Genomic DNA, 115,343 nt, shown 5'->3' with positions numbered 1-115,343 from the left:
CCGAGGCCGGAGAATAACTCCCGCCAGAGCATCAGGACCGTAGCAAGCACGCCTTCGGCTTGCGGCGGCGCAGCGGCGGCGGCGGGGCGCAGCGCGGCAAACAGCTCCATCAGCGCGTTGCGATCCACCTTGCCGTTGGCGGTGAGCGGCAATGCCTCGACGATGACAAGCCGGGACGGACGATGCGCTTCCGGCAGCCGGTCGATCAGCAGAGTGGTGAGGCCGTCCGCGCTCTGGCCATGCGCGACCACAGCGCCGAGCAGACGCGCCGCGCCGTCGTCGTCGCGTTTGACCAGCACGGCCGCATCCGACACCCCCGGGCAGGCGCGCAGCACGGCTGCCGCCCCGTTGGGATCGACCCGATGGCCACGGATTTTTGCCATGTCATCGTTGCGGCCGAGGAAACTGACGAGGCCGTCGGCATCCATGCTGCCGAGATCGCCGGTGAGATACGCGCGCGCGCCGTCGGCGCGGCGAATGAAGCCGGACGCGGCGTCGGCGGCCGGCGCCAGATAGCCCAGCGCCACGCCCGCGCCGCTGACGCGGATCTCGCCGGTCTCGCCGGCCGGAAGCGCCGTGCCGTCGCCGTCGACGATCTCTACGACGGCGCCGTCGAGCGCATGGCCGATCGGCACGCGGCCATCCGCCAGCGCGCTGGCGACCGCCTTGGTGACTTCCACCATGGTGCAGCCGATGGTGGTCTCGGTGGGGCCGTAATGATTGAAGATGCGCATCTCGGGCCGCAGCGCCGCGAGCCGTTGCACCAGCGCGACGGTGAGCACATCGCCGCCGCAGATCAGCGCGCGCCGCGGCAGCACCGCGGCGGCGTCTGGATGCGTCAGCAGCGCCGCGAGATGGCTGGGGACGATTTTCAGCACGTCGGCCGGCGCCTGCGCCATCCGGGCGATCAAGGCGGCGGGGTCGCGCGCGGTGGCCGCATCCACGACATTGAGCGTGCCGCCGGAGGCCACCGCGCCAATCACGCTGGTGTAGCCGAGGTCGGCGGCGAACGAGGTGACGATCGAAAACACCAGCGGGCCGGGCATCGACAGCCGGCGCAGCATGGCGTCCGCATAGGTGTGGAGTCCGCCGCAGGACACCATAACTCCCTTCGACCGCCCGGTGGAGCCGGAGGTGAACAGGATGTAGGCGAGATCCGAAGCGCCGCACGCAACGCGCGGCGGCGCCGTCACAGCGGGTGCATCGCGGCTCCAACCCAGCGTCGGAATCGAGGCCGTCTCGCCCTGCGTCGATGCATCCGTGACCAGCACCCTGGCGCCGGATTCGGCGAGAAGCGTGGCGCGGTGAGCGGCGGGGTGCTCCGGCTCGAGCGGCACGAAGGCCGCGCCGAGCCCGCTGGCGGCCGCCATCGCCACCAGGGGGCCCGCGCCGCGCTCCAGGCAGAAGGCGACGCGGTCGCCGCGTCCGACGCAAAGCGCGGCAAGTTGCATTGCGAGATTTTCGCTGACCCGCGCGAAGGTCGACCAACTCAGCGTCCCATCCCTGTCGATCACCGCTGGCGCATCGGGGCGCTGCAAAGCCCATTTTGCCACGTAGTTGGCGATGCTGATCGGCACCTGCGGCGAGGTGGTTTCCGAACAGTCGGCACCGATGCTGTCCAATAGCTCGCGATAGCGCGCGACCCAGCCCTCCACCCGGGCGGCATCGAACAGCGCCGTGTTATAGTGAGCCTCGATGGCGAGCCCCGCCTCGCTGAGTTGGAGATTCCAGTTGAGGTCCCAGCGCACGCTGGCGTGGGCGTTGGCGCTGGCTTTTGGCGCGAGGTCGCCGAACGCGGCCAACGCCTCCAGGCGATCGAGGTTGAAAGAGACGCTCGCCAACGGCGGGCGCGACGGGTCACGGCGTCCGCCGCTCGCCTTGACGATGGCGGACAGCGGATAGGCCGGATAGGCCATCGCCTGCGCCATCGCCGCGCGGGTCACGCCGAGCGCATCCGCGCCGCCGATGCCCACAAGCCGCACCGGCACAGTGGAGATGCAATAGCCGGTCAATCCCGGCGCTCCAATCATGGGCTGGCCGGCGGCAAAGATCGCGACGACCAAGTCGTCTTGCCCGGAGAGTTCCGCCAGCAGCCGTCCATAGGCGGCGAGGCACAGCGTGGACAGCGAGCAATCCAGCGCCCGCGCCTGCGCCGCGAGTCGATCGGCCAGGGTCGGCGGTAGCAGCGCAGAGATGCGCCCGCCGGCAAAAGTCTGCAGCGGCGGCCGCGGCCGGTCGACGGGAAGATCGAGTGGTTGGGGCAGGCTTGCGAAGACGGCTTTCCAATGCGCCGCGGCCTCCGGGTCGGCGGCCGCCGCGCGGGCAAAATCCGCGAAGCGGTGATAGCTCACCGGCGCCGGCAGGCTCGCCGGGGTCGCTGCGAGGCGAGCCGAATAGAGCCGGCCGAGGTCGTTGGCGAGCACCTGCATGGACCAGCCGTCGGTGACGATGTGCGGCTGGATCAGCACCAGCGTGCACTCCGCCGCGCCGATCCGCAGCAGAGCGGCTCTCAGTAATCGGTCCTCCGCAAGCTCGAACGGCCGCGCCGCCGCGGCCCGCACCCAGGCCGCAGCAGCCTCGGCATCCGGCAGGTCGGCTTCGTCCAACGCGACCGTGGCGGCCTTGCCGATGCGGGCTTCGGCGCCGCCCTGCGCAAAACTCATCCGCAGGCTATCGTGCCGCGCCACCAGATCGGCCAGCGCGCGCCGCAGCGTCGGCGGCTCGAGCGGGCCTTCGAAATTCAGCACCAGCGTCTGGTTATAGGCCGCAGCACTTTCGGGACTGAATGCGGCGAGCGTCCAGAGCGCCTGCTGTCCCGGCGACGTGGCGATAGTCGTGGGCTGTTTCGGCCGCGGCGACGAGCCCATCAGTCCGACCGCCGTCAGCGCGCGGGCGCTGTCGCGCACCGCCTGCGCCACCTGGTCGAGATCGGAATCGGTATGCGCAGTGGAGAGGAAGCAGGTCCGCCCTTCCCAGACATAAACGCCGCGCGAGATCAGCTGGCTGTAGAACAGATCGCTGGCGCCCGCAAAGCGCAGCACCGAGGAGAAATGTTCGACCCGCAAGGCGCTGCCGTCCTGTTCGAGCGTCGCATTGAGGTCGCGGCAAAACTTGTCGGTCTTGGCGTTGAGGCGCTCCTGCAAGGCGGGACCGGAGGCGTCCAAATAGGTGAGTACCGCCGTTGCGGCGGCCATCGCGAGTGGGTTCTTATTAAAAGTGCCTGCGAAGAAGGTTCGCTCGGCCTGCGGACTACCAATGCCCTCCAGCGGCCATTGGCCGCCGTCGATGCCGTCGAGGAAGGCGCGGCCGCCGGCGACGACGCCGATCGGCAGGCCGCCGCCGACGATCTTGCCATAGGTGACGAGATCGGCGCGCACTCCGGCCCAGGCCTGCGCCCCGCCACACGCCACACGAAACCCAAGCAGCACTTCGTCGAAGATCAGCGCGGCGCCGGCCCGGCTGGTGAAGCCGCGCAGCCATTGCAGAAAATCGCGCGGCTGCAGGCTCGGGCGCCGGCTCTGCACCGGCTCGACGATCACCGCCGCGAGCCGGTCCGACAGCGCCTCCAGCGCGGCCTGGCTGCCCTCCGGATCGGCATAGTCCAGCACGACCACATCGGCCAGCATGCCGAGCGGCGTGCCGCTGGCGAGCGGCAGGCTGCCACCATCGGCGGCGCGCGCCAGCGTGCCGTCGAAATGGCCGTGATAGGAGCCGGCGAACATCGCCACCAGCGGGCGGCCGGTGGCATGGCGGGCGAGGCGGAGCGCCGTCATCACCGCCTCGGTCCCGGTGTTGCAGAACAATACCCGCTCATTGCCGGTGAGTCGGGCGATCAGCGTCGCAGCCTCACCGGCCTTCTCCGCCTGCGGCCCGAGGAACAGACCCTGCTCGCCGAGTTGGTGCAGCATGGCCTCGACCACCATCGGCGGGTTGTGGCCGAACAATTGCACGCCGAACCCCATGGTCAGGTCGACATAGTCGTTGCCGTCGGCGTCGACGATGTGGCTGCCCTGCCCTTTGATGCCGATGATCGGGTAGAGCATCGACTTGGTCTCGGGCCGGAAGCCCGCCACCGCGCGACTATCAGCCAGCACGGCGCCAAAAGTTTCGCGCTGCTGGCGTGAGGCTCGCCGGGTGGCGCCGTAGGTGGCGGCGAACTCCGCGATGAAGGCCGCTCCTTCCGCGCTGATCGGCTCAGACGGCGCCGCCGCCGGCGCGATGCGCGCCACGGGGCGCGATGCAGGCGTGGACTCGCTTTTTACTTGTCCTATGGCCTCGGGCGCGGCGGCCGTTGCAGGCGCACGGGCCTCCACTTCGCTGACGACGCGCTGCAGCAGCGCGCGTGGCGTGGTCAGCGTCTCGAACAATTCGCGGCGCGGGATGGCTACTTTCCAGCGCCGTTCGAGGGTGGAAATCGCTTCCATCAGCGCGAGCGAATCCACCCCGAGCGTGAAGAAGCCGGCATCGCCGGCCAGCGCCGCCTCGTCCAGTTGCAGGCTGCGCCGCAGACTCGCGGCGATGCCGGCGCGCACTTCTTCGCGGCTGAGCGCTGGCGTCGCCGCCGGCTGATACACCGGCGCTGCGGAAACGGCTTGTTGCGGGACAGCCGGCCGGTGCGGCGACGAGGCGATCCAATGCCGCTCACCGGCGAAGGGATAACCCGGCAAGCTGACGCGCGCCGCGCCGCTCGACGGCCAGCGGATGTCGAGCCCCGCAGCGAACAGCCGGCAGAGCGCGAGCGCCAGAGTATCGGCCGCCGCACGATTGCGGCGCATCGTCGGGATGAAGTGCGTCGCCTTGCCCTGGAAACCAGGTGCGCGCTGGGCAAAGCCGACCAGGGTCGCGGCGGGGCCGATCTCGACCACCACATCCGCACCCTGGGCGGCGATGCTGTCGAGGCTGTCGCCAAACCGCACCGGCTGGCGGATCTGCTGCCCCCAATAGGCCGGGTCCAGGAAGTCAGCCGCCAGCGTCCCGGTCAGGTTGGAGACCATCGCCAGCCGCGGCTCCGCCAAGCCGGCGTCGCGCACCACCTGCTCGAACGGCGCCACCGCGGCGTCCATCAGGTGCGAATGGAAGGCGTGGCTGGTGGCGATGCGCTGGCAGCTAATTGCTGCGGCGTCCAGATCTGTGAGTATTGACGCGATCGCCGCCTTGTCGCCCGACACCACCACCTCGTCCGGCGCATTCAACGCGGCGATGTCGAGGCGTGAACCGAAACGATCGATCAGCGGCGCGACGCGCGTGATCGGCGCGAACACCGCCGCCATCTCGCCGTCGCCCGGCAGCGCGCCCATCAGCCGGCCACGCGCGGCCACCACGTCGAGCGCGATCTCGAACGGCAGCATCCCGGCGACACAAGCGGCGGTCCATTCGCCAAGGCTGTGCCCGGCCACGATGTCGGGCGTGACCCCGAAGGACGCAAGACGCTCGGCCAGCGCATATTCGAGCACGAACAGCGCCGGCTGCACCTCGGCCGTGTCGGCCGCCCGGCCGCCCGCCACCTGATCGAATCGAAGCGCAGCGGGATCGGTACCAAGCCGATGCGCGGCGGCGTCCAGCCGATCGCGGAAGATCGGGTCGGCGGCATACAAGTCCGCCGCCATGCCGGGCCACTGGCTGCCCTGCCCGGAAAACAGGAAGGCGATCTTCGGCCGTCCGGACCCCGCAAGGCCGCTAGCCCCGGCGATGGGTTGCTCGCCCTCGGCAATGCTCCGCAGACCCGCGAGCGCTTCGTCGTGGCACCGCGCCAGGCAGGCGGCGCGATGGGCGAAGCGCCCGCGACCTGTCGCAAGGGTCGCGGCCAAGCCCGCCAGCGGCGTCTGCGGATCAGCGGCCAGATGATCTGCAAGCTCAGCGGCGAGCCGGCGCAACCCACTTTCATCGCGCGCGGACAACGCCAAAATGATCGGCAGAGTCTGTTCGGCCGTGGCCGCCACGGTCGGCGGCGCCTGCTCGACAATCAGATGTGCATTGGTGCCGGAAAAGCCGAAGCTGCTCACCCCGGCTCGCCGCATACCGGCCGGCCAATCCATCGCCCGGTCGACGACGCGGACGGGAAGATCGTTCCAGGCAATCCGCGGATTGGGTTTCGACTGGTGCAGCGTCGCCGGCAGCCGTCCGGCCTCCAGCGCCAGCACCATCTTGATCAGCCCGGCGATGCCGGCCGCAGCCTCCAGATGTCCGATATTGGTCTTGGCCGAGCCGAGCAACAAGGGCGCGCTGCGATCCGCCCCATAGGCGGCGGCGAGCGCCTGCACCTCGATCGGATCGCCGAGCAGCGTGCCGGTGCCGTGGCATTCCGCGGCCTGCACATCGCGCGGTGACAGGCCCGCATCGGCGAGCGCGGCGGCGATCACCGCCTGCTGGGCAGCGCCGTTCGGCGCGGTGAGTGCGCTGGAATGCCCGTCATGATTGATCGCGGAGCCGCGGATGACAGCGCGGATGGCGTCGCCATCGCGCTCGGCGTCGGCCAGCCGTTTCAGCACCACGAGCCCGCCGCCCTCGCCGCGCACATAGCCATCGGCTGCGGCGTCGAAGGTGCGGCAGGCATGGCCGGGGCCCAGCATCCCGGCGGCGGCGAGCGCCGCAGTGACAGCCGCGTCCAGCACCAGGTTGACGCCGCCGGCGAGCACAAGGTCGCATTCGCCCGCGCGCAACGCGCGGCAGGCCGCATGAACCGCCACCAGTGACGACGAACAGGCGGTGTCGATCACCAATGCGGGGCCGCTGATGTTGAGCCAGTGGCTGATGCGTCCGGCGGCGATCGATCCGGCATTGCCCAGAATCGCCGCAGGCGACAGGCGATCGGTGTCATGAAATCGGGCGTCGTAATCGTTGGCGCCGAGGCCGAGGAAAACCCCGGTCGCGCGCGGGCGCCGTGCGGCATCCGCATAGCCGGCGTCCTCCAGCGCCTGCCACGCCAGCATCAGTGCCAGGCGGTGCTGCGGATCCATGGCGTCGGCCTCGGCCGGCCGCAGCCCGAAGAAGGCGGCGTCGAAACGATCGACGCCGTCGAGATACCCTCCCGGCGGCAATCCGTCGCGCTCCGGCCGATCCGCAGGCGCAGCACGAACCGCGTCGCGCCCTTCGAACAGCATCTTGCCATAGGCCTGCGCCGAGGTGGCGTCGGCGAAACGGGCGGCAAGCCCGACGATCGCCAATGGCTGGCTGACCCGCGCCGTCTCGGTTCTGAGCGCGTCGATGCGGCCTTCAAGTGCGAGCATCAACTCGGTGATCTGCTCCGGACGCAGCCGGCCCAGGCGCTGGGTAAGGTTGGCGCGCCGGTCCTCAGTGGTCGCCACGGCCGTCTCCCTCGATCATCGACAACAGCTCTTCCAAATCGCCGCCGGAGGCCGGTGGCGGACTTGGAGCCGGGGACGCGGGTGGCGATCCGCACAGATGCGCCACCATGGCGTTGATCGTCGGATGATCATAGGCGAGAGTCTGCGGCAGCTTACGGCCGAGATGCGCGCCGAGCGCGCCGGCCAATTCGACGGCATCGACTGAGGTGAGGCCGAGTTCGCCGACGCCGCGATCCCCCCGCAGCTCCGACAGCGGCAGTTCGAGCCGCCGCGACAACCAAATTCGCAGCCATCGATCGAGCGCCGCCGCGTCGCCCGGCGGCGGCGATCCGATAGTCCCGGGCACGGGCTCACGAATCTGGTCCCGCGCGACGCGCCATTCGGCGATCACGGCAAGCGCTCCGTCACGCCACGCCTGGCGGTTGGCGGCGCGCTGGATCTTGCCGCTGGAGGTGCGCAGCACCGCGCCCGGCTCCACCAGCACGATGCGTGACAGCTGAAGCTCCAGCGTCTGCCACACCGCCGCGCTGATCGCGCTGAACAATGGCGCCGGGTCGGTGCGGCGCTGAGTACGTTCGAGTTCCTGCACCAGCACCACCTGTTCCGCGCCCTGGTCGCCGGCAATGCTGAACGCGGCGCCGCCGTCGACACGCAGCGCCGGATGAGCGGCTTGCGCCGCCCGCTCGATATCCTGCGGATAGTGATTGGCTCCCGACAGGATGATCAGATCCTTGATGCGGCCGGTGACGCATAGTTCGTTACCGATCATCGCACCGAGATCACCAGTGCGAAGATATCCGATCGGATCGTCTTCACGGGCGATCTGCACCCCGAAAGTAGCAGCGCTCTCTTCCGGCCGTCGCCAGTAGCCGCGCGCGATGGTCGGGCCGCCGAGCCAGATTTCGCCGACCCGGTCGGCAGGCTGGCGGCGTCCGGTCGCGGGATCGACGATGGCGATGGTGACGTCGGCCAGCGGCGTGCCGGAGCCGGCGATCGCGGTCCGTCGCGCAACGACACCATCCAAAGCGATCCGCCCGTCCTCTAAAGCGGCCGCATTGAGCGTGAACAGCCGTGGCGCCACACCCACCGGGCTCGCTGTCACGGCGAGCGTCGATTCCGCAAGGCCGTAGGCCGGTGCGAAGGCCGTGCCGCTGAAGCCATGCGGGCCGAACGTTTCGACGAAATTGTCCATCACCTGCGGATCGATCGGCTCGGCGGCATTCATCGCCATCACCAGACTGGAGAGATCGAGCCCCTCGCGCTGCTCGGGCGGAATCCGGCGGCTGCAGAGATCGTAGGCGAAGCTCGGCGCCGCAGTGTGGGTGCCGCGGAAGCGGCTGATCGCTTCCGGCCACAGCAGCGGACGCTGCAGAAAACTGTTCGGCGCCATCTGCACCACCGGACAGCCGGTGAACAGCGTCTGCAACAGGCCGAAAATCAGACCGAGATCATGGAAGGCCGGCAGCCACGTCACCATCGTGCTCGATGGTGACAGGCCCCAGGCATGCTGCATCCGCGCCATATCCGCCATCAGATTGGCGTGGCTCACTTCCACGCCCTTGGGCAGCGCGGTCGAGCCGGAAGTATACTGGATGAAGCAGGTCGCGGCGGGATCGACCTCGCGCAGCGGCGTGGCCTGCGCGGGATCGCTGGCGATGTCGCCGATGTCCTGCCAGCGGATCGCCGCGAGCACCGCGCTGTCGGCCTGCCACAGCGCCGACTGCTCCGCGACGCCGCCGCCGGTCAGCGCCACCGCGGCGCCGCTGTCGGCGGCGACCGCTTGCAGCCGCTCAATCAGCCGGTGCCGGCGCGGCGGGTTGATCGGCACGGCGAGACGTCCCGACCACTGGCAGGCGAGGAACGCCACCAGGAAATCGACCGACGGCTGGAACACCAGCAGCACCGGCGCGCCCGGCGCGGTCTGCCGCTCCAGAAAGCCCGCCACGACGGCGGCCCGCGCCGCCAGCTCTGCCGCGCCGCAGCGTTCGGAGACCGCGCCGGCGCTGTCGAGAAAGCGGATCGACCAGCGGCTGTCGGGCGCCGCGGCGAGCGCAGCGAGGCGGGTGGCGATGGTGCCGGCGGGCGCCTCGGGACTCATTGCGGCGGCGCATGCTGCTGCAGCTTCTGCCAGGCGCAGTATTGCGTCATGGCCTGGTGGCGCGACACTAGCACCGCCACGATCCGTTGCGCGATGGCAGGTTCCTCGGCGAGCAGCGCCCGAAGCGCTGCGGAATCGATCGTCAGCAACTGGCAGGCTTTTCGCGTCACCACGCGGGTGAACTCTTCGGCGTTTTCCAGCGCCGCATATTCGCCGATCGCATCCCCCGCTTCGAGCGCTTCCACCGCCATGAAGGTGCCATCCGAGAGACGGATGCTCTGCCGTGCCTCGCCCTGGGTCATGATGATCAGGCGGTCGGCCGGCTTGCCGTCCTCGATCAGCACGGTGTCAGAGGCAACCGCTTCTACCGTCATGCGGGCGAGCAGGCGTTCGACGAACTCGGCCGGCACGTCCTTGAGGATGGGACGCTGGCGCAGCCGGTCGAGCAGTTGATCACGAGAAACGGCGCCTTCGGCCCCGGCGATCACGCTGCGCTGCCACAGATCCGCATAGACGCCGGCCGCGGCGAGCAGCGACTTGTGAGTGCCGCTCTCGACCATGCGGCCGGCCTTGACCACATAAACGAGATCGGCGTGCTCACACTGGGTGAGGTCGTGGGTGACGGCGACCACGGTGCGCCCGGCCGTAACCTTGCGCAGGGTCTGCTCCACCGCGACGCGGCTCGCGGAATCGAGCGCCGAGGTGGCCTCGTCGAGCAGCATGATCTGCGGGTTGTGCACGATGGCGCGGGCGATGGCGAGGCGCTGGCGTTGCCCGCCGGAGAGTTTGCTGCCGCCTTCGCCGACATCGGTGTCGTAGCCATCGGGCAACGACATGATGACGGGGTGGATGTCGGCCGCCTTGGCCGCGGCCTCGACCTCGGCGTCGGTGGCATCGCCCTTGCCCATGCGGATGTTCTCGCGCACGGAGGTCTGAAACAGCATGGTGTCCTGCGGCACCAGCGAGATCAGCGAGCGGACCTGTGCTTCGCCGAGCAGCCGCAGGTCGACGCCGTTGAACCGGACATGACCGCTGCCGGGAGAGAACTGGTTCTCGATCAGGCGCAGGATGGTCGACTTGCCGGAGCCGGACGGTCCCACCACCATCACCCGTCGCGGGCAATTGATGGACATGGATACTTTGTCGAGCACCTGGCTGCTGCCGTCGTAGCTGAAGCTGACCTCGTCGAACTGCAGCGAATGCACCACGCCGCCGATCGATTCCGGCCGTTCCGGATCCGGCGCGGCATCGGGCTTGCCGAGCAGCTCTTGCGCCCGCTCGAGACCGCCGACACCCTGAATCAGCAGCGGCAGCTGGGCGCCGATGAAGCCGGCGGCACCCCCGATGGTGATCAGCAGCGTGATAAACGCCACGATCGTGCCGGAGGACACCAGCCCGTCAACAGACTGCACGGCGCCGAGCCCGATCACCAGCAGCTGCGCGGCGCTGACGCCGAAACTGGTCAGGCGGCCCACCAGCCCGGACGAGAAATATTGATTGTAGCTCGCCCCGAGAAGCTGGCCCAATTGCCCGGCGAACAGTTTCGAGCGCAGGTCACGCAGACCGAAGATGCGGACCACCCGCTGCATCAGCAGGGTTTCCTTGACGATATGGGCAAGCCGCGCATCCTTCGCGCCGCGTTCGTAGTTGAACCGCACGGCGCGCCTGCTGATGCCGCGGGGCAGCCAGAATGCGACCACCAGCGAGACCAGCGTGACGGACGCCAGTTGCCAGTCCAGCGTGAAGGCCACCGCGACCGAGCCGATCAGGATCAGGCCTTTGGAAAACAGCCCAGGCACCGCCCAAATGACGGCCTTTTCCACCACGGTGATGTCGTTGGAGAAGTGCGCGATGATTTCGTCGGAGTTGGAACTGGCGAGTTCGCGGGCATCGATGTTGTTGATCTTGCGGAACATGCGCTCGCGGAGGTCATTCAGGATGCGGGGGCCGAGCCTCGCCAGCGTATAGTCCAGCACCACGCCGAATCCGGACGCCGCCAGAAAGCCGAGCGACAGATAGGCGAGGTAGAGGCGGATCACCCCGACATCGCTCGGCTTGATGCCTTTGTCGAACAGCGCCTGCAGCAGCACCGGCACGTTGACGGCGTACAGAATCTGCACCGCGTTGGCGAGCAGGAACCAGAACAGCAGCAGTTTGTGCCGCGCCGCCGCCCGCGCCACCCAGAACACCAGATAGGCGGGGCCTTTCCGGGCCACGCCGCTGGCTTCCTGCCATTTCAGCTCAAGGGCAGCGGCGGAGCCGCCGGTCGCCGCCATGCTGGCCGCATCGACTGCGCCATTGACACCCATTTGGCGGCCAAATTTGATGAAGCCTCTCGGCCCCCTCGTCTTCAGCAGAAACTCGACGAAGCCGGCGGCGCGGCGCAGGTCTTGCGGATTCACGTCCGCAAGCAGCAGCCGGCTCGAGAGTCCGTCGAGATCATGAGCCTGGGTATCCGGGATGTCGGCGCCGGCGGGCTTCTTGCTGTCTTCCCGGGCAAGTTGCTCACGCAGCGAATAGATCAGGCCTTGTCCCAGCAGACCCCAGGCCCCGCTCGGCAGCGCCAATTTGTAGGTGAACAAATGACGCGCCAGACGTAGCACCGGGTCGCGCCGGGCTTCCGCCGGATTGGCCGCCATCGCCGTCGCGATGAAGCTGCTGTCCGGGCTGAGGGCGAGGCGATCGCATGCGAGGCTGTAAAGGCGCTGCAGCTTGTGCTGCAACTCATCGTCGGTTTCGTTCTTCTTGAACCATTCGAAATGCCGGTTGGACATGGCGCCCCCCTAGGATTCTTGTGCGGACTGGCGAATGATGGATCGCCCAGCCAAAGCCGGTCCGGGAGTTGCGGAAACCGATCGCGCGAGCGCGATCAATTCGGTCACAAGGCCGGCGAGAGCGGCGGTGGCGCCGGTCCAGGGAAAGTGGCCCGACTCGAGCGCGCGGAAGCAGACCGGGCCGGCGCAGATGTCGCGCCACGCCTGGCATTCCTCATCGGAGACCGAAGGATCGGCAAGCAGGCGGATCACCGACAGCGCGCAGCGCAGTGGCGGCGTGGTGCCGAGCCGGTAGGTTTCGCAGGCCTCAATGTCCGCCCGCAATTCCGCTTCCTGCGCATCGCCACGCAGATCGCCGAGGTCCGGCCCGACGGCGCCGAAGCATTCGCGCAACTCCGCCAGCAGACGGGCGCGGGGCAGTCGGTGCAATGGGGCATCGCTTGGCGGTCGGCTCGGCGAGCGGAATCCGGAGACCACGAGATGCAGTCGGCTTGCAACGGGAGCTTCGAGCCGCTCCAGCGCGACCGCCGTCTCGAACGCCAGCAAGGCACCAAAGCTGTTTCCCAGCAGCGTCAACCCGGCACTGTGATCGCCCAACGTAAGGGCGATCTCTTCAGCCACGGCAGCGGCGGCGTCCGTAACCCGCGGGCCGGTCTGATATCGCGGCAGAGCCACCGTAGCGATGGCGAGAGCGTCGGGCAGCGCGGCCGCAAGGCCGATGCAGGACAGCACGCTGCCACCCGCATGGGGAAAGCAGATGATCATCGGCGCGTCCGGCATCCGCCGAATCCAGCGCAGGATCACGGGCGCAGCGGGCGCGTGGCCGGGTTTGCTGCAGGGCCGCGACAGATTTCCTGTCACGAGACGTATAGCGGCTGGACAGTGCCCTCCGATGTGCCGCATCGTGCACGCGTCGCGTTCGGTGATCGCCCGGCGCTTTGCTCTGTCCGTGCTCGCCCGCGGGCACGCACCCCGAACCCAATATTTTGCCGCCGACGATTGCAGGAGGTTGCATGCCGAATGACAGCGCGGCCATCGACGAAGACGCTATCGAGGCGCTCGACCGCGACGGCGCGATCTGCCTGCGCGGCGCCTTCGCAACGAACTGGGTCGACCTCGCGGCCGAGGGCATCCGGCGCAATCTCGAACACCCGAGCGCGATGTTCCAGAGCTTCTCGCCCGAGGGCAAGGGCGGCTTTTACTCCGACATCTGGTCGCGCCAGCAAATCCCGCAGTTCGAAACCTTCGCACGTGAATCGCCGGCAGCCGCCATCGCCGCCCGCTGCCTGCGCATCGACACCGTGCGGCTGCTGCAGGACACCTGGTTCGCCAAGACTCCCGGCACGCAGACGCGCACGCCCTGGCACCATGACAATGTGGTTCTCGGACCGTTCTGCTCGGTCTGGCTCTCGCTCGACCAGATCCCGCGCGAAGCCGCGCTTGAATTCGTGCGCGGCTCGCACCGCTGGACTCAGCTGTTCATGCCGGCAAACTTCTTCGAGAGCGAGCAAGACCTGCCGGCAAAAAACTTGCCCGCGGTCGAGGAGTTCTATGCCCGCTACCATGGACAGTTCGACATTGTCGCCAGCAATACATTCTCCCGCGTACCCAACATTGAGGCCCGCCGCGAGGATTACGATATCCTGAGCTGGGACCTGGAGCCGGGCGACTGCCTCGTCTTCCATGCCAGGACGCTGCACGGCTCCGCGGGCAATACTCTCACGCACGACACCCGCCGCATGGTCACCCGCTGGGTTGACGAAACCGCTGTGCTTGCGCCTCACGGCCGTACCGTGGTCGATCGGCTGGTGGCCGAGGGCTTCGACGTGGATCTCGCGGTCGGCGCGCCGATTCGCGGGAATCTGTTTCCGGTGATCTCGCCGTTCACCTGAAGGATCAAGGGATCGGCGAGCCGGCAGCTCTTTCGGTCCAGCCACGCGCATCCTCGGATCATTTCCATCGGTGTCGCAGCGCTGCCGGTCTGACCACGGCAGCCTTGCCTGCAGGGGAGTTTGGCCACGAGCGGTTAAACATTTCCGACTCATTGACCGCACCTGGTGTTTTCAAGCGCGAGATTCTTACGCGACGATGACTCTGTTCTTGTTTCACAGTTCTCAATTGTTTGCATAATTATTGAGGCACCTGGTAGAACTACTAACAAACAAGTACGCCGTTGCTCTCTGTTGGACGGAGTTGTATGCCGGTGCACTATAAACTCTGGAGGGAGCATCCGCAGTGGCAAGCATGTTTATGACGATCTCACGATGTCACGTTAAGGCCGGAAACGAGAAGGATGCGCGCGCACTTCTCGAAAAGGAGATGCTGCCCAACGACGGCAAGAAGCCGGGCGAAATTATCGATGGTCTGGTGGGCTTTGGACTCATGAAGTCCAAGAAGGATCCATCCATGTATGGCGTCGCCACCGTGTGGGAAAGCGAAGCTGCTTTCGACAAAATGTCCACCAATCCGCGGGCCAAGGACGGCGGCGGGATCGTCGAGAAGCTCCAAAAGCTCTGCGACGGCGACATCAAGGGCGAAGGCTTCTACATCGAAAGCCTCTGATACTTGCGGTGGCGGACGATGATCCGCCGACGATCACGCAGGCGGTTCGCAAAGGCCGGCGTCAAGATGCCGGGTTGCGGGTCGCCTTGGTGACTTCGTGCGTGACCGGCACGTTCTCGGCGCAAGGATGACGCCAAGCATTCTTGCGTGGCGTCATGACTAGAAGCCGACAGGAAGTGGCATCCCGGCCGTTTCACGCTGAACCGGCCGGGGCACTGCATTCCTTTTTAAGGAAAAAATGGCCCGAGGTCCGATCGAAGACATCTACGGCCTGACCGATCTGCAGCGCGCGATGCTGGTGCGGAGCGCCAGCTATCCCGATCTACCTCTCTATATGGGCCAATGGTGGGCGCTGCTGAGTGGCCCGCTCGATACGGCCGGGTTGTGCGCGGCCTGGGCCGCCGTGGTGACACGCCACCCGGCCCTGCGATCCGGCTTTCATTGGGAGCTCAAGGGCGCCCCAACCCAGATGGTGCTGTCGGCTCCGACCTTTGCGGTGGAGCGCATCGATTGGAGCGGGCAAGACAACTGGCGCGCCGCCCTCGATGCCCTGCTGGTGGATGACCGCGCCCACCCTTTCGATGTGCGGCGTCCGCCCTTGATGCGGGTTCGGCTGCTGACCCTCGCGCCGAAGCGCCATTTGCTGGTGTGGACGCGCCATCACCTCACGGTCGACGGCTGGTCGCTGGGCGACATTTTGGACGAGGTGCTGACGCTTTACCGCGGCGAATCGATTCCGCCCGCCGTCTCGTTCCGCCGTTACGTGGAATGGTGGCAGCGCCGCGATGTCGCAGCCGCGAACCGGCATTGGAGCGCTGTGCTGACCGGCTACGCGCCGGACACCGTGATCCGCAGCTCCGCCGGATCGGGGCCGCGCATCGGTGAGGTGGCGGCCGTCCTCCCCGCAGATGTCGCCGAGCGCCTCCATCAGGCCTCGCGAGCCGAGCGGCTGACCTTAAGCACGCTGGTGGAAGGCGCGTGGGCGCTCGTGCTGGCGCGCAGCAGCGGTGCCGACGATCTGCTGTTCGGTTGCGTGGAAACGGTACGTCCGCCGGAGCTGCTGGGCGATCGCTCGACCCATATGGTCGGACCGCAGATCGGCGTGCTGCCGAGCCGCGTCCGACGCGACAAGACGCCGCTGCGGCAATGGCTGGCCGAACTCCAGCTCGCCCGTGCGGCAGGCCGCGAGGCCGGCCCGTTGGGCCTCGACAGCATGCGCGAGTTGCTCGGCCTGCCGAGCGATGCGCTGCCGCTGCGCAGCCTGATCGCGGTGCAGACCTATCCGCTGGCGCTCGCCACAGCGTTTCGGGCGGCCGGCCTGGAAATCGCGGCCAGCGGCGACGTCACGTTGCCGGACATGCCGCTCAATCTGATGGTCGAGATCGGCGAGAGTTTTGAGCTCCGCCTGATGTTCGACCACCAGCACGTCTCGGCCGAGCAGGCGCGCCAACTTCTCGACATGCTCGCGACCGCTCTGCGGCTGCTGCCGGCACAGTTCGACGCAGCAGCGAACACGCTCGACGTAATACCGGAGTCGCTGCGCACGAGTATCGAAGCCGCGCTGCAAGGCCGGGCGCTGCCCGCGCCGGCAGGCACGGTGCTGGATCTTATTCTCGCGCAAATGCATGCGCAGCCGGACGCGCCTGCGATCCGGGCGAACGGCCGCGTCTGGTCGTATGCCGAGCTCGGCGCCCGCGCAGCCCCGCTTGCGACGAGGCTTGCTGCCGCCGGGGTGCAGCCCGGCGCGCGTGTCGCCGTCATGCTCGATCATGGCCCGGAGGCGGTGGCCGCCATCCTCGGCATTATGTGGACGGGTGCGGCCTATGTGCCGCTCGATCCCGCTGCGCCGGCCGAGCGGCGATCGATGATCCTCGACAGCGCCGGCATCGCGGCGGTCGTGACCCAACGCGCCTCGGCCGAAGCATTTTCCGGCATCGCCACGATCACGGTGGAGGATATCGAGCCGCAGCCGTCTGGTCGAAAAGACGTGACGAGACCGGCGGCTTCAGACGAGGCCTATGTGATTTTCACCTCCGGTTCCACCGGACGACCCAAGGGCGTCAGCGTCGGCCACGACAATCTGCGCTATCACGTCGCCGCCAGCGCGGCGGAAAATGCCGACCTGCCGATCGCGCGTTTCCTGCTGACATTCCCGATGTTCTTCGACGGCGCCGTGACCGGGCTGTTCTGCACCCTGTGCGACGGCGGCACGCTGGTAATGCCCGATGCCGCCGCGTCGCGCGATGTCGACGCGCTGGTCGCGTTGATCCACAGCGTCGACGCGACTCATGTCTGCATGACACCGTCGCTCTGGGCGCTGCTGCTCGATGCCGCCGGCCCGCAGGGTTTTCCGAGCGTGCGCATGGCCAAGGTGGCTGCCGAACCCTGTCCGCCGGCGTTGGTTGCCACGCATGCGACCCGCGCTCCGCACGCCGTGCTTTGCAACGAATACGGCCCCACCGAAGCGACCGTCTGGGTCTGCGTCGAGCGCTGTCAGCCGGAGACCACCGGCGCGAGCGTCGCGATCGGCCATCCGATCCCAGGCACGCGGCTGCATGTGGTCGATTCAGAAGGGCGGCCTTGCCCCTTCGGCACGATCGGCGAACTGATCATCTCCGGGCCGGCAGTGGCGCGGGCCTATCTCGGCGCTCCGCCGGGGATCGTCTTGCGTAGTGCGCTTCCCGAGACCGATGCTGCGGCCTACCGGACCGGCGATCGGGTCTCCCTCGGCTTCGATGGACGGCTGTCCTTCCATGGCCGTCGCGACCGACAGGTGAAAGTGGCCGGCTATCGTATCGAGCCCGGCGAGATCGAAGCGGCGCTGCAGACCCTGCCGGGCATCCTGGAAGCCGCGGTGGTGGTCGAAAACACCGATGGCCAGCCGCCGCGGCTGGTGGCGCATCTCGGAGGCGGCCCCGGCACCGCCGACGATGCGGAGTTGTGCCGGCAGCTGGCCATCCGGCTTCCCGCCTACATGATCCCGCAAGCCTTCGTGCGACATCAACGCCTGCCGCGCATTGCGAGCGGAAAAGTCGACACGATGGCTTTGCCGCGCGCCGCCCTGGCCGGTGCCAGCGCGGCCCCGCCGCAAGGGTCTCTCGAGACCTCGCTGGCCGCGATCTGGAGCGAGCTGCTCGGCGGCGCCAAAGTCGGCCGCCACGATCATTTCTTCGCGCTCGGCGGCAGCTCGCTGCTCGCCATGCGGATGATCGCCCGGGTGCGCCGGGATCTCGCGCTTCCGGCGACGCTCGCGGATCTGTTCGAGGCGCCGCAACTGTCTGCGCTGGCGGACCGTCTCCATGCGGCCTCGGACGAGCTGGCACCGGGCCCCGCCCTGGCCGTGCGCCAACGCACGCGGGTGGAGCTACCAACTTGATTGTCGCCCTACTGCCGGGATGCCGCTGATGGCGAACGGCTACATCACGGGGCTTTCGTTCGGCCAACGCCAGATCCGGATGGCGGAGCTGCTGCGACCGGGACGCACGCTATTCGCGATGCCGCTGCTCGTGGGCATCTCCGGGCAGGTCGATATTGACGCCCTGCGCGTCGCGCTGGATGCGGTGGTGCGGCGCCATGACGGCCTGCGCGCCGCCTTTCCGCTGGTGGACGGCGCTCCGGTCCAGGCCGTGGCCGATGACGGCTGTTTTCCCTTGCCGGCGATCCAGACCGACGTCTGTTACGGCAGTGAAGCCTTCGAGGCGGAGCTGCGGGCGCGGGCGCAGGCGATGCTGGACCAGCCGTTCGATCTGTCGGCCGGGCCGCTCGCCCGGTTCTGCCTGCTGATCGCCGCGGACACAGGCGCCGCACTGCTGGCGGTGTTTCATCACATCGTCTGCGACGGCGCCTCGCTCGAGCTGTTTCTGAGCGACCTGACCACGGCCTATGACGACGTCGTGTCGGGACGCACCGACACCCGCCCCGCTCTACCGTTGCAATTTCCCGATTTCGCCGATTGGGAGCAGGAACGCTTCGGCGCCGCCGGCCCCGCTTCGGACGCCGCCATGGCGGCGTGGCGCGAGCGCCTGCGAGGCGCCCCGGCGCGGCTCGACCTGCCCTATGACCGGCGGCCGAGTAACAGCGCCCGCTCGGCTCAGGCGCATCTGCATGTGCCAGGCAACCTATCTGCAGGCCTCGCAGCGCTGGCGCGGCAGCACAACACCAGCGAATTCAGCCTATATCTCGCTTTGCTGTTCGTCGTGCTGCGGCGATGGAGCGGTCTGGACGATCTCGTCGTGACCATTCCGGCCTCCAAGCGCGACCGCCCCGAATTCGCGGAGCTGATCGGCCTGATGGTCGACACCCTGCCGATCCGGGCCGTGGTGGACGCAGACGCGCGCTTCCCCGCGCTACTTGCCGAAGTGCGGGACACACTGCGCGCCGCCCTGGCGCATCGCGAGTTGCCGTTCGAACGCATCGTGGAGGTGAGCGGCGTCGAGCGACGCGGTGACGCGGCCCCCTTCATGCAGGTGCTGTTTGGAGCCGCAGAGGCGCCGGCCGCAGCCTTCACCGCACAGGACGGCACCCGTTTCGAGATGCTGCCCGAGCAACTGGAGCAGGAAGCGAAAGCGGATCTGTCTATCGTATATGCCACCTCGCCCGACGGCCTGCGGCTGTGGTGCCGTTACGACGCGAACCTGTTTGAGGCCGCGAGCATCGACGCGCTGCTCGGCTGCTTCGGCCGGGTCGCCGCAGCGCTTCTCGCGCAGCCGGAACAATTCGTCCTGGAAATTCCGCTGCTATCGCCGGCGGACGGGGCGGCGCTGATGCGTGATTTCAACACCTCAGCAGTTGCCTATGAGCGCGATAGCAGCGCCATCGATCTGTTCTTTCGGGATGCGGCGCTGCATCCCGACGCGCTCGCGATCGAAGAGCACGGGACTTTGCTGACCTACGGCGTGCTGGCCGAGCGGGTGCGCCGGCTCGCCGCCGTGCTCGCCGCGCAGGGCCTCGCCGCCGGCGCCGTGACGATCCTTGCTCTGCCGGTCTCGGCGGCGCTGATCGAAGCGCAACTGGCTGTGCTGGCGCTAGACGCCGCCTATGCGCCGGTCGATCCTTTGTATCATGCCGAGCAGCGCGAGCTCCGCGCCCGATGCGTCGGGGCCCGGCATGCGATCGTGCTCGACCCCGCGCTGGACATCGCGGGATGCATCACGCTGCACTGGACCAAGCTCGTCGCCGACGCGGAGACGGCAAAGCCGCATCCAGGATGTGTAGTGGACGCGGGACGTCCGGCCTATGTGATGTTCACTTCCGGCTCCACCGGCGCGCCCAAGGCGGTGTGCGTGCCGCATCGCGCCATCGTACGTCTGGCGCGCGCGCGCGGCCTCGCGGCGCCCGGACTACGCGGCGCCGTCTATTCGAATCCCGCCTTCGATGCCTCGACGCTGGAGATCTGGCTGCCGTTGCTGAATGGCGGCACGCTGGTCCCGGTGGATCGCACCGTGGTGATGGATCCGCGTGCGTTGCGGCTGTTCCTGGCCGAGGCGCGGATTTCGTTGCTCTGGGTCACCGCCGGCCTGTTCCAGCAGATCGCCGCCATCGACCCGTCCGCCTTCGCCGGCCGGCGCCTCGTCGTCACCGGCGGTGACGTGGTCAATCCGGTCGCGGCGCGGGCGGTTCTGGCGGCCGGCCGCGACCAGGGGCTGGTGCTCATCAACGGCTATGGGCCGACCGAGAACACCACCTTCAGCACGACCTTCGACATCGCCGGCCTGCGCGACGACGAGCTGAGCATCCCGATCGGCACGCCGATCTCCAACAGCACCGCCTATCTGCTGGACCCCGCCGGCCGGCCACTGCCGCCGGGCCTGATCGGCGAAATCTGGGTCGGCGGCGACGGCGTGGCGCTGGGCTACACAGACGACGCTGAGCTGACCGCCGAGCACTTTCGCCCAGATCCGTTCGCGTCCGCTGCCGGGGCGCGGATGTATCGCACCGGCGATCTTGGCCGCTGGCGACCGGACGGCAATATCGTGTTTCTCGGCCGCGCCGACAGGCAGGTGAAAATCCGCGGCTTTCGGGTGGAGCCGGGCGAGATCGAAGCGATGCTGGCGCTGCATCCCGCGGTCGGCGCTGCGGCCGTCGTCGCACCCCGCCGGGCGAGCGGCGATCGCGACCTCGTGGCCTACGTCACCGCGAAGCCGAACACCGCGCTCACCACAGAGCAACTGCGCAACTATCTACATGAGCGCCTGCCGCGGCAGATGCAACCGCAGGCCTACGCCATTCTCGACCGGCTGCCGCTGAATGCCAACGGCAAGGTCGATACACGCGCGCTGCCGCCGGTGGACGTGACGGAGACGCTGCACGAAGCGTCTCTCGAACCCCGCACCCCGGAAGAACGAATTCTCGCCCGGATCTGGAGCGATCTGCTCGGCCACGGGTCGGTCGGCGTGCAAGATAATTTCTTCCATGTCGGCGGCGATTCGATCCTCACCATTCGGCTGGTCGCGCGCGCCTACGAGGCCGGCCTCGACATCGAGCTGACGCACGTCTTCGAGCAGCCGACCATTGAAGGCCTCGCCGCCATCGCGGTCCGCCGCAAGCGGGCGGTGCAGGCGGAAGGCCACGGCGCCCGCCTGGGCGTCGAGCTGGTCGCCTCCGCCTGCGACGACCGCAATCCGTGCCGCTTCGTCAGCATCGCCGTCGGGCCGAAGGTCTCGGCCGTAGATGTCGGCTATGCGATCCAGCGCCTGGCCGAGCGGCACGATGCACTTCGCCTCGCTATCGTGGAGGATGCCAGCGGGCGCTACATCGCCGTCTCGGATTTTCTGCCCGCGGTGCCGGTGCGCTTCATCAACGTGCCGGCGGGGAGCCTCGACGACTTCGAGCGCTGGATCGCAGGCCACAGCAGCCGGCTGGCGCGCGGCATCGACCTCGCGGCCGGCGTGACCATCGCCGCCACGCTGGTGACGCAGGACAACGCGTCCGGCGCCGGCTCCACCGTCGTGCTCGCCTTGCACGAGGCGGTGGCGGACGACCGCGCGCTGCTGCTGCTGGCTACCGAACTCGAAACCGCGCTGGCGGCGGGACCAGACAGCGGGCGGCTGCCGGCTCCGCCGCTCAGCTTTTCGCATTGGCTGACTTGGCTCGCGGATCATGCGGCCGGCCCCGCCGTGCGCCAAGCGGCGATGGCCTGCGAAGCCGCACAGGTTGATGCTGCGCCGGATCTGCTTGACGCGCCGGATCGCTCCGAGGAGCGGGCACATCTGCTACTGGACGGCGCCACGTCGCGGCTGCTGCTGGAGGATCTGCCGGGCCGGCTCGGCGTCTCGCTGCTCGACGCGCTGCTGGTTGCGCTCGGCGACACGCTCGGCGGCGCGGCAGCCATCGAGGTGCTGGACGGCCGCCGCACGTTGCCGACAGGGGCCCCGGGAGCGGCCGGCCTGATCGCCAATCTGGATGCCGTGCTGCCGCTGCAGGCCGCCGCGCCCGGACCTGCTCTCGGCCTCCGGCTGCGCGACGCCAAGGCGGCGCGGCAGCGCGCCGAACCTTTGCGCCTTGCCTTCAGCGCGGTGCGGTCGGCGTTCCGGCTGGCTCCGGCCAGGGTCGGGTTGGCCATCATGCCGGCAGCGGCGCAGGATCCGGCGATCCGGCTGCATCCTCACACGCCGATCTTCTCTCCCTCGGTCCGCGGCAGCCTGACGGCGCGGATGACCGGCGGGCGCATCGCGCTCGGCTGGTCGGGGGCGTCTCCGGCCCGCGCGCCGGAGACGATGCTGGAAGAGATCGCCGGCGCGCTCCGCGCGATCGCAGACTGGGCGCGGGCGCAGAAGGCTCCGCTGCTGACGCCCGAGGATTTCCCGCTCGCCGGCCTCGACGTCGCGACGCTGCACCGCGTGGTGGGAACGGCCACCGACATCGAGGACATCTATCCGCTGTCGCCGATGCAGCAAGCGATGCTGCTGCATTCGCTGAGCCGCCGGCAGTCGGTGGTGAATTTCGAACAGAGCTGCATGCGCTTCAGCGGCCCGCTCGACATTGCCGCGCTACGCAAGGCCTGGGCGCTGGTGTTCGACCGCCATCCGGTGCTGCGCACGGTGTTTAGCTGGCGCGGATTGAGCCGCCCGCTACAAGTCGTCCGCCGATTGGCCCGTCCGCCCGTGCAATTGGAAAGTTGGCCGGCCTTCAGCGCCGAGCGTCTGCAACAACGTCTGGCCGAGGACCGCGCCGCGGGCTTCGATCTGGAAGCCGGTCCGCTCGCACGCCTGATCCTGATCCGCGTCAGCACGAGCGAGGCCTACCTGATCGCCAGCTTCCACCACATGCTGGCGGATGGCTGGTGCCTCGCGCAGCTGGAGCGGGAGGCGCGCTCCGCCTACGAGGCCTTTCGCCGCGGCATCCCACCCGCGCTGCCGCCGCCGGTGCGCTTTCGCGACTTCATCGCCTGGAGCAGCACGGTCGAAAGAGCCGGGATGCGCGAGGCCTTGGTGCCGCTGCTCGCCGGAGCGCCGTCGCAGCCGGCGTTGTGTCCGGCGGGGAATGGCGCGGCCTGCTACGTCACCGTCCGGCGGCAGCTGTCGGCGCAGAACAGCAAGGCGCTGCGCGATCTGTCGCGGCGGCGCGGCCTGACCATCGCGGCGCTGGCGCATCTCGCCTGGGGCCTGTGGTCGGCGGCGCGGCGCGGTTGCCGCGACACCGTGTTTTGCACCACGGTTTCGGGCCGGCCGCCTCAGGTGCCGGGGGTCGAGCAGATGGTTGGCCTGTTCATCAACAACCTGCCGGTGCGGCTGCGGTTCGATGCCGGCAGCGCGGTGCTCGGACTCGCGGACGACATGCAGCGCCAGATCGCGACCCTGCAGAGCCAGGCGCAGGTCCCGCTGATGGACGTCGTCGAGGCGTCCGGCCTCGGCGATCGTGCATCGGATTTGTTCGATACGCTGCTGGTGGTGGAGAATATGCCGTCCGGGTCAGACGCCTGGACCGGCGCGGACGGCCTGCGGGTGGACAGCGTCTACAATGCGCTGAAGTCCGCTTACAGCCTCACCGGCGTCGTCGTGCCCGGCGAGCGCGTCGGACTGTCGATGGTGCTGCCGGACGCCGACGGCACCGCCGCCGCGTTGGGCGAGCGGATGATCGACGAATTCGCCGCCGTGTTCGCCGCGCTGCCCGGCGCCATCGATCAGGTCGTATCCACCATGCCGCTGCCCGCTGCCGCCCCCGTCGCTCGCGGGCGAGCCGCACAGAGTATCAAGGTTGTTCGCAGCGCAACGCCGATCCCACTGCATCCGCATCGCGACCCCGCCGCGCAGGTGGCGCTCGACGTGCTCTCGAACATCATCGGCCGCAGACTGGGCGTTGCCGAGGACGTGCTGGCTGCCGGATTGACCTCGCTCGGCCTCGCGACCGCCGCCGCACGGTTGTCGGCAAAGCTCGGGCGGCTGGTGCCGGTCACCGCGCTGATCGAGCATCGCAGCGCGGCCGCGCTGGCCCGAGCGCTCACGACGGCGCCCGCATGGGACGCCGTGGTGCCGCTCACCGCCGGGCGCGGCGAGCCTTTCATCTGCGTGCATCCCATCGCCGGCGATGTCAGCGCCTTCCTCGACCTCGCCCGCGCCTTTCCGCCGACGACGCCGTTCTGGGCGCTGCAGGCGCCGGGCCTGGAGCCGGGACAGCAAGCGCCAAGCAGCGTCGTTTCGCTCGCGGCGGCAAACCTCGCCGCTCTGGCCCACCGCGGCCATCCTTCCCCGCGGCTGTTAGGCGGCTATTCGTTCGGCGGCATCGTCGCCTACGAAATGGCGTGCCAGCTCGCCGCACGCGGCGCGCCGCCCGATTGTCTCATCATCATCGACACGCCCGCCCCGCTCGGTAGCCATTCCGTGCTCCCGCGCGACCCCGATCGCGCCGAGGCGGAATGGCTGGTGCGAATGGCCGGCGTGCGCGCGCGTCACCACGGCACTGCATTTCGCCTCAACGTCGACGACCTGCTGCCGCTCGACACCGAGGCCCGCTTCGGATTCGCCACGGCGCGGATGCTGGACGCCGGACTGATCGCCCCGGAATCGGATGACGCCTGGCTCGGCCGCAGCTACCGCGCCAGCCGCGCGCTCTACGATGCGTTCCTGGCCTACGCCCCCGCGCCGGGCGCGCCGCGCGATCTGCCGATCGGCCTGGTACGCGCCTCTTCGGTCAGCCACGGCGATCTGAGCGAAGCCGACCTTCGCACCGTGTCGACGCCCGACATGGGCTGGTCCCGCCTGGTGGACGGCATGCTCGGTGTGCGCACGATTCAGGCCGATCACGTGTCGATGCTGTCGGGAACGGCTGCCGCGCAGACCGCGGCGGCCATCGCCGGCTTTCTCGACCAACCACGTTCTGCGTGCGGGTAGCAACAGCCATGGGCGCGACGGGGATTTGCGGCAGAAGAAAGAACGAGCACCGCGCAGCTCGATCGGATTCGGCCGCAGCAGTGCCGCTCCGGCTGATTTGCGGCGTAGCGGGCGCTCTCCTGCTCTCCGGCTGCATGGTGGGGCCCGATTTCCAGCCGCCGCCGGCGCCGGATGTGAGCGGCTATGCCCCGCAAGCCGGGTTGCGGCCCGCGATGGCCACTTCGATCGCTGGCGGCGCGCCACAGAGTTTTGTGGATGGCCTCGAAGTCGGCGGACAGTGGTGGCGAGAGTTCGGCTCCCCGCAGATCAACGCCTTCGTCGAGGAGGCTGTACACAACCACCCGACTGTGCGGGCCGCCCAATATGCGCTGCGAGCGGCGCGTGAAACAGTGTTGCAAACCCGTGGGGCGTTGGCTCCCCAGATCGGCGGCGTCGGCTCGGCAACGCGCCAGCAGGTCCCCGCCGCCGCCGGCGGCACCACCGGATCGCCGTCGATCTACAATCTCTATGATGCGACGGTGAACGTCAGCTACACGCTCGATCTGTTCGGTGGCCTGCGGCGGCAGGTCGAATCCGCCGAGGCGCTGGCGCAGTACCGCCGGTTCGAGATGGAGGCAACCTATCTGGCTCTGACCGCCAATGTGGTGACTTCCGCCATATCGGATGCCTCGCTGCGGGCGCAGATTGCGGCGTCGCAGGCCATTATCGCGGCGCAGACCGATCAGCTGCAGCGCGTCCAGCGGCAGTTCGAAGTGGGTGCCAACTCGCAGGCCGAAGTCCTCGCCCAGCGGGCGACGCTGGCACAGACCCAGGCGACGCTGCCGCCGCTGCAGAAGCAACTGGCCCAGGGCCGCAATCAGCTGATGGCCTATCTCGGTCGGCTGCCCAACCAGGACCGCGGCGAGAGTGTGAATCTCGCAAGCCTGCGCCTGCCCCGCAAGCTGCCGGTGAGCCTGCCGGCGTACCTCGTGCGGCAGCGGCCGGATATCCGCCAGGCCGAGGCGACGCTGCACCAGGCGGCGGCGCTGGTGGGAGTGAACACCGCTAACCTGCTGCCGCAATTCACCATTACGCCCTCGGCGGGGACCGACGCCCTTACCGTCGGGCAGTTGTTCACGCCGCAAAGCGCTGCCTTCACGCTTGCGGCAAACATGGGGCAGAAGCTGGTCGACGGCGGCCAGGCCTATCGCACCAAGGAAGCCAGCGTCGCCAGCTTCGAACAGGACTACGCGCTCTATCAAAGCAGCATCATCACCGCGTTCCAGAATGTGGCGGATGCGCTGCGCGCCGTGCAATTCGATGCAGTCACGCTCCGCGCCCAGGCGGTGGCGGAGAAAGCCGCGCTGGACAGCCTGACCATGGCGCAGCAGCAATTCAAGTCCGGCGCGATCGGCTACGCCATCATCATCACCGCCCAGCAGACCTACCAGAACGCCGTCATCGCACGGATCCAGGCTCAGGCGATGCGCTACGCCGACACCGTGGCGCTGTTCCAGGCGTTAGGCGGCGGATGGTGGAATCGCTTCGACGAAGCCCGAGAGGCGTTCCCGCGCAACGGTGGCTACTTCCAGGGACCGGATGGCCCCGCACTGTCCGCAACCCGAGACGGCGCAATGAATCCGCTCGCGCCATCTCCGGCGTCCGACCCTGAGATGGAGCGCCCGCGGTGAGTCAAAAGAGCGTCATCGGGTGGTTAGCGGTCGCGCTGTTGGCGGGAGCATCGTTCTACGTCGTCAAGCATGACATCTTCGGTCGTCACGCCCCGACGCATCACGGCGCGCCGGCGCAGACGGTCGCGGCGCAGACCGCCCAGATGCAGACCTGGCAACCCGCCATGGAACTGGTGGGAGAGTTGCGCGCCTCGAAGGGCGCGGATCTCGCGCTGCAGGTTTCCGGCATCGTCCAATCCCTGTCCTTCGAATCCGGCGACACCGTGCAGGCCGGCGCACCGCTGCTGCGGCTGGTCGCCGACGACCAGATCGCCAAGCTCGACTCGCTCAAGGCCACCGCCGAACTGAACGCCCTGATCCTGAAGCGCGACGCCGAGCAGCTCAAGATCAAGGCCGTGAGCCAGGCCACGGTGGACAATGACGAAGCCAATCTGAAGAACTCCAAGGCCCTGGTGGCGCAGCAACAGGCGCTGGTCGCGCAATACAGCCTGACGGCGGCGTTCGCGGGACGGCTTGGAATCCGCAGCGTCGATCTCGGCCAGTATCTGAGCGCCGGCACGACGATCGTCACCCTGCAGGCGCTGGATCCGCTGTTCGCCGATTTCTTCGTGCCGCAACAATTCTTCGGGCGGCTGCAGGTGGGGCAGCCGGCGAAAGTGAAAGTGGACTCCTTTGCGGGGCAGGAATTCGCCGCCATCGTCAGCGCCATCAACGCCAAAGTCGACAGCGGCAGCCGCAATGTAAAGGTGCGCGCAGTGCTGAAGAATCCGGAAGGGCGGCTGGTGCCCGGCATGTTCGCCAAGGTCGCGCTCGAGATCGACGCGGCCGAAAAATTCGTGACGCTGCCGCAGACCGCCATCGTGTCCAATCCCTACGGCTCGACCGTGTTCGTACTGGAGAAGGGCGCCGACGGCACGGGCCTGCTAGCGCGGGAGACCTTCGTCAAGCTCGGACAGGCACGCGGCGATTTCGTCGCCGTCGTCTCCGGACTGACGGAAGGCGAGACGGTGGTGGTGGCCGGTCAGATCAAGCTGCGCAACGGCACGCCCGTCGTGATCGACAACGGCCGCATTCCCGAGGCCAAACTCGATCCCAAAGTGTCGGACTGACAGGAGCGGACGATGCCCATCACCGACCTCTTCGTCCGGCGCCCGGTGCTCGCGCTGGTGGTGAGCGCGCTGATCCTGGTGATCGGCCTGCGCGCGATGTTCTCGCTGCCGATCCTGCAATATCCGCAGATGCAGAACGGCGTGGTGACGATCACGACCACTTATGCGGGCGCCGATTCCGACATCATCGCGGGCTTCATCACCTCGCCGCTGGAGAATGTGATCGCCCAGGCCAACGGCATCGATACCATGACCTCGTCGAGCCAGACCGGGGTCAGCGCAATCACCGTGCATCTGCGGCTGAACTACGACAGCGGCAATGCCCTCACCGAGATCAGCACCAAGGTGAGCTCGGTGCTGAACCAGTTGCCGGCCGGCACCCAGCAGCCGATCCTCGCTCTGAAGATGGGTGCCACCATCGATGCGATGTACATCGCCTTCTCCAGCACCGTGCTCGCCGAGAACGAGGTGACGGATTACGTGGCCCGCGTGGTGCAGCCCAAGCTGCAGGCGGTGGCCGGCGTGCAGGTGGCGGAAATCCTCGGCGGCAAGAATTTCGCGCTGCGCGCCTGGCTCGATCCGGACAAGATGGCATCGCTCGGCCTCACCGCCACCGACGTGGCGACCGCGCTCAAGACCAACGACTACATCTCCGGCGTCGGCACCACCAAGGGCCGGCTGGTTCAGGTCAAGCTGTCCGCCGCCACCAATATGCAGTCGGTGCAGGCATTTCGCGAGCTCATCATCAAGAGCGTCGCGGGCGCCGTGATCCGCCTGAAGGACGTGGCGAACGTCATGCTCGGCAGCGACGACTACGAGTCCCGGACCAGCTTCGACGGCAAGTCCGCGGTCTATATCGGCATCCAGGTCGCGCCTTCCGCCAATCTGCTCGATGTCATTCAGGGCGTGCGGCAGACGCTGCCCGGCATCATCTCGGACCTGCCCACCGGCCTGTCCGGCACCGTGCTTTACGACGCAACGCAGTTCGTCAACACCTCGATCCGGGAGGTGGTGATCTCGCTGTTCGAGGCCGCTCTGATCGTCACCTTCGTCGTCTTTGCGTTCCTCGGATCATGGCGCTCGGTGTTCATCCCGATCGTCGCCATCCCGCTGTCGCTGATCGGCAGCTTCGCGCTGATGCTGGTGCTCGGCTTCTCCATCAACCTGCTGACGCTGCTGGCCCTGGTGCTCGCCATCGGTCTGGTGGTGGACGACGCCATCATCGTCGTGGAGGGCGTCAACCGCCACATGGAGCTGGGTCTGAAGCCGATCGATGCCGCGATCACCGCCGCGCGCGAACTGTCCGGTCCGATCATCGCGATGACCGCCGTGCTGATCGCGGTCTATGTGCCGGTTGGTTTCCAGGGCGGTCTGACCGGCTCGCTGTTCACGGAATTCGCCTTCACGCTGGTGGCGGCCGTGCTGGTGTCGGCGGTGGTCGCGCTGACGTTGTCGCCGATGAGCTGCGGCTATCTGCTGGCGCCGCACGATCCGTCGGCTCGCACGCTGGAGGCCCGCATGGTGCGCGGCATCGACGGCGTCATGACGTCCGTCACCGCAGCCTACCGCACCGCCCTCACCGCCTCGCTGCGGCTGTTGCCGCTGACCATTCTGTTCGGCGCCGTGGTGTTGTCGAGCATCTCTTGGCTATATTCCCACTCGACTTCGCAGCTCGCGCCGGCAGAGGACCAGGGGGTGATCCTGACCATGATGTCGGCGGCGCCGAACGCCACGCTGGAGCAGCGCGAGACCTATGTGCAGCAGATCTACGGCATCCTCGACAAGCGGCCGGAGACCGACCTCGTGTTCCAGATCGACATGCCCGGTCAGGTGATCGGCGGCTGGGTGCTGAAACCCTGGGACCAGCGCAGCCAGTCGGCGCTGGCGCTCGCCCCGCAGATCCAGCAGGAGTTCAACAAGATTGCCGGGGTGCGCGTGGCCGCGTTCCAATTGCCACCGCTGCCGGGCAGCAGCGGGCTGCCGATCCAGTTCGTGCTGAAATCCAACGATTCCTATGCGCGGCTCTATCAGGCGTCCGAGAACTTCCTCAGCGAAGCCATGAAGAGCGGCAAGTTCATCTTTCTCGACGGCGACATGAAGATCGACCAGCCGCACGCCAGCATCCATTTCGACCGCGACAAGGTGGCGTCGCTCGGCCTGACCATGACTGACGTCGGCGCTGCGATGTCGACCATGCTGGGGGGCAGTTACGCGAATTATTTCGACCTCGGCGGACGATCGTACAAAGTCATCCCGCAGGTGATGCAGCAGCATCGGCTCAACACCGATCAATTGCTCAACTATTACATCCGGGCCGCGGACGGCACCGCGGTCCCGCTCTCCACCATCGCCCGGATCGAAATGAAGACCGTGCCGCAATCGCTCAACCATTTCCAGCAGCTCAATGCCTCGACCGTCTCCGGCATCGCCATGCCCGGGGTGTCGGACGGCGACGCGCTGGCCGAATTGCGGGCCGTCGCCGCCCGGGCGCTGCCGTCGGGATACAGTTACGACTACGCCGGTTCGTCACGGCAGTTGGAGAACGAGTCCAACGGCTTCGTCACCACCTTCGCGCTGGCGCTGCTGATCATCTTCCTGGTGCTGGCGGCGCTGTTCAACAGCTTCCGCGATCCGCTGGTGATCCTGGTCTCGGTGCCGATGTCGCTCGCGGGCGCGCTGTTCTTCATCTGGCTCGGCGTCGGCGGCGCCACTATCAATATCTACACCCAGGTGGGACTGGTGACGCTGATGGGACTGGTCAGCAAGCACGGCATCCTGATGGTGGAGGTCGCCAACAATTTGCGCCAGGAGGGCCGCAGCAAGCATGACGCCATCATCGAGGCAGCCACCATTCGGCTGCGCGCGATCATGATGACGACGGCCGCGATGGTGCTGGGCGTGACGCCGCTGATCGTCGCCACCGGTGCCGGCGCCAATTCGCGCTTTAATATGGGCCTGGTGATCGCCTCCGGCTTGGCGATCGGCACGCTGTTCACGCTATTCGTGGTGCCGGCCTTCTATCTGCTGCTCAGCCACCGCGACCAGACCCAGCCGGCGCCGGCCGTGGCGTCCGCCTGACATGATTGCGTCCCGCACCTCGTTTCCAGGACTCGAGCGGGACGCGACCTTCGTGCTCCACGACGGCAGCCGCGCGCTGAGCTGCGCCGTTGCGCTGGTGGCCGCACCGTTGGCAGCGCTGGAGGCAGACGCACGAGACATCCTCAGTCCCGAGGAGCAGGCGCTGCTGACAGACCGCCTCGCGCCGGCCCGCCGTCAGTCTTTTCTCGCCGGGCGGCGCGCGGCCAAGAACGCTTTGAGCGTTCTCGCGCCGGGCGTTTCCATCGGCGAGATCAAGGTCCTGCCGGGCCTGCTGCAGCAGCCGGTGGCGTTCGTGCCAGGCAGGTCGAATTTGCAGGTGACGCTGTCGCACGCCGGCACTGCGGCGATCGCGGTGGCGCACCCCGAAGCGTGTCCCATGGGGGTCGACCTGGAACGTGCCGCGCAAGAACAGCAGTCCGCCCTCGGCGAGCAGACCACGCCCCGCGAACGGGCGCTGGCGCAAGCAATGCTGCCTTACGACGAGCATCAGCGCCTGCTGCTGCTGTGGTGCCTCAAGGAAGCGCTCTCCAAGGCGCTGCGTTGCGGGTTGACGGTGCCGTTCCGCCTGCTCGAGGTTGCGAGCCTTGTGCCGCTGCCAGGCGGCGTGCGCGCCCGCTTTGAAAATTTCACCCAATACGAGGGCACAGCGTTCTGCGCGGCCCCGCTCGCTGTGGCGCTTGTCCTGCCACACACGGTGCGATGGCAGAGCGCCGATGGCGCCGCTTCACCTCACATCCTTCAGGACTGGCTCAGGGAAGCCGCTCCGCTCGGGTGAAATCCGGATTGGTCCCGGGGATCGATGGGCTGCCATTGGGCTGCTGATGTCGGTCTTCATTCGACTGCGGTCCTGTCCATCGCCATGTGCACTTGACCAGGAACGCAAGAAACGCAGGAACTGGTCGAGGCTAGAGCTATTCCGATTCTGATAAAATAAGAACCGGAGCTCCAGATTCTTCTTTTGACGCGTCTTCTTCACGCGAACCGAGACCCACTTCGCTCGAAAACGCTATAACGCGAATATCCCAGCTCCCGGAACGCCTGACTCTGTGGCGACGGTGCCGCTCGCCGCGATAGCGGAAAGCACGGTTGCAGCGCCCCGCAAGCATGGAAGCGTCACTCCCGATCGCTGGAGTTCAGTCGTGCATAGTCCCCGTGATGTTCTACGACGTTACTTGCTGAGCTGCGAATCGGCGGAGCCAAGCCGTTGTTTGCAGATCAGCGTGAGGATTCGTTGCCATGTCTCGCCCGACGTTCCCGACAAGGACGAAACAAGGAAATCGCGTTCCCAGAGCACCGTGCGTCCGAGCCGTTGGGAGGTCTCGAAATCGACACTACCGGGCGGACCGACAGTATCGACGATGACGGCGCGTTCCGGCAGACGGGCGACGACGTGAGCTCCGACAAACCATGAAAGGCTGGTCGAGATCAGAACGTCGAGTCCGATCGCCACTGCCGGCAGGTCCTCAAAGCGATGCGGCAGCGCCCCTTCCGCGCGTAGCAATACGTAATCGTCCACCGTCTCGGCCGTCGCGTGGACCTTCGAACCCTGCGCAAGCAAGCGACGGATCAGCTCGATCGCCGCCGTACCGTTGCCAACGACGCAGACCTCGATCGGGCGTGACGCCGGATCATGAGATGCGACGCGTCGGCTTGCCTCAGCCGAACCGACCAGAAGATCCGGACCTGGGCAGCCGTGTCCCAGACTGAGCTGCCGCCGACCAAGATCGACGCCTGTATCGGTTATCGTTGACCGGAAACTCACCGCCTGGCGTGCCTCAATACGCAGCGATCGCTCGATAACGATCCAGCGGACAACCGCTTCGAGGGCTCGCAAAAATCTGAACTTCAGGCGCCACCATAAATCCACACCCGCTGTACGGTGCAGCCAAATCGAGCGCTGGACGGGGGCGTCAATCGGAGCATCCGCGTCGGCGAGCAACCCGCGCCATTCAGGTGAAGTTTGCGGAGCGCTGACGGCAAGTCGGGCCGCTGTCGGAAGGCTCCTGCCACGACGCTCGCGCGTCGGTGCCGCGCTCATGGATGAACCTGCGACAGCTCGTCGATCCGATCGTTACTACCACCACAAGCTTCGGATCGCGAATCCGGCAATCGCGCCAGAAATTCCATCGAAGGCGTAATGGCTGCCCCGACGATATCCGGCGCCTCGGCTGCGAGTTCAGCGCGAAGTCGGTCTTCGGACAATTTATCGGTCATCGCGTCGACGAACCGTATGTCTGTGTAACCCGCGGCTTGCAGGTATCCCACGAGATACGCGACCGATGCGGGTGACCATCTGCCAGCGATCTCGGCGCCACCAGACTGGTTGTTCGGATGAATGAGAATAATCCGCATGCGACCGTCTCCTGCAACATCGCGGCAGCCAACGCAGCTGCCGGCTCCTAACTTGTGAATTCGTCAGTGCCCAGATCGAACGCGGTTCACGCGAGTCCGCACGCCATCACTGCTGCTTCCAGCGGCGAAGACCTTGCGGCGCCCGAGATTCAGACAGTCAAATGATGCGGATCGTCGACCGCGCCGGCGCCAGGCAAGCGCTAACAGATTAGGAGCCGACCAGCCTCAAATTGCTGGACGACGGCCGGGAACCCAAGCAAATATTCATGATAGCCCTCCTGCTCCGCCTCACCCGGCGAGCCGAAATTGATCGTGTGATGGCAGGTTTCCTGGCTCGCGGCTCGCTGACCTATCGTCACCTTCCCAGGACACGAATTTCCCAGTGGTATCGGACGATAGGCTAACCGCTTACAGTTGCGGGGGCAGTCACGGATTCACACCGTGTTCCCTATTATCTCCAACCTCGCCTCCGCACATGCAGACTCGAGGCTGGAGCACCATCAAAGAAATTATTGCATTCGAGGCAGGTCTTTGCAAGCCTGGCCGTGGCCTGCAATTCGGATACCTTCACGTTGTCGAGAGTTGAACTTCAATGCCTCGATACGGAAACGCGGCGAGGTCCGCCGCGTTCGGATTGATTGCTCAGCGAAGTGTCGCCGGGATCTGCTTTGCGGCTGCTACCATCTTGATCAAGGCAGGTCGGACGTCCTGCCATTTGCGGGTCTTGAGCCCGCAGTCCGAGCTATTCGGAGGGCCTTGGTCATCGACGATCCCTTCGCAGAATCGGCGGCATGCCAAGAACGACTTGCGGGAGACGGACGGCGAACGCCGTGCGTCTGCGAGCATCGCTTCCGACCACCCCGCCGACGACGTTTTCACATCGTTACGGCAGGTCTCCTGGCTCACGGGTCACAGCTTCCGTCCAATCTTCCTGATGCTTGCAGCAGCAGTGATACCGCTGGACGGCGGCTCGCCGCTGACAGTTGCGGGGCAGCGTTAGCGAGGTCGCGCGGCTGCGCTGCGCGCGGCGCGCCGTGGGGGTGCGACGGCGCGCATGCGCCTTGTGCGGCGTCGGGCGCCATGCTTAAACGCCGCCGTCATCGGTGCCTCTCGCAAGGGAGGTGAAACGGGAATGCGGTGCGGGACGACGTCCCAAGGCCGCGGCTGCCCTCGCAACTGTAAGCGGATCAAAGCGTCCAATATGCCACTGGCCGACCGGCTGGGAAGGCGGACGAGCAGATTATCCGCGAGCCAGGAGACCGGCCGGCGACGTCGATCTAACTCGTTCGGCGATGGGCCGGCGGAGGGCATTGTGTTGAAAGTCTCGTTGGCCGCGCCTAGCGCGGCTGCGACAATTATTGTCGCGCGTGCGGCCGATCGCGCCGTGCTGCTGCCATTGTTACTTGGCGGTGTCGTCCTGCTGTTTCTGGGGTCGCTCGGCGTCGGAGCGGCGCGACTGCCGATCAGCTCGGTCGTCGAGGCGCTGTTCGGCTTCGGCAGCGAAATTCAGCAGACCATCGTGCAAGAAATCCGGCTGCCGCGCGCGCTGTTGGCGGTGGCGATCGGCGGCATCCACGGGCTATCGGGCGCGGCGCTGCAGAGATTGTTGCGCAATCCCTTGGCCTCGCCGTCGCTGTTCGGCGCGCCGCAGGCGGCGGCATTCGGTGCCGTGTTGGTAATCGCAACCGGGCTTGCCGACGTGCTGTCGTTTGCACTGCCGTTCGCGGCGATCCTGATGGCCTTTGCCTCGGTGTTCGTGTTGATGGCGGTGGCCGGTCGCAATTCCAGCCTGCTGTTGCTGATCCTCGCAGGACTGGCGCTGTCCAGCCTCGCCGGGGCGGCAACCGCGCTCGCCCTAAATCTTTCGGCCAATCCGTTCGCTGCGTTGGAGATCTCGTTCTGGCTGCTCGGCTCGCTCGAGGATCGCAGCTTTCATCATCTGGCGCTGGCGCTGCCGTTCATCGTCTGCGGCGGTTGGTTGCTGCTGGCGCGGCGCGGCGCGTTTCGCGCGCTCAGCCTCGGCGAAGAGGCTGCGCAATCGCTCGGCGTCAACGTTGCCGGACTGCGGCTTCAGGTCATCATCGGGGTCGCACTCGGGGTCGGCGCCGCGGTCGCGGTGTCCGGCACCATCGGCTTCATCGGCCTGGTCGCGCCGCATCTGATGCGGCCCTTGGTCGGTCACGATCCAGGCCGGCTGCTGGTGCCGAGCGCGCTCGCCGGCGCCGCCTTATTGCTCGCCGCCGACATCGCGGTGCGGATCATCCCGTCTGGCACCGGAATCAAGGTCGGCGTGCTGACCGCGCTGATCGGCGTGCCGTTCTTTCTCTATCTGATCATGCGCGAGCGCCGCGCGCTCGGCGGGTGCCTGTCATGACCGATTATCTCGCTGTCGAGCGGCTCTGCGTCAGCCTCGGCGGTCGCCTTCTCGTGCAGGATATCTGCTTCGCGCTACCGCGGCGCGGCCTGGTCGCACTGGTCGGGCCGAACGGCGCGGGCAAGACCACGCTGCTGCGCGCACTCGCCGGCCTGGTGCCGAGTCAAGGTCATGTGACCATCGACGGCAACGACCTTGCCGGCCTCGCGGTGCGCCAGCGCGCGTTGCGGTTCGCCTATCTGCCGCAAGGCCATGCCGTGCACTGGCCGCTGCCGGTGCGCGACGTGGTCGCGCTCGGCCGCTACCCGCACGGCGCCACCGACCCGCAACGGCTCAGCCCGCACGACGCGGCGGCGGTCGAGCGCGCGTTACACGAGGCCGACCTGATCGCGCTGCAGGACCGGCCGGTCAACGAACTGTCCGGCGGCGAACGCAGCCGGGTGGCATTGGCACGCGCGCTGGCGACTGAGGCCCCGGTGCTGCTGGCGGATGAGCCGATCGCCTCGCTCGATCCCTATTACCAGCTCTCGGTGATGGCCTTGCTGCGCAAGCAGGCCGATGCCGGCGCGCTGGTGATCGTGGTGACCCACGACCTCGGCCTCGCCGCGCGCTTCGCCGATCGGGTGCTGATGCTGCGCGACGGCCGGTTGACCAACGCTGGCCCGCCTGACAAGGCGCTCGCCGCGGCTGCGCTGGCGGAGGTCTTTGCGATCGAGGCGTTTCGCGGCGCTCATCAAGGTCAGCCGGTAATCGTGCCATGGGCCGCACGATGAGCCGGTGTCTCGCCCGCGGCTGCCGCTTCGGCGCAAGTATCCTCATCGCGCTGCTGACCCTAGCGACGAGCGCGCTCGCCGGCCCGGCGCGCATCGCCTCGATCAATATGTGCACCGACCAGTTATTGCTTGCGCTCGCCGATCCCGCGCAGATCGCAGGCCTCGGTCCCTACGCCAGCGACCCGCGGCTGTCATGGTCTGCAGCCGAAGCGCTGCGCTATCCGCGGCTCTCCGGCGAGGCCGAGGATCTGTTGATGCTCAGGCCCGATCTGGTGCTCGCCGGACGTTACGGCAAGCGCACCACCCGCGATCTATTGCGCGCCAAGGCGGTGCCGGTCGCCGAATTCGATGTGCCGCGCAGCATCGACGACGTCAAAAGCCAGATCCGCCGCGCCAGCGATCTGATCGGCCATCCTGAGCGCGCCGACGCGCTGATTGCGAAGATCGACGCGGCTTTGAGCCGCACGCGGGCTGCCGCCTCGCGCCCGCACGACCGCGTGCTGACGGTGTCGCGGCGCGGCTGGATCGCGGGCAGCGACAGCCTGACCAGTTCGCTGCTGGCGGCCGCAGGTCTCTCCAATGCAGCCGCCGAACTCGGACTGCCGCATGGCGGCTTCGCCGCGCTGGAGACCATCGTCGCTTCAAAACCAGATCTGATCCTGATCGCCGAAGCCGATCCGGCCGCTGAAGATCAGGGCCAAGCGTTGCTGCTGCACCCGGCGATCCAGCGCGCCTACCCGCCGGGCAAGCGGCTGGTGATCGCCGAACAACTGACGATGTGTGGCGGGCCAATGCTGCCCGCCGCGCTCGACCGCCTGACTGCGGCGCTGCAACGCGTCCGTCCCTGACGGCTCGTCAACGCGCCAAGGCCAGCAGCGCGTCGAGATCGAGCTGCGCCTCGATCTGGTCGGCCAGCGCATCGAGCGCGGCTTCCACCCGCGCTTCATAGGCGAGCTGCGAACGCGATCCACCAACGCCGGCCAGCCATTGCGCGCGAAACGCATCGCTGCCGAACAGGCCGTGCAGATAGCCGCCGCTGACGAGACCGTCGGCGGAGACCGCGCCTTCCGGACGCGGCATGCCGTGCGCGTCGAGTATCAACCACGGCCGCGCCAAGCCCGGCCCAATGGTGCGGCCCATATGCATCTCGTAGCTGGTGACCCGGCAGCCGCTGATTTTGTCGATGGCATCGATCTCGGTCAGGCGCTTGTCGCCGCCGATCTCGGTCTCGACGTCGAGCAGCCCGAGCCCCGCGGTGTCGCCGGGCACGCCTTCCAGCCCGTGGGGATCGCGCACCACATGGCCAAGCATCTGAAAGCCGGCGCAGATCCCCACCACGCGGCCGCCGCGGCGGACATGGGCGCGAATGTCGATGTCCCAGCCTTCACGCCGCAGCACCGCGAGATCGCTGCGCGTCGCCTTGGAGCCGGGGATCAGGATGACGTCCGTATCGGCCGGGATCGGTGAGCCGGGCTGCACCCAGCGCAATTGCACGCCGGGCTCGGCGGCGAGCGGATCGATGTCGTCGAAATTGGCGACGCGCGACAATCGCAGCACCGCGATCTTCAGCCCCACGCCGGCGCCATTCGCCGGCCGCTCCAGCGCCAGCGAATCCTCCGCCGGCAATTGCTGGGCGCGATCGAACCAGCGCAGCACGCCGAGGAACGGCCAGCCGGTGTGCTCGGTGATAGTTCTGCAGCCCGGCTCGAACAGCGAAAAGTCGCCGCGGAATTTGTTGACGATGTAGCCTTCGACGCGATCGCGGTCGGCCTGGTCCAACAATGCGTGGCTGCCGACGACCGCCGCCATGGTGCCGCCGCGGTCGATGTCGGACAACAGCACCACCGGCAGATCCGCCTGCTCGGCGAGCCGCATATTGGTGATGTCGGAGGAGCGCAGATAGACCTCGGCGCCGCTGCCGGCCCCCTCCACCAGCACGAGATCGGCCTCGGCTTTGAGCCGCTGCAGACTGTCGAGCACGGCGGGCATCAAGGCGCGGCGCATCATATGGTAAGTGCGCGCCGGGCAATTGCCGAGCACGCGGCCGCGCAGCACCACTTGCGCGCCGATCTCACTTTGCGGTTTCAGCAACACCGGATTCATGTGGATCGAGGGCGCGGCGCGGCAGGCGCGCGCCTGCATCGCCTGGGCGCGGCCGATCTCTCCGCGCGGGGTCACACCATCAGCACCCGGCGGCAGATCGCTGTCGCAGGCCACTGCGGCGTTGTTGCTCATGTTCTGCGCCTTGTAAGGACGCACCACGAGGCCACGCCTGGTATAAGCGCGGCAAAGACCTGCGACCACCATGCTCTTGCCGACGTCGGAGCTGGTGCCCTGGATCATCAGCACCCGCGCGCGGCGCGGCAAATCGGCGGGCGCGGCGGTAAAATGGATTCGGTCGATCAGTTCGGCGACGTTGATAGCTGGCATTTCTTGTCCATGATTGATTCTCGGCCACTGGGCTCATGCGGTCGCAACATGTGACTGGCGCAGCGCGCTGGGCACGAAAATGGCGGCGCGAATTTCGGTTAGCCGTCGGTTTCGGTGTGCGGCTGCTTGAGCCGCCGCGGATCCTGATCGTGGCCGTCCCAGATCTTTGGGCGCTCGAGCCAGCGCTGGATGAAATTCCACGAGCGACGATAGCCGTTATGCGGCAGCGTGCAGGCCGAGCAATCCTTGCGCTTCACGCCATTGCCATCGGTGAACACCTGATACGGCCCGGGGCATTCGTAGGCAATCAAAGGGCAGTAGCAGAACAGGCAGTTGAACTCGCGTTCCACGCCCTTGTGACAGGGCATGAACGGGCAATTCGCATTGGTGAAACCCTTGAAGGCTTCGTTGTTAGTTGTGTCTTTCGGTTCCATGCCGACTCCGGGCGAGAATGCAGGCGAGCGCCCGCGGCGACCCGCGATGATGCGGCGAGATGCCGGCACGCAGCCGCAGTCGCGGCGCCTATCCGCGCGACTTGTTAATTGAGAATGTGAGATCGAGACGCCAGCCGCCCTCGCATGCTGCAAGGCAGCCCGCGAGATCGCTGGCGACGCGCCGATGAGACGCGCTGACTAACTGAACTTATTCATGATTTCTCCGCTATCGACCCGCCGTCGATTGAGTTGGACCAGCGTCTTCGGCCGGTCTCCTGGCTCACGGACATGGTCCCGATCGCCTTCCCGATGCACAGCATCAGTGGCCTATCGATCGGGCACCGTCCGCCTACAGTTGCGGGGGCAGCCGCGGCATTGGCGATTTCTCGCCGCACCGCATTCCCAGTTTCACCTCTGTTGCCAGAGGCACCGAAGACAATTCCAAAGAGCATGTTGGACAGCCGAGCGCAAGCAGAATTGAAGTCCTGCGCGGCGTGAGGAAATTACCATAATCGGATTTGACTTCCGCGCGAAGCGCCAGCCCTACCAGCGGTCTCTACCGTCGATGCAAATGCTGCTGGTACATCCGTCCGCGCTCGCCAACGATGCAAAGGGGCGCGATCTACACAGATCGCGCCCCTGCTAATCATTTTCTCTTTAGAAGATGCCCCGCGGGCTTCAGCACGCTTGCCGCGGTCGCGTTGCCGACGCGCGTCATGTTATGCGGCCACGCGGAAGATCGCCTCGATGTCGGCTTGGCTGGCGCGGCGCGGGTTGGTCAGGCCGCAGGCATCCTTCAACGCGTTGGCCGCCAAGGTCGGGATGTCGGCCTCCTTGACCCCGAGCTGGGCGAGCCCGGTCGGAATGCCGATATCCGCGGAAAGCCGCTGGATCGCGTGGATGCAAGCCTCCGCGCCCTGGTGATCGCTCATGCCGTTGGTATCGACGCCGAGAGCGTGGGCGACGTCGCGCAGGCGCGCCGCCGAGACCTCGGCGTTGAAGGCCTCGACGTGCGGCAGCAGCACGGCGTTGCACACCCCGTGCGGCAGATCGTAGAAGCCGCCCAATTGATGCGCCATGGCGTGGACGTAGCCGAGCGAGGCGTTGTTGAAGGCCATGCCGGCCATGAAGCCGGCGTAAGCCATGGCTTCGCGCGCCGCCAGATTGCTGCCTTCGGCGACCGCGGTGCGCAGATTGTTGGCGATGATCGCGATCGCCTTCAGCGCGCAGGCGTCGGTGATCGGCGTGGCTGCGACCGAGACATAGGCCTCGATCGCGTGGGTCAGCGCGTCCATGCCGGTGGCCGCGGTCAGCGACTGCGGCTTGCCCAGCATCAGCTCGGGATCGTTCACCGAGAGAATCGGAGTGACGTTGCGATCGACGATCGCCATCTTCACCAACCGCCTCTCGTCGGTGATGATGCAGAAGCGCGTCATCTCGCTGGCGGTGCCCGCGGTGGTGTTGATGGCGATCAGCGGCAGTTGCGGCTTGGCCGAGCGATCGACGCCCTCATAATCGCGGATGTTGCCGCCGTTGGTCGCGGTGAGCGCGATGCCCTTGGCGCAGTCGTGCGACGAGCCGCCGCCGAGCGAGATCACGCAGTCGCAGCCGTCGGCCTGGAGTTGGGCCAAACCCGTCTCGACGTTGCCGACGGTGGGATTGGGCTGCGCCCCGGGGAAAATCGAGGCGGCAATGCCCTGCTGCTGCAGCAGCGAGGCCAGCTTGTCGGCCATGCCGAGCTTGAACAGCATCGTATCGGTGACGATCAGCGCCCGGCCGAAGCCGTAGCGGCGAACGCTGGCGACGGCGCTGCTGAGGCAGCCCGCCCCCATCATGTTGAGCGAGGGAATGAAAAAAGTGGTCTCGGTCATCGGACGATCTCTCTCTGGGTTAGCCGACCGGGCAGACCCCAGCCGTTCCCCGTGGCGGCTTGCATGCGCGCCGGGGCAGATGTTCAGCGAATAAGCGGTGAATTGATCGCTTCGGACTTAGAAGAAGCCGAGCGCGTTGGGGCTGTAGCTCACCAACAGGTTCTTGGTCTGCTGATAGTGATCGAGCATCATGTGATGGTTTTCGCGGCCGATCCCCGATTGCTTGTAGCCGCCGAAGGCGGCGTGCGCCGGGTAAAGGTGGTAGCAGTTGGTCCACACCCGGCCGGCCTTGATGCCGCGGCCGAAGCGGTAGGAGCGATTGCCGTCGCGGGTCCAGACACCGGCACCCAGGCCATAATGGGTATCGTTGGCCAGGTGCAGCGCCTCGTCCTCGTCCTTGAAGGTGGTGACCGCGACAACCGGCCCGAAGATCTCCTCCTGGAACACCCGCATCCGGTTATGCCCCTTCAGCACGGTCGGCTGGACGTAGTAGCCGTGGGCGAGATCGCCGCCGAGCTCGGCGCGAGAGCCGCCGGCCAGAACTTTGGCACCCTCGTCCCGGCCGATCGCGAAGTAGGACAGAATCTTCTCCATCTGCTCGGTCGAGGCCTGGGCGCCGATCATGGTCTCGGTATCGAGCGGATTGCCCTGGCGGATCGCCGCCACCCGCGCCAGCGCGCGATCGATGAAGCGATCGTAGAGCGATTCCTGAATCAGCGCGCGCGACGGACAGGTGCAGACCTCGCCCTGGTTGAGCGCGAACATCACGAAGCCCTCGATCGCCTTGTCGAAGTAAGCGTCGTCGGCTGCGGCCACGTCGTTGAAGAAGATGTTCGGCGACTTGCCGCCTAGTTCGAGCGACACCGGGATCAGGTTCGCGCTGGCGTATTGCATGATCAGCCGGCCGGTGCTGGTCTCGCCGGTGAAAGCGATCTTGGCGATGCGGTTCGAAGAGGCCAGCGGCTTGCCGGCTTCCAGGCCGAGGCCGTTGACCACGTTGAGCACGCCCGGCGGCAACAGATCGGCGATCAGCTCCACCAGCACCAGGATGCTGACCGGCGTCTGCTCGGCGGGCTTCAGCACGATGCAGTTGCCGGAAGCCAGAGCCGGCGCCAGCTTCCACGCCGCCATCAGGATCGAGAAATTCCACGGAATGATCTGGCCGACCACGCCGAGCGGCTCGTGGAAGTGATAGGCGACGGTGTGTTCGTCGAGCTGCGCCAGCGTGCCCTCTTGCGAGCGGACGCAGGAGGCGAAATAGCGGAAATGGTCGATCGCCAGCGGGATGTCGGCGGCCAGCGTCTCGCGGATCGGCTTGCCGTTATCGACGGACTCCGCATAGGCGAGCCGCTCGAGGTTTTCTTCCATGCGGTCGGCAATGCGGTTCAGCACCAGGGCGCGTTCGGCGACGCTGGTGCGGCCCCAGGAATCGGCGGCGGCGTGGGCGGCGTCGAGCGCCAGCGTGATATCGACTTCGTCCGAACGCGCGGCCTGGGTGAAAGCTTGCCCGGTGATCGGCGTCAGGTTGTCGAAGTAGCGGCCGTTCACCGGCGCCGACCAGCGGCCGCCGATGAAATTGTCGTAGCGCGACTTGAACTCGATCGGAGCTCCGGTGGTGCCGGGAGCGGCGTACTTCATGGTGTCCCTCCACTTTGATTTGCTATCGGTCTGCGCCGCCTTGTTGCCGGCGGTCCCGGACTGCTCAGCACGTCGCGTGCCAAGCGCCCAACCCTTTGATCGACAACGAAATTGCTGCGGCGATGGCGGGCGATGGCGCTGCATCGTTTCGCCACGACTGTAGCGAAACTGAACAACTCGGGGTTGTTCAATGGTTCTACTTGCACCCCAGCCGGCGGCTCGGTAGTGACACTAGGCGATAAGAATGCGGAGGCGACCGCTGTTGGGCAGGCCGCCCCACCCGATGGGAGGGCAACCGAGATGACTGACGCCCGTAATCCGGGGGAATCCCCCGGGCGCCACGCGCGACGCCTGCTGGACCGCGGCCAGATGCCGCCGCCGGGCCTGGTCAACGCCACCGTCAGCCGCTCCTGGGAGCGCTGTCTGAAATCCGGCCTGGCGCCGCTGGCCGGGCCGGCGACGCCCGACCCGGTGTCGCCGCCGCGGCTCAAACAGGCGCTGGAACAGCGGCGCGAATTGCTGCGCCAAGCCCGACCGATCGTCGAATACCTCTACAGCCAGGTCAGTGGCTCGGGCAGCATGGTGATCCTGGCCGACGACCAGGGCCTGCTGATCGAAGCGCTGGGCGACGCGGAGTTTCTCAAGCGCGCCGAGCGGGTGGCGCTGCAGCCGGGCGCCTGCTGGCATGAGCAAGACCGCGGCACCAACGCCATCGGTACCGCGCTGGCCGAACGGGTGCCGGTGGCGGTCCACGGCAGCGAGCATTTCCTCGATTGTAACCGCTTCCTCACCTGCACCGCCGCCCCGGTGCTGGGCAGCGACGGCAAGCTCCTAGGCGTGATCGACATTTCCGGCCACCACAGCGCCCGCCACCCGCACACTCTGGGACTGGTGCAGACCGCCAGTCACATGATCGAGAGCCGGGTGTTCGAGCTGGGGCACGAAGGCGCGACGCGATTGCGACTGCATCCGCAGGCCGAGGGCATCGGCACCCTGGCCGAGGGATTGCTGGCCCTCGACGAGGACGGCCGCATCGTCGGCGCCAATCGGACCTCGCTCAACCTGCTGGGGCTGGCGGACATCGAGATCGGCCATGTCGGCATCGATGGTGTACTCGCGTTGGCCTCCGGCGGACTGCTGCAACAGGCGCGCCAGCACCCCGGGGCCGTGCTCAACGCCGAGACCCGCTCGGGCCGGTCGCTGTTCCTCAGAGCAGAACCGGGACGCTCGCCCCCGGCAAGGGCGCTGCCCCGCCGGACAGCCCCGGCGCGCGACGCGCTGGCCGAACTGGACACCGGCGACGAGCGGATGCGGCAATGCCTGGAGCGCGCCCGCAAGGTGGTGGGCAAGCCGATCCCGATTCTGCTGCAGGGCGAGTCCGGGGTCGGCAAAGAGATGGTCGCGGCCGCGATCCACACCTCCGGCCCGCGACAGAAACGAGCCATGGTGGCGGTCAATTGCGCGGCGCTGCCGGAGCATCTGATCGAGGCCGAGTTGTTCGGCTATGCCCCCGGCGCCTTCACCGGAGCCCGCCGCGAGGGGGCGCCGGGACGGATCCGCGAGGCCGATCGCGGCACGCTGTTTCTGGACGAGATCGGCGACATGCCGCTCACGCTGCAAAGCCGGCTGTTGCGGGTGCTGCAGGAGCGCCAGGTGGTGCCGGTCGGCAGCGGCAAACCGGTCACCGTCGATTTCGCGCTGATCGCGGCCAGCCACCGGCCTTTGAAGTTCGAAGTCGAGCACGGCCGTTTTCGCGCCGATCTCTACTATCGCCTCAACGGCATCACCCTGACGCTGCCCTCGCTCCGATCGCGCAGCGACTTTGCAGTCCTGATGAGCCGCCTGCTCGAACGCTTCGAACCCGGCGCCGGGTTGATGGTCGAGCCGGGCGTCGCGGCGGCGCTGGCGGACTATTCCTGGCCCGGCAATTTGCGCGAGCTGGCCAATGTGCTCCGTTTCGCCTCGGCGCTGCTCGACCCCGGCGAGACGGCGATCGGCTGGCAGCATCTGCCGGAGGATCTGGTGGACGAGTTGCGGCGACCGGACCCGGTACGGCTGGACGAGGGGACCGGCGCGATTTCGCTGCGGGCGGCCTCGGATTCGCTGATCGAGCACACCCTGCATACCAGCGGCGGCAACCTCTCCGAAGCTGCCCGCCGGCTCGGCATCAGCCGCACCACGCTTTATCGCCGTATCGGCGGCAATCAGCGCCGCGGCGCGACACTCATCTAGAGCTATTCCGGTTCTGACAGAATCAGAACCGAAGCTCCAGATTGTTATTTTGACGCGTTTTCTTCACGCGAACCGGGATCCACTTCTCTCGAAAACGCTATAATCCTTTAGCGTTTCATATTTTGATGGAAGCGTATCCAGCGTTGATGAAGTAGTTGCTGCATTCGCTGGGGCTCGAAGGTGCCGATAAGGTGGCCTATGTGGCGCCAGGTGTCGTCGACGGTGCGCTCTTGGGCGATGCGCATCCAGTGCTTGATCTTGGCGAAGACCTGCTCGATCGGATTGAGGTCCGGCGAATATGGCGACAGCTACCACAGCCTGGCGCCGGCATTTCGGATCTTGGGAGCGCTCTTCTGTAGCGAGAGCGAGCTAAACAGCCAGCCTGTTCAATAACTTGCTATGCCAGTAGGGCAACTTAGGCCCCTTGGTACAGTATTGCGGCCTGCGCCGGATCGAGCGTTTGATGCGGCTGCGGGCCTTGCGGGCACGACAGTTACCGGCTCATCGAATTTTGTCCCTGTTGGCGGTCGTTGCTGGAGCTTGCCGACTGCGTGCAGCGGTCAACTCGTCTCTAACCCTAGCCTGCGTCTCGGGCGACATGAGTGGCTCCGGGCGCTGCCGGGGCATGTCGTGGATCGCTGAGTAGCGATTCGTATCCTTCGCGGTCATCGATGCCTGAGCATCCATTGGACTGCCTGCGCGGGCAAGATATCCAGGTGTCGTTGCGCAACCAGCAAGCGATAGCGCCGACGCAAGAAGCGTGCTGAGGGTTAGTAGTCGGTGAATAGCTCGTGTCTCCAATTGCTTTCCAGCGAAAGACTGAGGGTTCGAGTTGCTAGCAAGATTGCCCTCATCAAATTACCGACCGCTCCGCGCAGCTTCCCCAAAGGGCCTTAGGCCGACGTTTGCCCTTTCGTGCGGAGAGCGCAGTCGTCTCTCTCCTCGGCAGCGACTCTCCGATATGGCGTGTCACGCTTTCCGTCCGCATCATTCGCCGAGCGCACAAGGACAAGCGATCACCATACCGAGTCGATGATGCCGTAAAGCGCATATTTTCCGCCATTGAGCACGACGCTGGGTGCGTCTACCACCCGTTCCCAGATGCCGGTCATGCTGGCCACAGGCATCGCCCGCTCTCTACTTATCCCTTCGGCAGGGACGATTCGGGGGGCAGTTCTGGACGCCTGGCTTGGACCGTAGATGATTGAGGATGGACTGCCCCTCACGGGCCGTCCATCAGCAGGCCTCCAGCTTGAATAGTCCATGGATCGATGGGACTGCCGGGCCGACTCCGGCCGGGCGGAGATCGCGTTCGACACCCTTTTCGGTCCCCTCGCGCCTTCGGATCCGGGCACGAAACCGCGCTTCGATGAAATGGATGCGGAAGGAACTGCCGATTGGTTCGCCAGAATACGGCTGCTTTCGAGATTGGGCAAATTGCGATCTTTAATTGCAGCACTTGCTGCCGTGTCAGATCTCGCTTGGGCTGCGATCGGTTCTCCGGCCTCGGCGCCAATCTCCGGATCATCCCTGACACCAGCGGGCGCAGCCAGAGCCGACGACTCCATTGGTCGCGCAGATGCGGACGCTTTTTCGTCGCCCGCGCTCCCGCCTTCCGTCGTTGGGCCGACCGAAGCGGCGGCAAGCGGCGTGACTGAAGGGGACTTGTCGCTGCTACCAATTTTGTCTGGAGTGTCCTCCATGACAGCGGCAGCGCCCGATTCTGGGACGGGCCTCTCTTCGCCTCGCGACATGCTGATACCGCCGGCAAGGGCCAGTAAGAGGATTACGTCGGAAACGCGGAAACGAAGCGCCGATCTACGAAACTTCGTCGCGGGCGGCGGCGGAACAATCTGTAGCGCATTCATCACAATTCTCCTCAAACATCCGCATTCGCTTGCGTGACGAGCATCTGCGGCTTGTGGGTGCCTAATTCGTCTTCAATCTCCGGCGTTCTTTTCGAGCTGTCGCTGGAGCTGGAATCCTTGCCTTGCGATCCAGCATCCCAGATCGCCGCGGCCCGCAGACGATCCGGGACCAATGCGGCTTCCGTCATCACCATCGCCGGGCACAAGGCTCGATCCGGAGGACGAGAGCACAAGCCACAGTGTGGAAAAACAATAAAACCGTCTGGTTGGTTTGTAAAGTCGCAGAGCCGCGCTGGGCGGTTTGGCCGCAGGGCGTGGTTAACGCGCAGCTTGAGGAAATCCTAACTTAAGTGCGCTCGCGGGCCGTGGTGGCCTTTGCCCTGAGGGCCCGCTTCACTGCGCGCGGCTTGGCGGGCCTTTCCAGCGCGCTCCACTGAGTGTCATCCAGCAGACGCGCGAATAAGCGATCAAGCTCGGACTTACCGATCGGCGACATGCCGAGGAGTTCACCCAATAATAGTCCCCTCGCCGCGGCCCAGCGGAGCATTGCCAGATCCTGATCGGTGGCCTCAGCCTTGATGGCGGTGACGGTCTGGAGGTCACTCTCACGGGTGGGAGCCATCAAATCTGGGCTCTCGGCCATCGCGGCCAGCAGGGCGAGGGCCGCTGAATTGGGACTGTTGATGGCCTCGCGCACGGTGGCGATGTCCGTCGCAAGCTCAGGATTCGCCGACTCGATGCGGGCTTTTGCCCTGTAACGAGTCGCAAACTCGTCGAAGCGCGACATCTGCCGCTTCAATAGCGCCCTGAGCACCCCCTCCTTGGTGCGAAACTGATGCATCACGCCGCCTTTGCTCAAGCCGCTCTCACGGGCAATGGCGTCCAGCGTCAACCGGCCGGGTCCATCGCGCGCAACGATAGTGAGGGCGGCATCGAGCGCAATCGTGCGGGATCGCTCAGAGCGAGTAGCGTTGTCCATAGCCGACTTGTCTCCATGACATGCCATCGAATCAAGTGAAAAACGAGTCCGCCCACCTTCACGGCGCGTGTTCAATCGTCACGGATGTTCTTCTCGTCTTTACAAACCGCCTAGTCGGTTTTATAATGAGCGAGACCTCAGATCCGAGCGGCCAGCGCTACATCCGAAAGCAGCAACCAGTGGGAGATTTAGTGTTATGATTAGTAGCGCCGCGCTCCTCCGCACGATTTGCGCCCTGCCCTGTGCCGTGGGGCTAGCCACGCCCACCGCCAATGCTGCGGATCTATCGCCGCAATACGCGCCACCCTCCGCCTACAGGGCACTTCAGCCGGCTTATTCGTGGACCGGACTCTATGCGGGCTTCAATGCGGGTTACGCCGCGAGCGGCGACGAAGCCTTTAACAACTTCGCTGGGACGAGCGGCGGCAAGGTCAAGGGTGCCGTTGGCGGTGCTCAAATCGGCTACAATTATCAGCTCTCGCCGATGTTCGTGGTCGGCGTAGAGAATGATTTCGAAGGCGGCGACATCAAAAACCACGATTCACTCAACAGCGCGACCGTCAGTATCCCTTGGTCCATGAGCGGCCGTGCCCGTGCCGGCATCGCGACGATGGATTCCAGGCTACTGTTCTTCGGCACCGCCGGTCTTGCCGCCGGCGAACTGAAGGCTGGGCCGATCAGCAAGACGAAAATCGGCTGGACGGCAGGCGGCGGTGTCGAGTGGGCAATTCTGCCCAAATGGTCCGCCAAGGCCGAATACCTTTACACCGAATTCAAGCACGACGATTTGCCGGACTGGAACGCCGCGAACTTCCACAGCTTCCGTGTCGGAATGAACTATCATTTCGACTTGTTTCGATGATCGTTCGGATGACAGAACAATCATGATTCGCATCTGCTGAAGCAACGATGGGGGCTTTTTCTCGGCCGGCGCCCACGCAACACGCAAGATCGCGTCACTTGCAGGTGACCTGCTTCAGACAGAGCGCATTGCAGATCAACGGTCGGCATCATGCGACGCGCGATGCCGATCTATCGCCTGCGGCAAGGCAAGGCTTGTCTATGGGCACCCTTTTTCGTTCGCGTCGTCATGTGAAAAGCGAACTGAGCGAAGAGCCCGTCGGAGCAAGCCGGGGGGGCTTCCCGATACCTGATAAGATCGTCGGCGTCGACCACGCGGTGCACAATCTGCACTGGCAGACCTGCGACGGTCTTGCTCTCGCCCCGCCACGGCCTCCGCCCGAAATCCGGAGGGCCCGACGCTTCTATTGATCTCGGATCCTCGTCATTTGCGCAATGGCGCCCAGATCAGTTGCTTCCGCTCCAACCCGCGAAGCGCATATGAGCCAACGATTTCGAGCGGACGCTGGCAGCGCGCCGCAAAGGTGTCGGACACGAGAATCGAACGACCGGCATCGTCACAGAGCTCCTCGATGCGGCTCGCCTCATTCACAGCCCGACCGATGACGGTGAAATCCAGCCGACGACTGGTCCCGACATTGCCATAGACCACGTCACCAAAGTGTAGGACAAGGTCGACCTCCAGTTCAGGTAGGCCCATCGATCGACGTCGATTGTTCAACGCACGATTAAGCGACAGAGCCTCCTCCGCCGCATCCAGCGCCATTCCACAAATCGCCGACGATTGATTTTCAGGATCCTGCACGCGAAAGATTGCCAGGAATCCGTCGCCCGTGAATTTCAGGATTTCACCGCCGCACCGGGCAACCGGCTCGCCGATGGCGTCGAAATACTCGTCGAGCCAACCCACAACTTTGAGCGGATCATCGCGATCTGCCAACGCCGTAAACGCGCGAAGATCGGCCAACAAGATCGCGGCGGTGATCGTCTCGCCCTCGCCTCGACGGATATTCCCCCCGAGCACGCGTGAACTCGTGTCAGAACCGAGATAGATGCCGAGAGTTTCATGCAACGTCCGCGACAGGCTGAATTTGCACATGGCGAGCCCGAGCGGAGCAAGCGTTTCAGCCAGCATAGCCAAATCGTCGTCACTGAAACCCGACCACGCGTCGGTCGCGAACGAGACCGCGACGCCCTTCAGCGCGGTGCCGGGCGCGAACCATATGAGATGCAGGACATAGTCCGTGCCGCCTTCCGCTTGCAGATCGACGAGTTCGGGAATGGCGGTGGCGGGATCCAGGCTGCCATCCAGTCGCCAGCGGGCGGAGCTTCGACCGTCGGCGAGAATTGCATGGAGCGGGCTGCGCTCGAAGCCGCCCATGCCCTCATCGGCATAGGCGGCTGAAAGCAGCGAGGTACCGCGTTCGCGCTGCCATTCGACGTTGAAGCCGCGGACCGACGGATCGATCGCCGGAACGACGACGCTCATGCGCCAGAGCGGCATTCCGCTGTCGCGCAATTTGCTGCAGAATTCATCGAGAAACACCGCTCCGTCATCCAGCATCGTCGCCCTTTCGGCGATCCACCGCAGGATTCCCAGGCTTTGCAACTCCCTTGCTTGCGGAGTTCCAATGATCCGGCGCTGAGCCGTTGCCAGAACGGCGGAGGGCGTCCTGTTCGCCGACAGCCGCCGGGCCCACGACAACGGCCTGCACCAGCGCAATGGAGAGGCGGTTTCCCGGCCCTGAATCATCGGAAGTGCACCACCAGCATATCTGCACCTTTGTCGAGGCCCGCCTCGGCCGCAGCCAACGGCCCCACGCTGGCCTTGATGTTGAGCGGGCTCGGATATTGCTTGCTAACGAACGCGCCAAGCAAACGCGAACTCACCGCGTCAAAGATCTCCACGGCATAGATGACTGAGCCCGTCATCGATCCCTCTCCATCACGAACGGTCTGCACACCGTTGTAAACCGCACCGGCAAGATCGAACCGCGACAGTGTCCCGAGCACGGGGGTGTTGGCTACCGCTCCCGTCAACGTCAGCCTGATGCGTATGGTGTTAGGCCCGCGCTGGTTCACAAGCGTGAAGCGCCGTCCCAACCTCTCGGTGAACCGCGTCTGCATGTAGCTCGCGAGCGACGCCTTATCCTGCTCAGACATGTCGGCGAATTGCTGATCCGGACCACGGTAAACAATGACGGGTTCAACGATGGCCTTGTCGTAAGCGCGCCAGTCCACCACGGGGGCATAGCGATACGGGATCCGGCCGGATGTATCGGACGGATTCGGCGCCAGATGCGACGACGAAGCCACCGCCGAATACGGCACCGGAGCAACGCCTGCACATCCCACCAAGGTCGCGCAGAGCGCCAGAACCGACAGGCGATTCACCGGCAAGCTGATGTACATTTCGAGGTCCTGTTCTGATATGTGAGAGAGTGCTGGAGCGCATGATCGACCGGCGCCAACCTTCGGTGGCCTGCAGCGCTACTTGACCGTCTTTACGATCCTTTCGGGCGAGGCTGACTTTCCTAGGACCGGCCGCGTCCATTCCGCATCCGGCCTCGGACCGTTGTAATCTCCCGTCATCCCAACTAATTGCCCTGGAAGAGCATCCAACGTTTGGCTCCAGGTCTGAGTCGAGCATAGAACCGAGAGCATGCACCCCTTCAGCTTCAAATCCCGCGTCTCTCGCCAGAGAGAGACATCGTAAGACTTGCCATTTTCCGCGTTATAGATTTGTCCGGTGAAACGGCCGTCCTGACCTGGCTTGAGGCCCATGATCAGTTGGTGCCCCAGAACCGGCCGGGATCGCTTTGTGAGATCGAGATTCTGCTGGTCCAAGAGTTGTTGCCCCTTGGCGTCGACGGTCACGCTCATCCAGACGATGTAGCCGCAAATCTGTTCCAACTTCGGTCCGTAGCGCTCAATTCGAATCCGCGCGCGACCATCTTCCGTAAGCCAGGTCCCGCTCGGATCGACCGGAGTCGCGGCAATGCCGGGACTGGCAGCAGCTACCCAGCCAGCAGCAAGAGCCGCACGCATAATCGTTCGGAACATCAACATCTTCGCCTCATTCTTCCTTGCCACAGCAAGCTCGGGCCCAGTCTCAGTCACGCGAATAATCAAACCGTATCGTACGATTACACTCTTTCGTAGCCGCCGGCAAGCGGATATGCAAAGTAACGGACGCGGGAAACCGCGAAGCGATTAACGGCACAACCGATCTGCCCGCAGCGAGCGGAAGATCTGGAGACGATCTGGATGAATGTCACCACGGCCAAGCCGAACAAGGTCCAAAGACGACGCAGCGGACGGCCGACCAAAGAACAGGCCGGTCGGATCACCGACCACATCGTTGACGTGGCGACGCGCCTGTTCTCTGAGACGAGTTTCGAGGCGACGAGTGTCGACCTCATCGCAGTCAAGGCCCGCATATCCAAGCAGACCTTCTACTCGCGCTTCGACTCTAAGGAAGCGCTGTTTGCAGCCGTGATCCGGAAGCGGATGAACGATCTCCTCTTGCCGAGCCCCGGGCGAGCTGATCGAGCCGCCCCGATCGAGCCGACGCTGGTGAGGATCGGCGTCGAACTTTCCAAACGGGCGCTATCTCCGGCCGCCGTTGCGATCGACCGACTTATTACGTCGGAGGCATATCAATTTCGACAGCTTGCCCTCGCCTACCATGAGAGCGCCATCCATGCCCGGGAACTGATCGCCGAAATATTCGCCAACGCCATGCGCGAGAACCAAATAAGATCGGCAGATGCTCGATTTCTCGCGCAACAATTTCTGTTCGCGGTGGTCGACGGCCCGACCCGCGCTCTGATCCTCAGAGGCAAGACCGCGAAGCTAGAACGAGAACTGTGTGAGCAAGTCAGCGCCGCCGTCGAATTGTTTCTGGACGGGTGCCGACCGTTGAAATCGGTCCCTGCTCGATCTAAACCTGAACCTTGATGTGTGGGGGCGCGACCATGAGCTGCGTCACAGCAGTCATCACGGTCGTCATGATCACATGCCGGCTCGATGCGATTCGGAGATTGCGGGCCGGCTTTTAGACTGGGGCGAACACCGGACCGAGCCGTGTTTGACGCGGCCATCGGACAACTACGCGCCGACAAACCGCAACCGTCGAGTGCGAAGGATGCCTTGCAAAAACTACTCGCGCCCCTTGATCAACCAGGTCAGGCCGCGACGATTGCGCCCGGAGAGGCTGCGGCTCTCGAATTGGCCAGACTTCCCATCCCCGAGATCATCGCCGTGGCCGAGAAATTGCGGATCGGCGCAAAAGTCTTCGACGTCAGTTTCGAGCCCAAGGTGGGCTATCCGATGTATGCGGTCCGCAGCTATGCGAACGGAAAGGTCTGGAACGGTCTTGTCGACGGGACGAACGGCCAGGCCATCGACGACGCAACGGTGACAGGTGAGTCCGCTGTTGGCGTCGAAGATAAGGCAGAGCTGATGGCCTTAAAAATCGCCAAAGTCACACTGCGGGAAGCCATTGCATCGGTCGAAAGAGCCAATGGGGGTCGCGCTCTTAACGCGGGCCTGGAGCAAGTGCATGGGCGGGCCGTCTGGGAGATTTGGATTCAGGACGGTCACCGTTCCGAGCAAATTCACATCGATCCAATCACTGGCAAAACGATCTAGCGGTCGACTGTCGTATGGGCAGGTAGTCCTCGGATGGGAGCGCAGCCTACTCCTAACAAATTGAACGGGTTACCCGCGGGAGGACGCCGCGGACAAGATTTTGCGTCACCGTCGAAAATATCGCCGACTTCTTCAGCGCTTCAGTACGCGCGCGCCAGCGCGACCCGCCGAACCATACGAGCGCCCCCGCGATCACCACGACCACAAGGATGTCAAAACGGTTTAGAATTTCGTGGAAGGTCGCTCTCCCATCGTTCGCCGAGAAAGAAGCCGGCATACGCCAGCGCAAAGCACCACGGCCAGGAGCCGACGAAGGTGAAAAGCTGAAAACGCAGCATCGGCATCTGCGCCAGTCCGGCCGGAAACGCGATGAAGGTTCGGATGATCGGAAGCAACCGGCCGACGAACACGGTGACGCCGCCGTATCGGGCGAAGAAGCGTTCGGCATGGACGAGTTCGCCGGGCCGCAGCGCCACATAGGCGCCCCAGCGCTCGATTGCGGCCCGGCCGCCCTTTGCGGCGATCAGATAAGCGACGGTGGACCCGAGATTGCAACCGATCGCCCCAACGGTCACGGCGCCGATTAGGCTGAACTGGCCCTTGAATGCGAAATAGCCGGCGAACGGCATGATCACTTCCGACGGAAGCGGGATGCAGGCGGACTCGATCGCCATGAGAACGGCCGCGCCGAAATAGCCGAGCGAGGAAATCAGGGCCACGATCCAAGCGGAGACGACGGCGATAACCTGTTCCAAAATTTTAGCAAATCCATTTGGGTGACTGGCTTGGCGCGCTCCGTCCGGCCAACCGCGCCGCTGCATGGTGCCGAAAGAACGCCGCGGCGCGTGTTAAGTCGGTTGGGGATCCCCAGCGCAGCAAGCTGCAGGCAGCCTGATGGTGACTTCAAGTCCCGATCGCTTGGCCGCGTCGCGATTTGCCAGAATGATCGTCCCGTCGAGACTGGCGACGATCCGCGCGACGATGGCGAGGCCGAGGCCGGTGCCGTCGCCGTCGGGCCGGCTGCCGCGAAAGAACGGCTCGAACACCCGATCAATCTCGCAGGCCGCGATGCCCGGCCCGGTGTCGGCGATGCAGAGAACCGCCGCATCGCCGTCGGGATAGATGTCGAGATCGATACGCCCCCCGTCGGGGGTAAAACGCAGCGCGTTGTCGAGCAGATTGCGGATGATCGATGTCGCCATGATCGCTTCGCAGCGGACGTCAACACGCTCGATCCGCTCGAAGCCGAGATCAATGCCGCGGTCGATCGCCCGCGGCATCAGGTCAGCGACCACCTCGCGGGCCGCACCGTCAAGCGCGAGCAAAGCTCTGGGATCGGGTGATGAGGGGGAGGCTTCATACCGGGCAAGCGCCAACAACTGATCGAGCAGATGCTTGGTGCGTTGGACGCCCTGCCTGAGCGCAGCAGCCCGATCGCGCGCATCGGCCGACAGCGAGACCGCTTCAAGGTTTTCGGCCTGCAGGCTGAGCGCCGTGATCGGCGTGCGCAGCTCGTGCGCCGCATCGGCCAGGAAACGGCGCTGCTGCTCCATCAACGAGCCGATCCGCGCCAGCAGCGCGTTGATCGAAACGATGAACGGCTGTAATTCGCTCGGCGTGCCGGCGGTCGGCAGTGCCGCGAGGTCGTCGGCGCGGCGGGCGTCCAGGTTTTCCGCGAGGCTGACGATCGGGCGCAGCGAATGCGCGATGATGAGCGCCGTCACCAGCAACAGGCAAGGCACCAGCAGCGCGATCGGCAGCAAGGTACGAAGCGCCATGTCGCGGGCGGTTTCGTCGCGCACTGCGGTCGGCTGCGCCACCGCAAAGCGGCTGCCCTCGGCGCGGGTGCCAAGCAACACGCGGACAGGCTGCCCCCGAACCGTGGTGCCGTGCAGTCCATCCTGCAACGTGAACAGCCGGCGTTCGTCGGGATTGCCGCGCGGCGTGTTGCCGAGTTCGATCAGCCAGATGTCGGCGTTCTCCTCGACGCCATGCAGCGCCCCGCCGACGACGGACTTGCCGCTATGGGCGAGGCCGGCGACCTGGATCAGCGCGGAATCCTGGATTTCGATCGCCTCGTCGAACGCCCATTTGTAAGCGAACACGGCTCCCGCCGCGCTGGTCAACATGATCACTGCGGTGAGCGCGACGAACAGGCGGTTGCGAAGCGACCGGATCATCTCGGGCGATCCAACAACACGCCAACGCTGCGCGCCTTGCAGATCGGGCGGCCGCCCTGGGCCGCGGCGCCGAGCATCCCGTCGTTATCGATCAGCAACCCTCGCATCGCGCAAATTCCTGAGACGTCGGCAGCTTGTCGCGATCCTGCGGATTGCCCATCGTCAATTATCGTGAGCGCGACTTAGCGCAAAGTTAGCATAGTCCCCAGCCGGGGCGACGGTGCGCCGCGCCCCGCTTACAACCTCAGAGTCTGACCGAAACCGCAACGAACAAAAGAGCGGTCCTTGTCGTTGCAAGCCGAGGCCGGCGCGGAAAGCCGGCTGAGAAAGCAGCAATCCACCGGCATTCCCGGTGCGTTGGACGCCTCGTCGCGACAGCGCCCCGCCATGAGGCGTTAATTGGCTCATTCGATCGATCGCGGTTTCGGCCAGGCTCTAAGGCAGGGCTAAGTCTGCGCGTTCAGCAATGACCACGTCGAAAGTCAACCACCTGGAGGCCGGCGTGTCGAGAAATTCAGCCCTGGGAACGTCACTGCTGCGCAACAAGGTTCCGGAGGTCACGCTGGTGTTCTGGATCATCAAGATCCTCTCCACCACGGTCGGCGAGACCGGCGCCGATTATCTCGCGGTGCATGTCGGATTGGGGACCGACCTGACCATGGCCTATATGACGTGCCTGCTGCTGGCGGCGCTGAGCTTCCAGTTCCGGGCGCGGCGCTACATCCCGTGGATCTACTGGCTGACCGTAGTGCTGGTGAGCATCGTCGGCACCCAGATCACCGATTTGCTGACCGACAAGCTTGGTGTCAGCCTGTACGCCAGCACGGCGGCGTTTTCCGGCGCGCTGCTCATCGTCTTCGCGGTCTGGTTCGGCGTCGAGCGCACGCTGTCGATCCGCAGCATCGTGACCTCGCGGCGCGAGCTGTTCTATTGGTCCACCGTTCTGATGACCTTTGCACTCGGCACCGCCGCCGGCGATCTGGCGACCGAAGCGCTGGGGCTCGGCTTTCGGCTCGGAACGCTGGTGTTTGCGATTTTGATCGCCGCGGTCGCGCTGTTTCGCCGGCTCGGCGGCAAGGCCGTGCCGGCGTTCTGGCTCGCCTACATCCTCACCCGACCGCTCGGCGCCTCGCTCGGCGATCTGCTGTCGCAGTCGCGCGACTATGGCGGGCTGGGGCTCGGCACGATCTACACCAGCCTCGCCTTCCTGACGGTGATCATCGCCCTGGTGGCCTGGATTTCCTTCGATGGCGATCGCTCCAAGAACCTATCCGAAGCGCATTGATGCCGCTGACTACTACCTCAACAAACAAGGAAGCTTGTCATGAAGAACGTTCTGATTTCATCCGTGGTCGTCGCGCTGATGGTCGCGGCCGGCGTGCCGCTGACCAATAGCGCGGTGCCGCTGTCGCTGATCGGCCCGGCCGCGGCTGCGCCCTCCAGGCTCGGCGATCTGGCGCCGTTTCGCAGCATCGCCGCCGACGTCGCCGATCTGATCGGCAAGGGCGACCTCGGCGCCGCCAAGACAAGGATCAAGGACCTCGAGCTCCACTGGGATGAAGCCGAGGCCGGGCTGAAGCCGCGCGCGGCTGCGGATTGGCACACCGTCGACAAGGCCATCGACCGGGCGCTGGCTGCGCTTCGCGCCGGCACGCCGTCGGCGGCGGATTGCAAGTCCAGTATCGACGATCTGTTGTCCGTGATCGACGGACTACGCTGATGTCCCGGATCGATAGCGCGCTGACCAAGGTCCCCGAAGTCACCTTGGCCTTCTGGATCATCAAGATCGCCGCGACCACGCTCGGAGAAACCGGCGGCGACGCCGTGACGATGACGCTGCATTGGGGTTATCTGGCTGGAACGGTGCTGTTTCTCGTGGCGCTCGTCGGCCTTGTGATCGCACAGATCGTGGCGAAGCGGTTTCATCCGTCGCTATATTGGGCGACCATCATCGCATCGACCACTTTCGGCACCACCATGGCCGACTTCGCCGACCGTTCGCTCGGCATCGGTTACACCGGCGGCTCTTCGCTGTTGCTGACGCTGCTGCTGGCGACGCTCGCGTTGTGGTACTGCGTCGAAGGCTCGATCTCGGTCGATACGGTCAGCCGGCCGCGAATCGAAGCCTTCTATTGGGCGGCGATCACCTTGTCGCAGACGCTGGGAACGGCGCTCGGCGACTGGACCGCCGACACCGGCGGACTTGGTTACGAAGGCGGTGCGCTGGTTTTCGCCGCCGCATTGGCCGTGCTCGCCGCCGCCTATTTCTGGACCAACACGTCGCGCGTGGCGCTGTTCTGGGCCGCCTTCATCCTGACCCGGCCGCTCGGCGCAACAGTCGGCGATTTCCTCGATAAGCCGCTCGCGCAAGGCGGCCTCGCCGTGAGCCGCCCGCTCGCATCCGCCGTGATCGCAGTCTTCATTATCCTCTGCGTCGTCCTTCTGCCGCAACGGGCCGGACGGCATTCCTGAAAGCTCCCGGAGCCCGACGGTTGGCCGCTCGTTCGAACGCAGCGGCCTCCGCCGGGCGGCATCGTCGGTGCGCCGGCCTGAAGTGGCGCAATTGACGGCGCGGTCTTATATGTCTGGCTCTCGACGTCCGATCCCGCAGCCCGCCGGGCCTCAAGCGGGCCTTTCGATCCGGCCCCTAACCTGAGCGATCCGGTGATGCGCATTCTGCTGGTTGAAGACGATCCGATGATCGGCAAGGCGTTGGTCCGCGGACTAACCGCCCAGGGCATGGCTGTCGACTGGGTCAGGAATGGCGCCGATGCCAGTGCGACCCTGGAAAGGCCGCAACATGCCATCGCCCTGCTCGATATCGGGCTGCCGGAAATATCGGGCTTTGACGTCCTGGCGCAGGTCCGCACCGCCGGCGCAGCGATTCCGATCATCGTGATCACGGCGCGCGATGCCGTTGACGACAGGATCACGGGCCTCGATCTCGGGGCCGACGATTACATCGTCAAGCCATTCGAGTTGAATGAACTGCTGGCGCGGATCCGCGCGGTGCTTCGTCGCCATAACGGACAGGCGAGTTCGCTGGTCACCAGCGGCCAGATCACCCTCGATCTCGCCACCCATGTCGCGACCTTTCGTGGCATCGAAACCGAACTGTCGGCCCGCGAATTCGCGCTGCTGAATGCCCTGATGGAACGGCCTGGCGCAATCCTGTCCCGATCACAGATCGAGGAGCGCATCTATGGCTGGGGCGAGGAAGTCGAAAGCAATGCGATCGACTTCCTGATCCACGCCATCCGGAAGAAATTCGACCGCGACATCGTCCGTAACGTGCGAGGCGCCGGCTGGATGGTGGTCAAGGACCGCTCGTGACGTCGATCCGCGTAGCCCTGGATTGCTTCGTCGCAAGAGCTGCTCGCAATGCAGCGTTTCATGCCCGTCATTGCGCTCTTTGAGTCAGCCTCTGAGGGAGTGCCTCGTCACAGCCCAAACGCCCGCGCGAGGTTGAACGTCAGCAGGCTTGCGATATAGGCCAGCGCAAACATGTAGAGAAACGTGACGATCATCCATCGCGAGCTTCCGGTTTCGCGCTGGATGACCGCGAGTGTGGATGCGCATTGCGGGGCGCATATATACCAGACCAACAATGAAAGAACCGTCGCCAAACTCCAATGGTTGGCGAGGACTTGTCCGATTTGGGCGGCAGCTTCCTTTCCGCCCTCGATCGCGTACACGGTACCGAGCGCTGCGACCGCAACTTCGCGCGCCGCCATGCCGGGAATCAGCGCCACCACGATCTGCCAGATGAAGCCGATCGGCGCGAACAACGACTGCAGCGCGTGGCCGATCAATGCGGCAAGGCTGTAGTTGATGGCCGGGTCCGCTGCGCCCGCGGGAGATTGCGGAAACGAAGCGAGGAACTAGATCAGAACCATCATCGACAGGATCGTGGTGCCTGCGCGGTACAGGAACATCTTGGCGCGGGTATATACACCAATCGCGATGCTTCTCGGTCGCGGCACTTTATAGTCCGGCAATTCAAGCATGAAAGGCGCCGGCTGGTAGTCCCGCCACATGAAGAACTTGATAACGAAGGAAACGCCAAGTGCGCTGCCGATCCCCGCAACATAAAGGCCGAACATCACCAATCCCTGCACGCTGACTCAGCTCCAGCACCAGGCGGAACGTCAGTCGGAGATTGGTGGCATCCGCAATGCACAGCACCAAGTCGGGCATGGCTTCATTGGAGAACCGACCGAGCACGACGTCGCGGGTGATTTCCTCGGGGCTGCGTCCGCGCAGCGAATAGGCGCCGGGCAAATCCACCAGCGACACCGTGCGGCCGGACGACGTGACAAACGTACCGACTTTGCGCTCGACCGTTACACCTAGGAAGTTACCGATTTTTTGGCGGCTTCCGGTGAGGGCGTTGAACAGAGATGTCTTGCCGCTGATGGGAGCACCGACGAGGGCAATGTGAAACGGATCGACGATCCGTGCTGCGCGATCCATCATTGAACCAAGACCGCCATGGCGTCGCGTCGCCGCAGTGCAACTGTAACCGATTTCGGCAGCGAGAAGAACGGCCGCTCCATCAGATTGCGCTGCTCGCGCGGGCTGGAATCGCCGCCGATCACCACGAACAGATTGAGCCGGGTCCGCTCGCTTTCGCACGGTTCAGGCCGGCGTGGCTGTTCGGTGTCGCGCATGAATCAGCGCGCCGCGATAGGGAGAGCCCGATCGCGACGCCTCGTCCGTTGTCCGCATAGGCGCGCCACTGGCCGACATCGTCTCGTGCACGGCTGAAACAGGCGATGAAGAATTCCAGGGTCGGGGCGAAATTGTCGTGCCGAAAGAGATCGAGGAAGTAGTCGAGAAACATCCGGACCCGGCCATCCGCTCCGGTGGCAATGCGCTGGGCCACATCGCGAGCCATATCGATGCCTGGGGTCAGTTCGTTGGGATTGTTGAGATGCCGGTAGTCGGTGAACCAGATCTGTTCGGCCTCAAGCATGCCCTTGAGCGGCAAATGCTCAGGCGCGCAGCGCGACCCTGGCGGCCGGCACGCCGAGGCAGTGACGAAAATAGGCGATGGTTTCCGCGAGGCCGTCGGCCAAAGCCACTTTCGGCTGCCAGCCGAGCAGCGAGCGCGCCAACGCAATGTCGGGCTGGCGTTGCCGCGGATCGTCCGGCGGCAGCGGCCGCAACACGATGGCTGAGCGCGAACCGGTCGTCGCGATCACCAGTTCCGCGAGCTGGCGAATGCTGAATTCGGCGGGATTGCCGAGATTGATCGGGCCGCAGATCTCATCGGGCGTCGCCATCAGCCGGACGATGGCGTCGACCAGATCGCTGACATAGCAGAACGACCGGGTTTGCGCGCCGTCGCCATACAGCGTGATCGGCTCGCCGCGCAGCGCCTGGACGATGAAGTTGGACACCACCCGGCCGTCATTGGGATGCATGCGCGGACCGTACGTGTTGAAGATGCGTGCCACCTTGATCGCCACCCGATGTTGGCGATGATAGTCGAAGAACAGGGTTTCGGCGGCGCGCTTGCCTTCGTCGTAACAGGCGCGGGTGCCGAGCGGATTGACGTTGCCCCAATAGCTCTCTGGCTGCGGATGCACGATCGGGTCGCCATAGACTTCGCTGGTCGAGGCCTGAAAGATTCTGGCACGGGTGCGCTTGGCAAGGCCGAGCATGTTGATGGCGCCGTGCACGCTGGTCTTCAGCGTCTGCACCGGGTCGAACTGATAATGCACAGGCGAGGCCGGACAAGCCAGATTGTAGATCTGGTCGGTCTCGACATAGAGCGGCAGCGTGACGTCGTGGCGCAGCGTCTCGAAGCCGGGAAGCCGGCCGAGATGCGCGATGTTCTGCCGCCGGCCAGTGTAGTAATTGTCGACGCACAGCACTTCGGCGCGATCGGCGAGCAGGCGCTCGCACAGATGCGAGCCGATGAAGCCGGCGCCGCCGGTCACCAGAATGCGGGATTGGGTCATGGCCTGCTCCGGCTGGGCGTTGCGATCAAAGGCGCAACCGGGCGTCTCCTGAGAGACGCCCGGCCGTTTGATGAGAGGCGATCCGGCGATCAGAGCGCGCCGGACTTGCCCGAGCAGCTGGTGGGGCTGCCAGCGCCGCCGACGCTGCCGGCTACACTGACAGCGGCAGTGCGCAGACTGGAGGCGAGCTGATTGAAGCCGTTGTTCTGGAGCAACACGCCGGCCGGGGACGAACTGCCATAGAACCAGTTCAGGAAGCCCTTGAGCCGGTCGGCACGGGCGGTGGTGTCGTAGCAGCTGTACAGCGCCATGAAGGCGGTGCCGACCACCGGATAGGCGCCCGCGGTGGTGGGAATGCCGAGGATGGACTTGCCGCCGATGTTGATGCCGCCCGAGATAGTCAACGACGGAGTGGTCGTTGTCGGATAGACCTGTCCGTACAGGTTCCAGTCGGCATAGGTCGAGGTCGAGCTCGGCGCGGTCAGGCCCGCGAACGCCAGGTCAGCCGCAGCGGGAGTCGGCGCGACGAAGCTGCCGGCGGTGCCGGGCGTGACCGAGGTCGGGACATAGAGCCCTGCGACGCGCTGCGCTTCGTTCTGCACGCTGGCCGAGACCGGCGCGTAGGTCACGTTGTTGACCAGTTGGTAGGGCTGGGAGAAATCGGCGCTGACATAGCCGATGCGGCCGGCATAGACGGTGGAACCGCTGCTCGCCACATTGTTGATCGCCTCGGCCACCGCCGGAGTGCCGCTGGCGCCGATCCAGGGGTGCGAACCATTGTATGTCGCGGCGAGAACGTTGACGCCCTTCACAGTGTTGATGTTGGTGGTGAGATTGGTGAAGCTCGTCGATGGAAGGTTGGAGGCGCCGAAGATCGCCGCATAGCCGTTGCTGCCATCGTCGAGTTGGGCGCAGGAGCTCTTCAGATAGTTGGTCACGATGTAGCTGGTGCCGCTGCCGTCGCTGCGATAGGCCACAACGATGGGCAGGGAGGAGTCGGTGTACGGCGCAGCCGCAGAGCCGTTGCCGACATTGGCCGCATGGAACAGCTGATGCTGGATGGCGCCGACGTTGTCGCGATAGGCGATGCTGGTTGAGCTATCCGACCAGTCCGTCACCGTGCCGGAGAAGATCGCGCAGACCTGCGCGGTGCTCAGCTGGATGGCGCTGCCGGCGGGGGTGTTAAGGTGCGCCCCGTCGGGTTGAGACAGTTGCGAATTGATCGTCCAGAGGGCGCTGTCGGAGTCGTTGACGTTGATGGCAATCGCCACCGGGGCTTCGATCAGCGGCAGCTGGATCGGGGCGCCGAAATTGGCGGTGTTGTAGCTCACCGTGGACGAAGCGGCCGCGCTGACCGCCTGGGTGATGCCGGCGACATCCCAATTGGTGGTGGTGTTGAAGCTTGAGTAAGACGCCGTGGTGAGCGTCGCCGGGGCCACCGGCGCGGCCAGCGGCGAGTCGGAGGCGCCGAAATCGACATGCGGATAGGGGTAGGTGTTGAAGTTGGCATCGCCCGATAAGCTGTCGATGAACACCGGCGGGAGCGCCGGCAGATTCACCGGATTCGGCGTGCCGAGGAAGAACTGCTTCGGATCGTTGGTGATGAAGCCGCGGAAACCGTTGCCGCTGCCGACCGCCGCATAGAGGCCCTGAACGGCCGGGCTGGTGGTGCTCGGGCAGGCCGCCGGCAGTTTCCCTGCATAGTCATCACCGGTCAGCGTGGCGCCGGCATAGCAGTCGAACGCCTGACGCAACGCCAGCGACACCAGCGAGCTGCCGCCGCCATAGATGCCGTCCAGCGCCTTGGCCGGCTGTGCCGCCGAGCCGAGCATCGTCGCGGCGGCGATCGCCACCATCGACGTGGTGCCGCACAGGCGGCTGATACTAAACTGCATTCTCATTTCCACTCTCCTTCGTCGGTGTGATGCAGCAAGCCGCAAGCCCTCGCCGCCTTCGGCTGTGGGCCGACGACGCGTCTCCGCTTCGCTGCGTTTCGGTTGTGCTGCCCAGGCCGCGAACCTTCCCCAAGGTACAAACGGCGTCATCTGTAGTATTATGACGTATATATTTTTCAATTCTATTTGCAGATACTTGACCTGCATCTAAGAGATATCTTAAAATCGATGGCGCGAACTTTGTTTTCGCAATTTTTAAACTTGCAATATTCGGAATTCGATTTTAACCTGAAGCCGTATGGCCGGCCGACAGCGCGGGACCTCATATGCAAGACAATGTTGACGCTCGTTTTTGTATGCCTTTATTGCATTACAGAAATGCAAAAACGCCGAAGTCGCCCCCCTCCAAGTCCGTACTCCAGGCGAGGCAGAGCCACGACCACGGCGTGCGCCATGCCAGAGAAAACCGATGGAAACCGGCGCTGGCGGCATTCCGCGAGGCGGTGAAGCTGGCGCCGGACCAGCCGGGCTTCCATTATGCGTTGGGCGCGGCACTTTGCCGCTTCGACCGCTTCGACGAGGCCGTGGTCGCGTTTCGCAAGGAAGTCGAGATCTCGCCCGGCCACGGTCCGGCGATCGCCGAAATCGGCACCTGCCTCGCCCGCACCGGCCGGCCGCAGAAGGGCATTCCCTATCTGCAACAGGGGCTGCGGCTGCGTCCACAGATGCCACTGGCTCAATACAGCCTCGGCCTGGCGCTGCTTGCGGAAAACCGCCGCAGCGACGCCATCGCCGCGTTCGACGCCGCCCTAGCGCTGGACGCCAGCTATGGCGATGCCTATCGCAGCCGCGGACTGGCGCTGGCGATGGACGGTCAGTTCGACCGTGCGGCGGAAGACCTGCAGGCTGCCGGCGCATTGGACAGCAAGCACGCCGGCGCCATTCTCGAACTCGGCGTCAGCTGCGGCCGCGCGGGGCACGAACAGCAGGCCGGCAAACTTTTCGAGACCGCCGCGAGGGTCTCGCCCGATCATGCGCTGGCGCAATATTACTATGGCCACTTCCTGATCAACCACCGGCGCTACGAGCAGGGTCTCGGCCACATCGCCCGCGCCCTCGACCTCGATCCGCTGCACGCTGAAAGCCATATCGGCAAGGCCTTCGGCCTGCTCGGCCAGGGCCGCATCCACGAGGCGGTGACCGCATTCCGCCGCGCCAGCGAACTCAAACCCGACAGCGCCGAGATCGCCGGCAACCTGCTGTTCGCCCTGCAGCACAAACCCGGGGTGACCAAGGCGGAATTGCTCGCCGAGCACCAGCGGTGGGCCGCGCTGTATCGCAAGGGCGACGCCCATCACCGCCTGCTGTTTGCCAACGATCCCGATCCGCGGCGCTTGCCGCGGCTTGGTCTGGTGTCGGCCGACCTGCACCGTCATGCGGTGGCGTTCCTCACCCTGCGCGCGTTCGAGGAACTGGCGGCGCTGGGCTATCCCATCGTCTGCTACAGGACCGACCAGAAGCGCCCCGAGGACGACTTCAGCGAGCGCTTCAAGGCCGCCTCGGTGCAGTGGCGCGACATCTCCCAACTCGACGACGCCGCGGCCATCAAGCTGGTCATGGACGACGGCATCGACATCCTGTTCGACCTCGCCGGACACACCGCGGGCAACCGGCTCGGCCTGTTCGAACGCCGCGCCGCGCCGATCCAGCTCGGCTGGGCCGGCTATGTCGGCACGGTGGGTCTCGACACCTATGACGGACTGATTGCCGACGCGGTGGAAATCCCGCCCGAGGACGACATCCATTATGCCGAGCCGGTGATCCGGCTGCCCGACTGCTATGTCAGCTATCATCCGCCGACGCCGGCGCCCGACGTCGCGCCGCTGCCCTGCCTCGCCGCCGGCCGCTTCACCTTCGGTTGTTTCAATCGTCCGGCCAAGCTGAACGAACAGCTGGCACAGCTCTGGGCGCGCATCCTCGACGCGGCGCCCACCTCGCGTCTGCTGATGGTCTATGGCGGACTGGATGAAGTGAGCACGCAGCGGGCCGTTTACGACATGCTGGGCCGCGGCGGCATCGCCCGCGACCGCGTCGACCTGGTCGGCGAGACCGAACAGAGCAAGCTGCTGATCGCCTATCACGACGTCGATCTGGCGCTCGACCCGTTTCCCTATTCGGCCGGCGTGACGACGCTCGAGGCGATGTGGATGGGCGTACCGACGGTGACCCTGGTCGGCGACACCTTCGCCGGGCGCCACGCCGCGTCCCATCTGACCGCCGCCGGGCTGCGCGACTTCTGCGCGCAGACCCAGCACGACTACGTGGCGCTGGCGGTCGGTTGGAGCAACAGGCGAGCTGAACTCGCCGCCACCCGCCAGCAGTTGCGGCAACGCGTCGCCGCCTCGCCGCTGTGCGACGCACCACGGTTCGCCAAGAATCTCTCCCAAGAATTGATCAGGCTGTGGACAGCCTGGACCAGCGAACGCTCAGCCGCGGACGGCGGCGTCACCCCGCCAGCCGAACTCAGCGCTAGCAACTAACGCACCGACGACGAGGTCGCAGAGCCAATCATCCCAACGGACAACGCCATGCCCCCAGTTGCCTCCGCCTCGCGACCCGCCCTCCTGAAAGCCGTTGCCGACCGGATCAACCGACTGTTCGCCCAGGGCCATCTCGACGGCGCCGAGGTGCTGCTCACAACGCTCAGCGGCGAACCCGGCATGGCCGCCTACCTCGCGCATATGCGCGGCCTGATCGCGTGGCGACGGGGCGACAACGCGCAGGCCCGACAGCAGCTCGCAGCCACGATATCGCTCGAGCCGACCAATGCCGAAGCGCACGCCAATCTCGGCGCGCTGCTGATCGAAGCCGGACACCGCGCAGCCGCCGTCGCCGCGTACGAGGCCGCGCTGACGCTGCGGCCGCGCCGCCCCGCCGCGCTGGTTGGTCTCGGCAAGGCCCTCGCGGAACTCGGGCTGTTCGACCTCGCGATCGACGCCTACCGCGACGTGCTCGCGGCAGAGCCGGATCACCCGAGCGCCACGGCCGATCTTGCGGCGCTGCTCGACGACACGAGCACCACAACCTCCCGTCAGCAGCGGATCGAACGGCCGCTCGGAGACGACGACCGGCGCGTGCTGTGCGATGCTCTGTTCGTGCAGGGCGTTCGTCATCATCGCGACAACGCCGTCGATCGATCGATCACATCGTTCGACTGCGTGCTGACTTTAGATCCCGATCACGTCAATACGCTATGCAATCTCGGCGCGCTGGAACGCGATCGCGGCCATCACGACCGAGCCCTCGGGTTGCTGCGGCACGCCGTCGGGCTCGCCCCGGAATTCGTCGCCGCACGATTGGCGTTGGGCGACACCCTCCTGGTCTCCGGTCGCGCCGACGAAGCGATCGCGCAATTCCGCGAGGCGCTCGATCGCGCGCCACTCAACGATGCCGTCCATGCCTCGCTCGCCCTGGGGTTTCGCGCGACCGGCGATTTCGGCGCGGCGATCAGCCACTTCGAGCAGGCCGTGCTGATCAATCGACAACAATCGGCCGAATTCTATCTGGCGCTGGGGCAGACCTTGATCGCGACCAACCAGTTGCCGGGCGCGGCGATATGCCTTCAGCACGCGTTCGATCTTGACCCGGCGCTACTGCCAGCGCGTGAAGCGCTACAGTTGATCGACCCGCTCATCGTCGTCGCGACAGGAGGCGTCGCGGCCACAGCACAGCCCGCGGCGTGACGTCGCAACAGGTCCCGGCAGCTGGCGACATGCCGCGAACCCGGATTGGTTAGTTCGATCACGCGCCTGGGCTGATCATCCGGAAAAGCCAGACGTGACAGCATCATGCTGCGGCCGCACTCTCTGAAAGCCGTATAGAAGCGATCAACCGCGTCGGCACGACGCAGCGCTTCTCATCGCGCTCTCCGTTATCTTATTCAGAAATACCGATCAGTCGTGTCGCGTCAGATACTCGTCGGCTGCGCGGCAACGCCGCCAAAATACGGCGAATCAAATCTGTCATGGCTAGGTCACCCGCACGTAGCGCCGCACTTTTACAACTCAGAGCCGCGATCTAGTGCCGCGTAGTAAGTGGGGGCCTTGTGCCATGACTGATACCACACAGTCGCTGCTGGTCGATGAGCTTGTCGCGCGATACGATGATTTCAAGCGCCGCTTGACGGTTCGGCTGGGGTCCGCCGAACTGGCGTCAGAAGCGCTCCAGGATACGTTCCTGCGACTGCGTTCGGCGACGATATTGGACCAGGTGCAGAGTCCGCGTGCTTATCTGCTGCGCACAGCACTCAACATCGCCATCAATCGGGTCCTGTCGGAAAAGCGACGGATGACCGCTGCCGAAGTCGATGCGATGGTCGAAATTCCCGATGACGCGCCGGATCCGACGCGCGTTGTCGAAGGACGATCGGACATTGCGGCGCTGAAACGCGCGCTCGCCGAACTGCCGCCGCGCCGCCGCGAGATCGTGCTGGCGGCGGCTTTCAACGACGTCCCGTACAGCGTCCTTGCCGCGCGGTTCGGCGTCACCGTGCGCACCATCCAAATCGAAATGAAGCACGCGCTGGCGCATTGTGCACAACGTCTCGACCGTCCATCGGCGATGCTGATGAAGCACTCCCGTCTGATCAGAGACAACCATCTGCCAGTCAAGCGCCGCGCTCGCAGCGCGCGCGCCACCGCAAACACCTAGCCGACGCGATCGGGAACCTCGCCGTGAGCACGCCAAACAAGATTATCGGCCGCAAAGCTTCGCTTCGACCGGCCAGCAGTTGTCTTATTGAAGTGGACGTCGCGTCGTCGAACTCGATCGGGGCCGTCATGACGGTCGTCCTTCGCTTGACCATACGTCGCTTGGCGGTGGCGTGCGCGGCAGCTTTCCGAGCAGCCTGCGAGCAGGTTGGTCGCACCCTTTCGAAACCAGCTGCTCGATCAGGCAGTTGCTCCTTATGACGGCCGGATCGGGGAGACGCGCATGACCTGGAGTACGCGACGACGACGCGTCGGCGTGCTTTGCAGCGCCATACCCCTCCTCTCGCGAACCGCCGTGTCTTCGCTCCGGCTGATCGTCGCAGGCGCGGCGCTCGCATCGCTTCTGGCCGGATGTTCGGTCACCGACCTGCACGAGGTCATCGATAACCGCGACCAGACATTCACGCCATCGGACAGCTTTCCCGGCTTCGGCGTCGGCGACCGCGTCGCAAGACGCCCGACGCCGACCGAGAGCTACGGAACGGTCTCCGGCGCCGCCATCCACCCGGGACGGATCTTCACCGGCACCGCGCCCGATCGGGTATCGACCGACACCACATCTGACGCGTCGGCGACGCCGAGCACGGTCGGCGCCGTTCCAGGCATCACGTCGGGCGCCGACGGACGCACCTATCAGCTGAATTTCGAGAGCACCGATGTCGCAGCGGTCAGCAAGGCGATCCTCGGTGACATCCTCAATGCCAACTACCTGCTCGATCCGCGGGTGACCGGGCAGATCAACCTGACGTCGTCCCAGCCGGTGCCCCGCCGCAGTCTGGTTGCGCTGCTGGAAACCTCGCTGCTGTCGATCAACGCGACGCTGACCAAGGACGGCAATGTCTATCGCATCTCGCCGGTGATCGAGCCGCGCGGGCTCGGCAATATCGGGTTTCAATCCGTCGGCGACGGATATGGCACGACGGTGATTCCGGCGCGATACGTCCCCGCCGCCACGCTCGGCAAGGTCCTCGACGGGCTCGGCGGCCGCAACGGGACGGTGAAGGTCGAGCCCTCCTCCAACCTGTTGATGATCCAGGGCACCGCCGCGGAGCGGCGGGCGATTGTCAGCGCTGCGGCGATGGTCGACGTCGACTGGATGCGTACCAAGTCGGTGGCGATCCTGCCGGTGGAGCATGCCGCGCCCGAGACCGTGATCGTCGAACTCAACCGCATCCTTGGCACCGGCGAAGGCGGGCTGTCGCAGAATGTCGTGCAGCTGCAGCCGATCAGTCGGCTCAACGCGGTGCTCGCCGTATCCTCGCGCCGCGACGCCATCGATCACGTCGCCAAATGGGTGATGCGGCTCGACGAAGCCGATCATGTCTCCGGAGGCGTCAAGGTCTATCGGCTGAAATATGCGCAGGCCAAGACGGTGGCGTCGATGCTCAACAAGATGTTCGGCGGCCGCCAAGGATCAACCGCGGGCCAGAGCGACAGCGATCAGCTCGAGCCCGGCCAGGACGCTCCGGACAATGGCGGCGGCGACAAGGCCGCGACCGCGCAAACCGCGCAGGCCTCGGGCACGGCGACGGCGACCGCCGCGTCCGGCACCACGACGCAGAACTCATCGAACGTGGTGAAAGCGACGTTTTCGGACGCCACCACGCAAAAATCCCCGGCCAATGAGGACGGCGCAGCGTCCGGCAAGAACGGCGGCGGCAAGGTTCGCGTCACCCCCGATCTATCCAACAACGCGCTGTTCATCGAAACCAACCCGCAGACCTATCCGATCGTGGAACGCGCGATCCGCGAAATGGACAGATTTCCCACGCAGGTGAATATCGAAGTCACCATCGCCGAGGTGACGCTGACCAGCGAGCTGGAATATGGCGTGCAGTTCTTCCTGAAGAGCGGGAAATTTTCAGCGGGCCTCGGCGGCGCCGGCGGCGTGCCGCTGCAGACCACCTATCCGGGGCTCAACCTGGTGGCCGGCGCGCTGTCCGATCCGCAGGTGGTGCTCGATGCGCTCGCCAAGTTCACCAGCGTGAAGGTGCTGTCCTCGCCCTCGCTGGTGGTGATGGATCGGCAGCCGGCGGTGCTGCAGGTCGGCGACCAGATCCCGATTCTGACGCGCCAGCAAACATCGGCGGAAAGTACGGCCACGGTCAACAGCGTTGAACTGAAGGACACCGGCATCATCCTGAACGTGCTGCCGCGGGTCAATGCGAACGGCGTCGTGACGCTGAATGTGGAGCAGCAGATCAGCAACGTGGTCTCCACTGGGTCGGATTCGCTAACGCCGACGATTTCGCAGCGCCGCGTCAAGAGCGCGATCTCGGTGACCAGTGGACAAACCGTGTTGCTCGCGGGCCTGATCACCGAAACCCAGAAGATTGACCGCAGCGGGCTGCCGGTGGTGTCGCAGATCAAAGTGCTGAATGATTTGCTGGCGTCGCACGACAGATCCTCGTCCCGCACCGAACTGATCATCTTCATCAGGCCGAAGATCATCGCCAGCGGCGGCGACGCCGAGCGCATCACCGAGGAGTTTCTCGGGCGTATGCGGCGAATGGATCCCGGTCGCGCGGTGGTGCAGAGCAAATACTAGCGAGGCAGAATCCGAACGGCGTTCGCGAACCAGAGGCTCCCTCATGCAGATTGCACGACAAGCACGACGCGCGCCGGCGACATTGCTGCGCCGGATGGCGCACGCCCGGCTGCGCCGCACCGCCGCCGGACTGCTTCAGCGCGTTGGCGTTTTTGTCGACTTTGTCGGTGCCACGCTGGCGGCGGTCAGCCCCAACGACATGCTGGCCGGCGCGGCCGGGATCGGCGTGGCCGCCCTCACGCTGGATCCGCTCGATGCGATGTTTGTTTCCGCGTGGTGGCCGCTGGTGCTTGTCGTCATGCGCAGCGACATCGCTGACTACATCATTCCCGACGAGGCCTCGCTCGCGATCGCGACTTTCGGCCTTCTGCACGCCGCCGCTGCGGCCATGGCCACCGGTTCCTCCCTGGCGGGATCGGCGCTGGCCGTCGCGGGGGCGGCCGGCACTGGCCTCGGCGCCGCCGCCTTGCTGTGGGCGATCGGCCGCATTTTCCGGCTGGTCAGGGGGCATGATGGGCTCGGCTTCGGCGACATGAAACTCGCCGGCGCCTCCGCGATCTGGCTGGCTCCGACCGACGCCTGCCTCGCGCTCCAGCTTGCCGCCGTCGCGGCGCTGGGCGCCGCGATGCTCGATCGCCGGATGGCCGCCGACGATCAGGACGGCGCGCTGCCGTTCGGCGCCTTTCTTGCCCCCGCGGCCTGGATGGTCGGTCTGGCGCGGCTCACCGCGCCCGATCTCCTCGGAGCGTTGGCGCCATGACGAGGCACGCCGATCCGCGACGCGGCGCCGCGCTGATTGTGGTGCTGGTCTTCACCAGCCTGATCGCCGGCCTGGCGGTTGTCACCACGCGCTCGAGCTTGAGCAGCGCTGCGGCAGGGGCCGTCTTCCTCGACGAGATGCGCGCGGACCGGCTGGGACGCGACGCGGCCGACGTGGTGGCGTATCAGCTGCAATCCGAAGATCCGCAAGCGCGGCGCGGCGGATCGTTTGCGGTGCATCTGCCCTCGTCGGACATCGCGGTCGATTATGTGTCGGAGATGGCGCGGATCGACGTCAACGCTGCGCCGCCCAAGCTACTCGCCAACCTGTTCATCGCGGCCGAGGTCGAACCCGACCTCGCCGCCGAGATCGCCGGCCGCATCGAACGGCTGCGTGGCCGGTCGCGCGCGCCCAACGCCGCGCAGCCGAACGCATCCTCCGCCCCTGCGGCGGGAGCGCAGGCCGAGGCCGGTCCGGCCTTGCTGCGCACCGAGCAAATTATCGACGCCTGGGGCGTGCCGGATTCGCTTTATCGCGCGATCCAGCCGGCACTCACCGTGGCCAGCAAATCCAGCAAGGTCGATCCCACCCTGGCGGGCCGGCTTGTGGTGACTGCGCTGATGGAGGGCGACGAGGACAAGGCCGATGACTTCATCGATCGGCGCTCTCGCGGCTTTCTCTCCGCCGAGGAAGCGCTGACGCAATTGCCGGCGGCGACCCGCGGATTTGCCGGCTTCGGCGCCCCGCAAGCGGTCAGAGCGGTGGCTCACGTCACCCTCGCTCGCCGGTTCAGGCGCGACTACGAGATCGTAATGGCCGTCGCCAACGGCCAGGACAAGGCCGCGCGGATCCTGTCCTGGCAGCCGCTCTTTCCATGAACCATCGAGGCTCCGAGCGCCGATGTTGAACGCAGCAAAAGCCAAGACCGCGTGGTGGTGGTTCATCGACGGCTTAGCCGAGTCCACCGTTTCGATTTTGGATCGGCTGACGCGACGCCGCAACTTCCGCGTCGATGCCAGCGGCGACAGGCGGATTGTCGATGGGTCAGGCGTGTCGTTGGGCCGGCTGATCGGCACCGACACCACGCTGCACCTGCAACCGCCGGAAATCGCCGCTGCGCTGGCCGACAGCGCCGTAGATGTCGAATTGCCCCCTCGTTGGCTATGGCGGCGCACGCTGCCGCCGGTGGCCGCCGACAGCCTGCCCTACCTCGATGCATTCGTGCTCCACCAGATCGAACGCATCAGTCCGTGGCGGCAGCCTGACGTCTATTACAGCGTGGCGCGAACGCCGGTGGAAAACGATCCCAGCCGCTTCGCCATCGAGGTCGGCATCGTGCCGAAAAAGCTGGTCGACGCGACCGTCGGCGTGCTGGCGCCACTGTGCGGGCGACTGCGACTGGTCGCGCGCGGCGCCGGTGACATCGATGAGGTCGTCATAGCGATCGGCTCCACGCAGACCACGCGCCAGCGACGGATCCGGCGGCCGATCGTCGCGGCAGTCGCCGGCATCGGGATTGTCGTGGCCGGATGGATCGCCCTCACCGCGTGGCAGCTCGATGGCGTCGGCGCGGAATTGGCCGACCTCGATCGGCAAATCACCGCCGGCAAAGCGGCGCTCGCCGCGCAGCGCGGGGGCGCCGCGACTGGTTTCGGCGAGGCGCTGCTGGTGAAGCGCGTATCGCAGCCCTATGTCGTCGAACTCGTCGACGCGCTGTCGCAGGCGCTGCCCGATCACGCCCACCTGCTCGTTCTGCGCTTCGAAAAAGACCTGATCCGGATCTCCGGGATCTCGCAGCGCACCGCCGAACTGATCCCCGCCCTCGAACGGTCCAACCGCTTCGCCGACGTCAAGTTCTCCGCGGCAACGACCCGTCTCGAGGATGGTAACGGCGATCGCTTCCATCTCGAGATGCGGCCGATCGCCACGGCTCCCGGGAGTAAGCCATGAAACTCTCGCTACGCGACCGCCGCGTTGCGGCTCCGGCCATCTTCGGCTGCCTGTTGGCGGCGGCGATCTTGGTCGCCGGACTGCAGCAGGCGGCGCTCGACGCGGCGGTGCTTGAGCGCGACGCCAAGACCGAACTGATTGAACGGCTCCGGCGGACCGATCCGGCACGCGCCGGCGGCGGCGCCGCACGCCAGGCGCCGCGCCAAGATCCCTATGTGGCTTCCGAAACCGCGACTTTGGCGGCGGCGGAGATCGATCGACTGGTTCGCACCGTGGTCACCAAGGTCAACGGCGCGGTGCTCTCGACGCAGGTCACGGTGGAACGCGGCGACGATGCCGCGATGCGCCGGATCGAAGTCCATGCGGTGATCGAAGGCCCGATCGAAGCGATCCAACACACGCTGTTCGATCTCGAAACCGGCGCGCCGCTGATGTTCGTCAGCGATCTCGAATTGCAGCCGGCCGAGCGAGCTGGAGCCAAGCAGGACGCGAACCAGCCGCCGCGGCTACAGGGCACGATGGCGTTGAACGCGTACTGGCGGAGCGGGCCATGATAGCAGGCGACCGATGCCCCCACCCCCGAAAGTCTTCAGGCCGCAGCCTCGCCGCCACGGTCCTAATATCGACGCTATGCGCCGCGCTGATCGGCGCGGCTGCCGCGTTCGCCGACGGCGCGCCCGATCTCGAAGCGCTCCGCGCCACCCGAGAACGCCCGCTGTTCTCGGCGACGCGGCGGCCGCCGCCGCCGCCAGTTCTGGCCAGGCCGCCGTCCGCCGAACCGCAGCAGCAACCCGAGGTGGTGCTGAGCGCGGTCATCATCGGCGCCGACGTCGAGGTGGCCTTCCTCAGGCGCGGCAAGGACAAGGCGTTTCCGGTCCGCACCGGGGCGGATGTCGATGGCTGGGTGGTGACGCAGATCGCGCCGCGATACGTCGTGCTGGAAAACAGCAGCCGATCCGTCACGCTGGAATTCCCCAAGCGCGGCGGCGGGACAGTGTCGACGGTCGCGAGCAACGCCACGCCGCGGCCCAAGCCTGCGCGTCGCTGAACGAGATACGGCAATCCTGGAGCCTGCCATGAACGTAACGCGCTTCGCCGAAAAACTTCTCGATATCGGCAACGTCGCGCCAAGCATGGCCAGCGTATTGACCGCGGTCAACGCCGATCCGGCGTCAAGCGCCTCGTATCGCAAGCTGCTCGACCTGTCGGGCCTGCGGCCGTCCGACTTTGCCGATCTGGTCGCGACGGCGCACAACCTGCCGCGCTTCGATCTGGCGGATCTGAGCGACGGTGCCTCGCTGGCCGATCGATTTTCGCGGCCGTTTCTCCATGAGGCGGGACTGTACCCTTACCGCAGCGCCGATGACCAATTGCGGCTGGCGGTCGCGGATCCCGGACAGCAGGAGGCGATCGAGGCGATCGCCTTGACGTTGGGCGATGAGGTCGGGCTCGTGATCGCGACATTTGAGGACGTCGAACTGGCATTGGGACGGCCCGCCGCCAGCGAGGGCACGGCGAGCGAGCCGCGCCCGGACGACGACGCCGGCCGCGAGGATATCGACAGCCTGCGCGACCTCGCCAGCGGCGCCCCGGTGGTCCGCGCGCTCGAGGATATTTTCGACCGGGCCGTCGGGTTGCGCGCCACCGATATCCACATCGAACCGCTGCCGCGCGATTTCCAGGTTCGATTACGGGTCGATGGCATCATGCGTTCGCTGCCGCAGGTCCGGGGCATTACGTTGCGCGCGCTGATCTCGCGGGTCAAGATTCTCTCCGGCATCAATATCGCCGAGCATCGCGTGCCGCAGGACGGCCGGACGCGGGTCCTGGTACGCGGCCGCGAATTCGACGTCCGCGTCGCCACGATGCCGACGACAGGGGGCGAGGCCGCCATCCTGCGCCTGCTGGAGCGGGGTGACCGGCTGGTCGCCTTCGCCCAGCTCGGCTTCAGCCGGCGCAACGAGGCGGTGATGCGGCGTCAGTTGGCGATGCCGCACGGCTTGTTCGTCGTGACCGGCCCCACCGGCAGCGGCAAGACCACCACCCTCGCCGCTGCCATCGCTTTGCTCAACGATACGACACGCAAGATCCTGACCATCGAAGATCCGGTCGAATATGAGATCCCCGGCATCGCGCAGTCGCAGGTCAAGCCGGCGGTCGGCCTGAGCTTCGCCTCGGCGCTGAAGGCGTTCCTGCGGCAGGATCCCGACGTCATCATGGTCGGCGAGGTGCGCGACGCGGAGACCGCGAAGATCGCCATCCAGGCCTCGCTCACCGGGCACCTGGTGATGACTACCTTGCACACCAATACCGCGGCCGCGGCCGTCACCCGGCTCGTCGACATCGGCATCGAACCCTATCTGCTGGCCTCGACATTGACGGCCGTGGTCGGTCAACGCCTGGTCCGCGTGCTGTGTCCGGACTGCCGCCGCGCGGCGACGGTGACCCGGCAACAATGCGACGGCGACGCGCGTTATGCCGCGCTCGGAATCGAGGCCGGCACCAGGCTGCACGAACCGGTCGGCTGCGAGCGCTGCGGGCAGATGGGTTATCGCGGCCGTCGCGCGATCTTCGAAGTTCTGGAAATGACGGATTCGGTTCGTGGCCTCGTCCTCGCAGGCGCCGACGACGCCGCGATCGAACAGGCGGCGCAGCGCGACGGCATGACCACGATGGTCGAGGACGGCCGCGCCCGCTGCCTCGACGGCGTTACCTCGCTGGAAGAAGTATTCCGCGTCGCGGCGCTGCGCGGAACCAATACCGAAGCCGCGTCCGCGATCTAACAGACCGCGTGTCGAGAAAATTGGATTCAGAGCTTCGCTGCGGGCCTCGCGAGTTGTCTTAAGAGAAGAACAATCTCTTGCCGCACCGACGGCCGGACGCCGGGCGAACGTTGCGACGGGATGACGACCATGACCCGGTTCCGCTACACCGCCTTATCGCTCGAAGGATCGGCGCTGAGCGGCGAGATCGAGGCGGATGACGACGCCGCCCTGGCCACCGACCTCGGTCGCCGCGGGCTGATGCTGGTATCGCTGAAACAACTCGGCGCCGCGCCCGCCGGCGATCTGTTGGCCTGGCCCATCAACCCGCGCACGGTCACCTCGTTTCTCGGTGAGCTCGCGCTGGTGCTGCGCAGCGGGATGCGGCTCGACGAAGCGCTGGATGTTGCCGGCCGCGGCCTGCCGCAGCGGCTTTCCAATGCCGTGGCGCTCTTGCGCAGCGACATCATTGACGGGTCGAGTTTCGTGCAGGCGCTGGAACGGCGCAAGGATGTGTTCTCCGAGGACATCGTCGCCATGGCCCGCGTCGCCGAGGTGACCGGCGATCTCGACGGTGTCATCGCCGCCATCGCCGCGGAGCGGGAGCGCGGCCATCGCCTGAACGAGAAGGTCCAGGGTGCGTTGCGCTATCCGGCCTTCCTCATCTGTTCGGCGGCCGCCGTACTGCTGTTCTTCCTGATCCAGGTCATTCCGCAATTCTCCGGGCTGTTTCGCGACTCCGGAAAAGACCCTGGATTTCTGGTCAGCGGCCTGATGGCCGTATCGCGCTGGCTGGTCGACAACGGGCAATCGCTGGCGCTCGGCGCGGCCATGATGCTTGCAACAGCGTTGCTGATCTGGCGAATACCGACCGCGCGCGCCGCTATCGCCCTCACACTGCTGCGCCTGCCGGTCATTCACGGCGTTGCGACGCTGTGGCTGACCACGCGGCTACTGTCGAATCTCGCCGTCCTCGTCGGCCAGGGTGTCGCGCTTCCCGAGGCGCTGGCCGTGCTCGGCAACATGCTCGGCGTCGAGGGGCGGACCGCGCTGGCCTCGACCCGCGACGCGGTGCGGCGCGGCGGCCGGCTGCATGAGGCGCTCGGTGCCACCGGCTTGCTGCCCGCGGTGGCCGTCAGAATGGTGCGGATCGGCGAGGAGACCGGCGAGCTCGCGAAGGTTGCCTCCGAGGCCGGCGCGCTCTACGGCCGCAAGCTTGAAAAGAAGCTCGAGCAGATCGCCGGACTGATCGGTCCGGTCGCGATCCTCTCGATCGCTGGACTGATCGGCGGTCTGATGGTCACGATCATGTCGGCGCTGATCTCGATCAACGACGCGGTTCAATAACCAGATGAGGCGGAAGATGTCCGAAGCAGCGTGGGTGCAGATGCGGGATCGTCGCGGCAGCACCAGAACGATCGCCGCGCGAAAAGCAGGGTTCACGCTGGTCGAAATGCTGGTGGTGTTGGCGATCATCGGCTTGATCGTCGGCATCGCCGCACCGCGCGTATTCAACCAGCTGGCCGGCGCCAAGGTCCGCACCGCGAAGGTTCAGATCGAAAGCCTGAAGAGCGCGCTGGACCTGTTCTTTCTCGACGTCGGCCGCTATCCCACGACCAGCGAGGGCCTCGGCGTCCTGATGGTGCGGCCCTCCAATGCGGGGGCCTGGAACGGACCCTATGTGAAATCCACCACGGTTCCGCGCGATCCCTGGAATCAGGAATACGTGTATCACTCTCCCGGACAGGACGGCCGCCCCTACGAGATCGTCTCGCTCGGCGCCGACGGCCACGGCGACAGCGGCGGCGATGTCAAGAGTTGGTAGCCCGCCCATCGCGGCGAATGCCGGCTACATCCTGCTCGAACTGCTGGCGGCGCTGGCGCTGACCGGCCTGCTGATGGCGCTGGCCTTTCCGGCGCTGCCACCAGGGACCAGCCGGTCCCAGCTTCAAGCGCTGTCGGTGAGCGCCGCAAATCTGCTGCGCGACGCCCGCACCGCGGCCTCCAACAGCGGCCACGATGAGCGGGCCACTTTCGACCGGCTGCGCCGCACGCTCGGCAGCGCCACGCGGCTCCTCTCTGTGCCGCAGGACGTGGAGGTCGGGCTGCTCGCCGGCGCGCGCTGCAATGCCGAGGCCGGCCGCATCGGCATCGTGTTTCGCGCCGATGGCACCAATTGCGGCGGAGTTTTTCGTTTCGCATTGCGCGACCGCGCCATGCGGGTTCGGGTCAACTGGCTGACAGGTCATGTCGAGATTTTGCAGGACCAGCGCTAGAGGCCGCGCCGGCTTCATGCTGCTGGACGTTCTGGTCGCCCTTTCTGTCGCCGCGGTGGTGCTCGGCGTGCTGTCGCGCATTCTGGCGAGCAGTTGGGACCGCAGCCGGGTGCCGATGGACCAGGTGTCGGCGCTGGGCGTGGCGCTCAACGTCATCGCCGAGTCCGCGGTGCCCGGCAGCCCGATCGCGCGCGACGGCCGTATCGGACGCTTCGCTTATACGACATCGATCGCTCCGCTCACCATTGAGCCGCTGCCGGGCACACTTGCGCCGCCGATCGAACGGCCGGACGCGGTGGACAAGCGGCAGCCGGCGGCCGGACCGAAGGGCGTCTTGCAACAACTCTCGATCGTGATCACGGCGCCCGCAAACAGGAGATTGGCTGTTGAATCCATCAGGCTCGAAACGCCGGCACGATGACCGCCGAAACGGTTTCAGCTTCGTCGAGGTGCTCGCGGCGTTGGCGCTGACGCTTGCCCTGGTGTCGGTGGTGATGCCGTTCACGGCGCGGCTGATCGAGCGCTGGGCCGACGGCGAGCGCCGGATCCAGGATGCCGACGCCTGGATGCGGCTTACCGCAAGGCTGTCGGCGGACGTCGCTTCAGCCGTGCCGCTGCCGGCTTCAGCTGACAAGCAATCCGCGCTGCTGTTTCGCGCCGATCGCAACATGATCGTATTGGTGCGGCCGGCACGCGCCGGCGGCGACGACGCCGGCCTGCAGATTAGCGCCTATGTAATCGAGCACGCCGGCGCCGGCGACTCGCTGGTCCACTACGGTGCGCGCTACAGTCCCGCAATGAGCGAGGTCGACCCACGCCAGTTCGGGGGAGCGACGGCAGTGATGACGGGGCCGTTCCGCTTCAGCTTCGCCGCGGTCGGCGCCGATGGCATCAGATCCGCGCAATGGCTCGATCGCAAAGACATGCCGGCCTGGATCGAACTTGCCGCGGTCCCGATCGGTGATAGCCCCGCCCCCGCCAGCCCGCTGCGCCTGCCGATCGCGGCGCAGACGCCGCGCAGCGATCCGTCATCGCGCGGCGGCAGCGCTGACGCTCGACCGGGCTGACACCGGCGCCGTTTGCCGCGATCCGTCGCGGCCACCGACGCGTCAGCTTTCGCCCGTCATCGCCGATCCGGCCGAAGCCCGCTGCGCCGAAGCGCAGCTCATTGATTATAAGTCTGGCGCAGCTTGTCGTTCTGCGCCGGCGGCAGGTCCGGGGTGCCCCCGTCGCCGCCGCCGAAGCCGAGGAATTCCACCATGATGATGGACGGCCGCTCCTCATTGTTCTGCGTCGGCGTAACGGCCTGCTGGGTCGCGGCGGTGGCGTTGGACGCCGCGCTCAGCGCGCCGGTGTTGACGGTCACCGCGGTCGGCAGGCCGAACGAGATGCCGCCGACCTGAACGTTGTAGGCATTGAGGATCTGCAATGCCCCGAGGGTGATGTTGCCGGCGGAGCGCAGACCGGCGGCGCCGAGGTCGATGATGCCGCGCGGCGCGGTCAGCGTGACGTTGCTCTTCGTCTTGTCCTGCCCTGGCAGCGTCACCAGCGCGGCGACGCCGGCGCCCGTCACCAGCCCGTTCGGATTGACGTAGCAGAACCCGTTGGCGTTGCAGATCAGTGAGAGCACCGGGCTGGACATCAGGGTCTTTGGCCCCGAGCCGGCGTCGATGTCGCCATTGGCGACGAAGACGTCGATGTCGCCGCCCTGCGCGGTCATGATGCGGCTTTGGTTGATCGCGACGTCGTCATTGCTAAACACCCGGATGGTGCCGTCGGCGGTGGTGACGATGCCCTGCTGGTTCTGATTAAGGACGTCGCGGCCGGAGGAGCCGAGCTTGATGTCGCCGCCGGGGCCGAGAATGGTGATGTCGCTGCCGAGCTGGGTCTGCACCAGCGACTGCACGATGTTCAGCTTGCCGGTGGAGGTGGCGGCACCGGCGGCGCCGCCGCGGTCGCTCGGATAGCCCCAGGCCGCCGGGAACAGGGTGGCGATGGCATCATAGGCGCGTTGGTACTTGCCGTAATAGGGGCTTGCACTGTCGTAGTAATCGTGGGCGACCTCGGTGAGGAAGTCGGAGAACGCCTTCTGCAGCAATAGATGCTGGCGCGCCGCCGGAAGGCTTTGGAAGGTGGCCCAGGCCTGATCGCGCGGCTGGCCGAGCAGGCTGGCGATGGGCGTCAGCAGGTCGATGCCGCCGCTGCCGGCAAAGGCCGGATCGACATACTGGCTGACCACACCGGCATAGTTGATGCCCTTGCCGACGCCGAACAGCATGTGGATATCGGCGCTCTGGCGCGGCAGGTAGGTCTTGATTGCAGTCTTACCGTCTATGCCGTTGCTTTGTGGCGCGAGGTTGCTGCCGTCGCCGACCGCGAATATGCCGTTGTTGGTCGTGTTCTCTATTTTGCTTGCGAAGTCATAAGTCCGCTTGCTCTGCAGGAACGGGCCCATGTTGCGGCCGGCTGCCAACAGCAGCGCGCCAGGGCCGTAGATGGTGTAGGCGCCGCCGGTGAGATCCTGCCCGGCGATCACGCTGGTGATATCGCTGGCGCTGTTGTTCTGCCCGGTCAGGCTGAGATTGCCGATATTGCCGCCGGCCTCGATCGACGCCGCCTCGATCAGGCTGATGCTGCTGGTGATGTTGGTCACCGTGATGTTGCCGCCTGCAACGATGGACGACGGCTCGGTGTCGGCGACATGCAGCGCAGCGGTCAGGTTCGACAGCGGCGCGCCGAGCGGGCTGATATAATTGCTGGTCAGAACGCCGACGTTGCCTAGACCCGCTGTATTTCCAATATATTGCGTCGAGGTCGTAAGCAGATCCACCATCTTCAGCGATCCGGTAACATTGAACGCGTCGGCCGCGAGGATGGCAAGCTGGCCCGACGCCGACGGCGCCACCGACGGGATCGCATAGGTAGCGGACGCGGCGAGAGTGACGCTGCCGCTGAGCGCGCTCAAAGCCATCCGCGCCGGCCATAGCCCGCCCGTTGCGGATGAGATCTGCGATGTGCTGAAATCCGCCTGCACAAAAATCATGGCTTCGGGCGGCGCTTGCCACGCCAGGTCGCCGGCGATGCTGGTCAGCGACACGCCGCTGCCGCTGCTCGGCAGGCCCGGCACCGGCAGGCCGGTCCCGAAGCTGGTGAAATAGGCACCCGGTTGCGTGTAGAGCCCGCTCCTAGGGATTGCGGCCGGATCGTAGATGCCGCCGAGAGTGACCGATCCGCCGGCGGTGAGGTCGATGAAGCCGTCCTGGACCGCAAGCAGCAGCGCCAGATCGACGTTGCCGCCCGATGCGGTGTAGTAACTCGTCCCGCCGTTTACATAGACCCACGTGTCGCTCGCCGGCGCGGTGGTGCGCCAGCCGCTGACCGGATTGCTGGCGGTGACCTGCACCGCGCCGCCGACCCGGATGTCGCCATTGCCGCGGCCGACCAGGAAGGCTCCACTGTTGAGGTCGCCGGCGGCGCGCAGGGTGAGATCGCCGCCGCCGTAATAATGGATCGCTAGCGTCCCGGCCTTGCTGCCGGTGCCCCCGCCCGAGACCAGGATGCTCTCCGGAATCGAAGCCGAGACGTCGGTGACGTTGCGGCCGGCCACGAGCGAAATGTCGCCGCCGCCGAGCGCACCGACGCCCTGGAAGAAGCTGCCGTAATTCACCCAGGCCGCGGTCTGCTGCTGGCTGCCGGCGAATGGCGCGCTGCTGCCGTTGGCAGCGCCAGCCCGGAAATACCAGGCGTTCCAAAACTCGCCGGTGAAGCCGTTGATGATTCCGCCCGCCATGCCGCGGTTGTTCGCCGCCGGCTTCGGCGCCTCGATGCCGATGATGGAATCGCCGGCCTCGATCGAAACCGATCCGCCGTCGCTGCCCCACACTGGGGTGGTGATGAAGCCGCCCAGGGTCTGCGTCGGCGCGGTGAAGTTGGTCGGCAGTGCGGTGACCCGGCCGGCGGTATAGACCGCGCCCGGCATTACCGTGTCGAGCCATTTGACGTCGCGCGCCGCGGTCAGCCGGATCGAGCCGGTGCCGGTGCGCAGCAGCGTCGGCACGTTGTTAAAGTATGTGGCATTCGCAAAGGGGAGATAGGACTTATGGCCGTCGATGGTGACGTCGGCGTCGGCGTTCCGCTTGACCACGTCGGGATTGGCCGACGCCGCCGTCGTCCTGTCGCCGAGCAGCGCCGCGCCAGCGACAAAATCATATGAAAACGAGCCGGCGCTGGCGATGCTGGCCGGCATCAAGCCGGCGACCGCGGTGGTGTTGGTGTAGTTGGCGAGTTCGGTCGCAGTGATATTGTTGGCGACGGTATTCGCGGCAAGGCCGGCGACCAGGGTGCCGTCCGATTTGGTGGAGAAGAAGCCATCGCTGATGGTGGCGTTGAGCTGGATATTGTTAACCGCGCGCAACGCCAGCGTGCCGGCCTCGTAGGCGCCGTTGGCGGTGGTGCGATAGACCAGATTTGCAGTACTGGCACCGGTCACCGTGCCGGCGCCGAGATTCCAGTTGCTGGCCACGGTGATGTTGCCGCCGTTGACGCTGCTGCTCGCATTAACCAGATCGATTTCCGGCCGCAGATGCACCAGTGTCGGATCGACCGACGTAAAGATCGAACGCTTGGTCTGGTCGGTGGCCCGGGCGTCGCCGAACAGGTTCTGCACATAATTGACCAGCGTGGCCTGGTAGAAGTCGGCATGCGCGGCATTGGCGACGGTCGGCGTGAAGGCGCCGGTGCCCTCCAGCGCGATCGCCCCCCCGCTGACATTGGTCAGGGCGCCGTTCACGACCGAGGCTGTGACGCCATAGACGTTGGTGAAGGAAACGGTGCTGCTGCCGCCGCCACCCTCGACCGAGAGCCCGGTCGGCAGGCTGGTATAGCCGTGGCCTGGATCTGTGATGCTGAGTTTGACCACCTGCAGGGTCCCGCCCGTAGCCGAGGAGGCCTGTGTCAATGTAGCGGACCCGCCGGAAAACGAGACGGTGAATTGACCGGAACTGTAACCCGTGCCTGCACTCAAATCGGCACGTATATCTTGGCCGAATTTATCTTTCCCCACAACAAGATATCCCGTCGTGGTGATCCCGACGATCTGGTTGGAGAGCACCCTGATACGGGCGGCATCCGTCGTCGCATTCGTGCCTGATGGCGGTGTAATGTAGTAAGTTTGGTTATAAATGATCGATGTGATTCCATAGCCGGGTGTGGTCCAGTCGACCGCTACGATGCCGCCATATTGATCGACTTGCGTCACCGTGCCGGCCGCCAGATGGTTCGTCAAGTTCGTACCTGTGACGCCGTTTACCAAGTAAACCGTCTCGCCGACCTTGTAATTTTTTCCGGTGGTTGCCGTACTTGCGATTTTAAACGTTTTGATGCCGAATACCGGCCCTACCAGCGCGCCCGTCCCGCCGCCGCCGCTGATCGTGACCGTCGGCCAAGTGCTCTGGACGGTGGTCGCCTGGTACTCACCGCCGTTGGTGATTTTGATGTTGGCGACGCCCATCACCGCGGTGGCCTTGGCGCCGGTGCCGCCGCCGCCGATGATGCTGACCACCGGCGCCGAGGTGAAGCCTGTCAGCCCCGAGAGGCTGCTCACGCTGACGCCGACCATGCCGGCCCAGCTGCCATTGACGATGATGCCGTCAGCGCCATACCAGCCGGCGGGATCGATGATGCCGTCGAAGTGCTTGCTGTCCGTTGTTTGTGCTTTGTCGTCAGTGGTGTTCCAGGTGGCATAGGCGTCGAGCACCACCGCGGCGGCGTTGGTGACCTTGCCGTTAAAGCTGACATTGACGCTGTTGTCGGTGAGCACCGGCGCGCGCACATGGATAGTGCCGGCGGTGCCGCCAACCCCCGGCGACAGGTTGAGTTCGGCACCGGCGTCGACATAGATCCGGCCGGAGCCGGCGCGATCGACATTCTCATTGCCATAAAGGCTGTTGTAGCTGCCGTTCGGGGTGCCGGTGGTGCCGAGCGTGATGGTGCCGCCGTTCGGGATCTGCGTCGAAGTACTTTTATGGCGCGGGTCGGCGGGATCGTCAGGCTGGTAGCGGGCGTAGAGTTTGGCGCCGTTGTTGATGCTGACGCCGCCGCCGCGGCTGCCCCCTGCCCCGGCCACGCCGGCGCCGAACAGCGAGATGCTACCGCCGCTCGGGCCGCTGGCGTCGATGGTGCCATCGACGATGACGCTGCCGTCATTGGCGGTGAGTTCGACGATGCTCGATGTCAGGGTGACGCCGCTGCGCACCGCGAGGTCGCCATGGCCGAGCGTCACCGCGAAGCTGCCGGTGAAGGCCGACCATGGCAGGTCGCCGGCGAAGTATCCGGATTTGACCGTGAGGCTGCCGCCGAGATCGTTGAATTTGGCCGCGCCTTTCAGCGTGCCGTACAGCGCGGCGGTGCCTGAATCCGCCGTGGTGATGTTGAGCACGCCGGCATAGCCGTAGCCGGCGGCTGAGACGTCGACGGTGGCGCCGCTGCCGATGCTGACGCTGCCATTGTCGGATACCAGATTGACGGTGCCGCTGGGCGCGTAGCTGGTCTGATCGAGAATAGTCACGGTCGCGCCGGTGGCATCGATCAGCGCATTGCCGGTCAGGCTGACGTCGCCGGCGGTCGCGGTCAACGTCACCGTGCCGCTGCGCGCCACGATGTGGCCACCGTCGACAACGCTGCCGCCGGTGAGCGCCAAGCTGCCGCCAAAGTCGCTGGCCGCGGCGGCGACGCCGCTGCCGCCGAGCGCATTGATGACGAGCGCGCCGGTGGTGGTGATCGATTGATCGGCGCCAGCGCGCACCAGCAGGCTCGGCGCCGTCAGCGCCACATTGGCGGTGCCGGCATCGACGCTGCCGGTGCCGGTGAACACCATGCCGCCGGCGCCAATGAGATCGACCTCGCCGAAACCGGCGAAGCTGGAGGCACCGGCGCCTACCGTGAAGACCCCACTGGCATCGAAATCAACCGTGCCGCCGCTGCCGCCGAGCGCGCCGGCTGTGCTGGTGGAGCCGCGGCTGTTGGTCAGCACGATATCCTTTGCATTGAAGGTGGTCTGGCCGCCCTGGCTGTAGAAGCCGGCGCCGTCGAAGATGAGCTTGCCGATCCGCGCCAGGGTATCGCCGACGATGCTGCCGCCGGCATCGTAGAGGTTGAATACGGTGGCGCTGCGCAGCAGCAGCGACCGCGCATCGCCAAACCGGGCGAAATCAGCCGCCAACAGCCGCACGCCGCCGCTCAGTCCGCCGACATTGCCGAGCCGCACCACCGGCCCGGAGATGAAATAGTCCTGCGCCCGCAGGCTGGCATTGCCGAGCTCGAGGTTGCCCGAGGTCTCGAGCGTCAGCGCGACGGCCTCGATCAGCGGCGCTGTGCCACCCGAAATATTCGCGGTGCCGGGATCGGTACCGAGCGTGATGGACCCCGGCGTCGCCGCCGGATCGGCAGCCAACCTATAGCTGCGGCTGACGTCGACCAGCACATTGTTGGAGACCCGCAGCAGAGAGCCGAGATTTCCGGTCGCCGTCGCCGTCGCCACCATCGGGGTAGCGGCGTCGTCCAGCACCCCGCCGATGCTCCGGATCACGCTGCCGGAATCCACCGTGATGCCGAGTCCGCCGGAGCGGCTGACCAGCACCAGCGACGAACCGGACAACGGATGCGCCGCGTCGGTGAGGATTTCCACATGGGTCGCTTTGGCGTCGATCACCTCGCCGGCCGTGGAATAGCTGACGCTGCCGCCGAGCACGAGCTGGCCGGCGCCGGAATTGTTCATCTGGTCGGCGTCGAGCAGCAGATAGCCGGCGGCGCTGGCCGGCGCGGCGCGGTCAGCGGCCTTGACCAGGATGTTGTCGGCGGCGATCGCGATCACGCCGCCGCGTCCGCCTTCCGCGGGTGCCGCCAGGAAGCTGCCTTGCAGCACCAGGCTCTGCGAGGCAGCGAATGACGCCAGTCCGCCGTCGCCCGGCAGCCGCGGGGCCACGGCGCCGTCGGTGCTGGCGAGCTTGCTGAAATAGGTCGAGCCGTCGGTGATGACGACGTTGGAGTATTTCGACCAGACATCCAGCGACTGCAGCTGGAACATGGTGGTGGTGGACGACTGCGCGCCGGTGATGGCGTTGGACAGATGACCGGAGACCAGCAGCGAGCCGTCCGCGCTGGTGGTGCTGACGCTCGACGTGCCCTGATAGCTGCCGAGCGCCACAACGCGATAAGCCCCTGGCAGCGTCGCATACATGCCGGGCAGCAACGTATAGGTGCCAGCCGGAATGCCGCTGTTGCCGTCCAGCGTAACGGAGCTGCCGGCAGCGATGCCGGAGGAAATGTTCGTGCTGGTGCCGGTCCTGGTGCCGCCGGAATAATACGGGTAGCCGGCAAAGGTCGAGTCGTAGGCGGCGACCTGCACCAGATAGCTCGGCACCAGCGCGTAGACCTGGCGGCCGTCCGCATATTGCGTGCTGATGGTGTAATTGGTCAGGCTTGGCGTGGCCTGGTAGGTGGTCAGCACGTTGCGGGAGCCGCCGGTGCCCTTGATGAATTCGGTGCCGTAGATCTCGCCGCCGCCGCTGATGTCGACCACCGCCCCAGCCCGCTGGGTCAGGTTGGCGGTGTTGAATCCGATCACCTTGGCCGACGGCTGGGTGATGGCGACAGCACTGCTTGTACCGCCGTCCAGGGCGTATGTGCCGGTGTACCAGTTGGTGCCGTCGATGATCTCGCCATAGGGAATGCTGAGTCCGGCCGCCGACACCGAGGTGACGCTGCCCGGCGCCAGGATCACGCTTTGGGTCGGCGTCATCCAGCCGTTTCCGGTGCCCGCATTGACGATCGCGGGAATTTGGCTGACATCCGTCAGCCCAAGCACGATATTGCCGAGCGGCGCCCATAGCGTGCCACCCTGCACGATGTTCACCGCGGAAAAATACAGTCCGCCGCCGGCCGACAGCGGCGCAGTGGCGGTGCTGGTCTGGCGGATGGTGATGGTGTTGAAGCCGGCGGTGGTGCCGGTGGATTCGAACAGGAACTGGGTGTTGGTGGCGGGGAAGATTTCCGCCGCGGCGAGGGTCAGGTTGCCCATCATCAGCAATTTGCCGCCGAATGAATACGCCGAGGCGATGGAGGAGTTTTCCCGCCCGTAATAGGCCGGCAGCGCGCGAATCGCGCCGGCGCTAGCAAAACTGACCGCCGAGGCATTGCCGATCGCCAGCGCACCCTGCATGTCGATCCATTGCGCCGACACGTTGAGGGTTCCGTCGGAAGAGAACGGCAATGTCAGCGCGGTATTGTATGAACCCGCTAGCCGCACATAGCCGGCATCGATGTTGACCACCGAGCCGCCGATGCTGGCGGCGCCAGACCAGTTGCCGGCCTGCAGTAATTGTCCGGCCAGCCCCGCCGGCACCAGTATGATACTGCCATTGCCCGGCGATAGTATCAGCGAACCCGGCAAAGTGATATCCGACGAGCCAGCGAAGGTGATGCCGCCACCGGCGACGCCATTGCCGCCGGTACTGAGTGATACCGAATCGAAGCCGCTGTGGCTCAGCGTGCCGGCGCCGATGATCGCCCAGTTGGACATCGCCGTGGTGGTGCCCGGGGTGCGCGGCGTGATCGCCGTCAGCGCGGCGATGCTGTCCGGCGTGCTGGCGCCGAAGCCGGCGCTGATGTCGACGCCGTCCGGCTCGATCAGGATCGGTGAGCCGGACAGCGTATTGGTGTCGGTGGCCGACAGATAGAAATTGCCCACGGTGAGGCTGCCGCCCGCCGCCGCAGCAGCGCCGCCGCTGGCGTCCACCAGGCCCGCGAAAAAGAAGCTGTTGGCCAGGCGAAGCAGGCCGCCATTGCTCCAGTACTCCCGCGCCACCAGTTTGCGCCCGAATCCGGCCTGGGCCTTCGGCTGCAGCAGCGACACCGCGGCACCCTTCAGCCGCAACTGGGCGCCGGCCCGCACCACCGTCTCAGTCGATGCCAGCGTGATGGTGCCGGCGTCGTAGATGGTGCCGGATTGATAGGAGGTGACGCGCGGATCGGGCACGTAGGCGCCGCTCACGTCGAGCAACGCCCCATCGTCGATCCAGATGTAGCCGCCGGACGTGGAAGTTCCAAGAGCGTTCACAGCTCCGGCAACAGTGATGCTGCCGGCCGGCGCGATGACTTCGCCGAGAATGCGCGTCATGCCCAAGGTCAGGAGGCTGACATTTCCCAGCGCCTCGGTGACGATGCGAGCCCCGGCATCAATCAACAGGCCGTGGGATGATGAACTGGTGTCGTAGGCAAAGGTCTGCACCGCGAGCGACAGGCTGGCCGCCTTGCGCAACCCGACCGGCTGCAGGCCTATGCTGGCGAAGGTCCGCACCGGCGTGCCGGTTGGCGGCAATACGTCCAGACCACTGGTCAGATAACTCGCCTGGGTCGGCGCCAGCGTGGTGCCCGAGGGTACCGTCAGGCCTCCATAGGTGGCGGTGAACGAGTAAGACGAGAACACGTTGTCCGACAGCCACGACGACGGCACCACCACGGTGCCTGGGGCCGTGGCCGAGCCGGCAGCGCCCGCTGCCGTGCCGAGCCAGGAGCTGACCGTGGCGCCGGAGATGCCAAGCTGGCGCGCCACCACGTTGGCCAGCGCCGCGTCAACCGAACCCTTGGTGTAGCTGGTGACCTGCGTCGCGCTGTTCTGGAACACGATGGTCGGCGCCTGAAGCGAGAACGTGCCGCCGCCGGCAAAGCCGGCAGCATAGATGCTGCCGCCGAGCACGACATCGCCATGGTCGGGCAGAAAATCAGAGCCAAGCGGCGAGGTCGGAACCCAATGGACTTCATCAGAGGACGGCACCGCCAGAGTACCAACGTCGAAATAGATAAAGGGCGTATTGGCCGCGATCGTGCCGTAGACGACAGTTCCATCCGCGTTGGTGACGCGCAGATCGCGGCTGAACGTCGTGGTCCCGCCGCCGTCCTGCTTCGCATCCCATTGATCGGTGCCGTTCCGCCCACCGCTGTAGGTCGTCAGGGTGACGCTGCCGCCCTTGCCCGCCGGCAGACCGCTCGACAGCGTCTTAAGCTTACCGCTCGATGTCACATAGCCGCCACTCGAGGCATCGATCACGCTGCCAGGCGCCAGCACGATGCCCTGACTGACGTCTTTGGCGACCAAAATGAGTCGGCTGGGCATGCCTTCGATAACGGCGCGTCCGTCAATCACCCGACTGAGCTTGGTGGTGGTGATGCTGACCGAGCCGCCATCGATGAAGGCAGCGCCCTGGAATGCGTCGCCGGACTGCCCGCTGTCGTTGACCCACAATCCGCGCACGTCGAGCACCGCGTGCGGCCCGATCAGCACCGCCGGCGACAGCGGCGGCAGCGCGCTGTAACCCACAGTGCTCGCGGTATAGTCCAGCAGCGGCACATAGCCAGCCAGGGTGATGCTGCCGCCGGAGGCGTGTAGTTCGCCGTTGATGGTCGAGACATTGGTCAGCTTGATGCTGCCGCCGGCCTGCACCGTCAGCGTCGCACCAGTGGCCATGCTGAGGTCGAAGGCTCCGGTGATCGAGATCGAGCCATAGCCGGTGGCATTCAGCGGATCGGTGAAAACCGGGAAGATGCCATTGCTGAGGCTGGGCTTCCACGTGCCGACGGCGGTGCTGAAGCTGGCGAGATCGTAGGGGTCAGCGGTGGTCGCTGCGGCCTGCAGATTGACGATCTGCCCCGAGCCATTGCCGCGATCCGACGCAAACACGATGCTGAGCGCCGCCCCGCTCGGCAATTGCTCGAGGCTGGTCTGGGTGGCGGTGCCGCCGCCCTGTGCCAAAGCGCGCTGGCGTCGGCCGCTGACGATGTCGCCGATCACCGTGCCCTCGACAATCGGATTGACCGCGCTGACGCTGACCGCGCCGGCGCTGCGGCCGGCGATGTAGCCCGGCTCGTAATAGCCGGCATTCATCAGCGGGTTGGTATAGGTTTCCGCCACGCCCCAATGGGCATGATTGACCGCGAAGCCGCCGGCCAACACATAGGACAGCGAGGTATTGGCGCTGCCGATGTCATAGAGGCGGCCATCCGAACCGAGCAGCCGCGTGGTATTGATGATGCCGCCGCCATAGGTCACATAGCCGCCGGAGACATTGAGCACCGAGCCAGGTTTCTGGATCACCGTCCAGCCATAGGCGCTGAAGCTGCCGGCAGCCGTCAGCAGCTGGTCGATCGACATCGGGATCGCGTCAGCATAGCCGGCCGCGTTGACGATCGGCGAACCAACCCAACTGGTGCCGTCGGCGCGGGTGCCGCGCAGCCGCGCATCGACGATGACGGTCTTGCCGATCAGCGCGCCGGCCAGCGGATAGTCGGCGATTTCGTTCTGCGTCACCAGGATGCTGAGCAGGTTGGACGCCATCGGCAGCGTAACGCCGATCATGCCGGACAGGTCGATCACGCTGCCCGCCTCCAGCACGACGTTACCCGACGTGGTATCTTTGACTCCGGTCCCATTGCCGTACAACGTCAGCGTCGCTCCCGGCGCCTTGATCAACGCCCCGGCCGGAATGGTGACCGATGGTGACGCGATGGTGATCTGCGGCTGCAAATTGCTCTGGAAATAGCTGTTGGTGGCGGTGCCGGTCGGAACCGTGGCGCCGTCCTCCTCCGGCAGGATCACCAGCACGCTGCTAGCACCCATCGTCAGATTCCAGCCGCCGGTCACGGTCGCAGAAGAGCCGTTCGGCCCCGCACCGCCATACAGGCTGATCGATCCCGGGCGGCTGACGCCGGTGGTGACCGAGATGCCGCCGTTCTGGATCAGCGTCTCGCCGATCATGTTGACGGCGCCGCTGTACGACACCAGCAGTGCGTTGTCGGCATTGACCACCTTGCCGGACACAGCAGGCGAATTGATATTCAGCGATGCCTGCGTCGATGGCGGGACGATCAGCCCGGTGACGTTGGCCAGAATGCCGGTGTCGGTGCTCTGCGGCTCGGTCAGGATGCCGGTATTGCCGGCCAGCAGATGGATCGATCCGTTGCGGGTGGTGATGGTGCCGGCGTTGCTAACTACCGGCGCCATCAGCGCGATGTAGCCGCCATCGTTCGACCCGCTGACATTGCCATTGAGCTGCGCACCGGCCTGCACCGTGATCGCGCCGCCGCCGACGGATCCGAGCGTTCGGTCGCCCATGCCGAACACCGCCGAACTGCTCAGCGTGAACAATCCGTTTTCCAGAAAATATTTATTGCTATCGATCTCTCTGGGCGGCGTGTAGAAGCTCTGGCCGCTGGCCTGGACGTAATTAGCGCTATTTTCATTGAACACACTGGCCGCGGCGCTCGAACGGATGTCGAAGCTGGTGGCGATCAGCGTGTTGACATTGATCTGGCTGGTGCCGGTGAAGATGATGCCGTTCGGGTTGATGATCAGCACCGTGCCGTCGGCCTTGATCTGGCCGGCGATCCGGCTCGGTACGCCGCTGGCGTCGATGCGGTTCAGCGCGATCCAGTCGCGGTTGCCCTGCTGGTCGTAGACCAGCGTGGTCTGCGCGCCGACGTCAAATTTCTGCCAGGTCATGATCGCGCGCGGGGCGGTCTGGCTGATCGTCACCTTGCTCTGGCTGCCATTCGTCGTCTCGACCGGATTGCTGGCATTGACCCACAGATTCGCAACCCCCGCCGCAATCCGCGGGTCCTGCACCAGGCCGGCAAGGCCGTTCTGCACCGTGCTTGAACTTGCCGCCGCAGCGTTGCGCGCCGCGGCCTGCGCCGCTTGCATCGCCTGCAACGCCTGGGTCGCCCGCAACAGCGAGGCCTGGCTCTGCTTCGCCAGCGCCGCGGCCTGTTGCGCGCCGATCAGCGCCGCGTCCGATGCCACGGCAGTCGCCGCCGTGGCGGAGGCCGCGCCCTGCATCAGTGAGCGCGCCTGCAACGGCGCCGGCGCGCAGAGCAACGCGGCGGCGCTGACCCCGGCCAGCAACGCCCTGTCGAAGAACCTGCGGGAGCCCGGCCGCGGCTGAACAGCGCGACGAAGCGGCGGGCAGACGGAAGCGCGGTTCGACATCGGCGGGGCCTTTCAATTCTGGGTCGCGAAAACCGGCAACGACGCCGCATCTGCGTCGCCGGAGTCTGCGCTCTCTTGCTAGACGAGATCAGCGAGGCGAATGACCAAGACTTTCTTGCCGCCCTGGTCGAAGCTACGCACGTTTATTCCTGACACGATGAACTCCGCTGCTATCGAAGATTTTTCGCGAGATAGACCGCGCTGAGCTGTAGCGCCCGCTGCAATTCGAGCTGCACCAGGCTGCGCGAAATGTTCAGCCGTTTGGCGACGTCCGGTCGCGACATCCGCTCCAACCGCACGGCGACGACAATCGCCCGCTGCCGCGGCGTGATCTGGTCGAGCGCCCGCGTGAACGCGTCGAATTCCGACCTGTCTTCGACGATACGATCGGGCCGTGGACTCTCGTCGACAAGGTCCTGCAGCGCATCCACCACGACGCGACGCGCCCGCCGATTCTCGGTGCGGAATCGATCGCGCGCCAGATTGACGGCCGCGGTCACGATGTAGGTCAGCGGATTGCGCAGCGCTGCCACCGGGTTCGACCGATCCATGCGCAGATAAAGATCGTGCAAGGTCTCGCATGCAAGATCGTCCGACCCCAGCCGCCTGCTCAAGCGCCGATGCAGATCGGCATAGTGATCCACCAGCACCTGCCGCAGGGCCTCCCGATTGATGTGCGGATTGTACGCGCTTTCGCCGGACCGGCACTGACGGCCGCAATTATGGTGCGTATTGCGATCGGTATGGCCCGCTGTCCGCAACACGTTCGGCTACCTGCCCGGGTTGAGGGAAAACCGCAGGCTCAACGGCTGCAGCATTTCCGGCGGCGGCGCCTCGCCGACATTGCCGCCCTTCAGAATGGCGTGAAGGTCTTCGTCGGCTTGCGGATCGGGCAATGGCGGAAACGAGACCCGCTCCACACTGCCGTCGGGATTGAGCCAAGCCCGAACCACGAGGGTCCGTGGCGATCCCCCGTCCTTGCCGGCCTGATCGGCGGCGTAGGCGCGGAATCGATTGGCGACCGGCTCGTCGGCCGCGATCCAGGTTTCGAAGTGATATTTCACCAGCTTGGCGAACTGCAGCCATGACGGCGGCGCTTTGTCGGGCGCGCGATAGTCCAGGCTCTGGGCCAGCAGCGCCATCCCTGCCGGCGCGATCACAAGTGAAATCCCGATTGCCGAAAAAACGATCGCAGTCCGCGCAATGCGCAGCGTCGAATTCAATCGCAGTACGACGCGCAAGACTTCCATCAACTGAACGACGGCCGTGCTTGCCGGCTCACGTCGGGAAAGCTGACACCTTTCTGCACGATCGTCCGTCATCTGGGCCTCGGCCATGTCAGTGCCTTGACCCCAGCGGCGACGTGAACGTCAGCGGCGGCGGCCGATAGGGCATGACCGACACCCCGAAGTTCTTGCCATATTGCTGCTGCACGGCCGGGACGTTCACCACGCCGACCTTGGTGTCCGGCGACCGCGCATCCAGCGGCGGCAGCGTCAGGCTCGGATTGACGCGATCGACCTCGCGCTTGAGTCGCTGGTTAAGGCAATCCATCGCTCGGCTGGAGCCGATCTCGACCTCCACGCATCGGTCGGAGGCGGCCTGGACATAGCCTTCGCCGCCGATGAGAATTTCCGGAAGCGGCATTGCTCGCTCCTGGGCGCCGACCGACGGCACCAGCCAGATCGCCGGCAGGCTCCACAACAACATCAAGCGCATCGTGGCCTCCCTTGCCTAGGTCTATCGTCCACCGCGGACCTGCACGACGAGCGCGCTCAGCCGGGTGTTGAGGGCCGCAATATTGACACTGCCGATCGACGACACATGAGTGCATTTTCGGTCGCAGGCACGCGCGGGCTCGCCGAAGGTTGCGACCGGGACGCTCCCGGTGATTGGAAAACCGCGGGCCGCAAGTTTGGACCGCACCGCCACGCAGTAATTGACCGAGAGAAACGAAAAGCGCGTTTCGCCGTGACCGGCTCGGTACTTCATGGCGGCGGTGCAAAGATCGCCGCCGGCCAGCCGCCAGGCCTGCGCCAGATAGGTCACGCCGTAGCGGATATTGGTCTCCGGCTCGGCCAGATCGGCGAGCGAGCCGGCGAAGCCCAGCATCCGCGCGGTCGACGGCAGAATCTGCATCAGACCGATTTCACCCGAACTACCGACCGCGCCGGCATTGAAGCCGCTTTCCGCCGCCATCACGGCCTCGGCGATGTCGGGCGAAAGGGCGTGTCGCGCGGCTTCCTTCTCGATCAGCGCCCGGTATCGAGTCCGCGCATCGAGCGACGCTGCGCGACCTGGCTCTGTCGAACCAGGATCCTCGGGCCCATGATCGCGAACCGCCGCGGCGGTCCGGATCGGGGCCTGGTCCGCAGGCTCTAGGGCGTCCGTCGCCGCCGCATAGCGCGCGTCGAAAGAGACCGTGGACATCAACGGCTCGGCGACTGCCGAGCCGACCACAGCCGTCACGAGCACGGTTGAGACGCCAGCAAATGCGGCCCTGATGCGCCACGGCACGGCCGCGCCCCAAAACGACCGCGGTCCCCGCGCGCCGCTCAGACCGTTACCATCCCTGCTGCCGCTGCTCGCTCTCGCCACGTTGTCCCCCGGCGCTACTGGACGGTTGCAGGGCTATCGGCTTCCGGCACCGGGCGCTTCGACGGCGGCGCTGCGTCCGATGCGACAGAGTCCGGAGCGCCCGCTGCCACATTTGGCCGGCGCAGCTCGTCGCGCAGATAGGCAATCAGCTCCTGCACCAGCCGATCCCAGATCTCGATCTGGGTGCGCAGATGATCCAAGGTAATGCCGCCCGAGGCCGAGACATCCATGCAGAACACCAGGAAGGGATGACTGAGCTGCAACCGCGCGAAGCGCCGGCTCGCATTCCAGCGATTGACCAGCTCAAGCGGCAGTTCGCCCTGCACCTGCAGCACCGCGCTGAACGCGACATCGGCAAAGCTCTGATCATCGGCCGCCAGCCGGTTGCCGGGGCGGACATCGAAAGCCAAGCCGCTGGTCGCGGATCGCAGATAGGCGATGTTGGCGACCGGATCGCTCGCGATCTCGACGCGATAACCCGCCTGCTGCAGCGACTGCTGCAGATCGGTCAGGCGGAGTTTTTGAAGGATAGTCTCGGACATCTTGGACTCCATGATGACGGGATGGCGCGCGCGCCTACTTCGGAGCGTTACGCAGACGGCTCCGATACGCGCTCACCGCGCCGCCTGGCTTGCCTCGCCGAGCACCTTGGACAGCGCCAATTCGTTGATGGCCGGCGGCCGCTGCCTGACCAATTCGGCGAGATAGGCCCGCCGCAAAGCGGTCGCCCGCTCGCTACGCATCTCCTGCACCAGCTGATCGCGCACTTCGGGCAGGCTGCGCGTGTAAGCCGCCTTGGTGTCGATCAGTTTGAGAATGTGCCAACCATCATCGAGCCTGACCGGATCGGACACGGCATTCTTGGCAAGCCCGATCACCTGCGCGCGGATCTCCGATTTGATCTGGTTTTCCGGTAGCCAGCCGAGATCGCCGCCGTCCTTGGCATCGGCCTCGGCGCCGGCGATCGCGGCAAAGTCTGCGCTTGGAGCTTTCAGCTTGCGCTGGATCTCCTCGACCTTCTTTTTCGCACTGTCCTCGCTGGCCTTGTCGGCATCCTTCGGCGCGGCGACGAAGATCTGCGCGAGCTGGAACTGCCGCGGCATCAGCAAAGCGCCGCGGTTGGCGTCGTAGGTCTTCTGCAATTCGTCTTCGCTGGGAAAGCTCTCCGGCGGAGTCGACACCGACTGCAGATAGAGTTCCACCACGGCGTTCTCGCGCACCCGCGCGAGCTGAGCGGTCACCGCCGGCTGCTGATCCCATTTTTGCGCGGCAACTTCCTGCAGCACCAGCCGATTGGCCAGCAGCAGACGAACCGCCTGGCTGAACTGCGCCGGATCCTTAGCCAGCGCGGCCTGATCCCGCAGCGCTAGCGCCGCGACATAGCCGCGAAGCTCGCTCGCAGTGACCTCGGTATTGCCGACCCGGGCGACCACATCGTCGGACGCCTTGCCCGGTGCCGCAGGTTGGCCCGCCGCGATCGCAGCCAACGGCGCCTGCGTCGCCGCCGCGACCGGCTTGGGCTTCGCCACGCCCGGCGCCGGCGCCGTCCGCACTGGAGCCTGAGCTTGCGATTGCGCGGCCGCGGGCAACGCACCGCCCAGCACCATGCCGACGATCGCGCAAGGAACGATTGCAGTTCGATTCAGTCTGTTGTCGCGGGTCATCGGATCACCTTTTGATCGAGAATTTTATCGTTGTTGTCCTGCAGGAAGTTCTGGATCTCGACGCGGCGCGCCGCAAGCATCGGCTCGCGCGCCACGATCATCTCGCCGACGGTCACATCCTCGTAGTGATGCAGGAGCTCGCGGCCGACCTTGAGCAGCTGATCGTTCTTGGCGAGGCAACTCTTGGTGCTCGCTTTGTAAGTCGCCGCCAGCCCTTCGAATTTGGCGCGCTCGGCGTCCTTGCTGCGCGCCACATTGGCCGCCTCTTCATAGGCTGCCCGCCATTTCTCCAAGGTCTGATCGCGGTCGGCCAAGCGCTGATTGAACTCGTCGACCGCCTCACGATGCTGCTTTTCGAGTTGGCGGTTTTCCGCCTTGGCGGCGTCGCCCTGCGCCTTGAACACCGCCTTGTCGCGCTCGGCATCCGCCACCTTGGCTTGCAGCGCGGTGCGCTGATCTTCCAGCGAGCGGCTCTGCGCGGTGGCGCTGCGCAGCGCCTCGCGCAGCCGGTCGTTCTCCTGATCGGCGTGGGCGACGCTGCTGAGCAGCATCGGCGCCAGCAGCGCTGCACTTGTGAGCCGGGACCGCATCTTAGAACCTCGCATTGAGATCGACCTGAAGCACGTCGACGGCATAGGGCGTGCCGGCGATGTTGTTGGCGCTCATCCAGCGCAAGGTGGCCCAGACGTTTTCACCGAGCCCGACATTGCCGCCGAGGAAATAGCCTTTGAGGTTGGTGCCGCCGAGCCCGAAGTCGGAGTCGACAAAGGCATCCATCGTCGCATCTGACTCCAGATACTTGTAGCCGGCATGCACGTTCCAGTCCCACAGATGCCTGATTTCCTTGTGGCCGACGGTGACGCGGCCGAGCCAGCCCTGATCGCCTCCGTTGAACGGACCGACCGATCCATCCACCGTTCCCGCGAAGTTGTTGACCGCGATCGCTTTGACCGCATCGCGCTTGAACGCCGTATTCCACATGTACTCGCCATCGAGGACGACGTGGATCGGATGGAAGTCGCCGAAATCGAGTTGCCCGCTTGCGACCACAGGCCGGTAATCTGCCGCGAGACCATAATATTGATAGTTCGGCAGCGCCTGGGCGGCGGAGTCGAAGCTGGGAATACTGCGCAGCCGCATATAGGTATTGCCCTTCTGCGCAAAGGACGGGCGAAACAGGTCGGTATCGCAGACCTCGCTGGTGCCATACACCAGACACTGACTGGAGAGCCGGCCCTTGACGTTGCTGAAGTCGTAATAGGCGACCGCAAAACGCAGCGACGATGCCTCTTCGAAGCGCGACGCCACGCCGAGCTGGCCGCCGAACAGCCACTTGTCCTGGCTCGGCACCTTGACCGGCGCCGCCAGCGTCTGGTCGATGGAATTAAGCCCGGCGTTCAGATCCGTATTGTAGATCGGGAAAGCGCCGGCCACCGCAAAGGGCGTGACACCGGCATAAACCTCGCGCCTGGCCTGCACCGCAAAGCCGTCGAAGCCGAGGTCCTTGTACCAGGCCAGATCGGTCGGCGACCAGAACGGGTTGTCGAACCGCCCGACCGACAGCGTGAGATCATCGCCGAACGTCTGATACTTCAGAAACGCGCGGTCGATCCACACCGCATATTTGGAGAAATCGCCGCCGCTTGCGCTCGAGCCGAGCGTTTGGTTGGTGGAGACCGGCGAGCTATTTTCGCCGGAGGCGACCCGCAGACCGGCCGAAAACCCGTCGAACAGTTCGGCGTCCATGCCGAGACGGGCACGGAAGCGGAAGCGCTCGCGGTTTTGTGTGGTGTTGTAGGTCGGCGGGAAATAGGGGTTGACGACCGAACCGTCGTCGAGGAATGGCGAGCCGGTGTTGATGGCGTTGAAATTGACCAACGGTCCGTTGCCGCTTGGAAAGAAGTCGCCCTCGTAACGGGCGCGAAAATCGCCATAGAAGCGAATCCGCTGCGCCCATTCCGGGTACAGCCCCGGCGACGCCCAGTTTTCCCTCTGCGCCTTGACCATCACCTCCTGTTTAATCTCCTCACGTAATTGCCGTTTGACAATTTCGGGGACGTAAGTGACGTGGCGGGTGCCCGGCGGTTGCGCCGCGGCTGCCGCCGCGGTAGCGGTTCGGCTGGCGTCATCGGCCTTGGCGTTGGCATCCTTTGCGGCCTGCCGCGCGACATAGGCCTCGTCCTCGGCCTGCTTGATCAGCGCTTGGGCCTGGTCGTCCGTCAGCACGCCCTGCTTCACCAGCATATTGACGAGATTGATCGTGGCATTCGGCGAACTCGGCTTGGCCTGCGAGACCCGCGCCGGCTTGGCGACCGATGTCTTTTCAGTCGGAGAGCGATCGGTCGCGCTCTGCCCGAAGGCCGGCGCCGCACAGACAAGTGCGCACAGCGACACGGCAAGCGGTGGCAAGCGGCGGCTTGCATCTCGTCTCATCGTCAACATTCGTCCCCACTTCCTATTCAACGCGATGTTCTGGATTGGTCGATCATCTTCAGCTTGGCCGGCGCGCGGTGACGCGCGTCAGCATCGGCATTGGCATGTCCTTGGGTGGCGGCTCCCGCAGCATCAGGCTGCCAAGCACGTCGTTGCGGATTGCGGCGTCGAGTTCGGTATTGCCCGTCGAGGAAACCAGTTGGACGCGATTGACCCGTCCCGAGCCGTCGGCCCACAGCCGGACCTGCACCTGCATCACCGCGTTGCGGGTTCTCGGATTGGCGCGCAGCGCGGATTCGATCTGCGACTGCACGATCGACGCATACCAACCCCAGCGGCTTCCGCCGCCGCCACCGCCGCCATAGGGACTGCCGCCGGGCTTGCCCCCGAGGCCAAAGAGGTCGCCGGGGCCGACCGCCTTGGCGTCCAGCGCCAATGGTCCTGGAGGCTCGGCGTTCTTGGCGTCCCTGATCGGCTGATCGATTGGCTTGTCGAGCGGCTTTTCCTCCTTGAACTCCGGCTCGGCCATCTTCGGCTGCTCGATCATCTTCGGCTCGGGCATCTGCGTCGGCGGCGGAGGCGGAGGCGGGGGCGGCACGATATTGACCACGGTGAGCTCACGGATCTGCCGCGGCGGCGGCAGATCGTCCCGGCGCATCAGCACGTAGCCGGCACTGCCGAACAGCACCGCCACGGCGCCGAGCAGCGCGGCGTAGCGCAGCAACGCCCGGCGCTCCTGCCCCGCGTCCGAACCCTCCGCGGCGTCATCCGCTGCCGCCAGGCTGTCGGCAAGCCGGGTCACGATGTCGCCTCCCGCTCGTGCGATGCCGCCAACCGTCCCGCAACGTCCAGCGGCCCGACATCGACCAGCGCGTTGAAGTCCCTGGTTTCGAGGATCATCATCGCCTCATTTCACCAGCGGCTTGGTGGCGAGCCCGACCTGATTCACCCCGATGCGTCCGAGCAGGTCGAGCACATCCATCACGCTCTGATATTGCGTCTGGGCGTCGCCGCGCAGCACCACCGGAAACTCCGGCGTCAACGCCTTGTGCTGCAGCAAGCGCTGCTCCAGTTCCGGCAACGTCACCGGGATGGTGTCGAGGAAGATCTTGCCGTTGTTGGCGACGGTGATCGCCTTGGTGGTCTGGGTGGCGAGGCTCGGCGCCGCCGAGGCTTTCGGCAGGTTGACCTTCTGGCCCTGCACCGTCGCCGTGGTCATGATGATGAAGATCACCAGCAGCACATAGGCCAGATCGAGCATCGGGGTGATGTTGATGTCGTCATATGGCTTGGCTTCCGACTGCAGCTGCATCGCCGTTACTCCGCCGCAAAGCGCTGTTTGATATGCTCCGGGCGATCCGCCGCGTAGGACTCCGCCAGCTTGGTGACGAACTCGTCGATGAAGACCTGGATGTCGCTGGTCAGATCCTTGATCCGGGTGATCAGGTAATTGTAGCCAAACAGTGCCGGGATCGCGACGACGAGGCCGGCGACGGTCGCGACCAGCGCCGCGGCGATGCCTGGCGCAATGGCGTTGATATTGACATCGCCGCTCGCGGCGATCGCGGCGAACGTGATCATCACCCCGACCACGGTGCCGAGCAGCCCGAGGAACGGTCCGCCGGAAATCGCGATGGTGAGAAACACCATCAGGCGGTTGAGACGCTGGGTCTCCTTGATGAAGCCGCCATCCAGCGCCGCGCGGATCGCCGCAATCGAGGTTGCCGACAACACCGACCGACGATTGCTGCGGCCGTCGAAGCGATGGCGAATCTCGCTCGCACCGATCGCATAGACCCGGTGCAACGCCGAGGCCCGGATCAGTTCGACATCGGCGTCGCCGGCGCCGCCCAGCGGCGCGGCCTCGGCAACGCCGCCCCGTTCGATCACGGTGAGGTCGCCGATCTCACGAAAGGCTTCCATGAACTTGGCATTCGCCTTGGCCTGCCGATTGAGGTAGGAGACCCGATCGATCATCACGATCCAGCTCAACACCGCCATGATCATCAGCACCCCGATCACCACCCAACCGTCGAGCGTCACCGATTTGAGGATCACCGCGAAGTAGCCGCTCAACCAGCTTGCGGTTTCCTCGTCGAGGCTGAACGCGACCAGCTTGGTCGGATCGGGTCCCTGTCCGAGCGCCGCCAGCCGGATGAAGCCCGCGGGCCGCGCCACCTTCGCCAATTGCAACTCATCGAGATCGCCGACGAAGCCCGCCATCGCCGCGACCGCCGCGGGGGCAGCCTCCGGCGCCGGGGGCGTGGCGCCGGAAGCCGCATCCGACGCCGATGCGGCGGCGTCGGTCGCGACAGTCGCCGCGGCCGGCGGTGTCGCAACAGCGGTCGCGGTGTCGCCGCCGACCAGCGCGATGCCGCTCAGCGCTGGCAACGCCGCGCCCAGCGACGCGTAGGCGACGCCGTCGAGATACAGCACGGTTTGCCCGGCATTGCCGGCAACGGCGACGTGGTGCCAAGTGCCGGCCGCGATCGGCGCGCCGCCGCTGCTACGCTGGACGGTCCCGGCATTGCTGATCTCAACAAAGGGTGCGCCATTGTCCAGGCCGATCACGATCGCATTGCCGTTGTCGCGCCGGCTGTACAGCGCCGCACCGGGTTGCAGCACCGCGGGCTTGATCCAGGCCGACCAGGTGAATGCGCCATTGGCCGCCGAAGCGAGCGACGGCGACGCCGGCAGGGTGAGCGGCGCATTACCATCGAGACGCAACGCCGTCCCGATGATCGCGCCATCCGCCGGCTGACCGACGCTCTGCGCATTGTTGGCCCAGGCCGTGGAATCCAGCGCTGGCGTGCCGCGCTCCGAGAAATGATAGACCAGCAACGTATCGGGATCGTAGCTGGCCTTGGAATCGGCGACGGCGATCGCTTTCTTGTTGCCGGAATACAGCCAGATGTCGGACTTAGTACCCGGCGAGAGGTTCGGCACCGCAACCCAGATCAGCGCTTCACCGAGCAGCGAGTCGTATTTCTCGACGTGAAACTTGAGCGGCGTCTTGTCGTCGCCGGCGACGAAACGCAGATCGCTGCCGTCCTCCTTGGAGGAGCCGAACCGGAAATTGCCGACGTGCAACCTGATCAGCACCGGCGCGCTGCCGATCGGATCGGTGATATTGGCGCCCGAGGCGCTGGCATCGATGGTGATCTTCTTGCGCAGCTGCCAGTCGTCATTCCACCAGGCCTTCGCCTGAGCAGGAAGCAGCGTCGCCGCGACCGCAATCCCGAGACAAAGCGCGGTGAAATCCCTGCCGAGCCTGCGCCGCCACGCCGTCTGCATTTCGTCCCGCATCTGTTTCCATCCCATGGCCATCAGAATTCACCCCAGATTCTAAAATTCACCCGCGGATCATTGGCGTTGGTGTAAGTCTGGTTGATCAGCGGCACCGAATAGACGATCACGCCGTTGACACCGTCGAACACCTTGAAGCGCGTGCCGACGCCGTAGCTCCACAGATCGAACCGCGACTGCTGCTCAGACAACGGACGCAACACGGTGGCCCGGCCGGCATCCGTGAACGCGAAGAACCGCCAGTCGTTGAACGTGGTAAAACGCGGCGGCTGCTGCCCGGTCTCGTCCTTGATTTCCTTCTGCAGCCATTCCCCGAGATTGGGGCTGCGCAGCTCGATGTTGCCGACGACGCCGTCATCGCCGAGCGTCTCGGATTCAAGATAGCCGCGCACGGTATCGAGGCCGCCGAGGCTCAATTGCTCGCTTGATACCAGCGGTCCGTCCGCGATTTGGCCCTGGACCTTGCCATAGAGTTGCGCTCCGCCAGGTAATTCCTGGGTATGCGCGACGTCGACATTGAGATGCGCGAAGCTCGGCGAGGCCTCGTAGCGCTTGGTATCGAAAGCAAACCAGTCGCTGCTCGGCGTCCGCAGGTTGTAGGTCACCGAGGCATTGAGCTGCGTCGTGAAACTCTCTTTCTGGAAGTTGGCGGCGTAGCTTGTGACCAATGGATAATAGGTCACCGGCGAGGAGAATTCATCGGTGCCGAGTTTCGCCGTCTGTTCGAAATGCTTGTAGTCGAGCCCGACCGACAGGGTGTGAAACAGACCCTCCCGGGTCGGCAGCGTCATCACCGCCCGGCTCCCGAAGATTTCGCCCGGGCCGACGACATTGGTGCCGCCGATGGTCGCAACGTCGCTATTCGACTTGACCGCATAGACCAGCACGCTCAGCCAATCGACGTCGGGAATTCGTGCCAGATAGGAGGCGGAGAACACTTCCGCATCCTTGCGATTTTGCGGCGCGACCTGATAGGTGAAGCTGAAGGAATGCCCAAGCTGCCATAAATTGTCGTAATGCGCGGTCGCGCTGACGCGGATCGGCGTGGTGTTGGGTGACTGCCGGTTGTTGATTTCGACACTGGCATGCAGCGGCGCCTTGTCCTCAACGTTCAGATCGACGTCGACGGTGCCGGGGGTGACACCGGCGCGTAGCGCAGGCGTCACCCGGCGGTCCGGCCACTGATTCAACGCGACGATGTCCTTGGTCACGTCGCCAAAATTCGGCACCGTGCCTTCTTTCAGGGACGGCGCTCGGCTGGTGATCCTGTCGAGATCGAAATAGCGCGAATTCTTGACGCGCAGCCGGCCGATCTTGAGCTCGGTGACCTTAAGTACCACGACGCGGCTCTGAACATTTTGCGACGGCACCGCGACGCTGACGGTTTGATAGCCTTTGTCGTGATAGGCCTTCTCCAGCGCGACGCGGGCCTTCTCGACATCGCCCGCGGTTTTGTTGGGGCCAAGAAACGGATAGATCGCCTCTTCGATATCCAGCTGCGGCAGCAGCTGCGCGCCCTGGACGGCAAAGTCGTCGATGTCGAAACGCTGCGTCGCCGCGTTTTTCGCCTGCCGCGCGGCCGCCGTCTCCCCGGCCTGGGATTGTGGCCGGCCGGTGGCCGTCGACGCCGACGTCGCGGCATGCGCCGGAATGCTTCCGGCACAAATGCCGACGATTGTGAGCACCGCTTTGCCCACGCCGCGCAACGTCGCTCTGGGGGCTTGGCGCGCCCCAGCTATCTCGTGAATCCCGTGCAGCACCGACGCCCCGTTTCTTTTCTACGGAGGCACGCAGCCGCGGCGAAAGCCCGCTGCAGCGCCCTCACTTCAGAAGACGATTGGGGATCCTCGGGACTGAATCAGAAAGTTGGCGGCGAAAAACACTTCCCGCGATCGCGATCGCGGCCGCTTAGCTCAGCAGCACCACGCCGCCCGGCAGCGATCGAACGGTCGTGCCGAACAGCACGCGGGTCTGGGCGATGAAGTCATCCAGCCGATCGAGGTGAAAAGTGCCGGTAATCATCCGACTTCTCAGTTCGGTATTGAGCAGGACGATCTTGCCGGGTCGGTATCGGTTGACCTCTTCGACGACGCTGGCTAATGGCCGGTCGCGGACGATCAGCAAGCCCTCCTGCCACGCCGCGGACTGCATTGGATCGACTGGCCTGGGTGCGCCCAGGCCGGCCGCGGGCGAATACGACACCTGCTCGTCCTTGCCGAGTTGGACGGACTGTCCCTTTAGCCCTACTTCGACCGTGCCCTCGAGGCAGCATACCGTGACGTCGTCATCCAGGCATCGAACGTTGAAATTCGCCTGCAGGGCTGCGATCCGCCCGCCGGATGCGTCGACCAGCACCGGCCTTCCGCCGCCTTTGGCGGAGATTGCGGTCTCACCCGAAATCAGTTCGATATGCGGCTCGCTGGCGGCGGCACGGATGGCGACGCTGGTCTGCGTATTGAGCTTGAGGGAGACATCGTCGGACAACGCGATGCTGCGTTGCTCTCCCTTGGCGGTGCGGTAGTCCGCCGACAGTTCCTGCAGCGACGGCCATAAGCCGAGCGGCGGGCGCACGACGAAATAGCCGGCGGCAACCGACGCCGCCACCGCGCCGCCGATCAGACCGCGACGACTGAGGCCGGCTCGCGGCGCGGTCAAAAGCCCCGTCTGGCCGGCCTCGTTCTCCGCCACGAGCTCCCGGGCGACGCTTCTGAGGTCGCGCCAGAGCCGCACCGCATCGCGGAATGCCTCGTCATGATGCGGGCCGCTCCGGCGCCACAGCCGCAGTGCTTCGGCGTCCGCAACCGTGGCGTCGCCCGAGTGCAACCGGACGACCCACGCCAGAGCCTCGCGCAACAACGGGTCCAATTCAGACGGAATTTCCTTAGGTGCAGTCACGACCCATTCGCTTAAGTAATACGGCCGCCAGAGAGTTGGCGTCGCCGCGACACCAGGCAGGTTCTCATCTATAGACGATTCACGACACCGCAGACTGAACGAAACCGAATGAAAATTGCATCTAGCAGTCTTCTTCCGTCTTTTGCACGGATGCGGGGGGAGTATTCCTCGTTCGCCGGCGACCGGCAACGGCAAGCTGGTTGAAATCGTTGCACGGTCAATCCCCGGAGGCTGCCCGTTGCTACAATCAATCCGGGGCTGATCAGGTTCCGGGATCTTTCGGGCGCGGGCCGTATCGGCGGTTCGGCTTGCGACCGAGACGGCGGCTGAGGTGCTCCATCGCGTGTCGCAGATCGAACTCGATGGTCCGGACGTTGACGCCGAACCGCTTTGCGATCTCGCTGTGCGGCATCTGCTCGATGTTGGCAGCGAGAAAGACCGCCCGCCGGCGCTTGGGAAGTTCGCGCAGCGCCTTGTCCAGTTCTTCGATCTCGAGCCTCGCCTCCAGCGCGGCCGAGGGGTCCGGCCGGTCGTCGGGGATGTCGCAGATCGCAGCAATCTCGCCGGCGCTCAGCCGGTCGCGCAGGCTGTCGCTTCGACGCCGGTCCTTCGCCACATTGATCGCTGCGCGAAACAGATAATCGATGGGACTATGCACCGGCGTCGCGCCCGTCACCCGATCGACCCGCAGGAAGGTTTCGTGCAGCGCCTCGCGCGCAAGGTCCGATGATCCCAGACAGCGCGTCAGACGCCGGGCCAAGCCTTCGTAGTCCGCTGAGAGCGCCGCCCGGAGCGACCGTCGATCGGAATCTGACACGCGAACCGTCCCCTGACGCAAGACACTCGGAGCGATGGAAGCGCAGATAGCTATGGTAGAAATTCTACCTATCGATCTGGAGTGACACTCGCATGACGTCTGTTCGTCAATGGCGGCGATGCATGCGAACCGCAGCTCGCCCTCCAATTCCCGATGCCGCGCTACAAGGTTTTGATTGCGATCATGAAATTGATCGGCTGGGGAATGTTCGGCGGCGCCGCCCGACTAAGTACCAAGCCTCGGATCGCCGCGACAATCGAGGTGTCGCGAACCTCGTCGCCCGTCGATCCGAACAGTTCGGCCCGCTGCACGGTCCGCGACGGATCGACCCAGAGTTTGATTCCGACCCGATACTCGCCGCGCGTCGCCTTGCCGACCCGCTTGAGCGCCCTTTGCAGGTCCGCTTGAACAACGCCAATATACTCGCCCAAGCTATCCCATTTGTCGGACGCGCTTGATCCGACAACACGCAACGTATCCAGCGTCATATCCGCCGCTCCGAGCAGAACGGCGGACGGAACGTCGGAATCCGCCGCAGACGGTGACGCTGACGCGATCACGATTGCCATGGTCTGGGTTCGCCGCACGCGCAACTCGGTGCCGGCGAGCAGCATCCGCAAGGCCGCGTCGGACGCGAACTCGCCCTTTACCGGCTGGGATTGGTAGCCGATTGTGGAGGTCGTCTCGAACATCACCTGCACGCCGGTGGTCCGGCTGTAGGCCTGCAGCGCCTCGGCAAGCGGCTGCGCGGGAATGTCGAATTTGAAAGACCGCGGCGCGCCCGGCCGCTCCGCGGCGACGGCGATCTGCATCGGGCTCATCCCAAACCATCCTGACAGCAGTATCCTGCAAATCAGCACGCGCGACGATCGCGGAACGCCGCCTTGGCGACGGCCGCCGTGGCGCCCGGCGGTTCGAACGGCGAGCGGATCGGCGGGCGTTGGGCTCATGATCGGCAATCCAAGCATGATACAGCCATTCTGGGCAACGCAGTGTTGCATCTCACTGCATCCTCACGCGGCCAACCATCCCTCTCGTAGCCCGGGATCATCGAGAATTCATATCATCGGCGAAGCCGCGGCTCTCACCGCAGGTCGAACGCCACCGGCAAAAGCACGGTCAATTGCTCGGGCATATCGGACGGGATCGACGGCAAGGGCTGTGCCCTGCGAACCGTCTCGGCCGCCTCCTCATCGAGAATCCGCTTGCCGGAGCTCGACTTGACGCTGACTGTCATCACCCCGCCATCGCGACGCATGGCAAAGCCGATCAGCACCGTTCCCTGCATTCCGTCGCGCCTGGCGGCCGCGGGATAGCGTTGGTAGCGCCGGATATGGGCAAGCAACAGCCGCTGAAACCGAAGCACCTCACCGGCTTGCCGGGCTTGCGCCGATCCCGGAATGTTTGGCGCCTGATGCGGACTGGATCCGGAGCTGGCGGAGTTGGGCGGCAGCGGCTCGGTCACGCTCGGCTCATCGGACGGATTTGATTGCGGGGAGATGCTCGGAGCGGCCTGGAAATCGGTGATGGGGGGATCGGGTCGCACCGACGCTTGCTTTGCTTCCGCCGCGGACTCGGGCGACCGCAGCAGCGCGATCTGGATCAAATGATCGCCGCCGCGCGCCATCGGTCCTTCCGGCAATTGGTGCAGCCAATACACGCCGGCTGCGAGCAGCATCGGCACCAGCACGACGCTCCCCACGATCCAGCGCCACGGCCCGGACCATCCGCTGACCGCGTCACTCCGCGATTCCGATGTCTGTCCGTACCAAATCGTATCTATTCCTTCTGCCCGCGCCACCGCTGAAATCTGTCACATCGCCTGACGTGATCATCGCCGCCACGGCGAATGATTGCCGGAGAAGCCCGAATGATCAGCGCCTGACCGAAGAGTCAATAAATCACCTTGTCGCACAGCCGCTGACTTCGCTTCGGTCGGCGACGATCAATTCGCGGTCCTACACGAAATCCATAACAATCATGCAAGCGGATGCGCACCCATAGGTTGCATTTTTCGGATATCGCCACCAGGGCAGCGTTGGTTCCAGCCCCGGGGAAGTTCCGCCGATCGTGCGGAACGACGGTGCCGGCCGGACAGATCGCCAAGGCCTCCGGCGAGCTCGGGCGAAGATTGCCGGGATAGGCCACGACAGTCGGTCGTTGTAACGCGCGTCTGGTAGAAATCTCGCATGCCGATTGATGTGATTGTGTCGGGTTGCGCGACGAGTTTTTGCCACGCCTCGCAGGCCGTATCGACAATGGCGTTGCCAGCGACAACAGCCGCCGGCTTTGGTTGTTGTCCTTCGACCGCTTTGCCAGCTGCCGAAGCTGGCTGGCCGAAAAATCCGTGAGCTCGCCCTTGCCGATCGGGCGACGCGACGCGCGACCTGGTCGCCGATGAGTCCGAAAGAGGTTCTCGCGCTTGCCGACAAACCGACCTTGAAATTGGTGAACACGGCGGTGGATCTTTGCGACGTCCTCACCGAAGCGCTGGCAAAATTCGCCGGCGCGCTTCACGACGGGCAAACGCCAGTGCGCGATCTTTGGGATCGTCAGGGTTTGAAGAACGTCTTCAGACCTATCGATGAAAACGGCTTCGTGGACGTCGTCGCGCGCTTTCTTCAAACTGAACTCGCTCGCGCCGGCATCTTCGCTAATCGACAAGCTGAAGTCAGCCGGGTGCCGGGAGCTTCCGTTGGCCGGCGTACCGATATTTTGATCAATGCGGTACGCCCGGGCGGCGGAGCGTCCGACTCCATCACGGCCGTCATCGCAGCGAAAGTCTGTTGGAACGACGAGCTCTTCACTGCGCTCGAGGCGCAACTGGTCCGCGGGCACACGATGCGCCTACGCTCACAAGCAGGAAATACCTAGTTGGCTGGTTCGAGGCCGATAAATGGGATGCCTATTTCGGCCAGTACCCGTTTGGGCTCATGCGGCAATGTCCAAGAGACGCGACTTTCTGCGCCGATCGTACCAACAACGGTCTTGGGAACGATCCGCTCAACCATCGAGAAAATGGTGAAGGACGGCAGATCGGTGCCACGTAGGCCGCCGCAAGGACCAAGGTTTCGGCATGAGGTTTTAGGTTGTCTGAGGAGGCTTGAAAAAGCGATCTGACAGAAGTTGACGACGATGGAAGATTCGACGTTGATATTGTCGGCATCCCCACGGCATCCCCAAACAAAACTTGGGCACGACGAGAAAAGATACCGCTACCTAACATATTGATTTCATTGATGTTCTGGTACAGTTGGGTGGGCTCGAACCACCGACCTCCTGTTCCACAGACAGGCGCTCTAACCAACTGAGCTACAACTGCATCCGTGTCCGCCCCAAGGGGGTTGCGAACGGGGCGGAAACTAGGTGCAACGCCCGGCTTTGGCAAGGCCGGGAATGCGACGAAAAACGAACGTCTAGAACTCTTCCGATTCTGATAGACGAAGAGCCGGAGCTCTAGATTGTTATTTTGACGCGTTTTCTTCACGCGAACCCGGATCCTGTTCGCTCGAGACGCTATAGCGCGGGATCCCGAAAGCGGATCCCGGTTTTCGCAAAAAGACCACGCTCGAGCAAAAACCTGGAGCAGGATGGCCGATTCGACGAAACGTCGTCCGCCTCCAGCGCAGCCTCCTGGACGGCCCGGGCCGGCCGGAAACAGTCTCGCCGGCCCGCCAAAACCAAAAAGAGAGCGGACGAGGCCGAAAAACCTCATCCCCTCTCGTTGAAGCGACCGCCGAAGCCGCCCAATCAGGCGTTGGGCGGCGTAAACAGCTTGGTGGCGTGGGTCTTGATCGGCTCCACGGTGTCCGCCGCGACCCTTTGGGTCAGTTCGGCGAGTTCCTTGGTCTGCGAGGTCAGGGTCTCGACCTGCTTGCGGGCGTGGGCGGTCCACAATTCCAGCGCCTCGGGCAGCGACTTGGCGCCGATCAGCGCCTGGGCGAAATCAAAGCTGGCGTTAGTGTTGGTCTTCACGATGTCAACCAGCTTGGCGGAATAGTCGGTGGCGCCTTTGCTGGCCGAGCTGAACACGGCCTCGATGGTGCCATTCTGGCTTTCCGCGGCGTCCTTCAGCTTGCTGTAGCTTTCGCGCGCCTGCGAAACGCCCTTTTCGGCCAACGCCCGGACGTGTTCGGGGAGCTGGAACGGAGTCACGGAAGAAAACGGATCGGAATCGGCCATGCGGTGCGTCCTTCGGGTTGCGGTAACAGCGTGACCCTTGGCGAAGCCCGGCGGAGCCAGGACGGATCACCGACGCCTCAAAGCGGCAACGGCTTGGAAGCGTCCAATGGCTTAATCATACCACGAAGAAATTGTGCAACGCAACATAAAACCGCGCGGCATCGCCAGCGCCGCCGCCTGCGCGTTGCCAATGGCTCGATCTGACGCCGTTCGGCCTCAAGCGCTGGCCGAAAATCTCTGCAGCGAAATCAAGCGCTTAAGTTCGTCATCGCGCGGAGCTGTTGCGACGAAGCAATCCAGGGCCACACGCGCAACCCTGGGTTGCTTCGCTGTTCGGCCGGCGCACCGGCCGTCCTCGGCTTGCGATGATGGATCGGCCGCAGTTATTTCAATGCTTTATTTTCGGCCAGGCTCTCAGGTCTTCGGCTTGGCCGCCTCCAGCGCCGCCTGGCCGACGATCTGGCCGATTTCGCTGGCCTGCTCCGCCAGCGACTTCATCTGCGCCTGGACGTATTCGCTGTGCAGCCGCATCACCTCGCCGAGATCCTTGGCGTGCAGCAATTGCTGGGCGTAATCAAGCGAAGCGGTTACGTTCTTCTCCGCGAACGACACCGCCTTGGTGGTGATGTCCTTAGCGCCGGCGCGCACCGTTGCACTCTTGCCTTCGATGGTGGTGGCGGTCTGCTGGGCGCTGGCGAGCAATTGCTCGAAGGCCTTGCGGGCCTGATCGAAGCTGGCTTCTGCCATCGATCGCACTTCGTTGGGAATTTCGAATCGGTCACGCCCATCCTGGTCCATGGTCACCACTCCTGTTGAAGTTCGCTGCGCTCAGCCGGTTCCCCTGCCGTGCCGACACTCTATCCGATCGCAGGCATCATCGGTGTGACGCCCGATCGTTGTGACGCCGGTATCGTGTCGGCCATCGTTCCGACATCGATCCTCCGACGCTCAGTGTTCCGATCTCATTGTTTGGACATCCATTGTTCGAACGTTCGTTCGGAACGTCCACTGTCATGACGTCCATTGTTATGACGCCCTCGGCAGGGGTGTTGCGACGGCGTCATTGTGATGCTTAACGCTGCCTTGCATGGTGCAGCAACGATACGGACTTGCAACCCCAACGCGATTCAAACGTCAAGGTTCTGTGCGCTGTGGAAATTAACGTTATCCTCGCTTTGCCAGTCGGGCGGCCGCCGGGATCGTGGACCTTGCGGCGGCCGGAGGCGATACTAACGAATTGTTAAGGCTGTCGCTCTGGCAGAGAACAAATTCGGCGGGTGCGGCAAAACCGCCACGTCAGTCGTGAGTGCCGATGAACAGTGCCGAATTCCAGGTGCGGGGCGTGGAGGATCCACGGCTCGCGATCCACGCCACCAGCAGCCTGCCGGCCTGGTTGTGGGCGGTCGACGGCACGCGGATCATTTGGGCAAATCCGGTCGGCGCGCGGTTGTTCGGGGCGCCGAACAGCGCGGCGCTCAGCGCCAGGAGTTTCGGCCCCGCCGACCAGAACCGCCGTCAGGTGGTGCAATTGGCCGCACGCTTGTCGCCGACCGGCGCGACGCGGCTGGAGCGGCTGCGCGGCTTCGGCGCGCCGCTCGGGGCGCTGGTGACCTGCGCCTGCGCGCGGCTGGAGTTTTCCGATGGCAGCGCTGGCGTGCTGCTGGTGGCCGCCGAGCCAATCGGCCGCAGCATGCCGCTGGTCGAGCGATTGCAGCGGCTGGTCGAAGGCATCGAGACGCCGATTGCGACCTTTGCGCGCGACGGGTTGTTCATCGGCGCCAGCGAGGCGGCGCGCGCGCTGCTCGGCTTTCGCGATCTGACCGAGGCGGGGCTGGAGAACGCACGCCGCGACGCGCTGGCGTCGGGACGCGCCGAAATGCCGATCGGCATCGGCCATATGGTGCTGCAGCGGGTCGGCGCCGGCGCCGATGTCGGCCTGGTGGCCTTGCTGGTGCCCGGCGCCGTGCAGCAGGCGGCGCGGCCGCATCCGGCGAACGCCGAGCCGCCGCCGACGGTGGTCAACGCCGAGGCGACAGAACCGCTTCCCGCGCCGCAGGCCGCAGCAGAGGTCTCGGCCGATCAGCCGCCGGACTATGAGGCGCCGGCCACCACGCCGGACGCCCCGGCGGAATTCGCGCCGATCAACAATGTCGCCGTGTCGCCGCCGGCCGAGCCGGCCACGCCGCCGCTTGCCGCCACCGAACCGCCGACCGAGCCTGCGCTGTCCTGGCAGGAGGCATCGCCCGACCAGGACAAGGCCGAATTGGTCGACGCCGCAGCCACCCCCGAACCCGATCAGCCGCAGCCCGAGGTAGTTGAGCCCGCGCCGGCGAATGACGAACGCGCCCAAGATTCCGTCGAGCAGGCGCCCTCCTCACCCGAACCGCCGGTCGCGTCGCAGCCCGCCGCCGCGCCGTCGGATGCAGCGCACGCCGACGTGTCGCCACCCTGGTTCGAGCAGCCGCTGCAACCGCGGCGTCATCCGATGCGCTTCACCTGGCAGCTCGACGCCGAGGGCCGGTTCTGCATCATCTCCGACGAGTTCAGCCGGCTGATCGGACCGCGCACTGCCGCGGGATTCGGCCGGCTGTGGCGCGAGATCGCCGAGCTTTTCGGGCTCGATCCCGACGGCCGCTTCGCCGCGGCGATCAGCACCCGCAACACCTTCAGCGGCATCGTGCTGCAATGGCCGGTCGATGCCCCCGACCAGCGCCTTGCCGTCGAAATGTCGGGATTGCCAACCCAGGATCGGGACGGCAATTTCCGGGGCTATCGCGGTTTCGGCGTCTGCCGCGACCTCGACGGCCTCAACCGGCTGGCGGACATGCGGCGCAGCGACCCCGACCTGCCACCGCCCCGCGCGCTGTCCGCCGACAGCGCGCCCGCCGAAGCTTCCCCCGCCGCGCCGTCCGCTGCCGCCGCGAGCGCGCCGGACACCACCGACCTCGCCGATCCGCAGCCCGCGCCGGCGGATCCTCGCCCACCAACAGATCCGGAAACCCCAGTGGATACGCCGAAAAATGTCCTGCCGTTCAGGCAGGCGAATGATCCGAGATCGCCGGCGCTGACCCCGGTCGAAAACAGCGCCTTCAACGAGCTGGCGCGGCAATTGTCGGCGCGCCTGGAAAACGAGGCGCCGGATCTGATCGGCGATGCCGCCGCTTCCGAGGAGTCGGCCGAGCCCGAGGCCGTGGAATCCGAGACTTCGGACGCGACAATTGCCGAGACGCCATCAGAGTCGGAGCCCGCCTCCAACGCCGCTGCCGACCCGCTGTCGGCCGCGGCGCTACCGGCGCGCGGCGAAGCCCCGCGCGACCGGCTGCTGCTCGATCTGATGCCGGTCGGCGTGCTGATCTATCGGCTCGACCGGCTGCTCTATGCCAACCGCGCCTTTCTCGACCGCACCGGCTTCGCCAGCGTCGCGGCGCTGGAACAAGCCGGCGGTCTCGATGTGCTCTACGTCGAATCCGGCGCCGACGAATCCGGCGGCAATCTCGAGGACGGAACGCCGATCACCATCGCCGCGGCGCAGCTCGCCGCCGACCGGCCGGCGCCGCAATCGGCCTCCGGCCGGCTGTTCAGCATCAGTTGGGACGGCGAAGCAGCGCTGGCCTTGATCTTCTCCGAGACATCGGCCGAAGCCGCGCCGATCGAACAGGAAGCTGAACCGTTCACCGAGGCGCCGGCGGTCGATCCCGATCTGCCCTCCGCGGTCGGCGCCGCCAACGCCGAAGAACTCGGCACCATCCTCGACACCACCGCCGAAGGCATCGTGATGTTCGACGCCGAGGGCCGCTTGCACGTCTGCAACCGCAGCGCCGAAGCGCTGTTCGGCTATTCCGGCGACGATCTCGTGCGCTGCAATCTGACCGATCTGTTCGCGCCGGAAAGCCAGCGCGTGATGCTGGACTATCTTGAGGCGATCAAGGGCGACGGCGCCGAAAGCCTGCTCGACCACGGCCGCGAAGTGCTCGGCCGGGTGCGCGAGGGCGGGTTGATCCCGCTGTCGGCGATCATCGGCCGCACCCGCCACGACGGCCCGAATTTCTTCGCCGTGTTCCGCGATCTGTCGCAGGTCAAGAAGACCGAGTCGGAATTGCTCCAGGCGCGGCGGCAGGCGGAGCGCGCCGCCAACGCCAAGGCCGACGTGCTGGCGCGGCTCAGCCACGAGATCCGCACCCCGCTCAACGCCATTCTCGGCTTTGCCGAGGTGATGATCGAGGAGCGCTTCGGCGCGCTCGGCAGCGAGCGCTACGTCGAATACATGAAGGACATCCGCGGCTCCGGCGAGCGGGTGATCGCCATCGTCAACGATCTGTTGGATCTGTCGCGGATCGAGACCGGCAAGCTCGAACTCGCCTTCTCGCCGCAGAACCTCAACGAACTGGTCGAACAATGCGTCGGCGTGATGCAGCCGCAGGCCAATCGCGAACGCATCATCATCCGCACCTCGCTGGCGCATCAATTGCCGAACGTGGTGGCCGACGCGCAGGCGTTGCGCCAGATCACCCTGAACCTGATCGGCACCTCGATTCATCTCGCCAATGCCGGCGGGCAGGTGATCGTCTCCACCGCGCGCACGGATGCCGGTCACGCCGTCGTGCGCATTCGCGACACTGGGCTCGGCATGAGCGAGAGCGATGTGCAAACAGCGCTCGAACCGTTCGGACAGATCAACACGTCGCGCGCGACCACCGGAACGGGTCTCGGGCTGCCGCTTACCAAGGCGCTGGTTGAGGCCAATCGCGCGAACTTCACGATCAAGAGCCGCAAGGGCGAGGGCACGCTGGTGGAAGTCTCGTTCCCGCCGAACCGCGTCATGGCGGAATAAGACGAGCTAGCCTTCCGCCCTGCGCTCATGATTAAAGCCTACACAGACTTCAAAGTCGTTTGAT

At 65.6% G+C, this 115,343-nt stretch carries 77 protein-coding genes, 1 tRNA gene, 5 pseudogenes and 4 riboswitches (1 of these 87 running past the window's edge); of the genes and pseudogenes, 38 read left to right on the top strand and 45 right to left on the bottom strand.

Features of this window, described 5'->3' with window-relative positions:
* The 4 genes in view from VGC77_RS14670 to VGC77_RS14655 are tightly spaced (at most 60 nt apart) and all read right to left on the bottom strand, a layout consistent with a single transcriptional unit that may run on beyond the window.
* On the bottom strand, positions 1 to 7,304 hold the 5' portion of the coding sequence (locus VGC77_RS14670) for a type I polyketide synthase (RefSeq protein WP_331172294.1). Its footprint begins 1,543 nt before the window's first position; the window shows 7,304 of its 8,847 coding nt (coding positions 1-7,304); it begins with the start codon at positions 7,302 to 7,304; its stop codon lies off the left edge, out of view.
* Positions 7,291 to 9,402: an AMP-binding protein gene (locus VGC77_RS14665; RefSeq protein ID WP_331172293.1), complete on the bottom strand. Its 2,112-nt coding sequence runs from the start codon at positions 9,400 to 9,402 to the stop codon at positions 7,291 to 7,293. Before VGC77_RS14665 ends, VGC77_RS14670 begins: the two co-directional genes overlap by 14 nt.
* Positions 9,399 to 12,125 (bottom strand): ATP-binding cassette domain-containing protein, encoded by a 2,727-nt coding sequence (locus VGC77_RS14660; protein ID WP_331172292.1) that lies wholly within the window; start codon positions 12,123 to 12,125, stop codon positions 9,399 to 9,401. The genes VGC77_RS14665 and VGC77_RS14660 overlap by 4 nt, the downstream gene beginning before the upstream one ends.
* Before the next feature lie 60 nt (positions 12,126 to 12,185).
* Positions 12,186 to 12,956, bottom strand: coding sequence for a thioesterase II family protein (locus VGC77_RS14655; protein ID WP_331172291.1), 771 nt, complete (start codon positions 12,954 to 12,956; stop codon positions 12,186 to 12,188).
* A gap of 233 nt (positions 12,957 to 13,189) precedes the next feature.
* Between VGC77_RS14655 and VGC77_RS14650 the strand changes: the two genes are divergently transcribed.
* From VGC77_RS14650 to VGC77_RS14615, 8 genes are all read left to right on the top strand, one after another.
* Positions 13,190 to 14,068, top strand: coding sequence for a phytanoyl-CoA dioxygenase family protein (locus VGC77_RS14650; protein ID WP_331172290.1), 879 nt, complete (start codon positions 13,190 to 13,192; stop codon positions 14,066 to 14,068).
* 352 nt (positions 14,069 to 14,420) lie between these two features.
* Complete coding sequence (locus VGC77_RS14645) at positions 14,421 to 14,738, top strand: antibiotic biosynthesis monooxygenase family protein (RefSeq protein WP_331172305.1); 318 nt, start codon at positions 14,421 to 14,423, stop codon at positions 14,736 to 14,738.
* A 238-nt stretch (positions 14,739 to 14,976) separates the two neighbouring features.
* Positions 14,977 to 18,114, top strand: coding sequence for an amino acid adenylation domain-containing protein (locus VGC77_RS14640; protein WP_331172289.1), 3,138 nt, complete (start codon positions 14,977 to 14,979; stop codon positions 18,112 to 18,114).
* Between the two features lie 28 nt (positions 18,115 to 18,142).
* Entirely contained in the window at positions 18,143 to 25,066 is a 6,924-nt protein-coding gene (locus VGC77_RS14635; RefSeq protein ID WP_331172288.1) for an amino acid adenylation domain-containing protein, read from the top strand.
* Between the two features lie 8 nt (positions 25,067 to 25,074).
* Positions 25,075 to 26,736 (top strand): efflux transporter outer membrane subunit, encoded by a 1,662-nt coding sequence (locus VGC77_RS14630; RefSeq protein WP_331172287.1) that lies wholly within the window; start codon positions 25,075 to 25,077, stop codon positions 26,734 to 26,736.
* Positions 26,733 to 27,845, top strand: a complete 1,113-nt coding sequence (locus VGC77_RS14625; protein ID WP_331172286.1) for an efflux RND transporter periplasmic adaptor subunit — start codon at positions 26,733 to 26,735, stop codon at positions 27,843 to 27,845. The genes VGC77_RS14630 and VGC77_RS14625 overlap by 4 nt, the downstream gene beginning before the upstream one ends.
* A 12-nt stretch (positions 27,846 to 27,857) precedes the next feature.
* Positions 27,858 to 30,923, top strand: a complete 3,066-nt coding sequence (locus tag VGC77_RS14620; protein ID WP_331172285.1) for an efflux RND transporter permease subunit — start codon at positions 27,858 to 27,860, stop codon at positions 30,921 to 30,923.
* Between the two features lies 1 nt (position 30,924).
* Positions 30,925 to 31,719, top strand: a complete 795-nt coding sequence (locus tag VGC77_RS14615; protein WP_331172284.1) for a 4'-phosphopantetheinyl transferase family protein — start codon at positions 30,925 to 30,927, stop codon at positions 31,717 to 31,719.
* A gap of 393 nt (positions 31,720 to 32,112) precedes the next feature.
* On the opposite strand, the gene VGC77_RS14610 is transcribed toward VGC77_RS14615, so the two are convergent.
* The 3 genes and pseudogenes from VGC77_RS14610 to VGC77_RS23705 form a co-directional block, all read right to left on the bottom strand.
* Entirely contained in the window at positions 32,113 to 32,982 is an 870-nt protein-coding gene (locus VGC77_RS14610; protein ID WP_331172283.1) for a hypothetical protein, read from the bottom strand.
* The gene (locus tag VGC77_RS14605; protein WP_414709672.1) at positions 32,979 to 33,296 is read right to left on the bottom strand and encodes a hypothetical protein; all 318 of its coding nucleotides are present in this window, start codon (positions 33,294 to 33,296) and stop codon (positions 32,979 to 32,981) included. Before VGC77_RS14605 ends, VGC77_RS14610 begins: the two co-directional genes overlap by 4 nt.
* 302 nt (positions 33,297 to 33,598) lie before the next feature.
* A riboswitch (cobalamin riboswitch) is annotated at positions 33,599 to 33,813 on the bottom strand.
* A gap of 125 nt (positions 33,814 to 33,938) precedes the next feature.
* A pseudogene (locus VGC77_RS23705) lies at positions 33,939 to 34,034 on the bottom strand (hypothetical protein); the annotation flags it as partial.
* 132 nt (positions 34,035 to 34,166) lie between these two features.
* Positions 34,167 to 34,348: riboswitch (cobalamin riboswitch) on the bottom strand.
* Positions 34,349 to 34,380: 32 nt separating this feature from the next.
* Positions 34,381 to 34,578: riboswitch (cobalamin riboswitch) on the top strand.
* 102 nt (positions 34,579 to 34,680) lie between these two features.
* Between VGC77_RS23705 and VGC77_RS14595 the strand changes: the two are divergent.
* The 3 genes from VGC77_RS14595 to VGC77_RS14585 are packed head-to-tail and all read left to right on the top strand — an operon-like array spanning position 34,681 to position 37,291.
* Positions 34,681 to 35,670 (top strand): iron ABC transporter permease, encoded by a 990-nt coding sequence (locus tag VGC77_RS14595; protein WP_331172282.1) that lies wholly within the window; start codon positions 34,681 to 34,683, stop codon positions 35,668 to 35,670.
* Positions 35,667 to 36,443, top strand: a complete 777-nt coding sequence (locus VGC77_RS14590; protein WP_331172281.1) for an ABC transporter ATP-binding protein — start codon at positions 35,667 to 35,669, stop codon at positions 36,441 to 36,443. The genes VGC77_RS14595 and VGC77_RS14590 overlap by 4 nt, the downstream gene beginning before the upstream one ends.
* A complete protein-coding gene (locus tag VGC77_RS14585) occupies positions 36,440 to 37,291 on the top strand; it encodes an ABC transporter substrate-binding protein (RefSeq protein WP_331172280.1) in 852 nt (283 codons plus the stop codon). The genes VGC77_RS14590 and VGC77_RS14585 overlap by 4 nt, the downstream gene beginning before the upstream one ends.
* A gap of 7 nt (positions 37,292 to 37,298) precedes the next feature.
* Here the strand turns inward: VGC77_RS14585 and VGC77_RS14580 are convergent, their stop codons facing one another.
* From VGC77_RS14580 to adh, 4 genes are all read right to left on the bottom strand, one after another.
* Positions 37,299 to 38,873, bottom strand: a complete 1,575-nt coding sequence (locus VGC77_RS14580; protein ID WP_331172279.1) for a cobyric acid synthase — start codon at positions 38,871 to 38,873, stop codon at positions 37,299 to 37,301.
* A 98-nt stretch (positions 38,874 to 38,971) separates the two neighbouring features.
* Positions 38,972 to 39,307 carry a cysteine-rich small domain-containing protein gene (locus VGC77_RS14575; protein ID WP_331172278.1) on the bottom strand — a complete coding sequence of 112 codons (336 nt, stop codon included), beginning with the start codon at positions 39,305 to 39,307 and terminating at the stop codon, positions 38,972 to 38,974.
* Between the two features lie 248 nt (positions 39,308 to 39,555).
* Positions 39,556 to 39,756: riboswitch (cobalamin riboswitch) on the bottom strand.
* Between the two features lie 270 nt (positions 39,757 to 40,026).
* Positions 40,027 to 41,178 carry an L-threonine dehydrogenase gene (gene yiaY, locus VGC77_RS14570; RefSeq protein WP_331172277.1) on the bottom strand — a complete coding sequence of 384 codons (1,152 nt, stop codon included), beginning with the start codon at positions 41,176 to 41,178 and terminating at the stop codon, positions 40,027 to 40,029.
* A gap of 117 nt (positions 41,179 to 41,295) precedes the next feature.
* Positions 41,296 to 42,816, bottom strand: a complete 1,521-nt coding sequence (adh, locus tag VGC77_RS14565) for an aldehyde dehydrogenase (protein ID WP_331172276.1) — start codon at positions 42,814 to 42,816, stop codon at positions 41,296 to 41,298.
* A 132-nt stretch (positions 42,817 to 42,948) separates the two neighbouring features.
* Between adh and VGC77_RS14560 the strand changes: the two genes are divergently transcribed.
* Positions 42,949 to 45,048 carry a sigma-54-dependent Fis family transcriptional regulator gene (locus VGC77_RS14560; RefSeq protein ID WP_331172275.1) on the top strand — a complete coding sequence of 700 codons (2,100 nt, stop codon included), beginning with the start codon at positions 42,949 to 42,951 and terminating at the stop codon, positions 45,046 to 45,048.
* Between the two features lie 115 nt (positions 45,049 to 45,163).
* Here VGC77_RS14560 and VGC77_RS14555 read toward each other — a convergent pair.
* From VGC77_RS14555 to VGC77_RS14540, 4 genes and pseudogenes are all read right to left on the bottom strand, one after another.
* Positions 45,164 to 45,386: pseudogene (locus VGC77_RS14555) on the bottom strand (transposase); the annotation flags it as partial.
* Between the two features lie 678 nt (positions 45,387 to 46,064).
* Positions 46,065 to 46,916 carry a hypothetical protein gene (locus VGC77_RS14550; RefSeq protein WP_331172274.1) on the bottom strand — a complete coding sequence of 284 codons (852 nt, stop codon included), beginning with the start codon at positions 46,914 to 46,916 and terminating at the stop codon, positions 46,065 to 46,067.
* A gap of 11 nt (positions 46,917 to 46,927) precedes the next feature.
* Positions 46,928 to 47,104 carry a hypothetical protein gene (locus tag VGC77_RS14545; protein ID WP_331172273.1) on the bottom strand — a complete coding sequence of 59 codons (177 nt, stop codon included), beginning with the start codon at positions 47,102 to 47,104 and terminating at the stop codon, positions 46,928 to 46,930.
* 158 nt (positions 47,105 to 47,262) lie between these two features.
* Positions 47,263 to 47,895: a helix-turn-helix domain-containing protein gene (locus VGC77_RS14540; protein ID WP_331172272.1), complete on the bottom strand. Its 633-nt coding sequence runs from the start codon at positions 47,893 to 47,895 to the stop codon at positions 47,263 to 47,265.
* Positions 47,896 to 48,091: 196 nt separating this feature from the next.
* Here VGC77_RS14540 and VGC77_RS14535 point away from each other — a divergent pair, with 196 nt between their 5' ends.
* Positions 48,092 to 48,757, top strand: coding sequence for an outer membrane protein (locus VGC77_RS14535; RefSeq protein WP_331172271.1), 666 nt, complete (start codon positions 48,092 to 48,094; stop codon positions 48,755 to 48,757).
* Between the two features lie 423 nt (positions 48,758 to 49,180).
* On the opposite strand, the gene VGC77_RS14530 is transcribed toward VGC77_RS14535, so the two are convergent.
* The 3 genes from VGC77_RS14530 to VGC77_RS14520 form a co-directional block, all read right to left on the bottom strand.
* On the bottom strand, positions 49,181 to 50,509 hold the full coding sequence (locus VGC77_RS14530) for an adenylate/guanylate cyclase domain-containing protein (RefSeq protein WP_331172270.1): 1,329 nt from the start codon (positions 50,507 to 50,509) through the stop codon (positions 49,181 to 49,183).
* The gene (locus VGC77_RS14525; protein WP_331172269.1) at positions 50,506 to 51,168 is read right to left on the bottom strand and encodes a DUF3313 domain-containing protein; all 663 of its coding nucleotides are present in this window, start codon (positions 51,166 to 51,168) and stop codon (positions 50,506 to 50,508) included. The genes VGC77_RS14530 and VGC77_RS14525 overlap by 4 nt, the downstream gene beginning before the upstream one ends.
* Before the next feature lie 78 nt (positions 51,169 to 51,246).
* Positions 51,247 to 51,825: a DUF2147 domain-containing protein gene (locus VGC77_RS14520; RefSeq protein WP_414709671.1), complete on the bottom strand. Its 579-nt coding sequence runs from the start codon at positions 51,823 to 51,825 to the stop codon at positions 51,247 to 51,249.
* A 198-nt stretch (positions 51,826 to 52,023) separates the two neighbouring features.
* Between VGC77_RS14520 and VGC77_RS14515 the strand changes: the two genes are divergently transcribed.
* Both VGC77_RS14515 and VGC77_RS14510 read left to right on the top strand, forming a co-directional pair.
* Complete coding sequence (locus tag VGC77_RS14515; RefSeq protein WP_331172268.1) at positions 52,024 to 52,716, top strand: TetR/AcrR family transcriptional regulator; 693 nt, start codon at positions 52,024 to 52,026, stop codon at positions 52,714 to 52,716.
* A 126-nt stretch (positions 52,717 to 52,842) separates the two neighbouring features.
* A complete protein-coding gene (locus tag VGC77_RS14510) occupies positions 52,843 to 53,409 on the top strand; it encodes a PepSY domain-containing protein (protein ID WP_331172267.1) in 567 nt (188 codons plus the stop codon).
* Between the two features lie 212 nt (positions 53,410 to 53,621).
* Here VGC77_RS14510 and VGC77_RS14505 read toward each other — a convergent pair whose 3' ends face one another.
* Both VGC77_RS14505 and VGC77_RS14500 read right to left on the bottom strand, forming a co-directional pair.
* Positions 53,622 to 54,230 carry a DedA family protein gene (locus VGC77_RS14505; RefSeq protein WP_331172266.1) on the bottom strand — a complete coding sequence of 203 codons (609 nt, stop codon included), beginning with the start codon at positions 54,228 to 54,230 and terminating at the stop codon, positions 53,622 to 53,624.
* Positions 54,231 to 54,257: 27 nt separating this feature from the next.
* Positions 54,258 to 55,316 (bottom strand): sensor histidine kinase, encoded by a 1,059-nt coding sequence (locus VGC77_RS14500; protein WP_331172265.1) that lies wholly within the window; start codon positions 55,314 to 55,316, stop codon positions 54,258 to 54,260.
* Between VGC77_RS14500 and VGC77_RS14495 the strand changes: the two genes are divergently transcribed.
* The 5 genes from VGC77_RS14495 (at position 55,299) to VGC77_RS14475 (ending at position 58,922) form a co-directional block, all read left to right on the top strand.
* Entirely contained in the window at positions 55,299 to 55,775 is a 477-nt protein-coding gene (locus tag VGC77_RS14495; RefSeq protein WP_331172264.1) for a hypothetical protein, read from the top strand. The two genes, VGC77_RS14500 and VGC77_RS14495, sit on opposite strands and share 18 nt — an antisense overlap.
* A 316-nt stretch (positions 55,776 to 56,091) precedes the next feature.
* Positions 56,092 to 56,874, top strand: a complete 783-nt coding sequence (locus VGC77_RS14490; protein WP_331172263.1) for a hypothetical protein — start codon at positions 56,092 to 56,094, stop codon at positions 56,872 to 56,874.
* A gap of 39 nt (positions 56,875 to 56,913) precedes the next feature.
* Complete coding sequence (locus tag VGC77_RS14485) at positions 56,914 to 57,309, top strand: hypothetical protein (RefSeq protein ID WP_331172262.1); 396 nt, start codon at positions 56,914 to 56,916, stop codon at positions 57,307 to 57,309.
* Positions 57,309 to 58,061, top strand: a complete 753-nt coding sequence (locus tag VGC77_RS14480) for a hypothetical protein (RefSeq protein WP_414709670.1) — start codon at positions 57,309 to 57,311, stop codon at positions 58,059 to 58,061. The genes VGC77_RS14485 and VGC77_RS14480 overlap by 1 nt, the downstream gene beginning before the upstream one ends.
* A 195-nt stretch (positions 58,062 to 58,256) precedes the next feature.
* Entirely contained in the window at positions 58,257 to 58,922 is a 666-nt protein-coding gene (locus VGC77_RS14475; RefSeq protein WP_331172261.1) for a response regulator transcription factor, read from the top strand.
* A gap of 107 nt (positions 58,923 to 59,029) precedes the next feature.
* On the opposite strand, the pseudogene VGC77_RS14470 reads toward VGC77_RS14475, so the two are convergent.
* The 5 genes and pseudogenes from VGC77_RS14470 to VGC77_RS14455 all read right to left on the bottom strand — a co-directional run.
* Positions 59,030 to 59,713 (bottom strand): annotated as a pseudogene (locus VGC77_RS14470) (nucleoside recognition domain-containing protein); the annotation flags it as partial.
* A gap of 58 nt (positions 59,714 to 59,771) precedes the next feature.
* Positions 59,772 to 60,062 (bottom strand): annotated as a pseudogene (locus tag VGC77_RS23700) (FeoB small GTPase domain-containing protein); the annotation flags it as partial.
* 50 nt (positions 60,063 to 60,112) lie between these two features.
* Positions 60,113 to 60,259: pseudogene (locus tag VGC77_RS23695) on the bottom strand (replication protein A); the annotation flags it as partial.
* Positions 60,260 to 60,583: 324 nt separating this feature from the next.
* Positions 60,584 to 61,555: a UDP-glucuronic acid decarboxylase family protein gene (locus VGC77_RS14460; protein WP_331172260.1), complete on the bottom strand. Its 972-nt coding sequence runs from the start codon at positions 61,553 to 61,555 to the stop codon at positions 60,584 to 60,586.
* Between the two features lie 89 nt (positions 61,556 to 61,644).
* Positions 61,645 to 63,657, bottom strand: a complete 2,013-nt coding sequence (locus VGC77_RS14455) for a substrate-binding domain-containing protein (protein WP_331172259.1) — start codon at positions 63,655 to 63,657, stop codon at positions 61,645 to 61,647.
* Between the two features lie 239 nt (positions 63,658 to 63,896).
* On the opposite strand from VGC77_RS14455, the gene VGC77_RS14450 reads away from it, so the two are divergent.
* The 15 genes from VGC77_RS14450 to VGC77_RS14380 all read left to right on the top strand — a co-directional run bounded on the left by VGC77_RS14450 (position 63,897) and on the right by VGC77_RS14380 (position 79,582).
* Positions 63,897 to 65,990 carry a tetratricopeptide repeat protein gene (locus VGC77_RS14450; RefSeq protein ID WP_331172258.1) on the top strand — a complete coding sequence of 698 codons (2,094 nt, stop codon included), beginning with the start codon at positions 63,897 to 63,899 and terminating at the stop codon, positions 65,988 to 65,990.
* Positions 65,991 to 66,038: 48 nt separating this feature from the next.
* The gene (locus VGC77_RS14445; protein ID WP_331172257.1) at positions 66,039 to 67,193 is read left to right on the top strand and encodes a tetratricopeptide repeat protein; all 1,155 of its coding nucleotides are present in this window, start codon (positions 66,039 to 66,041) and stop codon (positions 67,191 to 67,193) included.
* A 367-nt stretch (positions 67,194 to 67,560) separates the two neighbouring features.
* A complete protein-coding gene (locus VGC77_RS14440) occupies positions 67,561 to 68,160 on the top strand; it encodes an RNA polymerase sigma factor (RefSeq protein WP_331172256.1) in 600 nt (199 codons plus the stop codon).
* 354 nt (positions 68,161 to 68,514) lie between these two features.
* Positions 68,515 to 70,767, top strand: a complete 2,253-nt coding sequence (gene gspD, locus VGC77_RS14435; protein WP_331172255.1) for a type II secretion system secretin GspD — start codon at positions 68,515 to 68,517, stop codon at positions 70,765 to 70,767.
* Positions 70,768 to 70,810: 43 nt separating this feature from the next.
* Positions 70,811 to 71,527 carry a prepilin peptidase gene (locus VGC77_RS14430; RefSeq protein WP_331172254.1) on the top strand — a complete coding sequence of 239 codons (717 nt, stop codon included), beginning with the start codon at positions 70,811 to 70,813 and terminating at the stop codon, positions 71,525 to 71,527.
* Positions 71,524 to 72,405: a hypothetical protein gene (locus VGC77_RS14425; RefSeq protein ID WP_331172253.1), complete on the top strand. Its 882-nt coding sequence runs from the start codon at positions 71,524 to 71,526 to the stop codon at positions 72,403 to 72,405. Before VGC77_RS14430 ends, VGC77_RS14425 begins: the two co-directional genes overlap by 4 nt.
* 22 nt (positions 72,406 to 72,427) lie before the next feature.
* Positions 72,428 to 73,477, top strand: coding sequence for a PilN domain-containing protein (locus VGC77_RS14420; protein WP_331172252.1), 1,050 nt, complete (start codon positions 72,428 to 72,430; stop codon positions 73,475 to 73,477).
* Positions 73,474 to 74,031: a type II secretion system protein GspM gene (gene gspM, locus VGC77_RS14415; protein ID WP_331172251.1), complete on the top strand. Its 558-nt coding sequence runs from the start codon at positions 73,474 to 73,476 to the stop codon at positions 74,029 to 74,031. Before VGC77_RS14420 ends, gspM begins: the two co-directional genes overlap by 4 nt.
* On the top strand, positions 74,028 to 74,525 hold the full coding sequence (locus tag VGC77_RS14410) for a hypothetical protein (RefSeq protein ID WP_331172250.1): 498 nt from the start codon (positions 74,028 to 74,030) through the stop codon (positions 74,523 to 74,525). The genes gspM and VGC77_RS14410 overlap by 4 nt, the downstream gene beginning before the upstream one ends.
* Positions 74,526 to 74,553: 28 nt before the next feature.
* Positions 74,554 to 76,260 (top strand): GspE/PulE family protein, encoded by a 1,707-nt coding sequence (locus VGC77_RS14405; protein WP_331172249.1) that lies wholly within the window; start codon positions 74,554 to 74,556, stop codon positions 76,258 to 76,260.
* A 129-nt stretch (positions 76,261 to 76,389) separates the two neighbouring features.
* The gene (locus VGC77_RS14400) at positions 76,390 to 77,586 is read left to right on the top strand and encodes a type II secretion system F family protein (RefSeq protein ID WP_331172248.1); all 1,197 of its coding nucleotides are present in this window, start codon (positions 76,390 to 76,392) and stop codon (positions 77,584 to 77,586) included.
* Positions 77,587 to 77,602: 16 nt separating this feature from the next.
* On the top strand, positions 77,603 to 78,064 hold the full coding sequence (gene gspG / locus VGC77_RS14395; RefSeq protein ID WP_331172247.1) for a type II secretion system major pseudopilin GspG: 462 nt from the start codon (positions 77,603 to 77,605) through the stop codon (positions 78,062 to 78,064).
* Positions 78,048 to 78,515, top strand: a complete 468-nt coding sequence (locus tag VGC77_RS14390) for a type II secretion system protein GspH (RefSeq protein WP_331172246.1) — start codon at positions 78,048 to 78,050, stop codon at positions 78,513 to 78,515. Before gspG ends, VGC77_RS14390 begins: the two co-directional genes overlap by 17 nt.
* Before the next feature lie 16 nt (positions 78,516 to 78,531).
* A complete protein-coding gene (locus VGC77_RS14385) occupies positions 78,532 to 78,936 on the top strand; it encodes a hypothetical protein (RefSeq protein ID WP_331172245.1) in 405 nt (134 codons plus the stop codon).
* On the top strand, positions 78,902 to 79,582 hold the full coding sequence (locus VGC77_RS14380; protein WP_331172244.1) for a hypothetical protein: 681 nt from the start codon (positions 78,902 to 78,904) through the stop codon (positions 79,580 to 79,582). Before VGC77_RS14385 ends, VGC77_RS14380 begins: the two co-directional genes overlap by 35 nt.
* Before the next feature lie 98 nt (positions 79,583 to 79,680).
* On the opposite strand, the gene VGC77_RS14375 is transcribed toward VGC77_RS14380, so the two are convergent.
* Positions 79,681 to 92,367, bottom strand: coding sequence for a filamentous haemagglutinin family protein (locus tag VGC77_RS14375; RefSeq protein WP_331172243.1), 12,687 nt, complete (start codon positions 92,365 to 92,367; stop codon positions 79,681 to 79,683).
* Positions 92,368 to 92,380: 13 nt separating this feature from the next.
* Between VGC77_RS14375 and VGC77_RS14370 the strand changes: the two genes are divergently transcribed.
* On the top strand, positions 92,381 to 92,509 hold the full coding sequence (locus tag VGC77_RS14370) for a hypothetical protein (RefSeq protein WP_331172242.1): 129 nt from the start codon (positions 92,381 to 92,383) through the stop codon (positions 92,507 to 92,509).
* 214 nt (positions 92,510 to 92,723) lie between these two features.
* Here VGC77_RS14370 and VGC77_RS14365 read toward each other — a convergent pair whose 3' ends face one another.
* From VGC77_RS14365 to VGC77_RS14290, 16 genes are all read right to left on the bottom strand, one after another.
* Positions 92,724 to 93,314 carry an RNA polymerase sigma factor gene (locus tag VGC77_RS14365; RefSeq protein ID WP_331172241.1) on the bottom strand — a complete coding sequence of 197 codons (591 nt, stop codon included), beginning with the start codon at positions 93,312 to 93,314 and terminating at the stop codon, positions 92,724 to 92,726.
* A gap of 9 nt (positions 93,315 to 93,323) precedes the next feature.
* Positions 93,324 to 93,890: a hypothetical protein gene (locus VGC77_RS14360; RefSeq protein WP_331172240.1), complete on the bottom strand. Its 567-nt coding sequence runs from the start codon at positions 93,888 to 93,890 to the stop codon at positions 93,324 to 93,326.
* A gap of 1 nt (position 93,891) precedes the next feature.
* A complete protein-coding gene (locus tag VGC77_RS14355; protein ID WP_331172239.1) occupies positions 93,892 to 94,272 on the bottom strand; it encodes a hypothetical protein in 381 nt (126 codons plus the stop codon).
* Positions 94,273 to 94,293: 21 nt separating this feature from the next.
* Positions 94,294 to 95,070, bottom strand: coding sequence for a lytic transglycosylase domain-containing protein (locus tag VGC77_RS14350; RefSeq protein ID WP_331172238.1), 777 nt, complete (start codon positions 95,068 to 95,070; stop codon positions 94,294 to 94,296).
* A 95-nt stretch (positions 95,071 to 95,165) separates the two neighbouring features.
* Complete coding sequence (locus VGC77_RS14345) at positions 95,166 to 95,705, bottom strand: YbjN domain-containing protein (protein WP_331172237.1); 540 nt, start codon at positions 95,703 to 95,705, stop codon at positions 95,166 to 95,168.
* Between the two features lie 60 nt (positions 95,706 to 95,765).
* Positions 95,766 to 96,680: a peptidylprolyl isomerase gene (locus VGC77_RS14340; protein WP_331172236.1), complete on the bottom strand. Its 915-nt coding sequence runs from the start codon at positions 96,678 to 96,680 to the stop codon at positions 95,766 to 95,768.
* Positions 96,681 to 96,811: 131 nt separating this feature from the next.
* Complete coding sequence (locus VGC77_RS14335; protein WP_331172235.1) at positions 96,812 to 97,405, bottom strand: hypothetical protein; 594 nt, start codon at positions 97,403 to 97,405, stop codon at positions 96,812 to 96,814.
* Between the two features lies 1 nt (position 97,406).
* Positions 97,407 to 99,257: a putative porin gene (locus VGC77_RS14330; protein WP_331172234.1), complete on the bottom strand. Its 1,851-nt coding sequence runs from the start codon at positions 99,255 to 99,257 to the stop codon at positions 97,407 to 97,409.
* A gap of 49 nt (positions 99,258 to 99,306) precedes the next feature.
* Positions 99,307 to 100,050: a TonB C-terminal domain-containing protein gene (locus VGC77_RS14325; protein ID WP_414709669.1), complete on the bottom strand. Its 744-nt coding sequence runs from the start codon at positions 100,048 to 100,050 to the stop codon at positions 99,307 to 99,309.
* Positions 100,051 to 100,155: 105 nt separating this feature from the next.
* Complete coding sequence (locus tag VGC77_RS14320; protein WP_331172233.1) at positions 100,156 to 100,560, bottom strand: biopolymer transporter ExbD; 405 nt, start codon at positions 100,558 to 100,560, stop codon at positions 100,156 to 100,158.
* A 5-nt stretch (positions 100,561 to 100,565) separates the two neighbouring features.
* Positions 100,566 to 102,554: a DUF2341 domain-containing protein gene (locus VGC77_RS14315; RefSeq protein WP_331172232.1), complete on the bottom strand. Its 1,989-nt coding sequence runs from the start codon at positions 102,552 to 102,554 to the stop codon at positions 100,566 to 100,568.
* A 20-nt stretch (positions 102,555 to 102,574) separates the two neighbouring features.
* On the bottom strand, positions 102,575 to 104,239 hold the full coding sequence (locus tag VGC77_RS14310; protein ID WP_331172231.1) for a ShlB/FhaC/HecB family hemolysin secretion/activation protein: 1,665 nt from the start codon (positions 104,237 to 104,239) through the stop codon (positions 102,575 to 102,577).
* A 223-nt stretch (positions 104,240 to 104,462) separates the two neighbouring features.
* The gene (locus tag VGC77_RS14305) at positions 104,463 to 105,449 is read right to left on the bottom strand and encodes a FecR family protein (protein WP_331172230.1); all 987 of its coding nucleotides are present in this window, start codon (positions 105,447 to 105,449) and stop codon (positions 104,463 to 104,465) included.
* A gap of 262 nt (positions 105,450 to 105,711) precedes the next feature.
* Entirely contained in the window at positions 105,712 to 106,266 is a 555-nt protein-coding gene (locus VGC77_RS14300) for an RNA polymerase sigma factor (RefSeq protein WP_331172229.1), read from the bottom strand.
* A gap of 161 nt (positions 106,267 to 106,427) precedes the next feature.
* Complete coding sequence (locus VGC77_RS14295; protein WP_331172228.1) at positions 106,428 to 107,234, bottom strand: STN domain-containing protein; 807 nt, start codon at positions 107,232 to 107,234, stop codon at positions 106,428 to 106,430.
* Between the two features lie 116 nt (positions 107,235 to 107,350).
* Positions 107,351 to 107,956, bottom strand: a complete 606-nt coding sequence (locus VGC77_RS14290; RefSeq protein WP_331172227.1) for an energy transducer TonB — start codon at positions 107,954 to 107,956, stop codon at positions 107,351 to 107,353.
* 599 nt (positions 107,957 to 108,555) lie between these two features.
* On the opposite strand from VGC77_RS14290, the gene VGC77_RS14285 reads away from it, so the two are divergent.
* Positions 108,556 to 109,140, top strand: a complete 585-nt coding sequence (locus VGC77_RS14285) for a hypothetical protein (protein ID WP_331172226.1) — start codon at positions 108,556 to 108,558, stop codon at positions 109,138 to 109,140.
* 371 nt (positions 109,141 to 109,511) lie between these two features.
* Here the strand turns inward: VGC77_RS14285 and VGC77_RS14280 are convergent.
* From VGC77_RS14280 to VGC77_RS14270, 3 genes are all read right to left on the bottom strand, one after another.
* Positions 109,512 to 109,588, bottom strand: a tRNA-His gene (locus tag VGC77_RS14280).
* Between the two features lie 428 nt (positions 109,589 to 110,016).
* Positions 110,017 to 110,448, bottom strand: coding sequence for a phasin (locus tag VGC77_RS14275; protein WP_331172225.1), 432 nt, complete (start codon positions 110,446 to 110,448; stop codon positions 110,017 to 110,019).
* Positions 110,449 to 110,862: 414 nt separating this feature from the next.
* Positions 110,863 to 111,246: a phasin family protein gene (locus VGC77_RS14270; RefSeq protein ID WP_331172224.1), complete on the bottom strand. Its 384-nt coding sequence runs from the start codon at positions 111,244 to 111,246 to the stop codon at positions 110,863 to 110,865.
* A 514-nt stretch (positions 111,247 to 111,760) separates the two neighbouring features.
* Between VGC77_RS14270 and VGC77_RS14265 the strand changes: the two genes are divergently transcribed.
* The gene (locus VGC77_RS14265; protein ID WP_331172223.1) at positions 111,761 to 115,279 is read left to right on the top strand and encodes a PAS domain-containing sensor histidine kinase; all 3,519 of its coding nucleotides are present in this window, start codon (positions 111,761 to 111,763) and stop codon (positions 115,277 to 115,279) included.
* The last annotated feature ends 64 nt before the right edge of the window (positions 115,280 to 115,343 follow it).

It is taken from the genome of Rhodopseudomonas sp. (assembly GCF_036404135.1).
Lineage (GTDB): Bacteria > Pseudomonadota > Alphaproteobacteria > Rhizobiales > Xanthobacteraceae > Rhodopseudomonas_A.
This window is presented reverse-complemented; position numbering and strand designations above follow the sequence as displayed.

Excerpts from the sequence above, each read along its gene's own strand:
- VGC77_RS14665 (WP_331172293.1), bottom strand. The coding sequence starts at position 9,402 with ATGAGTCCCGAGGCGCCCGCCGGCACCATCGCCACCCGCCTCGCTGCG.
- VGC77_RS14655 (WP_331172291.1), bottom strand. The coding sequence starts at position 12,956 with ATGCCGGACGCGCCGATGATCATCTGCTTTCCCCATGCGGGTGGCAGC.
- VGC77_RS14650 (WP_331172290.1), top strand. The coding sequence starts at position 13,190 with ATGCCGAATGACAGCGCGGCCATCGACGAAGACGCTATCGAGGCGCTC.
- VGC77_RS14645 (WP_331172305.1), top strand. The coding sequence starts at position 14,421 with ATGTTTATGACGATCTCACGATGTCACGTTAAGGCCGGAAACGAGAAG.
- VGC77_RS14640 (WP_331172289.1), top strand. The coding sequence starts at position 14,977 with ATGGCCCGAGGTCCGATCGAAGACATCTACGGCCTGACCGATCTGCAG.
- VGC77_RS14635 (WP_331172288.1), top strand. The coding sequence starts at position 18,143 with ATGGCGAACGGCTACATCACGGGGCTTTCGTTCGGCCAACGCCAGATC.
- VGC77_RS14630 (WP_331172287.1), top strand. The coding sequence starts at position 25,075 with ATGGGCGCGACGGGGATTTGCGGCAGAAGAAAGAACGAGCACCGCGCA.
- VGC77_RS14620 (WP_331172285.1), top strand. The coding sequence starts at position 27,858 with ATGCCCATCACCGACCTCTTCGTCCGGCGCCCGGTGCTCGCGCTGGTG.
- VGC77_RS14615 (WP_331172284.1), top strand. The coding sequence starts at position 30,925 with ATGATTGCGTCCCGCACCTCGTTTCCAGGACTCGAGCGGGACGCGACC.
- VGC77_RS14610 (WP_331172283.1), bottom strand. The coding sequence starts at position 32,982 with ATGAGCGCGGCACCGACGCGCGAGCGTCGTGGCAGGAGCCTTCCGACA.
- VGC77_RS14605 (WP_414709672.1), bottom strand. The coding sequence starts at position 33,296 with ATGCGGATTATTCTCATTCATCCGAACAACCAGTCTGGTGGCGCCGAG.
- VGC77_RS14590 (WP_331172281.1), top strand. The coding sequence starts at position 35,667 with ATGACCGATTATCTCGCTGTCGAGCGGCTCTGCGTCAGCCTCGGCGGT.
- VGC77_RS14585 (WP_331172280.1), top strand. The coding sequence starts at position 36,440 with ATGAGCCGGTGTCTCGCCCGCGGCTGCCGCTTCGGCGCAAGTATCCTC.
- VGC77_RS14580 (WP_331172279.1), bottom strand. The coding sequence starts at position 38,873 with ATGCCAGCTATCAACGTCGCCGAACTGATCGACCGAATCCATTTTACC.
- VGC77_RS14575 (WP_331172278.1), bottom strand. The coding sequence starts at position 39,307 with ATGGAACCGAAAGACACAACTAACAACGAAGCCTTCAAGGGTTTCACC.
- yiaY (WP_331172277.1), bottom strand. The coding sequence starts at position 41,178 with ATGACCGAGACCACTTTTTTCATTCCCTCGCTCAACATGATGGGGGCG.
- adh (WP_331172276.1), bottom strand. The coding sequence starts at position 42,816 with ATGAAGTACGCCGCTCCCGGCACCACCGGAGCTCCGATCGAGTTCAAG.
- VGC77_RS14560 (WP_331172275.1), top strand. The coding sequence starts at position 42,949 with ATGGCGCTGCATCGTTTCGCCACGACTGTAGCGAAACTGAACAACTCG.
- VGC77_RS14550 (WP_331172274.1), bottom strand. The coding sequence starts at position 46,916 with ATGAATGCGCTACAGATTGTTCCGCCGCCGCCCGCGACGAAGTTTCGT.
- VGC77_RS14545 (WP_331172273.1), bottom strand. The coding sequence starts at position 47,104 with ATGACGGAAGCCGCATTGGTCCCGGATCGTCTGCGGGCCGCGGCGATC.
- VGC77_RS14540 (WP_331172272.1), bottom strand. The coding sequence starts at position 47,895 with ATGGACAACGCTACTCGCTCTGAGCGATCCCGCACGATTGCGCTCGAT.
- VGC77_RS14535 (WP_331172271.1), top strand. The coding sequence starts at position 48,092 with ATGATTAGTAGCGCCGCGCTCCTCCGCACGATTTGCGCCCTGCCCTGT.
- VGC77_RS14530 (WP_331172270.1), bottom strand. The coding sequence starts at position 50,509 with ATGATTCAGGGCCGGGAAACCGCCTCTCCATTGCGCTGGTGCAGGCCG.
- VGC77_RS14525 (WP_331172269.1), bottom strand. The coding sequence starts at position 51,168 with ATGTACATCAGCTTGCCGGTGAATCGCCTGTCGGTTCTGGCGCTCTGC.
- VGC77_RS14520 (WP_414709671.1), bottom strand. The coding sequence starts at position 51,825 with ATGTTGATGTTCCGAACGATTATGCGTGCGGCTCTTGCTGCTGGCTGG.
- VGC77_RS14515 (WP_331172268.1), top strand. The coding sequence starts at position 52,024 with ATGAATGTCACCACGGCCAAGCCGAACAAGGTCCAAAGACGACGCAGC.
- VGC77_RS14505 (WP_331172266.1), bottom strand. The coding sequence starts at position 54,230 with ATGCAGCGGCGCGGTTGGCCGGACGGAGCGCGCCAAGCCAGTCACCCA.
- VGC77_RS14485 (WP_331172262.1), top strand. The coding sequence starts at position 56,914 with ATGAAGAACGTTCTGATTTCATCCGTGGTCGTCGCGCTGATGGTCGCG.
- VGC77_RS14480 (WP_414709670.1), top strand. The coding sequence starts at position 57,309 with ATGTCCCGGATCGATAGCGCGCTGACCAAGGTCCCCGAAGTCACCTTG.
- VGC77_RS14475 (WP_331172261.1), top strand. The coding sequence starts at position 58,257 with ATGCGCATTCTGCTGGTTGAAGACGATCCGATGATCGGCAAGGCGTTG.
- VGC77_RS14460 (WP_331172260.1), bottom strand. The coding sequence starts at position 61,555 with ATGACCCAATCCCGCATTCTGGTGACCGGCGGCGCCGGCTTCATCGGC.
- VGC77_RS14455 (WP_331172259.1), bottom strand. The coding sequence starts at position 63,657 with ATGCAGGTCAAGTATCTGCAAATAGAATTGAAAAATATATACGTCATA.
- VGC77_RS14445 (WP_331172257.1), top strand. The coding sequence starts at position 66,039 with ATGCCCCCAGTTGCCTCCGCCTCGCGACCCGCCCTCCTGAAAGCCGTT.
- VGC77_RS14440 (WP_331172256.1), top strand. The coding sequence starts at position 67,561 with ATGACTGATACCACACAGTCGCTGCTGGTCGATGAGCTTGTCGCGCGA.
- VGC77_RS14430 (WP_331172254.1), top strand. The coding sequence starts at position 70,811 with ATGCAGATTGCACGACAAGCACGACGCGCGCCGGCGACATTGCTGCGC.
- VGC77_RS14425 (WP_331172253.1), top strand. The coding sequence starts at position 71,524 with ATGACGAGGCACGCCGATCCGCGACGCGGCGCCGCGCTGATTGTGGTG.
- VGC77_RS14420 (WP_331172252.1), top strand. The coding sequence starts at position 72,428 with ATGTTGAACGCAGCAAAAGCCAAGACCGCGTGGTGGTGGTTCATCGAC.
- gspM (WP_331172251.1), top strand. The coding sequence starts at position 73,474 with ATGAAACTCTCGCTACGCGACCGCCGCGTTGCGGCTCCGGCCATCTTC.
- VGC77_RS14410 (WP_331172250.1), top strand. The coding sequence starts at position 74,028 with ATGATAGCAGGCGACCGATGCCCCCACCCCCGAAAGTCTTCAGGCCGC.
- VGC77_RS14405 (WP_331172249.1), top strand. The coding sequence starts at position 74,554 with ATGAACGTAACGCGCTTCGCCGAAAAACTTCTCGATATCGGCAACGTC.
- VGC77_RS14400 (WP_331172248.1), top strand. The coding sequence starts at position 76,390 with ATGACCCGGTTCCGCTACACCGCCTTATCGCTCGAAGGATCGGCGCTG.
- gspG (WP_331172247.1), top strand. The coding sequence starts at position 77,603 with ATGTCCGAAGCAGCGTGGGTGCAGATGCGGGATCGTCGCGGCAGCACC.
- VGC77_RS14390 (WP_331172246.1), top strand. The coding sequence starts at position 78,048 with ATGTCAAGAGTTGGTAGCCCGCCCATCGCGGCGAATGCCGGCTACATC.
- VGC77_RS14385 (WP_331172245.1), top strand. The coding sequence starts at position 78,532 with ATGCTGCTGGACGTTCTGGTCGCCCTTTCTGTCGCCGCGGTGGTGCTC.
- VGC77_RS14360 (WP_331172240.1), bottom strand. The coding sequence starts at position 93,890 with ATGGCCGAGGCCCAGATGACGGACGATCGTGCAGAAAGGTGTCAGCTT.
- VGC77_RS14355 (WP_331172239.1), bottom strand. The coding sequence starts at position 94,272 with ATGCGCTTGATGTTGTTGTGGAGCCTGCCGGCGATCTGGCTGGTGCCG.
- VGC77_RS14345 (WP_331172237.1), bottom strand. The coding sequence starts at position 95,705 with ATGGAGTCCAAGATGTCCGAGACTATCCTTCAAAAACTCCGCCTGACC.
- VGC77_RS14335 (WP_331172235.1), bottom strand. The coding sequence starts at position 97,405 with ATGCGGTCCCGGCTCACAAGTGCAGCGCTGCTGGCGCCGATGCTGCTC.
- VGC77_RS14330 (WP_331172234.1), bottom strand. The coding sequence starts at position 99,257 with ATGTTGACGATGAGACGAGATGCAAGCCGCCGCTTGCCACCGCTTGCC.
- VGC77_RS14320 (WP_331172233.1), bottom strand. The coding sequence starts at position 100,560 with ATGCAGCTGCAGTCGGAAGCCAAGCCATATGACGACATCAACATCACC.
- VGC77_RS14315 (WP_331172232.1), bottom strand. The coding sequence starts at position 102,554 with ATGCGGGACGAAATGCAGACGGCGTGGCGGCGCAGGCTCGGCAGGGAT.
- VGC77_RS14295 (WP_331172228.1), bottom strand. The coding sequence starts at position 107,234 with ATGCTTGGATTGCCGATCATGAGCCCAACGCCCGCCGATCCGCTCGCC.
- VGC77_RS14275 (WP_331172225.1), bottom strand. The coding sequence starts at position 110,448 with ATGGCCGATTCCGATCCGTTTTCTTCCGTGACTCCGTTCCAGCTCCCC.
- VGC77_RS14270 (WP_331172224.1), bottom strand. The coding sequence starts at position 111,246 with ATGGACCAGGATGGGCGTGACCGATTCGAAATTCCCAACGAAGTGCGA.
- VGC77_RS14265 (WP_331172223.1), top strand. The coding sequence starts at position 111,761 with ATGAACAGTGCCGAATTCCAGGTGCGGGGCGTGGAGGATCCACGGCTC.